Annotated in this window: 92 protein-coding genes and 1 pseudogene; 46 read left to right on the top strand and 47 right to left on the bottom strand. The window is 71.5% G+C overall.

Annotation, left to right across the window (positions count from 1 at the left end; genetic code table 11):
• Positions 1-48: 48 nt before the first annotated feature.
• The 4 genes from G569_RS0125930 to G569_RS0125915 form a co-directional block, all read right to left on the bottom strand.
• Positions 49-522, bottom strand: a complete 474-nt coding sequence (locus tag G569_RS0125930; protein ID WP_157592315.1) for a hypothetical protein — start codon at positions 520-522, stop codon at positions 49-51.
• A 1-nt stretch (position 523) separates the two neighbouring features.
• Complete coding sequence (locus G569_RS51615; RefSeq protein WP_053226994.1) at positions 524-2,467, bottom strand: hypothetical protein; 1,944 nt, start codon at positions 2,465-2,467, stop codon at positions 524-526.
• 105 nt (positions 2,468-2,572) lie between these two features.
• On the bottom strand, positions 2,573-3,061 hold the full coding sequence (locus G569_RS0125920; RefSeq protein WP_028065590.1) for an ATP-binding protein: 489 nt from the start codon (positions 3,059-3,061) through the stop codon (positions 2,573-2,575).
• Between the two features lie 67 nt (positions 3,062-3,128).
• Positions 3,129-3,503: an STAS domain-containing protein gene (locus tag G569_RS0125915; protein ID WP_064750451.1), complete on the bottom strand. Its 375-nt coding sequence runs from the start codon at positions 3,501-3,503 to the stop codon at positions 3,129-3,131.
• Between the two features lie 52 nt (positions 3,504-3,555).
• Between G569_RS0125915 and ligD (G569_RS0125910) the strand changes: the two genes are divergently transcribed.
• Entirely contained in the window at positions 3,556-4,986 is a 1,431-nt protein-coding gene (gene ligD, locus G569_RS0125910) for a non-homologous end-joining DNA ligase (protein WP_028065588.1), read from the top strand.
• Positions 4,987-5,024: 38 nt separating this feature from the next.
• Positions 5,025-5,858 carry a non-homologous end joining protein Ku gene (gene ku / locus G569_RS0125905; RefSeq protein ID WP_028065587.1) on the top strand — a complete coding sequence of 278 codons (834 nt, stop codon included), beginning with the start codon at positions 5,025-5,027 and terminating at the stop codon, positions 5,856-5,858.
• Here ku and G569_RS51610 read toward each other — a convergent pair.
• Positions 5,855-6,172 (bottom strand): STAS domain-containing protein, encoded by a 318-nt coding sequence (locus G569_RS51610; protein ID WP_037499114.1) that lies wholly within the window; start codon positions 6,170-6,172, stop codon positions 5,855-5,857. The two genes, ku and G569_RS51610, sit on opposite strands and share 4 nt — an antisense overlap.
• Before the next feature lie 43 nt (positions 6,173-6,215).
• Between G569_RS51610 and G569_RS51605 the strand changes: the two genes are divergently transcribed.
• Positions 6,216-7,262: a DNA topoisomerase IB gene (locus tag G569_RS51605; protein ID WP_053226991.1), complete on the top strand. Its 1,047-nt coding sequence runs from the start codon at positions 6,216-6,218 to the stop codon at positions 7,260-7,262.
• Between the two features lie 6 nt (positions 7,263-7,268).
• On the opposite strand, the gene G569_RS62990 is transcribed toward G569_RS51605, so the two are convergent.
• Genes G569_RS62990 through G569_RS64045 form a run of 4 tightly spaced genes read right to left on the bottom strand, consistent with a single transcriptional unit; the run spans position 7,269 to position 9,034 of the window.
• Complete coding sequence (locus G569_RS62990) at positions 7,269-7,439, bottom strand: hypothetical protein (protein WP_157592314.1); 171 nt, start codon at positions 7,437-7,439, stop codon at positions 7,269-7,271.
• Positions 7,436-8,233, bottom strand: coding sequence for a SigB/SigF/SigG family RNA polymerase sigma factor (locus tag G569_RS51600; protein WP_084285564.1), 798 nt, complete (start codon positions 8,231-8,233; stop codon positions 7,436-7,438). Before G569_RS51600 ends, G569_RS62990 begins: the two co-directional genes overlap by 4 nt.
• A gap of 31 nt (positions 8,234-8,264) precedes the next feature.
• Entirely contained in the window at positions 8,265-8,687 is a 423-nt protein-coding gene (locus tag G569_RS0125880; protein WP_028065586.1) for a Na-translocating system protein MpsC family protein, read from the bottom strand.
• 14 nt (positions 8,688-8,701) lie between these two features.
• Positions 8,702-9,034: an STAS domain-containing protein gene (locus G569_RS64045; protein WP_053226989.1), complete on the bottom strand. Its 333-nt coding sequence runs from the start codon at positions 9,032-9,034 to the stop codon at positions 8,702-8,704.
• Between the two features lie 158 nt (positions 9,035-9,192).
• Between G569_RS64045 and ligD (G569_RS0125870) the strand changes: the two genes are divergently transcribed.
• Together ligD (G569_RS0125870) and G569_RS51590 are read left to right on the top strand one after the other, a co-directional pair.
• On the top strand, positions 9,193-10,095 hold the full coding sequence (gene ligD / locus G569_RS0125870; protein ID WP_053226988.1) for a non-homologous end-joining DNA ligase: 903 nt from the start codon (positions 9,193-9,195) through the stop codon (positions 10,093-10,095).
• The gene (locus G569_RS51590; protein WP_084285562.1) at positions 10,095-11,438 is read left to right on the top strand and encodes an NAD(P)/FAD-dependent oxidoreductase; all 1,344 of its coding nucleotides are present in this window, start codon (positions 10,095-10,097) and stop codon (positions 11,436-11,438) included. Before ligD (G569_RS0125870) ends, G569_RS51590 begins: the two co-directional genes overlap by 1 nt.
• On the opposite strand, the gene G569_RS0125860 is transcribed toward G569_RS51590, so the two are convergent.
• Positions 11,380-11,841, bottom strand: a complete 462-nt coding sequence (locus tag G569_RS0125860; protein ID WP_028065584.1) for a winged helix-turn-helix transcriptional regulator — start codon at positions 11,839-11,841, stop codon at positions 11,380-11,382. The two genes, G569_RS51590 and G569_RS0125860, sit on opposite strands and share 59 nt — an antisense overlap.
• Before the next feature lie 49 nt (positions 11,842-11,890).
• Here G569_RS0125860 and G569_RS51585 point away from each other — a divergent pair, with 49 nt between their 5' ends.
• Positions 11,891-13,327, top strand: a complete 1,437-nt coding sequence (locus tag G569_RS51585; protein ID WP_053226986.1) for a DHA2 family efflux MFS transporter permease subunit — start codon at positions 11,891-11,893, stop codon at positions 13,325-13,327.
• A 91-nt stretch (positions 13,328-13,418) separates the two neighbouring features.
• On the opposite strand, the gene G569_RS0125845 is transcribed toward G569_RS51585, so the two are convergent.
• Positions 13,419-14,342, bottom strand: a complete 924-nt coding sequence (locus tag G569_RS0125845) for a helix-turn-helix transcriptional regulator (protein ID WP_028065583.1) — start codon at positions 14,340-14,342, stop codon at positions 13,419-13,421.
• A gap of 43 nt (positions 14,343-14,385) precedes the next feature.
• On the opposite strand from G569_RS0125845, the gene G569_RS51580 reads away from it, so the two are divergent.
• Together G569_RS51580 and G569_RS0125835 are read left to right on the top strand one after the other, a co-directional pair.
• A complete protein-coding gene (locus G569_RS51580; protein WP_053226985.1) occupies positions 14,386-14,790 on the top strand; it encodes a hypothetical protein in 405 nt (134 codons plus the stop codon).
• Positions 14,790-15,260, top strand: coding sequence for a hypothetical protein (locus tag G569_RS0125835; protein ID WP_028065582.1), 471 nt, complete (start codon positions 14,790-14,792; stop codon positions 15,258-15,260). The genes G569_RS51580 and G569_RS0125835 overlap by 1 nt, the downstream gene beginning before the upstream one ends.
• Positions 15,261-15,724: 464 nt before the next feature.
• Here the strand turns inward: G569_RS0125835 and G569_RS0125830 are convergent, their stop codons facing one another.
• From G569_RS0125830 to G569_RS51575, 4 genes are all read right to left on the bottom strand, one after another.
• Positions 15,725-17,563: a transketolase gene (locus G569_RS0125830; protein WP_028065581.1), complete on the bottom strand. Its 1,839-nt coding sequence runs from the start codon at positions 17,561-17,563 to the stop codon at positions 15,725-15,727.
• Positions 17,564-17,566: 3 nt separating this feature from the next.
• A complete protein-coding gene (gene tal, locus G569_RS0125825) occupies positions 17,567-18,664 on the bottom strand; it encodes a transaldolase (protein ID WP_028065580.1) in 1,098 nt (365 codons plus the stop codon).
• 488 nt (positions 18,665-19,152) lie between these two features.
• The gene (locus G569_RS0125820) at positions 19,153-20,046 is read right to left on the bottom strand and encodes a homogentisate phytyltransferase (protein ID WP_037499109.1); all 894 of its coding nucleotides are present in this window, start codon (positions 20,044-20,046) and stop codon (positions 19,153-19,155) included.
• Entirely contained in the window at positions 20,043-20,843 is an 801-nt protein-coding gene (locus G569_RS51575; RefSeq protein WP_053226984.1) for a methyltransferase domain-containing protein, read from the bottom strand. Before G569_RS51575 ends, G569_RS0125820 begins: the two co-directional genes overlap by 4 nt.
• Positions 20,844-20,863: 20 nt before the next feature.
• On the opposite strand from G569_RS51575, the gene G569_RS0125810 reads away from it, so the two are divergent.
• Both G569_RS0125810 and G569_RS51570 read left to right on the top strand, forming a co-directional pair.
• Positions 20,864-21,400, top strand: a complete 537-nt coding sequence (locus tag G569_RS0125810; protein WP_028065578.1) for a hypothetical protein — start codon at positions 20,864-20,866, stop codon at positions 21,398-21,400.
• 13 nt (positions 21,401-21,413) lie between these two features.
• Positions 21,414-23,723, top strand: a complete 2,310-nt coding sequence (locus G569_RS51570; protein WP_053226983.1) for a SpoIIE family protein phosphatase — start codon at positions 21,414-21,416, stop codon at positions 23,721-23,723.
• Here G569_RS51570 and G569_RS51565 read toward each other — a convergent pair.
• The 5 genes from G569_RS51565 to G569_RS0125780 all read right to left on the bottom strand — a co-directional run bounded on the left by G569_RS51565 (position 23,676) and on the right by G569_RS0125780 (position 30,311).
• A complete protein-coding gene (locus G569_RS51565) occupies positions 23,676-24,557 on the bottom strand; it encodes a hypothetical protein (RefSeq protein WP_053226982.1) in 882 nt (293 codons plus the stop codon). The two genes, G569_RS51570 and G569_RS51565, sit on opposite strands and share 48 nt — an antisense overlap.
• Entirely contained in the window at positions 24,514-25,767 is a 1,254-nt protein-coding gene (locus G569_RS0125795) for an amylo-alpha-1,6-glucosidase (protein WP_157592312.1), read from the bottom strand. The genes G569_RS51565 and G569_RS0125795 overlap by 44 nt, the downstream gene beginning before the upstream one ends.
• Positions 25,764-26,510: a DUF2334 domain-containing protein gene (locus G569_RS0125790; RefSeq protein WP_028065576.1), complete on the bottom strand. Its 747-nt coding sequence runs from the start codon at positions 26,508-26,510 to the stop codon at positions 25,764-25,766. The genes G569_RS0125795 and G569_RS0125790 overlap by 4 nt, the downstream gene beginning before the upstream one ends.
• A 292-nt stretch (positions 26,511-26,802) precedes the next feature.
• On the bottom strand, positions 26,803-28,062 hold the full coding sequence (locus tag G569_RS0125785; protein WP_028065575.1) for a glycosyltransferase: 1,260 nt from the start codon (positions 28,060-28,062) through the stop codon (positions 26,803-26,805).
• On the bottom strand, positions 28,059-30,311 hold the full coding sequence (locus G569_RS0125780; RefSeq protein WP_028065574.1) for a glycosyltransferase: 2,253 nt from the start codon (positions 30,309-30,311) through the stop codon (positions 28,059-28,061). Before G569_RS0125780 ends, G569_RS0125785 begins: the two co-directional genes overlap by 4 nt.
• Before the next feature lie 116 nt (positions 30,312-30,427).
• Here G569_RS0125780 and G569_RS0125775 point away from each other — a divergent pair, with 116 nt between their 5' ends.
• From G569_RS0125775 to G569_RS0125765, 3 genes are read left to right on the top strand one after another with little or no spacing between them, the layout of a single operon-like run.
• Positions 30,428-32,440 (top strand): glycoside hydrolase family 31 protein, encoded by a 2,013-nt coding sequence (locus G569_RS0125775; protein ID WP_028065573.1) that lies wholly within the window; start codon positions 30,428-30,430, stop codon positions 32,438-32,440.
• A 12-nt stretch (positions 32,441-32,452) separates the two neighbouring features.
• Positions 32,453-33,931, top strand: coding sequence for an Ig-like domain-containing protein (locus G569_RS0125770; protein ID WP_028065572.1), 1,479 nt, complete (start codon positions 32,453-32,455; stop codon positions 33,929-33,931).
• Positions 33,932-33,987: 56 nt separating this feature from the next.
• The gene (locus tag G569_RS0125765; RefSeq protein WP_028065571.1) at positions 33,988-34,767 is read left to right on the top strand and encodes a phosphodiester glycosidase family protein; all 780 of its coding nucleotides are present in this window, start codon (positions 33,988-33,990) and stop codon (positions 34,765-34,767) included.
• Positions 34,768-34,866: 99 nt separating this feature from the next.
• On the opposite strand, the gene G569_RS0125760 is transcribed toward G569_RS0125765, so the two are convergent.
• Entirely contained in the window at positions 34,867-35,574 is a 708-nt protein-coding gene (locus G569_RS0125760) for an SIMPL domain-containing protein (protein ID WP_028065570.1), read from the bottom strand.
• An 80-nt stretch (positions 35,575-35,654) separates the two neighbouring features.
• On the opposite strand from G569_RS0125760, the gene G569_RS0125755 reads away from it, so the two are divergent.
• Both G569_RS0125755 and G569_RS51560 read left to right on the top strand, forming a co-directional pair.
• Positions 35,655-36,335: a response regulator transcription factor gene (locus G569_RS0125755; protein WP_028065569.1), complete on the top strand. Its 681-nt coding sequence runs from the start codon at positions 35,655-35,657 to the stop codon at positions 36,333-36,335.
• Positions 36,336-36,339: 4 nt separating this feature from the next.
• The gene (locus tag G569_RS51560; RefSeq protein WP_064750450.1) at positions 36,340-37,800 is read left to right on the top strand and encodes a sensor histidine kinase; all 1,461 of its coding nucleotides are present in this window, start codon (positions 36,340-36,342) and stop codon (positions 37,798-37,800) included.
• Here G569_RS51560 and G569_RS65535 read toward each other — a convergent pair.
• A pseudogene (locus G569_RS65535) lies at positions 37,741-38,547 on the bottom strand (TAXI family TRAP transporter solute-binding subunit); the annotation flags it as partial. The gene G569_RS51560 and the pseudogene G569_RS65535 overlap by 60 nt on opposite strands.
• 129 nt (positions 38,548-38,676) lie before the next feature.
• Between G569_RS65535 and G569_RS51555 the strand changes: the two are divergent.
• Complete coding sequence (locus G569_RS51555) at positions 38,677-41,283, top strand: M14 family metallopeptidase (RefSeq protein ID WP_084285560.1); 2,607 nt, start codon at positions 38,677-38,679, stop codon at positions 41,281-41,283.
• Here the strand turns inward: G569_RS51555 and G569_RS51550 are convergent.
• On the bottom strand, positions 41,252-42,202 hold the full coding sequence (locus tag G569_RS51550; protein ID WP_053226980.1) for a cation diffusion facilitator family transporter: 951 nt from the start codon (positions 42,200-42,202) through the stop codon (positions 41,252-41,254). The two genes, G569_RS51555 and G569_RS51550, sit on opposite strands and share 32 nt — an antisense overlap.
• Positions 42,203-42,279: 77 nt before the next feature.
• Between G569_RS51550 and G569_RS58920 the strand changes: the two genes are divergently transcribed.
• The 6 genes from G569_RS58920 (at position 42,280) to G569_RS0125705 (ending at position 52,609) form a co-directional block, all read left to right on the top strand.
• On the top strand, positions 42,280-43,581 hold the full coding sequence (locus tag G569_RS58920) for a glycosyltransferase family 4 protein (protein ID WP_053226979.1): 1,302 nt from the start codon (positions 42,280-42,282) through the stop codon (positions 43,579-43,581).
• A gap of 125 nt (positions 43,582-43,706) precedes the next feature.
• Positions 43,707-48,257 (top strand): glutamate synthase large subunit, encoded by a 4,551-nt coding sequence (gene gltB, locus G569_RS51540; RefSeq protein ID WP_053226978.1) that lies wholly within the window; start codon positions 43,707-43,709, stop codon positions 48,255-48,257.
• Positions 48,257-49,753 (top strand): glutamate synthase subunit beta, encoded by a 1,497-nt coding sequence (locus G569_RS51535; protein WP_064750449.1) that lies wholly within the window; start codon positions 48,257-48,259, stop codon positions 49,751-49,753. The genes gltB and G569_RS51535 overlap by 1 nt, the downstream gene beginning before the upstream one ends.
• A 66-nt stretch (positions 49,754-49,819) precedes the next feature.
• Positions 49,820-51,421 (top strand): M28 family metallopeptidase, encoded by a 1,602-nt coding sequence (locus G569_RS51530; protein ID WP_053226977.1) that lies wholly within the window; start codon positions 49,820-49,822, stop codon positions 51,419-51,421.
• A 10-nt stretch (positions 51,422-51,431) separates the two neighbouring features.
• Positions 51,432-52,232, top strand: coding sequence for an SDR family NAD(P)-dependent oxidoreductase (locus G569_RS0125710; protein WP_028065567.1), 801 nt, complete (start codon positions 51,432-51,434; stop codon positions 52,230-52,232).
• Positions 52,229-52,609, top strand: a complete 381-nt coding sequence (locus G569_RS0125705; protein WP_028065566.1) for a DUF1810 domain-containing protein — start codon at positions 52,229-52,231, stop codon at positions 52,607-52,609. The genes G569_RS0125710 and G569_RS0125705 overlap by 4 nt, the downstream gene beginning before the upstream one ends.
• Here G569_RS0125705 and G569_RS0125700 read toward each other — a convergent pair.
• The gene (locus G569_RS0125700) at positions 52,580-53,722 is read right to left on the bottom strand and encodes a cysteine desulfurase-like protein (protein ID WP_028065565.1); all 1,143 of its coding nucleotides are present in this window, start codon (positions 53,720-53,722) and stop codon (positions 52,580-52,582) included. The genes G569_RS0125705 and G569_RS0125700 overlap by 30 nt on opposite strands.
• Positions 53,719-54,120, bottom strand: coding sequence for an NUDIX hydrolase (locus G569_RS0125695; protein WP_028065564.1), 402 nt, complete (start codon positions 54,118-54,120; stop codon positions 53,719-53,721). The genes G569_RS0125700 and G569_RS0125695 overlap by 4 nt, the downstream gene beginning before the upstream one ends.
• 40 nt (positions 54,121-54,160) lie before the next feature.
• Between G569_RS0125695 and G569_RS51525 the strand changes: the two genes are divergently transcribed.
• The 3 genes from G569_RS51525 to G569_RS0125680 are packed head-to-tail and all read left to right on the top strand — an operon-like array spanning position 54,161 to position 56,982.
• On the top strand, positions 54,161-55,462 hold the full coding sequence (locus tag G569_RS51525) for a flavin-containing monooxygenase (protein ID WP_245602556.1): 1,302 nt from the start codon (positions 54,161-54,163) through the stop codon (positions 55,460-55,462).
• Positions 55,459-55,995, top strand: coding sequence for a TetR/AcrR family transcriptional regulator (locus G569_RS51520; protein ID WP_053226975.1), 537 nt, complete (start codon positions 55,459-55,461; stop codon positions 55,993-55,995). Before G569_RS51525 ends, G569_RS51520 begins: the two co-directional genes overlap by 4 nt.
• A gap of 12 nt (positions 55,996-56,007) precedes the next feature.
• Positions 56,008-56,982, top strand: coding sequence for a hypothetical protein (locus G569_RS0125680; RefSeq protein ID WP_157592311.1), 975 nt, complete (start codon positions 56,008-56,010; stop codon positions 56,980-56,982).
• Here the strand turns inward: G569_RS0125680 and G569_RS0125675 are convergent.
• Complete coding sequence (locus G569_RS0125675) at positions 56,979-57,458, bottom strand: SRPBCC family protein (RefSeq protein ID WP_037499144.1); 480 nt, start codon at positions 57,456-57,458, stop codon at positions 56,979-56,981. The genes G569_RS0125680 and G569_RS0125675 overlap by 4 nt on opposite strands.
• A gap of 28 nt (positions 57,459-57,486) precedes the next feature.
• Here G569_RS0125675 and G569_RS0125670 point away from each other — a divergent pair, with 28 nt between their 5' ends.
• The 3 genes from G569_RS0125670 to G569_RS51510 are packed head-to-tail and all read left to right on the top strand — an operon-like array spanning position 57,487 to position 63,758.
• The gene (locus tag G569_RS0125670; RefSeq protein ID WP_028065561.1) at positions 57,487-58,074 is read left to right on the top strand and encodes a TetR family transcriptional regulator; all 588 of its coding nucleotides are present in this window, start codon (positions 57,487-57,489) and stop codon (positions 58,072-58,074) included.
• Positions 58,075-58,110: 36 nt separating this feature from the next.
• The gene (locus G569_RS51515) at positions 58,111-60,900 is read left to right on the top strand and encodes a M36 family metallopeptidase (RefSeq protein WP_053226974.1); all 2,790 of its coding nucleotides are present in this window, start codon (positions 58,111-58,113) and stop codon (positions 60,898-60,900) included.
• The gene (locus G569_RS51510) at positions 60,897-63,758 is read left to right on the top strand and encodes a M36 family metallopeptidase (RefSeq protein WP_053226973.1); all 2,862 of its coding nucleotides are present in this window, start codon (positions 60,897-60,899) and stop codon (positions 63,756-63,758) included. Before G569_RS51515 ends, G569_RS51510 begins: the two co-directional genes overlap by 4 nt.
• Positions 63,759-63,779: 21 nt before the next feature.
• On the opposite strand, the gene G569_RS0125655 is transcribed toward G569_RS51510, so the two are convergent.
• Positions 63,780-64,718 (bottom strand): hypothetical protein, encoded by a 939-nt coding sequence (locus G569_RS0125655; RefSeq protein WP_157592310.1) that lies wholly within the window; start codon positions 64,716-64,718, stop codon positions 63,780-63,782.
• Between the two features lie 46 nt (positions 64,719-64,764).
• Here G569_RS0125655 and G569_RS0125650 point away from each other — a divergent pair, with 46 nt between their 5' ends.
• Complete coding sequence (locus G569_RS0125650; RefSeq protein ID WP_028065559.1) at positions 64,765-65,220, top strand: hypothetical protein; 456 nt, start codon at positions 64,765-64,767, stop codon at positions 65,218-65,220.
• 39 nt (positions 65,221-65,259) lie between these two features.
• Here the strand turns inward: G569_RS0125650 and G569_RS0125645 are convergent, their stop codons facing one another.
• The 4 genes from G569_RS0125645 to G569_RS61470 all read right to left on the bottom strand — a co-directional run bounded on the left by G569_RS0125645 (position 65,260) and on the right by G569_RS61470 (position 67,602).
• On the bottom strand, positions 65,260-65,898 hold the full coding sequence (locus G569_RS0125645; protein WP_028065558.1) for an HAD family hydrolase: 639 nt from the start codon (positions 65,896-65,898) through the stop codon (positions 65,260-65,262).
• Positions 65,895-66,740, bottom strand: a complete 846-nt coding sequence (locus tag G569_RS0125640) for a DUF7064 domain-containing protein (protein ID WP_028065557.1) — start codon at positions 66,738-66,740, stop codon at positions 65,895-65,897. The genes G569_RS0125645 and G569_RS0125640 overlap by 4 nt, the downstream gene beginning before the upstream one ends.
• The gene (locus G569_RS51505) at positions 66,737-67,210 is read right to left on the bottom strand and encodes an FxsA family protein (protein ID WP_064750448.1); all 474 of its coding nucleotides are present in this window, start codon (positions 67,208-67,210) and stop codon (positions 66,737-66,739) included. Before G569_RS51505 ends, G569_RS0125640 begins: the two co-directional genes overlap by 4 nt.
• Before the next feature lie 89 nt (positions 67,211-67,299).
• Complete coding sequence (locus G569_RS61470) at positions 67,300-67,602, bottom strand: STAS domain-containing protein (protein ID WP_371683487.1); 303 nt, start codon at positions 67,600-67,602, stop codon at positions 67,300-67,302.
• A 99-nt stretch (positions 67,603-67,701) separates the two neighbouring features.
• Here G569_RS61470 and G569_RS0125625 point away from each other — a divergent pair, with 99 nt between their 5' ends.
• Positions 67,702-67,998, top strand: coding sequence for a metal-sulfur cluster assembly factor (locus tag G569_RS0125625; RefSeq protein ID WP_157592309.1), 297 nt, complete (start codon positions 67,702-67,704; stop codon positions 67,996-67,998).
• Positions 67,999-68,062: 64 nt separating this feature from the next.
• On the top strand, positions 68,063-69,283 hold the full coding sequence (locus G569_RS51500) for a nitric oxide synthase oxygenase (RefSeq protein ID WP_053226972.1): 1,221 nt from the start codon (positions 68,063-68,065) through the stop codon (positions 69,281-69,283).
• Here the strand turns inward: G569_RS51500 and G569_RS0125615 are convergent.
• From G569_RS0125615 to G569_RS0125605, 3 genes are read right to left on the bottom strand one after another with little or no spacing between them, the layout of a single operon-like run.
• A complete protein-coding gene (locus tag G569_RS0125615; RefSeq protein WP_028065555.1) occupies positions 69,280-70,731 on the bottom strand; it encodes a WS/DGAT/MGAT family O-acyltransferase in 1,452 nt (483 codons plus the stop codon). The genes G569_RS51500 and G569_RS0125615 overlap by 4 nt on opposite strands.
• Positions 70,732-70,752: 21 nt before the next feature.
• Positions 70,753-71,466 carry a TSUP family transporter gene (locus G569_RS0125610; protein ID WP_028065554.1) on the bottom strand — a complete coding sequence of 238 codons (714 nt, stop codon included), beginning with the start codon at positions 71,464-71,466 and terminating at the stop codon, positions 70,753-70,755.
• Positions 71,467-71,478: 12 nt separating this feature from the next.
• A complete protein-coding gene (locus G569_RS0125605) occupies positions 71,479-71,844 on the bottom strand; it encodes a hypothetical protein (protein WP_028065553.1) in 366 nt (121 codons plus the stop codon).
• 68 nt (positions 71,845-71,912) lie between these two features.
• On the opposite strand from G569_RS0125605, the gene G569_RS51495 reads away from it, so the two are divergent.
• From G569_RS51495 to G569_RS0125590, 3 genes are read left to right on the top strand one after another with little or no spacing between them, the layout of a single operon-like run.
• Positions 71,913-73,205 (top strand): APC family permease, encoded by a 1,293-nt coding sequence (locus G569_RS51495; protein WP_037499098.1) that lies wholly within the window; start codon positions 71,913-71,915, stop codon positions 73,203-73,205.
• Between the two features lie 7 nt (positions 73,206-73,212).
• On the top strand, positions 73,213-74,508 hold the full coding sequence (locus G569_RS0125595) for an acyl-CoA dehydrogenase family protein (RefSeq protein WP_028065552.1): 1,296 nt from the start codon (positions 73,213-73,215) through the stop codon (positions 74,506-74,508).
• Positions 74,509-74,512: 4 nt separating this feature from the next.
• Positions 74,513-75,430, top strand: a complete 918-nt coding sequence (locus G569_RS0125590) for a M28 family metallopeptidase (protein ID WP_028065551.1) — start codon at positions 74,513-74,515, stop codon at positions 75,428-75,430.
• On the opposite strand, the gene G569_RS0125585 is transcribed toward G569_RS0125590, so the two are convergent.
• Positions 75,417-76,733, bottom strand: a complete 1,317-nt coding sequence (locus G569_RS0125585) for a pyridoxal phosphate-dependent decarboxylase family protein (RefSeq protein WP_028065550.1) — start codon at positions 76,731-76,733, stop codon at positions 75,417-75,419. The two genes, G569_RS0125590 and G569_RS0125585, sit on opposite strands and share 14 nt — an antisense overlap.
• A 9-nt stretch (positions 76,734-76,742) precedes the next feature.
• Between G569_RS0125585 and G569_RS0125580 the strand changes: the two genes are divergently transcribed.
• Positions 76,743-77,705, top strand: a complete 963-nt coding sequence (locus G569_RS0125580) for a 4-hydroxy-3-methylbut-2-enyl diphosphate reductase (protein WP_037499126.1) — start codon at positions 76,743-76,745, stop codon at positions 77,703-77,705.
• On the opposite strand, the gene G569_RS0125575 is transcribed toward G569_RS0125580, so the two are convergent.
• Together G569_RS0125575 and G569_RS0125570 are read right to left on the bottom strand one after the other, a co-directional pair.
• Positions 77,653-78,375, bottom strand: coding sequence for a hypothetical protein (locus tag G569_RS0125575; RefSeq protein WP_028065548.1), 723 nt, complete (start codon positions 78,373-78,375; stop codon positions 77,653-77,655). The genes G569_RS0125580 and G569_RS0125575 overlap by 53 nt on opposite strands.
• Positions 78,372-79,055, bottom strand: coding sequence for a hypothetical protein (locus G569_RS0125570; RefSeq protein WP_028065547.1), 684 nt, complete (start codon positions 79,053-79,055; stop codon positions 78,372-78,374). The genes G569_RS0125575 and G569_RS0125570 overlap by 4 nt, the downstream gene beginning before the upstream one ends.
• Positions 79,056-79,166: 111 nt before the next feature.
• Between G569_RS0125570 and G569_RS51490 the strand changes: the two genes are divergently transcribed.
• Positions 79,167-79,835 carry a TVP38/TMEM64 family protein gene (locus tag G569_RS51490; protein ID WP_028065546.1) on the top strand — a complete coding sequence of 223 codons (669 nt, stop codon included), beginning with the start codon at positions 79,167-79,169 and terminating at the stop codon, positions 79,833-79,835.
• Here G569_RS51490 and G569_RS0125560 read toward each other — a convergent pair.
• Complete coding sequence (locus G569_RS0125560; RefSeq protein ID WP_053226970.1) at positions 79,816-80,271, bottom strand: Clp protease N-terminal domain-containing protein; 456 nt, start codon at positions 80,269-80,271, stop codon at positions 79,816-79,818. The genes G569_RS51490 and G569_RS0125560 overlap by 20 nt on opposite strands.
• Positions 80,271-80,495, bottom strand: a complete 225-nt coding sequence (locus G569_RS0125555; RefSeq protein WP_037499095.1) for a helix-turn-helix domain-containing protein — start codon at positions 80,493-80,495, stop codon at positions 80,271-80,273. The genes G569_RS0125560 and G569_RS0125555 overlap by 1 nt, the downstream gene beginning before the upstream one ends.
• A gap of 59 nt (positions 80,496-80,554) precedes the next feature.
• On the opposite strand from G569_RS0125555, the gene G569_RS51485 reads away from it, so the two are divergent.
• Positions 80,555-81,280 carry a metallophosphoesterase gene (locus G569_RS51485; RefSeq protein ID WP_053226969.1) on the top strand — a complete coding sequence of 242 codons (726 nt, stop codon included), beginning with the start codon at positions 80,555-80,557 and terminating at the stop codon, positions 81,278-81,280.
• A gap of 54 nt (positions 81,281-81,334) precedes the next feature.
• Here the strand turns inward: G569_RS51485 and G569_RS0125545 are convergent, their stop codons facing one another.
• Entirely contained in the window at positions 81,335-82,447 is a 1,113-nt protein-coding gene (locus G569_RS0125545) for a CaiB/BaiF CoA transferase family protein (RefSeq protein ID WP_037499092.1), read from the bottom strand.
• A 24-nt stretch (positions 82,448-82,471) separates the two neighbouring features.
• On the opposite strand from G569_RS0125545, the gene G569_RS0125540 reads away from it, so the two are divergent.
• A complete protein-coding gene (locus G569_RS0125540; RefSeq protein WP_028065542.1) occupies positions 82,472-83,584 on the top strand; it encodes a metallophosphoesterase in 1,113 nt (370 codons plus the stop codon).
• Here G569_RS0125540 and G569_RS51480 read toward each other — a convergent pair.
• The gene (locus tag G569_RS51480; RefSeq protein WP_037499089.1) at positions 83,565-84,305 is read right to left on the bottom strand and encodes a thioredoxin domain-containing protein; all 741 of its coding nucleotides are present in this window, start codon (positions 84,303-84,305) and stop codon (positions 83,565-83,567) included. The two genes, G569_RS0125540 and G569_RS51480, sit on opposite strands and share 20 nt — an antisense overlap.
• A 129-nt stretch (positions 84,306-84,434) precedes the next feature.
• Between G569_RS51480 and G569_RS0125530 the strand changes: the two genes are divergently transcribed.
• The 4 genes from G569_RS0125530 (at position 84,435) to G569_RS0125515 (ending at position 87,055) form a co-directional block, all read left to right on the top strand.
• Positions 84,435-85,136 carry a hypothetical protein gene (locus G569_RS0125530; protein WP_028065541.1) on the top strand — a complete coding sequence of 234 codons (702 nt, stop codon included), beginning with the start codon at positions 84,435-84,437 and terminating at the stop codon, positions 85,134-85,136.
• 78 nt (positions 85,137-85,214) lie between these two features.
• A complete protein-coding gene (locus tag G569_RS62980; RefSeq protein WP_028065540.1) occupies positions 85,215-86,570 on the top strand; it encodes a hypothetical protein in 1,356 nt (451 codons plus the stop codon).
• A 67-nt stretch (positions 86,571-86,637) separates the two neighbouring features.
• Positions 86,638-86,847: a hypothetical protein gene (locus tag G569_RS0125520; RefSeq protein WP_028065539.1), complete on the top strand. Its 210-nt coding sequence runs from the start codon at positions 86,638-86,640 to the stop codon at positions 86,845-86,847.
• Positions 86,822-87,055, top strand: coding sequence for a hypothetical protein (locus G569_RS0125515; protein ID WP_028065538.1), 234 nt, complete (start codon positions 86,822-86,824; stop codon positions 87,053-87,055). The genes G569_RS0125520 and G569_RS0125515 overlap by 26 nt, the downstream gene beginning before the upstream one ends.
• On the opposite strand, the gene G569_RS0125510 is transcribed toward G569_RS0125515, so the two are convergent.
• From G569_RS0125510 to G569_RS0125485, 6 genes are read right to left on the bottom strand one after another with little or no spacing between them, the layout of a single operon-like run.
• Complete coding sequence (locus tag G569_RS0125510) at positions 87,022-89,928, bottom strand: DEAD/DEAH box helicase family protein (protein ID WP_028065537.1); 2,907 nt, start codon at positions 89,926-89,928, stop codon at positions 87,022-87,024. The genes G569_RS0125515 and G569_RS0125510 overlap by 34 nt on opposite strands.
• Entirely contained in the window at positions 89,925-90,551 is a 627-nt protein-coding gene (locus tag G569_RS58915; protein ID WP_028065536.1) for an SCO family protein, read from the bottom strand. Before G569_RS58915 ends, G569_RS0125510 begins: the two co-directional genes overlap by 4 nt.
• A gap of 10 nt (positions 90,552-90,561) precedes the next feature.
• Positions 90,562-91,638 (bottom strand): hypothetical protein, encoded by a 1,077-nt coding sequence (locus G569_RS0125500; RefSeq protein WP_157592308.1) that lies wholly within the window; start codon positions 91,636-91,638, stop codon positions 90,562-90,564.
• 53 nt (positions 91,639-91,691) lie between these two features.
• Positions 91,692-93,581 (bottom strand): potassium transporter Kup, encoded by a 1,890-nt coding sequence (locus G569_RS0125495; protein WP_028065534.1) that lies wholly within the window; start codon positions 93,579-93,581, stop codon positions 91,692-91,694.
• A 12-nt stretch (positions 93,582-93,593) separates the two neighbouring features.
• Entirely contained in the window at positions 93,594-94,226 is a 633-nt protein-coding gene (locus G569_RS0125490) for a response regulator (protein ID WP_028065533.1), read from the bottom strand.
• Positions 94,223-95,149: a HAMP domain-containing sensor histidine kinase gene (locus tag G569_RS0125485; RefSeq protein WP_053226968.1), complete on the bottom strand. Its 927-nt coding sequence runs from the start codon at positions 95,147-95,149 to the stop codon at positions 94,223-94,225. The genes G569_RS0125490 and G569_RS0125485 overlap by 4 nt, the downstream gene beginning before the upstream one ends.
• Positions 95,150-95,298: 149 nt before the next feature.
• Between G569_RS0125485 and moeB the strand changes: the two genes are divergently transcribed.
• The 4 genes from moeB to G569_RS64725 all read left to right on the top strand — a co-directional run.
• Positions 95,299-96,489, top strand: a complete 1,191-nt coding sequence (gene moeB / locus G569_RS0125480; RefSeq protein ID WP_028065531.1) for a molybdopterin-synthase adenylyltransferase MoeB — start codon at positions 95,299-95,301, stop codon at positions 96,487-96,489.
• Between the two features lie 15 nt (positions 96,490-96,504).
• A complete protein-coding gene (locus G569_RS0125475) occupies positions 96,505-96,783 on the top strand; it encodes a MoaD/ThiS family protein (RefSeq protein WP_028065530.1) in 279 nt (92 codons plus the stop codon).
• A gap of 29 nt (positions 96,784-96,812) precedes the next feature.
• Positions 96,813-98,069, top strand: a complete 1,257-nt coding sequence (locus G569_RS64040) for a hypothetical protein (RefSeq protein ID WP_169542240.1) — start codon at positions 96,813-96,815, stop codon at positions 98,067-98,069.
• On the top strand, positions 98,066-98,491 hold a 426-nt coding region (locus G569_RS64725; RefSeq protein WP_211233074.1), incomplete at its 3' end, for a hypothetical protein. The genes G569_RS64040 and G569_RS64725, both read left to right, overlap by 4 nt.

Raw genomic sequence — 98,491 nt, 5'->3', positions numbered from 1 at the left:
CGGCCGTCTGCCGCCCGCGGCGGCGCGACGCGAGGGCGCACAGCGCCATCAGCAGCCCTTCTTGACGCTGATGACCGTGTTCAGCGGATGCTCGGAGTACGACGCGATCGTGGGGTCGCGGTGGGGCGGAAGCGCGGGGTCTGCGCCGGCGGCGAAGCACCGCGTCGGGAAGAGCCGCACGGCGTAGCGGGTCGTCCTCGCCCGCCCGGCGGCGGTCTGCCAGCGGACGGTGCAGCGCCAGGGCCACGGCTCGGCCTTCACCGGCTTGGCGCCCGCCTGCTCGCAGGTCACGCGGTCCAGCAGTCCGGTCGGCCGTTCCTGGCCGAGGTCGGAGGCGTCGTCGCGCGGCTGCTCCAGCACCGCCAGGCGGTCGAGGCCGGCGCGGAAGCCGTTGCCGAGGTCGCGCTGCAGCTCGGCGGCGCCGAGGTACCCGTGCGCGACCGGCCGCGGCGCGGCGACGCCGTGATGGGCGCCGCCGCAGCCGACGAGGATCAACGCGAGCGGGAGTAGGACTCGCCGCAACTCAGGGGTTCGTCGTGGCCAGCGTGAACGTCAGCGTCTTGGAGTAGCTGCCGGTGCGCAGGGCGTCACCGGCCCCGATGTGCTGCTTGAAGCCGATCGTCACGGCGTCGTTGGAGACGGGCGCGGTCCAGGTCGACTTCGAGAAGCTGACCTCCAGCGGCGACGGCAGCGCGAACGTCCCGTTCATCAGATGGCCGGGGTCCGACGAGCTCAGCGCCGCGTCGCCCGCGGTGCTGATCACGTTGGCGCTCGTGGACGCGGTGTAGTCCTTGTCCACGCCCGCGGTGAACGCGCCGAACGAGGCCGGAGCGCCGAGCGTCAGCGACAACGTCGCCGGCACCGTCCCGCCCACCGGCGCGTCGACGGCCACGTTGCCGTTCGAGCGACCAGGGGTGATCTCGTACGTCGTGTTGAGGCCGTGCTGCTGGGTCAGGAACATCCGCACGCCCTGCTGACGGCCCGGGTCGCCCGCGCCGAGCAGGCCGGCCTGGTCGGTGGCGCCGTCGGAGACGAAGATGCCGGTGGGCTCGTTGTTGCCCTTGACCTCGGCCTCCGGGTCGCGGCCGAGCGCGACCAGGCGCCGGCCGTCGCCGTTGATCGCGGTCACGGCCTTGGTGATGTCGAACGACCACACCGAGTCGAGCGTGTTGAGCTGCTGGTGCAGCGTGTCGCCGCGGTCCTCGGTCGTCAGGAACGTGCTCTTGTCGAGGAACGTGATGTTGTCGAACGAGTTGTGGGTCTTGTCGCCGACGAGGATCGCCTTGACGGTCGCGTCGTCGGAGCCCGCGCTGGGCATGTCGATGCGCAGGAACGCGCCCCAGGCGGCGCGCTCGGCCGCGCCGGGATAGTCCCCGCCGCGGACGTCGGTGTCGCCGGTCTCGGTGATCACGAACGACTTGAAGTCGGTCCCCGGCACGAACTTGCCGTTCTCCGGGCGCTTGAGCGGGGTCGCGCCCTTCGCCTTGGCGGCGGCGTTGGCGTCGAACGCGGCCGTTCCGTCGACGGCGGTGTCGTGGATCGTGACCCACTTGGCCGTCAGCGTCTCGCCGGAGTGCAGGCGGCGGATCGGCTCGCCCAGCGCGTCGTCGCGCGCGGCGGTCGGCGACTGCGAGGCCGGATGGAAGACGAACGGCGCGCCGTCGATCGACACCTGCAGCGCCTGCAGCTTGCCGGCCGCCAGGTCGGTCGGTGAGGTCGGCACGAAGCGGTAGATGAACGAGTTCGGCTGCTTGACGAACGTCTGCGTCCCGTTGTCGACGACGTTGGAGCCGCCCGTGTCCTCGACGAGGTAGACGTTGCCGAGCTTGTCGTTGTGGACGCCCTCGTAGCCGGCGCGGCCCATCGAGCCGTCGAGCTTGGTCAGGGCGGGGGTGCCGGTCGACGCCCACTTCAGCGGCGTGGAGACGACGCCGCCGCCGTTGCCGTTCTCCTGCGTGAACAGCAGTTGCCCGTTGAACGGGTCATACGTCGAGCCGTCGATCGTCGTGATCCCGGTCGTCGTGGCGTCGACCGGATCGTTGAGCAGCGTGATCCGGTGCGCCGGGTCGGTGACGTCGAGGTTGATCCGGGTCAGATAGGCCTTGTTGGAGCCGTTCTCGTGGCCCTGGATCAGGAAGTGGCGGCCGTAGTCGTAGCCCGCCGTCGGGCCGCCGGGGTTCTCGGCGGTGGCGAGGTACGTGTTCTGGTCGGGCTCGGTGCGCGTCCGCGAGAGCGCGTCGGCGTTGTCGTCCAGATAGCCGTAGGTCTTCCAGATGAACTTCGGGTTCTCGAGCGGGTTCGCACCGGCCGCGACCGGCGTCATCGAGTACCCGCCCGCCAGCACGTCGGCCGGATGCCCGCTCGCCGGCTGCGGTGTCGGGACCCCGCTCACGATCTGCCCCACGGCCACTCCACCCGCCGCCAGACCCGCGACGAGCGTCACACCGAGGGCGAAGCTGCGCTTCATTTTCAACCATCCTCCGTGACGCGACAAAGACGTCCGGAACCCTGACGGCTACCTCGCCGGGCTAGGTGATGGAGGTGTTACGGAACCGTGAGCGGCGGATGAGCCTCAGGCCGGCGCGTCGGCCTCTGGATCCCAGCGGCCGTCGGCGCCGACGTTCCCGGTGACCGGGTTCGCGCGGGCGGGATCTCCCGTGCGCGCGTAGGAGAAGGTCATCCGCACCTCGGTGCCCTGGCCGGCGGAGCCCTTGAGCTCGAACGCGTCCGAGAGCGCCGCGATCAGCGGCAGCCCGAGGCCCAGCGCGGGCGGCTCGGCGCGGGCGGGGCGCGGCTGGATGCCGGCGCCGTGGTCACGCACGACGATCGTCAGGCCCGTCTCGTCGGCGAGCATCTCGACCTCGAGCATGCCCGCGTCCTCGTCATAGGCGTGGACCACGACGTTCGTGCACGCCTCGGTGACGGCCATCTTCATGTCCGCCAGGACCGAGGCGTCGAAGTCCAGCGCGTCCGCCATCCCGGCGAGCGCCTGGCGCACCACGCCGACGCCCTCCGGCCGCGCCGGCATGGTCAGAAGGACCTCCGGCGCCGGGCCGCTCATCGGACGCCCTCCCCGAAATGGGACGCCTGAAACCCGCGGCCGAACCCGGGATGACCGCTGGCCAGGCTCATTCGACTGAGCCGTTGGTGGAGCGAGCGGCGGCGATGGCCTCCTCGCGACCCTGCAGCACCGGCAGGACGGGGACCAGGCCGGTGATGTCCAGGATGCGCTGAACGCCAGGCTCGACGGCGTCGCCCACGCACACCACGTAGCCCTGCCCGGCCTCGATCGCGCGTCGCCGCGCGTCCAGGAGCGCGCCGAGCACCGAGGAATCCACGAAGGTCGCGGCCGTCAGGTCGACGACGATGCCGCCCCCGCGGCCGAGGGCCTCCTCGAGCCGCTCGCGCAGGGTCGGCGCGGTGTAGATGTCGTGCTCTCCCTCTACGACGACGACGACGACGTCCTCGACGCTCTCGTCCAGCACGATTGGATTAGCGTCCATACGGGCGTGCACGATACCCACCTTCACCGTGAACTAACGTCAGTGGGCGGGTATGGGCGACGGTCTCGAGGCCTATAGAGCCAAACGCGACTTCGAGGGAACCCCGGAACCGGCGGGAGACGCCCCCGAGCGCGAGCCCGAAATGCGCTTCGTCGTGCAGGAGCACTCGGCGCGCGCGATGCACTGGGATCTGCGGCTCGAGCACGACGGCACGCTCGCGAGCTGGGCCGTCCCGAAGGGCATCCCGACCGACCCCAAGCGCAACAACCTCGCCGTCCGGACCGAGGACCACCCGCTCGAATACCTGGACTTCCATGGCGAGATCCCGGCCGGCCACTACGGCGCGGGCACGATGCGGATCTTCGACCGCGGCACGTTCGAGGTCCACAAATGGCGCGACGCCGAGGTGATGGTCACCTTCCACGGCGAGCGCGTGCGCGGCAAGTACGTCCTGTTCAAGACCGGCGGCAAGAACTGGATGATCCACCGGATGGACCCGCCGGAGGACCCGGATCGGGCGCCGCTGCCGGACAAGGTCCCGCCGATGTTGGCGCGCACGGGCAAGACGCTCCCGGTGGGGGACCAGTGGGCGTACGAGATCAAGTGGGACGGGGTGCGGGCGGTCGGCTACGCCGACGGCGGCCGGCTGCGCCTGGAGAGCCGCAACGGCAACAACATCACCCCCCGCTACCCGGAGCTGCGCGGGCTGGGCCGCGCGCTCGGCACCCACGAGGCGATCCTCGACGGCGAGGTCGTCGCGCTCGACGAGCATGGGCGGCCGAGCTTCCAGCGCCTGCAGCGTCGCATGCACTTGACGAGCGAGGGGATGGTCCGGCGGCTCTCGACCTCCGAACCCGTCGTGTACATGATCTTCGACCTGCTCTGGCTCGACGGCCACTCGCTGCTGGAGCTGACCTACGAGCAGCGCCGCTCCCTCCTGGCCAAGCTCGAGCTCGCGGGCCCCACCTGGCAGGTTCCCGCCTACCACACGGGCAATGGCCCCGGCCTGCTGGAAGCCACCAGGGCGCAGGGGCTCGAGGGCCTCGTCGCCAAGCGGCTGGACGGCACCTATCTCGCCGGCCGCCGCTCCCAGGGGTGGGTCAAGGTCAAGAACGTCCGCAACACCGACGTCGTCGTCGGCGGCTGGGTGGGCGGCGACGGCGGACGGCTCGGGAAGATCGGCGCGCTCGTGATCGGCTTCATGACCGACGACGGGGAGCTGCGGTACGCGGGCAAGGTGGGAACCGGCTTCAACGAGGCCGAGCTCAAGCGCCTGCAGGGCATCGTCGACCCGCTCGCGCGCGAGACCTCGCCGTTCACCGGCACCCAGCCCGAGAAGGCGACGCACTTCATCGAGCCGACCCTGGTGGCGAGCGTCGACTACGGGGACATCACCGACATCGGCACCTTGCGCCACCCGGTCTACAAGGGCCTGCGCGACGACCTCGACCCCGCGGACGCCGTCGCGCCGGAAGAACCGTAAATTGCGCCCTCGTCCTCCCCGTCCGTCAGAATGTGGGGATGGCGCGATCAATGTGGAGTGGAGCGATCTCGTTCGGGCTCGTCAACGTCCCCATCAAGCTCTACTCCGCGGTCTCCAAGAAAACAGTGCGGTTCCACCAGCTCAACGGCGAGACCGGGAGCCGGATCGCACAGAAGCGCGTGGACTCCGTGACCGGCGAAGAGGTTCCCTACGAGAACCTGGTCAAGGGCTACGAGCTGACCAAGGACTCCTACGTCCTGATCAACCCGGATGAGCTCGAGGCGCTGGAGCCGGAGAAGTCGCGCACGATCGACATCGAGGACTTCGTCGACCTCGCCGACATCGACCCCGTCTATTACGACCACCCGTACTACCTGGTCCCGGACAAGGGCGCCGCGAAGGCGTACGGGCTGCTGCTGAACGCGATGCAGGAGTCCGGCCGCGTCGCGATCGCGCGCGTGATCCTGCGCTCCAAGGAGCAACTGGTCGCGATCCGGCCGGCCCGCGACGGGTCGGTGCTGATGATGGAGACGATGATCTTCGCCGACGAGGTCGTCTCCACCGGAGACCTGGACGGCCTCCCCGACGCCGACGAGCTCAAGGTCTCCGACCGCGAGGTGGCGATGGCCCAGCAGCTGATCGACTCGCTGTCGGGTGCCTTCGAGCCCGAGCGCTACAAGGACGAGTACCGCGAGAAGGTGCTCGACCTGATCGAGCGCAAGGCGGCCGGCGAGGAGATCACCACCGTGCCCGAGGCGCCCGCGCCCGCGAAGGTGCCGGACCTGATGGCCGCGCTGGAGGCGAGCCTGGCCGCGGTGGACAAGCCGAAGCGCAAGAGCACCCCGGCCAAGGAAAAAGAGAAGGTCGGCTAGTCGATGAACTCGAGCCGCTCGGTAGTCCGGGTGAGCTCGAAGACGCGCTGAACGGGCGAGGGGCCGCGCAGGAGGATCAGGCGGCGGTCGTTCTCGCCCAGCAGCCGCGCGCCCTGCAGCACGGCGCGCAGTCCGCTGGAGTCCATGAAGTCCAGCTCGCGCAGGTCGAGCGCGACCTCGTCGAGCCCCGGTTCATCGGCGAGCCGGGCCAATTCGGGCTCGAACTCGGAGGTCGCGAGCAGGTCCAGCTCACCGCGCACAACGATGTTGGCGCGGGCGCCGTCGACCGTTGTATGGAATGAGAACCGCGTCACGCGCGGAAGCCTAAACCGCTGCGTCGGCGGGGAGTGTGACGTGATGACGAGGCTGCGTCGCGCCGACTGCTCCGGACCCGGGATCACACGCCGGCGCGCCGGCCGCGGGTTCGCGTACTACGAGGCGGGCGGCGAGCGGGTCACGGAGCCCGACGTGGTCGAGCGGATCCGCGCCCTCGGCATCCCGCCCGCCTGGAAGGACGTCTGGATCTGCACGGATCCCAACGGCCACCTGCAGGCGACCGGGATCGACGCCGCCGGGCGCAAGCAGTACCGCTACCACGACGCCTGGCGCGTCCGCCGCGATGCGGAGAAGTTCGAGGACATGACCCGCTTCGCGAAGGCGCTGCCGCGGCTGCGCGAGCAGGTCGAGGCCGACCTGGCGGGGACCGACGCGCTCACCCGCGAGCGTGTGCTGGCCTGCGCGGTGCGGCTGCTCGATCGCGGCTTCTTCCGGATCGGCACCGAGGCGTACACGGAGTCCTTCGGCCTGGCGACGATGCGCAAGCGCCACGTGCGCGTCGAGGACGGCCAGATGGTCTTCGACTTCCCGGCCAAGAGCGGCCAACGGCGCATCCAGGGCGTCGTCGACCCGATCGCCCAGGACGTCGTGTGCTCGCTCAAGCGGCGCCGCGGCGGCGGGCCCGAGCTGCTCGCCTACAAGGACGGGCGGGGCTGGGTCGACCTGCGTTCCGACGACATCAACGACTACCTGAAGGAGCGGACGGGCGGCGACTTCTCGGCCAAGGACTTCCGCACCTGGAGCGCCACCGTGATCGCCGCGCTGGCCGTCGCGGTCTCAGGCCCGGCGTTCGGCACCAAGACGTCACGCCAACGCGCGATCACCCGCGCGGTCAAGGAGACCGCCCACTACCTGGGGAACACGCCGGCGGTCTGCCGCGCGTCCTACATCGACCCACGCGTGTTCGACGCCTACCGCGGCGGTCTCGTCCTCGACCGCGAGCTGATCGAGGCCGCCGCCGAGCCCGGCTCGCTCCCCACCCAGCATCCGGCGATCGAGCGCGCGGTGCTGGACCTGATCGACGAGCGCGAGCACGCGCCCGGCGTGGCGAACCTGAACGGGGTCTGACCCTCTTCAGGTTTCGTCCGGCTTCGGCGGCGGTGGGTCGTCCGGCGGCGGGGTCTCGCGATCCGGCGTCGGATCGGCGGGGACGACCGGGTCGTCGGGGACGGCGGGCGTGGCCGGCTCCGGCGGCACGATCGGCGTCGCCGGCTCAGTGGGTTGCGGGACTTCAAGAACGGTCATGGTGCTCCCGATCCGTAGGCGTACAACTTCTCCAGCGAGGAACGGATGATCCGCGACACGTGCATCTGCGAGCAGCCGACTTGGTCGGCGATCTCGGACTGCAGCAGGTCCTCCGCGAAGCGCAGCCGCAGGATCTCGCGGGCGCGGTCGTCGAGGATGCCGGTCAGTCGCTCGAGCGTGACGCCCGCCTCGACGCGGGCGAACTCCTCGTCGTCGGAGCCGATCAGGTCGCCCGCCGAGGCCGAGTCGTTCTCCTCGTCGTGCACCGGCGCGTCGAGTGAGCGCACGGAGCGCCCCTCGGTCGCCTGCAGCGCCTCGACGATCTCCTCCGGCTGGCGTTCGAGCCGCGCGGCGAGGTCGGCGACGGTCGGCTGGCGGCCGAGCTCGGCCCACAGGGCCTCGCGCGCGTCCTCGAGTGCCAGGCAGAGCTCCTGCAGGTCGCGGGCGGGGCGCACGTCCCACGTCGAGTCGCGGAAGTACCGGCGCAGCTCGCCGAGGATCGTCGGCACCGCGTAGGACGAGAACGCGAGCCCGCGCTCGGGATCCCAGCGGTCGACGGCCTTGACCAGCCCGACCGACGCCACCTGGATGAGGTCGTCGAGTGGCTCGCTCGCCCGCCGGTAGCGCAGCGCAAGAGAACGCGCGAGCGGCATGTAGCGCTCGATCAGCTCCTCGCGGGCACGGTCGTCTCCGGTCTGGACCTTGCGCATCAGGCGCTGGTCCTCGCGCTGTCGGCGCGCGCGGTCGATCGGTGCCGCCGAGCGCGGCCGCTCGGCGCTTGCAAACTGAGCCATCAAACGGGTTCCGTACCCCGAGGCTCAGAAATCAGCCGTCGTCGGGGCGACCTCGTCCGTTCCCAGACAGGGCACCGGCCGGCTCCAGGACGAAGATCTCGAACGCCCGGAAGGGGTCGAACACGACCTGGCTGTGGTAGCCGATCACCCGGCGTCCGGTCAGCTCCTCGACGGCGCCGGTGGCCGTCGGGCCGACGACATCCTGGAACGTCAGCCGGTACTGGCGGACCAGATCCTCCTTGCCGGCGGCGAGCAGCGTCTCCTCGTTCCGGGTCATCCCGCCCTCGAGCACCACGAAGATGTAGTCGTCCTCGATGAACGCCTTGGCGGCCTCCGGACCGCGGCCGTAGTACCGCTTCTTGAGGCCGACCATCGCGTTGGCCAACGCGGCCCGGAGCGACCCGGGCGCCGTCAGGCCGGCGGCGTCGATCAGATCACGCGCATCGTCAGTCATACCTTCGGGTGGTCCTACCCCGAGACGAACTGGAAATGCGTGACGAGGCGTGTGAGCTCGAACAACCGCTGGATCCGCTCGTTGCCGGGCACCAGCGCGAGCGAGAAGCCGTCGCGCTCAGCGGCCAGCGACCAACGGGTCAGCAGCGTCAGCCCGGTCGAGTCCATGAACTCGAGCCCGCGCAGGTCGACGACCACGCGGCGCCCGGGCAGTGACGCGTCCTCGAGGGCCGCCTCGAGGTGCGCGCTGGTGCTCATGTCGAGCTCGCCGACCGGGCTCAGGCGGGCCTCATCGCCGTCATAGGCGACATCGACACGGAACGGGGGTGGTAGGAACTTGTCGGGCACGGGACTCCGGTAGATGGGATCACCGGAGCCTGCCACCGGCCCTGCCTGAGCAGAGCCGTTCGACCGTCCCCGTGGAGTTCCGCCCGCCCGCGGCTCCCAACCCGGAAGCGCGGACCTGCGAGCCGCGCACTCTATCCGACTGTAGGTAGGTTCATGGGGTGCCGCCCGCCAAGCGCCTGGAAGTCGCAATCGGCGACAGGACCCTGTCGCTCTCGAATCTGGAGAAGGTCCTTTACCCGCGCGCCGGGTTCACCAAGGGCCAGGTGATCGACTACTACACGCGGATCGCTCCGGTGCTGCTGGATCACCTGCTCGACCGGCCGCTGACGTTGAAGCGCTACCCCAACGGCGTCGAGGACAAGTTCTTCTATGAGAAGCGCTGCCCCTCGCACGCGCCCGCGTGGGTGCAGACCGCGTCGGTCTGGTCCGGCCGCAACGAGGGCAACATCGACTACTGCCTCTGCCAGGACCTCGCGACGCTGGTCTGGTTGGCCAATCTGGCGGACCTCGAGCTGCACACGCCGATGGCGCGGGCGCCGGAGATGGACCACCCGACGATGATCGCGTTCGACCTCGATCCCGGACCGCCCGCGACCGTGGTGGAGTGCGCACGCGTGGCCTTGGAGCTGCAACGGGCGTTCGCCTTCTGGGAGCTCGAGGCGTTCCCCAAGACCTCGGGGTCGAAGGGCATGCAGGTCTACTTGCCGCTGAACACGCTCGTGACCTACGCGGACACGCGCGAGTTCTCCAAGGGCCTCGCTCACCTGCTCGCGCGGCGCGACCCCGAGAATGTCCTCATCGACATGAACAAGACCAAGCGCGCCGGGAAGGTGTTCGTGGACTGGAGCCAGAACGACCGCCACAAGACGACGGTCAACGTCTACTCGCTGCGGGCGCTCGATCGGCCCACGGTCTCGACGCCGATCTCGTGGGACGAGGTGTCCGACATCGCAGACGGCGACGCGATGGCGTTTACTTCAGACCAGGTGCTTTCGCGCGTGGCCGAGATGGGCGATCTGTTCGCGCCCGTGCAGACGTTGGAGCAGGAGCTTCCGCGCTGATGCACCGGGTCGTGGTGGTGGGCGGCGGGTTCGCCGGGGTTCGCACCGTGCGCCGGCTGGCGGACGTGCCGGAGGTCGACATCACGCTGATCGACCGCACGAACCACTTCCTGTTCCAGCCGATGCTCTACCAGGTGGCGACAGGGGTGCTCTCGGGCGGGCAGATCTCGCCGGCGCTGCGCAGCATCTTCCGCCGCGATCCCAACGTGCGGGTGCTGCTGAGCGAGGTCGACGGGTTCGACCTCGAGAGGCGCGTGGTGCGCGCGTTCGGCGAGCACGAGTACGAGGTCCCCTACGACACGCTGGTCGTCGCCGCGGGCGCGACGCACTCCTACTTCGGGCGCGACGACTGGGCGGTCCTGGCGCCCGGCATGAAGACCGTCGACGACGCGCACCGGCTGCGGTCGATGATCCTCGGCGCGTTCGAGCTGGCCGAGGCCGCCGAGACCCCGGAGGAACGCGAGGCGTGGATGACGTTCGCGATCGTCGGTGCCGGGCCGACGGGCGTCGAGCTGGCGGGACAGGTCGCCGAGCTGGGGCAGCGGATCCTGGCCTCCGAGTACCGGTCGATCGACACCTCGCAGGCGCGGATCGTGCTGCTGGACTCCAACGCGCGGGTGTTGAAGACGTTCCCGGAGAAGCTCTCCGCGCGGGCACAGAAGGATCTCGAGTTCCTGGGGATCGACGTGCGGCTCGGCGTGCGGGCCGTGGGGATCGACCCCGAGGGGCTGGACGTCAAGATCGCGGGCGAGCCGGCGCGGATCACCGCCAAGACCGTGATCTGGGCGGCGGGCGTGAAGGCGTCCCCGCTGGGGGCGGCGCTCGGCGTCGAGACCGACCGGGCGGGGCGCGTGCTCGTCGAGCCCGACCTGACGGTGCCGGGGCATCCGGAGGTCTTCGCTCTGGGCGACATCGCCGCCGTGGACGGCGTGCCGGGCGTCGCGCAGGGGGCGATCCAGGGTGGCGAGCACGTGGCTCGCGTCATCGCCGCGCGGCTGAGCGGCTCGGCTTCGCCTGGGCCGTTCAAGTACAAGGACAAGGGCTCGATGGCGACGATCGGCCGCCGGCGGGCGGTCGTGGACATGGGGAGGCGCCAGCTCACCGGTCTCCCCGCGTACTTCGTCTGGGGCGTCATCCACCTCGCCTACCTGTCGCGCTGGGAGGACCGGATCGAGGCGATCTGGCGCTGGGCGTTCACGCTGATCGGCGGATCGCGGCGCGAGCGGCTGATCTCGATCGTCTCGCTGGTGCCGGAGACGACCGCGCGGTCGGTGATCCTCGAGCTCAGGCGGCGACGGGTCGAGCGCCTGGGCCAGGACCGCCCCTCACGTCCCGCGCCGTGAGGCGCCGGCCGCAGGTGTCGCAGATGCGGTGGGCGTCGACCTGGCCGCCGCAGTCCTTGTGGGTGAGGACCACGGGCGGACCGTCGGGCGCGTAGTACGCGTCGCCGAACTGCAGCAGGGCGACGACGACCGGCCACAGGTCGATGCCCTTCTCGGTCAGCCGGTACTCGAAGCGCTCCGGGCGCTCCTGGTAGCGGACCTTGGTCAGCACGCCCTCCTCGACGAGGCGGGTGAGGCGGGCGGTGAGGACGTTGCGGGCGATGTCCAGGCGGGCCGCGATCGTGTCGAAGCGACGGTTGCCGAGGAAGATCTCGCGCACGATCAGCATCGTCCAGCGCTCGCCGATCAGCTCCAGCGACTTGGCGATCGAGCAGTTCTGGCCGTCGTAGGTCCGTCCAAGCATGTGCAGTGGAGCGTAGCGTCATGAAACGCTGTCGTGTAGGGTGCGTTGCATGAAACAACTCGATCGGCGCTGGAAGGTGCTGCTCGTCACCGGGGTGTCCGTCTTCATGGCGTTCCTCGACGTGACGATCGTCAACGTCGCGTTCCCGTCGATCGAGCGCGCGTTTCCTTCTGCGTCGGTCGCGTCGCTGTCGTGGGTATTGAACGCCTACAACATCGTCTTCGCCGCGCTGCTGGTGCCGGCGGGGCGGTTGGCGGACCTCGTGGGGCGGCGGCGGATCTTCTTCGTCGGCATGGCGCTGTTCCTGGCGGCTTCGGCGCTGTGCGGGCTGGCGCCTTCGGTCGAGGTGCTGATCGGCGCGCGGGTGTTCCAAGCCGCGGGTGCGGCGCTGCTGGTGCCCACGTCGCTCGGGCTGCTGCTGCCCGAGTTCCCGCCTGAACGTCGCGCCACCGCCACCGCCCTCTGGGGAGCGGTCGGCGGTGTCGCGGCGGCCACGGGGCCGTCCTTGGGCGGGCTGTTGATCGAGTGGACGGACTGGCGGCTCGTGTTCTTCGTGAACCTGGTGCTGGGCGCTGTCGCGCTGGTGCCGGCGCGGCGGCTGCTGCGCGAGATCCGCGACCCGGATCGCGGGGCGGTGCCGGACGCGTTCGGGATCGTGTTGCTGGCGGGCGGCGTGGGCGCGGTCTCGCTGGGGATCGTCGAGGCGCCGGATTGGGGCTGGGGGAGCGCGCGCGTGGTCGGCGCGTTCGCGGCCGGTGCGCTGTTCTTGGCGTTGTTCGTGTGGCGGTCGGTCGTGCACCCGCATCCGGTGCTCGACCTCGCGCTGTTCCGCGTGCGCTCGTTCGCGACGGCGTGCGCGGGCGTGGGCGTGTTCGCGATGGGCTTCTACGCGGTGCTGCTGGCGAACATCCTGTTCCTGACGTCGGTGTGGGGCTACTCGACGTTGAAGGCGGGCTTCGCGGTGACGCCGGGGCCGTTGATGGCGGCGACGTCCAGCGCGTTGGCGGGGCGGATGATCGACCGCTACGGGTCGCGGGTGTCGGCGCTGCCGGGTGGGTTCGTGTTCGCGCTGGGCGCGTTGCTCTTCGCCGTGGGTCTGGATGCTTCGCCCGCCTATGTGACGCACTTCCTGCCGGCGACGTTGTTGACGGGCACCGGGGTGGGCCTGTCCTTCGCGGGGTGGAGTGCCGCGGCGGTCTCCGAGATGCCGCCGGCGCGCTTCGCGACGGGCTCGGCGATCTCCACCTGTTTCCGGCAATTGGGCGCCGTCCTGGGCATCTCGGTGCTGATCGCGCTGGTGGGTTCGACGCCCGGTCTGGACGAATTCCATCGCGCCTACTGGTTGATGGCGGTCACAGGTGCGACAGCGGGTCTGATCGGGCTGTCATTGCGGCGCGTTCGCGGTACCGTCCCGTCATGGACCTCGAAGAGCGCACCCTCGACGACACCATCGCCCGAACGTGCGCCGTCTGCGGCGCGAAGTTGACCAGCCAGGAGATCAAGGACGCGCGCGAGGAGGGCGGTCCCTTCCTCTGCACGGTGCACGCCATGGAAGAGGTGCCCGAGGAGGACGACGTCTAAGCGGCGTTGAGCCTGTGTGCCAGTCGCCTGACGCTGTGTCTGAGCTCGGGCGGGTGGCGGATCGTGAAGTCGCACCCGGCGCCGGCGAGCAGGCCGGCCGCCCAGTCGAGCGAGTCCGCGCGCATTCTGAGCACGGTGCCTTCGGGCGTGGGTTCAAGGTTGGCCAGCGTGGGCGGGAAGCGCTGGAGCGCACGCTCGTGGTCGGTGTGCAGCAGGACCTCGACGCCGTGCTGCCAGGGGACGCTCGCGAGTGACCGGCTGACGAAGTCGGTGGCGTCGAAGCCGGGGGGTGGGGGTGCGCCCTTGCCGGCCGGTTGCGGGTGTGTCGCCCGGTCCGCCCGGATCGTCCGCGGATCGTGCCGTGCGTGGTCGAACGCGGCGACGTACCAGCGGCCGTTGTGGGCGACGACGCCCCAGGGCGTGAGTTCGCGCTCGCTGGTCTCGCCCTGGGAGTCCGTGTAGCGGACGCGTACCTTGCGGGCGCTCCTGGCCGCGTCGGCGAGCGCCAGGAGCGTCTCGCCGTCGGGCGGCTCGGCGTCGATGCGGCCGGTGAATCCCAGGGTGCTCTCCAGCGACTCGACCGGCGCCTTGAGGCGGTCGGGGAGGACGCGGCGGACCTTCGTGAGCGCGCTGTCGGTCTCGATGCCGAGGCGCTTGGCCGCCATCAGGCCGAGCGTGACGGCGGCGGCCTCCTTGGGGGTGAACATCAGCGGCGGGACGCGGTAGCCGGGCTTGATGCGGTAGCTGCCGCCGCGGCCGCGCTCGCCCTCGACGGGGATGCCGAGGTCGCGGAGGGCGACGACATCCCGTCTCAGCGTCCGCGTGTCCACCTGCAACTCGTTGGCCAGCTCCGGCCCGGTGGCGGTGGGGCGGTCCTGCAGGAGTTCGAGGAGCCTCAGCACGCGATCGGTCTTCGCCATTTGAGGACAGAATATGCCCTGTTTTGGTCGTAGCGTGTCCGGCATGGCGTACTCCCCAAGACAGATCAGCTTCCTCGGGCGCTCCGATCAGACCAAGCACTACGCGATCGCCGCCGGCGGCCCGGTGGGCGACGTGTTGGTTGCCGCGTGCCGCGATCTGGCCGAGCCCGGCGTGCCCGGCTTCACGATCGCCCACGAGGGCAAGTCGGCGGCGATGGCCCTCGTCTACTGGTGGGCGGAGGAGAACGAGGTCCACCGCCGCGCCTACGCGGCCCCGCTCCCGTTGGCGTCCGCATCGGACCTGGTCGCGTTGACCGACACCGCCATGGCCTGCGTGTGGGAGCTCGAGGTGATCGACTTCGAGCGCCGCGCCTGGCTCTCCGACGTCCTCGTCGACGGCGACCTGGAGGGGTACCTGTCGCGTGCGCTCGAGCCGGTGGCGGTCTGATGAGCAGCGTCCACGACTTCGACTTCCTCCCCGGCCGCTGGGAGATCGCCAACCGCCGCCTCGTCGACATGCTCGACCCGGACTGTGCCGAGTGGGAGGAGTTCCCCTCCGTCTCCACCGCCTTCGCGATGCTCGACGGCTACGGCAACCACGACCACTTCGTGGGCGACGGCTACGAGGGCTTCTCGCTCCGGTTGTATTCGCCCGAGGAGGACCTCTGGCGCATCTGGTGGTCCTCCACTGCCCGCCCCGGCCGACTCGACCCACCGGTCGAAGGCCGCTTCTCGGACGACGGCTCCAACGCCCGCTTCGAAACTGACGACGTGCTGGACGGCGTCCCCCTGCGCATGCGCTTCGACTGGTCGGACATCACGCCCACCTCCGCCCGCTGGGACCAGTCCTTCTCGTTCGACGAAGGCGCCACGTGGAAACGCAACTGGACCATGCTCCTCACCCGCACCGCCCCCTGACCGCCCTGGGCCCCATGCGGCGCGCCCGTCCACGGGGCGCGGCGGCGCGGCTCGTGCCGGCCGCGCGGCTCGTCTCGCCCGGGCGGCTCGTCCCGGCCGCGCGGCTCGTCTCGCCCGGGCGGCTCGTGCCGGCCGCGCGGCTTGTCCCGGCCGCGCGGATCGTGCCGGCCGCCTGGCGCGTCCGGGCGGCGCGGCTTGTCCCGCCCGGGCGGCTCGTGCCCGCCGCGCGGCTCGTCCCGCCCGGGCGGCTCGTGCCCGCCGCGCGGCTCGTCCCGCCCGGGCGGCTCGTGCCCGCCGCGCGGCTTGTCCCGGCCGCACGGCTTGTCCCGGCCGCGCGGCTCGTCTCGCCCGGGCGGCTCGTGCCGGCCGCGCGGCTCGTCCCGGCCGGGCGGCGCGCCCGCCCGGGGGTGACCCTCGGGGGTTTCGTGTGGCGAAACCAGCGGGGGTCACCCTTCGCCGGGCGGTCAGGCCGGGGCGGCGACGAGCTTCGACGCGGCGTCGGCGATCGCGTCGGCGTCGATCTTTGCGCCGTGCAGGAGTTCCTCGGGGGTGCCGGAGCCCGGGATCTCGCGGACGGCCAGTTTGACGACGTGGGCGTGGGCGTCGCTGGTGGCGAGGGCGTCCAGCACGGCGTCGCCGAGGCCGCCCTCGGGGGCGTGGTCCTCGACGGTGACGATCGCGCCGCAGTCGCGGGCGGCCGCGGCGATGGTGTCGGCGTCGATCGGCTTGATCGAGTACGCGTCGACGACGCGGGCTCGGATGCCGTCGGCGGCGAGGCGCTCGGCGGCCTTGACGGCCTCGTCGAGGGTGATGCCGCAGGCGACGATCGCGACGTCGGTGCCGTCGTCGACGGCGATGCGCGAGCCGCCGATCCGGACGGCCTCGTCGCTCCCGGTGCGGACCGGGGTCTTGGCGCGCAGGGTGCGGATGAACGAGATGCCGTCGTGGTCGGCGACGGCGGCGACGAGCTGAGCGGTCTGCTGCGCGTCGCTGGGGTGCAGGACGACGGAGCCGTGGATCGCGCGCAGGGAGGCCATGTCCTCCAGCGCCATCTGCGACGGGCCGTCCTCGCCGATCGAGACGCCGGCGTGCGAGCCGCTCAGTACGAGCTTGGCGCGGGAGATCGCGGCCATGCGGACGAAGTCGTAGGCGCGCGAGAGGAAGGCCGCGAAGGTGGACACGAACGGCGTCCAGCCACGGACCTGCATGCCGACGGCGGCGGCGACGAGCTGCTGCTCGGCGATGAACATCTCGAAGTAGCGGTCCGGGTGGGCCTCGCGGAAGTCCTCGGAGTGGGTCGAGTTCGAGACCTCGCCGTCCAGAGCGACCACGTCGCCGCGCAGCGAGCCCAACGCGGCGATCGACTCGCCGTACGCCTTGCGGGTGGCGACCTCGTCGCCCAGCCCGTACGCCGGCAGCGAGCCGCCGCTCGTCGGGAACGTGTGCGCCGCGGCGGTCGACGGGCGGGCGACGTCCACGGACAACGACCGCTCGCCGCCGAGCTCCGCGATCGCTCCCTCGGGGTCGTCCAAAGGCTTGCCGTGCTTGCCGGGCTGGTCCTCGACCGCCGCGACGCCCTTGCCCTTCTTGGTCCGGGCGACGATCGCCACGGGCTGGCCGACGGTGTTCTCGGCCTCGGTGTAGGCGGCCTCGATCGCCTCGACGTCGTGGCCGTCGATCGCGATCGCCTTCCAGCCGAAGGACTCGATCCGGCGAACGTAGCCGTCGAGGTCCCAGCCGAGCATCGTCTCGCGCGTCTGGCCGAGCCGGTTGACGTCGATGATCGCGGTGATGTTGTCGAGCTTCTCCCAGCCGGCGTGCTGGAAGGCCTCCCACATCGAGCCCTCGGCCATCTCGGAGTCGCCGCACAGCACCCACACGCGGTAGGGCAGCTGGTCCAGCGAGCGGCCGGCCATGGCCACGCCGACCCCGATCGGCAGCCCCTGGCCGAGCGAGCCGGTGGCGACGTCGGTCGGCGGGATCCGCGGTGTCGGGTGACCCTCGAGCCGCGAGCCGAGCTTGCGGAACGTCAACAGCTCCGCGTCATCGATCGCGCCCACGGCCTTCAAAACGCTGTAGTACAGCGGCGACGCGTGGCCCTTGGAGAAGATCAGGTGGTCGTTCCCCGGATTGCCCGGATCGCTGTAGTCCAGCCGCAGGTGCCCGTCGAGCAGCACGGCCATCAGGTCGGCGGCGGACATCGAGGAGGTGGGGTGGCCCGAGCCGGCGGCGGCCGACGAGCGGACGGAGTCCACCCGCAGCTGCTGCCCGAGCTCGCGCCGGAAGTCGGCGTCGTGAGCCATGACCTACGCCGCCACGAGCTTGAGCTTGGACTCGAGCCCCTCGATCAGGTCGGCGAAGGACTTGGAGAACTTCTCCACCCCCTCGCGCTCGAGCGTCGCGACGACGTCGTCGTACTTGACGCCGGCGCTCTCGAACGCGTCGAGGATGCGGCTCGCCTCCTCAGGGTTCTCCAGCAGCGTGTCACCGCGGATGTCCCCGTGGTCGGCTACGGCCTCGACGAGGTCGCGCGGCATCGTGTTGACCGTGTCGGGGCCGACCAGTTCCTCGACGTACACGGTGTCCTTGTAGTCCGGGTTCTTGACGCCGGTGGACGCCCACAGGCAGCGCTGCTTGGACGCGCCCTTGGCCTCCAGCGCCTCCCACTCCGGCGTCATGAAGACCTCGCGGTAGGTCTGGTAGGCGAGCTTGGCGTTGGCGATCGCGAGCTTGCCGAGCAGCTCGTCGTGGCCGCCGATCGCCTTGAGGCGCTTGTCGGCCTCGGTGTCGACGCGCGAGACGAAGAACGAGGCGACGGAGGCGAGCCGGGACGGGTCGCCGCCGCCGTCGACGAAGCGCTGCACACCGCGGACGTAGGCCTCGGCGACCTTGCGGTGGCGCTCGAGCGAGAAGATCAGCGTGACGTTGACCGGGATGCCGGCGGCGATGGTGTCCTCGATCGCCTGCAGGCCCTCGACGGTCGCGGGGATCTTGATGAAGAGGTTCGGGCGGTCGACGAGCCCGTGCAGGCGGATCGCCTCGGACTTCGTCTTGTCGGTGTCGTGGGCGAGGTCCGGGTCGACCTCGAGCGAGACGTAGCCGTCCTTGCCCTCGCCCTCGTCGTAGACGGGGCGCAGGATGTCGCACGCGTCGCGGATGTCGTCCACGGCGAGCCGCCAGAAGATCTCCTTGGGATCGGAGAGCTCGGCGCTCAGCTCGCGGATCTGCTCGTCATAGGCGTCGCCCTCGGCGATCGCGCCCTGGAAGATGGTCGGGTTGGACGTCACACCCACGACGCCCTGGCCGACGAGACCCTTCAGGTCACCGTCCTTGACGAAGCGCCGCGACAGGAAGTCGATCCAGACGCTCTGGCCATGGTCGGCGAGCTGCTTCAGGGGAGTCATATAGGAGTCCTTTCGGGGGAGTACCTCACACGATGACACTCCCCCGGTGAGACCCCGGGCTAACAGGTGGTGAAGCCGCTCATGAGGACGCGCGGCGGGCGGGGCGAGACGCGGCGGCGCGGCGCGGCGACGCGCCGCCTGGGGTGGCGGGCGCGGGTGGGAAAGCGGGGACGTCGCGGCGCGGGCGACGTCCCGCTTGGCTAACGCGGTCTGGCGGAGATTTCCCGCAGCCAGGCGGCTACGGCTTGCTCGTCACGCCTCGCCTCCCGTCGCCGTGCGGCGCGCGCCTGGGAAGCGGTGATGGTGTTCGGCTCGGACGGCCGCGAGAAGCGCTTGGTGGGGGTCACCGGGGTCGCGGACGTGCGAGGTTGCTGATCCCTCGAAGAGGCAATCGACATTGCCGACAAACCTACCTCTCGCGTGCAAGGTTGTCCACGCCTCCGGGGCCAACCGTGAGGCTTTGTTTCCGACCTGACGTCCAACAACGCTCAGCCTGAAAGGCAGGCGATAGGGACGATGAGGTACTCCAGAAAAAAGAGCGCCCAGACGCGCATGTAGAAGCGCGTGAAGCCCTCGCGGTCGCGCGGATCCGCTGCCCGTGAGAAGTACCAGAGCAGCCCGGCGGCGGCAAGGTGGCCGACGACGAGAACCACGGGCTGTGCGTCATTCGCCAGCGCGAACGGGGCGACGAAGATCATCCCCGCGTAGGCGAGCGCGAGCGCCGCGAGCCCGATCTGGAAGACCCGCTGCCCGCCCAGTCGCACCGTGAAGGTGCGGATGCTGTACGCGCGGTCGCCCTCGATGTCGGGCACGTCCTTGAGCACCGCGATCGCGAAGCTGAACGGCAGCACGAACAGGCACAGCGCCCACACCGGCGCGTCGATCCGCCCCGCGAAGTGCCAATAGACCCCGAGATTGACGACGAGCGAGCGCACCCCCGTGATGCACAGCGACGCGGCGACCGGGAAGCGCTTCAACCGCAGCGGCGGCAGCGAGTAGACCGCCCCGACCGCGAGGCCCGTCGCGACCGCGGCCGTCTCCACCCACCCCTGCGTGAGCGCGAGCACGAGCGGCACGACCGTGCACACGAGCACGATCGTCCGCGCCGACCCCAGCGAGAGATCGCCGGCCGCGATCGGCAGGAACGGCTTGTTGATGCGATCGATCTCGACGTCGGTGATCTGGTTGACCCCGACGATCGCGATGTTGACCATCAACCCGACCAGCAGCGTGGCGGCGAGGTCGCCCACGCCGCGCGCGTTCTCGGAGATCGCCCACAGCCCGACGACCGAGAGCGTCGTGCCGATGATCGTGTGCGGCCGCGCGAACCGCCACAACACCCCGAAGGGGTTCGCGCGGGTGATTGCGGCCGCGATCGTCACGCGGCTCGCCTCGCCGCGACGCGATCGCGCAGCGTCAGCGCGACCGCGATCGGGATGAACAGGGCGCCCGCCAAGGATCCGGCGACGAAGCGGAGCGCGAACCGCACCCGCGACGGCGGCGGCTCGGCGGGCGCCGGGGGCGGCGCGGGTGATGGGCCCGGGCGGGGCTTGACGCCGCTGATCGCGAGCGCGTACGGCCCTCGGCGGTCGCGGTACCAGGACGGGGCGAGCTCGACGACGCGGATGTCCTCGAACCCGGCCGCCGCCATCCAGCCGCGGTACTCGTCCACCGACGGAAAGAGCATCCAGGTCTCCGCCAGCGCGCGGGCGACGCGGTTCGCCGGCCGCACCGGGCCGATCATGAGCGCGGTCGCGCCCACGCGCACCACGCGGTAGGCCTCGGCGATGCCGCGCTGCGGGTCCGGCCAGTACTCGATCGACCCGGCCGAGACGTAACGGTCGAACGTGTCGTCCGCGAACGGCAGGTTCTCCGCGTCCCCCAGGACCCGCGGGCAGTCCGCCAGCGCGGGCTTGGTGCGCGACCGGGCCAGCTGGTGCGGCGACTGGTCGAGCATCGTCACCGCCGAGGCCTCCACGCGCGCCACGATCCCCTCGGTCGTGAAGCCCGTCCCCGCGCCCGCGTCCAGGACGGTCTGGCCGCGGGACAACGAGCCGTGATCGAGCGCCAGCTCGCGCATCGCGGGCGTCCAGAACAGCGGGTTGACCCACCGGTCATAGCCGAGTGAGAGGAAGCGGTAGAACCAATACGCCTCGCGCTTGTGCTGGATCAGACGCATGGCTCGGGCACGATACGGGGGTGAGCGAGGCGCTGGACCACTGGCTGCCGGACTACAGCGTCCGGACCTATCACCGCCGTGAGGCGCAGGTCCCGCGCACCGCGCTGTGGGACGCCGCGACGACGATCCGCCTGGCCGACACGCGCCGCCTGGGCAAGCTCGTCAGCTGGCGCATTCCTGGCCTCCACGCTTCGCAGACCTACCACGAGATGTTCCGGGCCTACCCCTTCACCGTCCTCGAAGAGACAGAGGACACGCTCATCTCCGGACTGTGCGGGAAGATCTGGACGCCCGCCCGCGACTACCCGCGGCTCGAGGACGCCGACGCGTTCGCGCACTGGAGCGAGCCCGGGACGGTGCGGGTCGCCTTCGCCCACCACGCGGAGCCGACCGAGAACGGCGGGTCGCGGCTCGTCTCCGAAGCCCGGGTGGACCCTGTCGACGCCACCGCCCGCCTGCGCCTGAAGGCGATCTGGACGGTGCTCGGCCCGTTCGAGCGCCTGGTCGGAGCTGAACCGCTCGAGTTGGCGGTCCGGCGGGCGCGGACGGACCCTTAGAATCCCCCCCGGGATGGTGCGCGCGCGGCTGGACGACCCCCGGCGGATCGAGGCGGCGCGCCGCCTGCTCGCCCAGGCACGCAGGGAAACGCTGGAGCGCCTCGCCGCGCTCAGCGCGAGGCTCCTCAACGCCGCCCACGCGCAGATCGCCCTGGTCGCGGATGTGCCCGTGCTCGTCACACCGGGTTCGCCGGTCACCGACGCGCTGTTGCTGGAGGCGTTCGCCGAGCCTGTCGCACGGCCCACGTTCCTCTCCGCTCCGATCGACGTCGCCGGCGACCGCGTCGGCCTCCTCACCGTCCAGGCGGCGGAGCCGCGCGAGTGGACGCACCACGACACCGAGACGCTGCGCGAGCTCGCGGGAACCGTGGCGGCCGAGCTCGAGCGCGGCGCGCTCGCCGCCGAGCTCGAGTCGAGCATCGTCCGCCTCGACCTCGGCTTCGCCGCGGCGGGCGTCGGCAGCTTCGACTGGAACCTCGTCACCGACGCGCTGCACTGGGACGACCGGCTGATGGAGCTCTTCGGCTACGAGCCGGAGACCTACGTCCCGCACATCGACTCGTTCTCGGTGCGCCTGCACCCGGACGACCGGGCGAAGACCGAGGCGGCGATATCCCGCGCGGTCGAGTCGCGTGGCGACTACGAGGCCGACTACCGGGTCGTGCACCCCGACGGCACCGTCCGCTGGGTCGCCGCGCGTGGCCGCGTGCTGGCCGATCCCGACGGCCGCCCGGTGCGGATGCTCGGCGCGGCCTACGACATCACCGATGTCCGCAGCGGCGCCGAGCGCCTCGGCCGCGTGCTCGAGACGATGAGCACGGCGTTCTTCACGATCGACCGCGAGTGGCGCTTCACCTACGCCAACGCCGCCGCGGAGCGGATCCTCGGCCGCTCGGACCTCGTCGGCCAGGTCATCTGGGAGGTCTACGACGACCTCGACGGGACCGAGTCCGACGTCCACTTCCGCGGCGCGATGGCGACCGGAGAGCCGCGCAGCTTCGAGCAGTTCTACGCGCCGCTGGACACGCACTTCGACGTCCGGGTCACGCCCTCGGACGACGGCATCAGCGTCTACTTCCACGACATCACCTCGCGCGTTCGCGCCGAGCAGGAGCGCGAGGCGGCGCTCGAGCAGACCGGCGCGGCGACCGGGCGCCTGCAGATCCTCAGCGCCGCGGGCGCGAGGCTGGCGGGCTCGCTGGACGTCGACGAGCTGCTCGGGATCCTCGGCGACGTCGTCCTCAACGGGTTCGGCGAGGGGCTCGTCGTGGCGCTCGACGACAACGGCGCGTTCCGGATCGTGCAGGCCGTGCACCAGGACGACGAACACTCCAGGGGGCTCGCTGCGCTTGCCGGCGAGGAGCTGGTGGTCGACCGGTTCGGCACGCGGACCGGCGTCCTCGGGGAGCTCGTCGACGCTCCCGCCGGCCTCGAACAGGCGCCCGCGATGGCGCTGCCCTTGATCTCGCGCGGGCGCACGCTGGGGGCGGCGGTCGTGATCGGCGCCGCCGAGAGCGCGCTCGACCGGCGCGTGCTGGTCGAGCTCGCGGCCCGCGCCGGCGTGGCGCTGGACAACGCCGAGCTGTTCGGGTCCGAGCGCCGGCTCGCCCTCACCTTGCAGCGCTCGCTGCTGCCGACGGCGCTGCCGCAGCTGCCGGGGATCGAGCTCGCGGCGCGCTATCTGCCAGGCGTCGGCGGGCAGGACGTCGGCGGTGACTTCTACCTCGGTCACCCGCTCGACGACGGCCGCCTGCTGCTGATGATCGGCGACGTCATGGGCCACGGCCCGCAGGCCGCCGCCCGGATGGGGCAGCTGCGGGCGGTGCTGACCGCGTACGCCTACGACGGCGACCCGCCCGACCGTGTCCTGGCGCACATCTCCACCCGCGCGACGGCGCTGCTGGACCTGCCGCTGGCGACCGTGATGGTGGGGATCTACGACCCGATTCCGCGCCGGCTGACGTTCGCGCTCGCCGGGCATCTGCCGCCGCTGATCGCGCCGCTCGACGCCGCCCCCGTGTTCGTCGACGCCGCCCCCGGACCGCCGCTCGGCGCCGGCGTCACCGCCTACGAGCGCCACCTGTTCGACATCCCCCCGGGCGCGACCGTCGTCTTCTACACGGACGGGCTGATCGAGGACCGGACGCGCTCGATCGACGTCGGCCTCGAGCGGCTGCGCGACGCCCTGCGCGAAGTCAAGCTGCCGCCGGAGGCGGTGTGCGACCACGTGCTGCATGCGGTCGGTCGCGCCGAGGGTGGCGAGGACGACATCGCCCTACTGGTGATGAACCACCGCGCCGTCCTCGAGCCCGGCGAGGCCTGAGGTCCGCAGCCACAGGCGCCGCCCGCGCCACACGCGCGCCTCGACGTGGCCGGTGAGGTGGTGGTTGGAGCGCAGCTCGAGCCGCCGTTCGCGCGGGAGCGGGACGGGGAGGCGGTGTCCGCCGCCCGCCTCGCCGCGGATGTCGACGCGGTAGCGCGGCGAGGTCGCGCGGATGTGCCACTCGCCGCCGCCCGCGCGGGCGACGGTACGGGCGAACGGCGGCGCCAGCGCGATCGTCTCGCGGTCGGTCCAGGCGACGACCGCCGTGGGCGCGATGCCGTGGATGCGCCCGCCCGCGAACGCGATCCCGGGGCCCTGGCCCCACCACCAGTGGTCGGCGAACGCGGCGCCCCAGTTCTTCTCCGCGTAGACCTGCGTGCCGTCGAGCGGGCGATTGTCGTACGCGCCGGTGACGCGCGCGTCGAGCAGGTGCGGCGCCCAGTACTGGCCGAGCCACGGGACCACGTGGGCGATGCCGAGCGGGCCGAGCGGGCGCGGCCAGCCACGGCGGGCTTCGAAGCGGGCGTGGAGCGTTCGCCCGAGCTCGACCGTCAGGGCGCTCTCGTCGGCCTGGAGCGGACCGGCATCGACGCGCAGGCGGTCGAAGGAGACGCTCGCGCGCTCGACGATCCGCGTCTCCTCGAAGCCGTCCGGCTCGGAGGCGAGCGTGACCATCGCCCAGGTGCCGTGCTCGTCCCGGCACACGCCCGCGATCGCGCAGACGCTCCAGCCGGCGCCGGCGAAGCGCCAGTAGTAGCCCTCGAACGCGGTCCCGTGCGCGCGCCGCAGGTCAGCGAACGGGAGGTCGGCCCCGGTCCGGCGAAGCAGATGCACGCGGCCACGGTACGGAGAACCCCGCGGGGAGGTCGAGCAGGAGCGTCGACCAGCCGAAGCGCTGCTCGCCGTGGCCGGAGCCGGTGCGCGGGTGGTAGTACTCGCGCAAGCCCGATCGAGCGGCCGCGTCGGCGACGCCCTGGGCGAGGCGGTCGGCCTCGTCGTGCGCGCCCAGCGCGCGCAGGCCGCCGACCATGAACCAGGCCGTGTTCACCCACGCGGCGCCGCGCCACGTGCGGTAGGCGTTGAAGCCAGGGCGGAAGCTCGGCTCCTCCATGGAGACGCTGGGGACGCCGAAGCGCGCGAGGTAGCGGCGGGGGTTGAGGAGGTGCTCGTTCGCCAGCCGCTCGCGCACCTCGCGGGGGACGGCGTCGAGCGCGAGCGGTGCCAGGCTCGACCAGGTCGAGACCTCGACGCGATGCTCGTCGCGGCCGGCGAGGTCGAAGAACAGACCGCGCTCGGCATCCCAGCAGCGCTCCATCAACGCCTGCTCGGTGCGGGCGGCGTGCTCGGCCCACTCCGGCTCGCCGGACATGCGGTGCAGGGCTCTGAGCGAGAGCGCGTGGGCGACGTTGACCAGCACGTCCTCGACGTGCTCGTCGCTGGTGCGCGTGAGGGCGGCGGCGTTCCAGCGAGCGCGCCGGCAGCGCTGGACGAGCCGTGCGTACCCCGGCTTGTAGTGCGCCAGTGAGCCGTAGACGGCGTCGTACTTGGGGGAGTCGTCGAGGCCGGACTCGTCGGGCAGCAGGATCGTGATCAGCCCGTCGTCGTCGGGGTCGCGCTCCTCGATCAGCCAGCGGGCGTGGGCCTTCAGCGGCTCCAGGCCCTCTTGCCTGAACGCGTCGTCGCCGTGTGCGACCCGCTCCCACGCGACGGCCAGCAGCGGCGTCTGGATCGAGGCCGTGCCGGTGTCGCCGCGGAAGTTGAGGGTCGCGTAGAGCGGGGCGCGACGCCAGCGCGGCGAGGCCTGCCAGAACGCGGTGTGGGGGATGAAGCCGTCGGGGCGCCCGGCTCTGAGCAGCGTCCGCAGCTCCTCCTTGGCGCGGGCGCGGTCGATGTGCGTCCAGGCGATCGCGTGGAAGCAGCTGTCCCAGTACCACTGGTGCTTGTAGCGGCGCGGGGACGGGCAGGTGAACGCGAACGGGGTGCCGTCCCGGCGGGTGCCCTGGCGCCAGTTGGCGCGCAATACGGCCTCCGCCGGGCCGTTCAACACAAGTCGTCGTACGTGACGGCGACGCGCCCCCGCGCGCGCTGCAGCACCCGCTCCAGCGCGAGCACGTGGCGGGGGTGATCGAAGTCGGCCGGGTGCAGGTCCAACCGCAGCACCTTGCCCGACAGCGCCGCGCCGGCGCGCACGAACGCGGGCGAGGTCGCGCGCTTGAAGCTGCTGCTCGTGCCGAGGGTCAGCGCGGGCGCCCCGGCGCGGGCGTTCCCGCGCAGTGAGAGCAGCGTCGCCCACCAGTCGAAGCGCGTCGCCAGGTGCTCGCGCAGCGCGCTCGTGTAGGCGTAGCCGGGGGCGACGAACCCGCGCGGGTTCAGCCCGGCGCCGGTGAGGACGTTGTGGCCGGCGTCCACGGAAGCGATGGTCGCGTCGGCGTCCAGCCCGGGGTACTCGGCGGAGACGCCGCCCTGGAACTCCCGCAGCGGCCGCTGCAGGCGCGACGGCGGCCGCGTCCGCCGGTGCTGCAGCCCGTGCTGGGCGACGGCGTCCCCCGCGTCGACGCGGTCCAGCAGCCAGTTCGCGAGCTCCGGCGAGCGGGCGGGGAACGGGTGCAGCTGCGGCGCGGGGATCACCAGCAGCGTCACCCGCCCGACCCCGAGGTCGTCGAGCCAGTCGCGGATCAGCGCGCAGCGCGTGAACGTCGCGGGCTCGACGTCGTGGATCGCCACCGCCAGCACGCCGTTCTCGTGCCGGAGCGGCGGGGCGGGCGGCCGCGGCAACAGCGCGGTCATCGTTCCCGCTCCAACCGCCGCGCGGCGCGGACGACGGGCGCGAGCTCCGCTCCCCGCGGGGACGGGCCGGAGGGAAACGCGTCGCGGCGCGACACCGCCCCGGCGGGCGGGTCGCCGCGCCGCGCACGGGCGGCCGGCGGCGCCTCGCGGCCCCGCGGCGCCGGGCGGGCGCCAGGTGCAGGCGGCGCGGCGTCGCGCGTGGCCGGCGGCGCCGCTCGGCCGCGGGGCACGGGTGAGGTGGTGCGGGCGGGCCTGGGGCCGGACGTGCTCCAGGGCGGTTCGGGGGTGGGGGTCACACAGCTCTCCTCTGCGCGACGACATGTTCCAGGTCGGCGAGTTCGGCGGCGAAGGCTCGCTCCCAGCGGTTGGCGGCGGCGAAGCGCGCCGCGGTGAGGCGGTCGGGTTCGGCGGCTCGGGCGCGCTCGACCGCGTCGAGGAGCGCGCGCGGGTCGCCCGGATGGAACGTGTGGACGAGGTCTCCCAGCAGGCTGGCCGATGGTGCGTTCGAGCAGGCGACGGTCGCGGCGCCGGACGCGGCGGCCTCGAACGCGACGAGGCCGAACGTCTCCAGTTCGCCCGGCATCACCACGCAGCGCGCGCTGCGGTAGGCGGAGGCGAGGGCGTCGCGGTCGCGCTCGTACGGGACGAGGCGCACGCGGTCGCCGAGCCCGAGCCGGCGGATCTGCGCGTCGACGACCTTCGCGGCGCTGCCGGTGCCCATCAGCCACAGCGGCCACGGCTCGCGGCTCAGCGCGGCGGCCTCGAGGAGCTCGAAGACCCCCTTCTCACGCCCGATCCGTCCCGCGTAGAGCACGTGGTCGCCGCGCTGCTCGTCGCCCTCGGGGTAGAACGCGGTGTCGAGGCCGAAGCGCAGCGGCATCGTCGCGCCGCGACCGGTGTCGGGGTGCGGGTCGCAGGCCGACATGACGGCGTCGGCACCCGCGTACGCGCGCCGCAGCCAGCGTCCTAGCGCGGGCCGGTAGACGCGGGTGGGGCCGGGGATCGCGTTGGCGTCCAGGTCGAGCGACCCGTGGTGGACCATCACCACCGGCACGCCGATCGACTGCACCGCCCGCGGCGCCCAGAACGGGTCGTGCAGCAGCACGACGTCAGGGTCGAGCTCGCGCAGGAGGTCGACCAGGGGCCGCGTTCCGATCGGCCAGCGGTAGCCGTTGGAGTTCGCGACGCGGATCGACGGCAGCGAGCACGTGTGGTCGGTCACCTTGCGCACGATCCCGGGCACCACCAACCGGTGCTCGAAGGCGCCCGTGCGCTGGGCGAACGCGGTCTTGGCATCGAGGTACGTTCGGATGCCCCCGGACCGCTCGCCGTACCACATGGCCACATCCACGACGCGCAGGGGGCGCGCGGTGACGAGCCGCAGCGCGGGCCGGCGGGGCGCCCCGTCGCCGTCGCGGGCGGACGCGGCGTCCTCCACCATCAGGTCGTCGAGGATCGGCGCGGCGAGGCGTGGGGCCGTGCGGTCAAAACGCGCGCGCGGCCCGGCGGCGGTGGCGCCGCTCTCGCTGCGCTCACCGCCGATCAGGTTCATGCCGCGCGGACTCCTGCTGCCTCGCCCTCATGGGCGGCCATCGCGCGGCGCCAGCCGGCGCCCAGCGCAGCGAGCGAGGCTTCCCAGGTGCGGTCGCGGACCGCCGCGAGGCCTCCGGTGGCGAGGCGCTTGCGGGACGCCGTCTGGCCCGCCAGGCCGGCGACCGCGTCGGCCAGGGCGCTGGCGCGCGGGGGGCACAGGACGCCCGAGCGGCCGGTGGCGATCAGCTCGGTGGGGCCGCCGGCGTCGACGGCGACGACCGGCAGCCCCGACGCCTGTGCCTCCAGCACCACCTGGCCGAAGGTGTCGGTCTGAGAGCAGAAGAGGAAGAGGTCCGCGTCGGCGTAGGCGCGGGCGAGCGCGTCGCCCTCGAGCCAGCCGAGGAACGTCGCGGCCGAGCCCAGCCGTGCGCGCAGCGCGTCCTCCTCCGGCCCGCCGCCCGCCAGGACGAGCTCGAGGCGCGGGTCGCGCGCCCGCGCGGCCAGGAACGCGTCGGCGAGGAGGTCGACGCCCTTCTCCTTCGTGAGTCGGCCGGCGTACAGCACGCGAATGCGCCCGTCGGCCGCGCGGGTGCGCAGCGTGGGTGAGAACCGCCCGAGGTCGACGCCGCGGTCCCAGCGGCCGATCCGGCTCTCGTCGATGCCGAGCGCGCGCAGGCGCTCGTCGGACACGGCCGACGGCGACAAGACGGCGTCGCAGCCGCCGTAGAAGGCGCCGAGCGCGACCTCGACCCCCGCGGCGAGCCCCTCGTCACCGGACCGCAGCGCCGTGTAGGCGGCGAGCTCGGTGTGGTAGGAGCCCGCGATCGGCAGCTGCATGACGCGGCCGATCATCGCCGCGGCCACGCCGGCCGGCCCGGGGGAGCAGAGGTGCAGGACGCCGTAGCGGCCCTCGGCCAGCGCTTCGACGACGGCGGGCAACGACGGGACGCCGATCTTCAGCCCCGCGTAGAACGGGATCTCGACCTCGGCGACCGCGCTCAGGCGGCGGTCGACGTGCGGGTCGGTGCCGATGACCTCGACCTCGAAGCCGGGCACGCCGCGCTCGCGGATCTCGTCGAGCGTGTGCGTGACGCCGTGCATCGAGCCGATCCCGTCCGCCACCAGCGCCACGCGCACCGGCTCGTGGTCGCGGGTGGCGAGCTTGCTCTTCTCGCGCCCGAGGAACGCGGTGGCGGGGGCGTAGGGGATCGCGGCGAAGCAGGCGGTGAAGACCTCCTGCGCGGCGGCGGCGATCTGCGACGGGTCGGCGACCGCCGTCGCGACCGCGCGTTGCAGCCGGCGCTCGTGGTGACGCCGCGCGCGGCGCTCCAGGTCCGCGTGCGAGAAGCCGTCGGACTGCAGCAGCGCCAGCAGCTCCGCCTCGCTCATGTGCAGGTCGACCGCGTCCAGCCAGGCGCGCAGGAGCGCGCGGGCGTCCTCGGGGCCGAGGTCGCAGCCGATGGCGCCGGTGCGCGCGTCGCCTTCGAGCATCACGCGCTCGACCATCCGCAGGACCGCGGCGGGATCGGGCGCGTCGGTGGCCTCGCCGCGGCCGAGCGCGCGGATCGCCAGCGCCATCGCGGCGTGCGCCCACTTGGCGGCCGAGCCCTGCTCGCCGTGCGCGCTCACGCGGCCGGCACGGATGTGCGCGAGGAACTCGGTGGTCGTCGCGGCCTCAGGCGTCATCGACCAGGTGCGGCCGATGTCCACGCCCGCGTGGTCGTCGGACCCGCCGACGCCGGTCCCCCCGTGCGTCTCGACGTAGATCGCGGCCGGGTGGTTGAGCTCCCGCGCGCGGGAGCCGTTGCGGACCTCCCAGGTGTCGAAGAGCTGCGCGAGCCGGCGGCGGTGGCGCGGCAGCAGCGGCGCCTCGACCGCGTAGAAGGGATGCGCGAGCGCGCAGGTGATCTCGTTCTCGTGCAGGTAGTGCGCGACGACCTCGACGTCATGGCTGTGCGCCTGCAGCCAGTCGTGATCGTCCGGCGTGATCCCGAGGCAGAGGATGTGGACAGCCTGTGGCTCGCCGCGGAAGTGAGCAGTGAGCTCCTCTGACACGAAGACGTCGGGCCGGTCGGCGATCGTCATGACGCCATCGATCGTGTCGTGATCGGTGATCGTCACGAAGTCCATCCCCCGGCGCTTGGCGAGGGAATAGACCTCCTCCGGCGGCGTCGCGCACTCGGGCAGGCCGAGGGCGCGCTGGACGCCGAGCTTCGACTCCTCCGACGCCGTGGAGTGGCAGTGGAGGTCCGCGCGGCTTGTCTTCATGTCTCTGGAGAATCGGGCGCCGTTGCAGGGGGTTTGTGACCAAGCGGACAACACCTCGTGACGGTTGTGTGAACGGTCTGGGGGCGAACGCTTTCCGGTGGCGAAGGTGCAGCGTCATGAAGCTCGGCGTACGGACGTGGGCGGGTAGGGCCCACGACGAGTTCATCCAGCTGACCGAGGGCGTGATGGCCTCCGAGGAGCTCGACGACCCGGTCGACGGACTCGTGTCGCCGAGGCGCGAGACGGTCGGTCCTCACCACGAGGTCGTGACCGTGGAGGCGCCGGAGGGCGTGCACCGGATCGGGCTCGTCCTGCCCGGTCATCCGCAGCAGCAGTTCATCGGGCTGGGCGCCCGGCACGGGCTGCACGTCGACCAGTCCGGCCGCAGCCTGCAGCTCGGCGCCGACCGCGCGTACACCGGACCCGACTGCCCGCCGGACATGCTCGAGCTCGGCGGCATCCCCCAGGGCGACTACGCCCCCGTGCCGTGGCTGCTGGCCAGCCGCGGGTGGGCGGCGTGGATCGAGACGGACGGCCACGGGGCCCGCTTCGATCTCGGCGACGAGGTCGTGCTCTCCACCCGCCGCGACGCGGGCCCGCTGCGCGTGCACTTCTTCACCCACCCGACCCCGTTCGCGCGCCTGCGCGCGTTCCTGGAGCTGACCGGCTTCCCGCCGGTGCTGCCCGAGTGGGCGTACGGCCACTGGAAGAGCCGCGACGTCTACAACCACGAGACCGAGGCCGAGGACGACTTCCGGGGCTACCGCGAGCACGACCTCCCGCTCGACGCGATCGTCCTCGACTCCCCGTGGGCGACGCAATACAACACGTGGGAGTTCAACCCGCACCAGTTCCCCGACGCGGAGGGCATGATCGCCCGCTGGCGCGCGGACGGGGTGCGGACCGTGGTGTGGGTTGCGCCGTGGGTGAACCTCGACTCCGACGACGGCCAGTACCCGCCGGACGCAGAGTCCGAGCGGCTGCACCGCGCTCCCGCGCCCAACTACGAGCCCGAGATGTTCGTGCGAGACGGCGACGGCGAGCCGCTGGTGGCCAAGTGGTGGATGGGAACCGGCTCCCCGGTCGACTTCACTTCGCCGACGGCCGAGGCGTGGTGGCGCGAGCAGGCCAAGCGGGTGCTCGCGCTCGGCGTGCAGGGGATCAAGGCCGACGACGGCGAGGGCTGGTACATCCCGGACGACGCGCGCTTCGCGGACGGGACCACCGGGGCGGCCGCGGCGTGGGGCCACGGGCTGAAGTACCGCCGCTCGATGCAGCGCGCGCTGGACGAGGTCCACCCGGGCGAGGGCGTGCTCTTCGGGCGCCCCGGGTGGACCGGCCAGCAGGCCGTCGGCATCACCTGGGGCGGCGACCAGCCGTCGGACTTCTGGTCGCTGCGCACGCTCGTGGCGGCGACGCTCACCGCGGCCGCCTCCGGCTTCTCGAACTGGTCGCATGACATCGGCGGGTACCTGGGCGAGCAGTTGATGTCGCGGGCGCCGAAGGAGCTGCTGCTGCGGTGGGTGCAGTTCGGCTGCTTCACCCCCTTGATGCACGCCCACTCGCGTTTCGAGCAGGAGGCGTGGACCTACGACGAGGAGACGCTCGCGCTCTACCGCGCCTACATCCTCTTGCACGAGCGGCTCGTGCCGTACGTGCTGGCCGCGGCGGCGACCGCGGCGCGGTGCGGGCTGCCGATCATCCGCCCGGGAGCGCTGATCGGCCACGGCGACTGGGCGGTCGCGGACGCGTACGGGTACGGCCCGTCGCTGTGGGTGGCGCCGGTGCTGGAAAACGGCGCGCGGCAGGTCGAGGTCGACCTGCCCGCCGGCGATTGGATCGCGACCTGGGACGGCGCCGAGATCGCGGGCGGCGGCGTCGTGCGGGCGCCGGCGCCGCTGGGTCGCATCCCCGTGTGGGTGCGGCGCGGGGCGATCATCGCCACCTACCCGGAAGACGCGGTCGCACGTGGACTCGGCGACGATGTCAAGCCACTGGAGGCCACATTGTGGGGCGAACCGTCATGTGGACGTGCGGTTAGCCGTCTGGCCGACGGCACCGTGATCCGGTGGAATCGGGGCGAGTGGTCCGCAACGGCCGGGCGCGAGATCACGTTCCGATCGCGCTGAGAAAGGACCACATTGATCCGCATCGTCGTCGTGCTGGCGTGCCTGCTGGGTGCGCTGGCGACCCCCGCGCAGGCCTCCGAGTTGCGGGTGACCGTGCTCGTCCACGGGCCGGGGAAGATCAGCGGTGCGCTGTCCTGCGAGTCCACCGTCGGCACCGCGCAAACGAAGAACTGCGGCACGTACGACGTGGGCTACAAGGACGAGGCGTCCTCGTCCGCGGCGGCCTTCACCGCGATGGCCAACGCCGCCCAGCCGAACAAGTCGTCGCTCGTGTCCTGGAGCTGCACGACGGTCAGCGGCGCGAACTGCGGCGGCTGCGACCAGCCCAGCACGGGCTGTCAGATCTTCGGCGCGCTCTCCAAGGGCGTCAACGACGTGATCGCGGTCGCGACGTTCTCCGACACCACGGCGCCGACGATCTCCCTCGTCCTCCCGCAATACAGCCCCACACACGAGCGCAGCGTCTCGTTCGCGCTGGTCGCCAACGACACGGTCGGTTCGAGCACGTGCACGATCGACAACGTGGTCAGCGGGCCGTGCGACGGATCGTTCGGCCTCGCCGAGGGAACGCACACCGTCCGCGCCCGCGCCACCGACCCGTCGGGCAACCAGAGCGCGCAGACCTCGCCGCTCACCTTCCGGATCCTCGACACGGCGCTCACGGCCGGGCCCGCGGACGTCTCGGCCGATCGCTCGCCGACGTTCAAGTACGGCTCGGTCGCGGGTGTGGCGTTCCAGTGCTCGCTCGACGGCGCGTCGTTCGTGGCCTGCGGGAACAAGCCGGCGAGCGGCGACGTCGCGTTCCAGGTCGGCCCACTCGCCGACGGGCAGCACACGTTCTCGGTGCGCGCGATCGACGGCGTCTACGGCGATCACATCCCCGCCAAGCGCACGTGGACGGTCGACTCGACCCCGCCCGTCGCCTCGCTCGATCCCTTCTCCGGGCCGGGCCAGGGTTCTCTGCAGGCGGTCGACGCCGAGACGTTCGCGTTCTCGCTCAACGAGGCCGGGAGCACCGAGTGCAGCGTCGACGGCGGGCCGTTCTCGGCCTGCTCGAGTCCACTGACGCTGTCGGGCCTCACGCCCGGTCAGCACTCGTTCAGCGTCCGCGGGACCGACGGCGCCGGCAACCTCGGCGCGAGCGTGCTGCGCAGCTGGGTCACGTGGTTTCCGCCCACCGCTTTGCCGGGGCCCAGCGTCCCGGCCGCGCAGAAGCTCACCTTCGCGCTCAGCGCATCGGGCAAGGGCACGAAGCTCAAGTCGCTGCGCGCGACCGGCGTGCCCGCGGGCGCGACGGTCACCGTCGTCTGTTCCGGCAAGGGCTGCCCGAAGAAGCGCTACGTCAAGCGCGACGCGAAGGGCACGGTCGACCTGGCCGCGTTCCGCCGCCTGCCGACGACCGCGAAGCTCACGGTGACCGTCACGCTCGGGTCGGCGAAGGCGGTCCACGTCCTCAAGACGCGGAAGGCGTTGGCCCCGAAGATCAATTGAACTAGCCCAACGGGCTGTTCACATCCGGGCGCGCAGCGCGGACGATTCTGGACTTCATGGCGTTCGCCTCAGTCGAGCCACTCCGCCGGCCCTCGTCCGACCGCGTTCGCAGCGCCCGGATCGAGCTGGCCGACGGTGCTCACACGATGGTCCACGTCGCGCGCTACGACGCGGCGAGCACCGAGCTCCAGGTCGCCGTCCTGCGCGGGCAGGCGAAGCTCGAGGCGTGGTGTGGCGAGCACGGCGTCGACGACGCGCTCGTCGGCGGCTTCTTCACCCGCCCGCTCGGCCTGCCGCTGGGGGAGGTCCGCACGCGCGGCGTCGCCCGCCCGTTCGTGCCCTTCGACGCCCCGTGGGGCGGCATCCGCGCCTGCGTCCACGTCCGCGGCGGCGTCGCGTCGATCGCGCCGCGCTGCGAGCTCGACCCCGCCCCCGCGGGCGACCTGCTGCAGGCGGGGCCGCTGCTCGTCCGCGACGGCCGCGTCGCCTTCTCCCGCGCCGTCGACGCCGAGGGCTTCAGCGCGGGCGAGTCCCAGTTCGACTCCGACATCACCGCCGGCCGCCACCCGCGCGCCGCGCTCGGCCTCTCCGACGACCAGCTGTTCGCCGTCGCCTGCGACGGCCGCTCCCGCTTCGACGCGGGCCTGACGCTGGAGGAGCTGGCGGAGCTCCTCGTCGCGCTCGGCTGCACCTCGGGCATGAACCTCGACGGCGGCGGCTCCACCTCACTCGTCAGCGGCGGCCGCCTGCGCAACCACCCCCGCGCCACCTGGGAACGCCCCGAGGCGGGCGGCCGCCCGGTCTCGACCGCCCTCCTCTTCCTAAACCGCACCTAACGTGCCTGGCACCTTAGGTGGCCTTTAGGTTCGCACCGCGGCGCAGCGCCGATTGTGGACCTAAGGCCACGATAAAGGGTCAGGTAATTTAGGTGGGGTTTAGGTTGTGGGGGCCGCGGTGTAGACGACGCGGACGCGTTCGGTGAAGTCCTGGGTGCCGGGGAGGACCTGGGTCGACGGGCTCTTCTCCGCGCCTGCGCCGGTCGACGCGCCGGAGTCGCTGCAGCAGCCGCCGTCGGAGTCCGGGTCGAGGTTGACCGAGCGCACGCCGGTGATGCGCAGGCCGGCGACCGCGGCGGCGTCGTCGGCGCGGCGGCGGGCGTCGGCGAGGGCCGCGCGGGTGGCCAGGGTTCGGCCGTTGGACGGGTCGGCGAAGCCGAAGTCCGGGTCGGAGATCTGGTCGGCGCCGGCGTCGGCGACCGCGTCGATCAGCGAGGCCAGCGTCGAGACGGTGCGGACGTGGATGAGGATGGTCTGCTCGGCGCGGTAGCGGACGCGCTTGCGCTTGCCCACCCGCTGGCGCTGGATCGTCAGTCCGACGGTGCGGATGTCGGCCTCGGCCACACCGCCCGCCTTGACCGCCCTCAGCACGGCGGCCATCCGGCGGTTGGCCGCGTCGCGGGCGCCGCGGGAGGTCGGGGCGGCACGCGACACGCCCGCGGCGAAGTCGGCGACGTCCGGCGTCAGCGTCGCGCTGCCCACGCCGTCGGCGGTGATGGTGGGAGTGGTGTCGACCGGCTGCGTCTGGGCCGCGGCGGGCGCGGCGAGCAGGACGAAGGCGGCGAGACCGACCAGAAAGAGGCGCATGGTCGGCAAACCTAAAGGGGTCAGGCACCTTTATGTGGCAGCGGACCGGTCGGTCCGGGTCGGTGGTACGGTTCGTGACGGTGAGGGTGCTGGTCGTCGAAGACGACGACCGAGTGGCGGGGGCTCTGTGCGATCTGCTCGGTCGGCATGGATTCGCGATTGCGCGCGCGGCGGGCGTGACGCAGGCGCTGGCGCAGCTGGATGACGCTGTGGATCTCGTGCTGCTCGACCTGATGCTGCCCGACGGCGACGGGTTCGACCTGTGCGCTCGCATCCGGGCCAACCGCGACGTGCCGATCGTGATGACGACCGCCCGCTCGGAGCTGCGCTGGCGCGTCCACGGCCTGCACCTCGGCGCCGACGACTACCTCGTCAAGCCCTACGACGCGCGCGAGCTGATCGCGCGGATGCTGGCGGTGCACCGGCGGGTGGCGACGGCGCAGCCACCGCCGCCCAAGGCCGACGAGGATCGCGTGGTCGTCGTCGGCGGCGTGCGCATCGATCTCGGCCGCCGCGAGGTGACCGTCGCCGGCCGCCCGGTCGCGCTCACCCGCAAGGAGCTCGCGTTGCTCGAGGTCCTCGCCGAGCACCCCGGCCTGGTGGTGAGAAGAGAACGGCTGCTCAGCCGCATCTGGCGCTCCGCCCACGAGTTCGACGCCCACACGCTCGACGTGCACGTCGCCGCCGTGCGCTCCAAGACCGGCGTCAAGAGCCTGATCGAGACCGTCCGCGGCGTCGGGTACCGGCTCGGCACGGAGTGAGAGGATGCGCACCCGCCTGCTCGGACTCGTCGGCGGCCTGCTGGCGGTCGTGCTGCTCGCGCTCGGCGTCCCGCTCGGCATGGACCTCGCCTCCGTCCGCACGCAGCGCGTCTTCCTCGACCGGCTCAACGACGCCAACCGCTTCGTCCAGGTCGCCCAGCAGCAGGGCGACCGCCAGGTCCTGTCCGAGCGCCTCGCCCGCTACGACGAGGTCTACGGCATCGCGGTCGCCGTCCTCGATCACAACGGCCGCATCCGCGCGGCGTCACGGCCGGGGCTGACGACGAGAACCGCCACCGCGCCCGTCAGGAGGCTCGCCGGCATCGCGCTGACCGGCCACCACGGCGAGCCGCCACGCGCGGTCTGGCCGTGGAGCGGCGCGCCGCTCGTCGTCGCCCAGCCGGTGATCACCGGCGGCGACGTCACCGGCGCCGTCGTCACACTCTCACCCACCCAGCGGCTCAGACGCAACGTCGCCCGCGACTGGCTGATCGTCGTGGGAGGCGAGTTGATCGCGCTGATCGGCTGCGCCCTGCTCGCCTCCCGCCTGACCCGCTGGATCCTGCGCCCCGTCCACGACCTCGACCACACCGCGCACGCGATCGCCACGGGCCGGATGGCGGCGCGCGCGCTCGACGGCTCAGGCCCGCCCGAGTTGCGCCACCTCACCGGCTCCTTCAACGCGATGGCCGCGAACGTCGAGAAGATCGTCCAGCGCCAACGCAACTTCCTCGCCGACGCCTCGCATCAGCTCCGCAACCCGCTCAGCGCGCTGCTGCTGCGCCTCGACACGCTGGCGATCGGCGCGCCCGAGGATCCCGTCGTGGACGCGGCGGCGAAGGAGGGACGCCACCTCGCCGGCATCCTCGAACGGCTGCTCGAGCTCGCCAACGCCGACGAGACCCATGCCCGCCCCGAGCCCGTCGACCTGACCGCCCTCGCCGACGAACGCATCGACGCCTGGACCACCGCGGCCGAGGCCAAACACATGACGCTCCAGCGCACCGGCGAAACGACCGCGGCGATCCTCGCCGATCCCGTCGCGGTCGCCAGCGCGCTCGACGTCGTGCTCGACAACGCGATCAAGTTCGCCCCGCGCGACTCGGTCGTCGCCATCCACGTCGCCGACGGCGCGCTCACCGTCCGCGACGAAGGACCCGGCATGCGCGCCGACGAGCTGCGCCGCGCCGGCGATCGCTTCTGGCGCGCCCGCCGGCATCAGAACGTCGACGGCTCGGGCCTCGGCCTGGCGATCGCCCGCGCGCTGCTCGAGCAGGGCGGCGGCAGCCTCGAGCTGCGAGCCCGGCGCCCGCGGGGCCTCGAGGCGCACCTACGGTTTGGTGGCGCGAAACCAGTCGAGCGCGGCCGCGTGCAGCGGCACGGGGGCGGTCTCGATCGCGGCGCGGCGGTCGAGGGCGGCGGCGGCGAGGACGGCGCGGGCGATCGCCGTGCGGCGCTCGAATAGCGTCGCCGTGACGAGCCGCACCAGCGCCGGGTCGGCGTCGCGGCGGGCGACCAGCAGGTTCGGCACCGCGAGCGTCGACACCTGGCGACCCAGCCCGTAGGTCCCACTCGGGATCGCCGCCGCCCGGTAGTCCGGGTCCGCGGGCGCGGGGAGGTCGAGCAGCCGCAGCGGCATCTGCCGCGCGAGCTCGTCGACGCCCGGCGTCGGCAGCCCGCCCGACCAGAAGAACGCGTCGATCCGGCCCGCCCGCAGCGCCGCCGCGGACTCGTCCAACCCCAGCCCGACCGCGTGCAGCCGCGGCAGCCGCAACCGCGAGGCGATCAACCGCGTCCCTGAGCCCGGCGGCCCGATCGACACCCGCTTCCCCGCGAGCTGCGACAGCCGCCGCACGCCCGCCGCCGGCGCGACCAGGTGCAGGTAGTCGTCGTACAGCCGCGCGAGCGCGGCGATCGGCACCCTGCGCCCGAACGGCGGCCCGCCGGAGACCGCCTCCGCGGCGGCGTCGGCCGCGGTGAACGCGAACGTGGCGTCGCCGTCGCCGAGCCGCTGCAGGTTCTCCATCGACCCGCTGGTCGCGACCACGTCGACACGCAGGTCCGGGTCCCGGCGCTGCAGCTGCGAAGCCAGCGCGTGGGCGTACGCGTAGTAGACGCCCTGGGTCCCGCCGGCCGCGATCACCACGTGGCCGCGAGGCGCCCCCGCGCCCTCACCCACACACCCGCCCAGGACGAGCACCACGACCGCCATCAGCACGACCCGCATCGCGCGCCCCATCTAACCGGACCGCAACGTCAAATCTTCCTCAAATCGGCTCGGCCGCGCCAAACCCCGGGCGTAATGTCGCCGCCGGTTCTTCCAACGACCTGAGGTGGGGCAATGAGGTCAAGGTTCAGAGCGGCGCTGGCCGCTCCGGTGGTCGCTGCCGCGGCCGCCGCGGTCGCCGTGTCGCTGCAGGCGGACACGACGGTGGCGAGCAACGCGGCGCCCAGGATCCCGACGCCGGAGTCGGCGTTCGGGTTCACCCCGTGCCAGGACTACAAGCTGGCCAACTACACGCAGATCAGCAACTACTTCCATCAGCTCGACAACGCGAGCGACCGGATGCAGGTGGTGAGCCTCGGGCAGACGTCCGAAGGCCGCGACCAGGTGATGGGGATCATCTCCGCGCCGGAGAACCTGGCACCGGGCAACCTCGCGAAGTACCAGGACATCGCGCAGCGGCTCGCGCACGCCCGCGACCTCACGGACGACCAGGCGCACGACCTCGCCAAGCAGGGCAAGGCGATCGCGTGGGTGGACTTCGGCATCCACTCGACCGAGGTCGGCCCGCCGCAGACAGCGCCGCAGTTCGCCTACGACCTGCTGACGTCCAACACGCCCGAGACGAAGTCGATCCTCAAGAACGTCATCACGCTGTTCATCCCGAACATCAACCCGGACGGCGGCGAGCACATCCCGGACTGGTACATGCAGAACGTCGGGACGCAGTTCCAGGACTCGACCTATCCCGAGCTCTACCAGAAGTACTCCGGGCACGACGACAACCGCGACTGGTTCATGTTCAACCTGCCCGAGACGCGCAACCTCGGCAACGTGCTGTGGCACAGCTGGTATCCGCAACTGGTCTACAACACGCACCAGACCGCGGCGTACCCGGCGCGCATCTTCCTGCCGCCCTTCAAGGACCCGATGAACCCGAACATCCCGCCTGAGGTCACGCGCGGGATCAACTTCCTCGGCGACGCGATGACCCAGCGCCTGGACCGCGAGGGCAAGGTCGGCGCCGTGTCTCGCCAGCAGTACGACCAGTGGTGGAACGGCGGCCTGCGCTCCGCGCCCGCGTTCCACAACCAGATCGGCATCCTCTCGGAGACCTCGCACGCCTCGGCGACGCCGGTCTACGAGGACCCGACGAAGTTCCCGAAGACCTTCCCGTACCAGGAGGTCTCGACGTCGGAGCCGTCCGCGTTCTACCCGAGCCCGTACAAGGGCGGCATGTGGCACCTGTCCGACAGCTGCTCGTACATCGAGTCGACCGGCTGGGAGCTCCTGCACACGGCCGACGTCGGCCGCGAGAACTGGCTCTACGGGCAGTACCGGATGGGCAAGCAGGCGATCGACGCCGGCGGCGACACCGCGTACGTGATCCCGTCCGACCAGCCGGACTTCCAGACCGCGACCAAGATGGTCAACGTCCTGCGCCAGGCCGACCTCGAGGTCGAGCAGGCCCAGTCGGCGTTCAAGGTGGGCGACAAGACCTACCCCGCGAACAGCTTCATCGTCCGCGAGGCGCAGCCGTTCCGCGCCGACGTCGTCGACCTGATGAACCCGCAGACCTACCCGGACCGGCGCAACCCGGACGGCACGCCCGAGCGCCCGTACGACATGGCGGGCTGGACGCTGCCGTTCCAGATGGGCGTCAAGGTCGACAAGGTCACGCAGTCGTTCATCGCCAACACCAAGCCGGTCGACAGCGCGCCGGTCCCGGCGTTCACCGTGCCCGCGACGGCACCCGCCGCGGCGTACGCGCTCGACGCCCGCGTCAACGACAGCTACACCGCCGTGCTCGCGCTGCTGAAGGCGGGGGAGACGGTGACCCGCACGACGGCGCCCGTCACGACCGACAAGGGCTCCTGGCCGGCCGGCACGTTCCTCGTCACGCCGCGGGCCGGCGCCGACACCCGCATCAAGGCGCAGGCCAAGCAGCTCGGCCTGACCGTGGCCACGGTGGCGGCCATGCCGTCCGGCACGGTCGCGGTCGCCAACCCGCGGGTCGGCCTCTACCACGGCTACCCGGGCAACTCCGACGAGGGCTGGACCCGCTACGTGTTCGACACCTTCAAGGTCCCGTACAAGCAGCTCAAGGACGCCGAGGTGCGCGCCGGCAACCTCAAGGACAGCTACGACACGATCATCCTCCCGGACGCGTCGTACAGCAGCATGCTCAACGGCGTGCGGGCGGGCTCGCTCCCCGCGAAGTACACGGGCGGCATGACCCAGGCGGGCGTCGACAACCTGAAGGCGTTCGTCCAGGCCGGCGGCACGCTCGTGGCGATCAACGACGCCACGCAGCTGCCGATCCGCGCGTTCTCCGGCTTCCCGCTCACCGACGTGACGAGCGGGGTCCCGAGCACGAACTACTACTCGCCGGGCTCGATCCTCGCGGGTCTGGTCGACAACAAGAACCCGTTGACCTGGGGCATGGGGGACACCGCCGACCTGTACTCCGACGGCAGCCCCGCGTTCTCGGTCAACGCGGGCGCGACCGGCGTCGACACCCCGGTCACCTATCCGACGTCGAACGTCCTGCGCAGCGGCTGGCTGCTGGGTGAGAACGTCATCGCGGGCAAGACCGCGGTCGCCAACGTCTCCTACGGCAACGGGCACGTGGCGATGGTCGGCATCAGCGTGCAGCACCGCGCCGAGTCGCACGGCACCTACAAGCTGCTGTTCAACTCACTGCTGGAGGGGGCCGAAAAGTAGGGAGCTCGATCTCCAGGAGATCGCCTCCCTCGTGATCGACCTGGAGCGTCGTGTGCTCGATCCCGAAACGATCGTGCAGCACGGCCTCCAGGTCCTTCCGCGCCCGGTGGCAGTCGTCCTCGGTACCGACCAGCACGTGGGCGGACAGCGCCGGGAAGCCCGACGTCACCTCCCAGACATGCAGGTCGTGGACCTCGTGGACCCCATGCACCCGCGTCATCGCGTCACCCACGGCGCCGACGTCGATGTTCTTCGGCGCGGCCTCGAGGAAGATCCGGCCGGAGTCGCGCAGCAGCGACCAGGCCGCGCGCAGCATCACCGCCGCCACGAACAGCGACGCGATGCCGTCGGCGCGGTCGAAGCCCGTGACCAGCACCACGAAGCCCGCGATCGCGGTGGCGATGAACGCCACGAGGTCGGTCAGCACGTGCTGGAAGGCGCCCTCGACGTTCAGTGACGTGCGGTCGGCGCCGTGCAGGACGACGGTCGCGACGATGTTGACCACGACGCCGACCAGCGCGACCACCAGCACGATCGCGCCTTCGACCTCGGGCGGATGGACCAGGCGCCGGACGCCCTCGACGACGATCAGCAGCCCGAGCACGAGCAGCGTCGCGCCGTTGAACTGGGCGGAGAGGATCTCGGTGCGCTTGAGGCCGTAGGTCAGCGCGCCCTTCGCCGGCCGGGCGGACAGCCGGATCGCGACCAGCGCCAGCGCCAGCGCGCCCGCGTCGGTGAGCATGTGCGCCGCGTCGCTGAGCAGCGCCAGCGACGACGCCACGATGCCGAAGACGACCTCGACCGCCATCAGGCCGAGCAGCAGGCCCAGCGCGATCCTCAGCCGGGTCGCGGACGCGTCCGCCGGCGCGTGCGAGTGGCCGTGCGAATGCCCGTGGCCGTGGTCGTGATCGTGACTCACGAAAGGAATGATGAGACACAGGCCTCGGGTAAGGTCACAGCCTGGCCACATCTCGTTCACACCCTCGCCAGGTCCTCATGGGCCTGCAGTTCTTCCCACGCGGCGGTTCGGCGCAGGTCGCGCGCAACCTCGCCCACTCGCTTCCGGGCACCGGGTGGGAGACGACGATCCTCAGCGGCTCGATCACCCACGACGACACGTTCGGCGACGCGGCGCACTTCTACCGCGGCCTCGACGTCCGTCCCGTCGACATGACCCGCGCCCTGCACGCGCGCGACCCGATGGCCGCCGACCCGCCGCTGCATCCCTCCTACGAGGATCGGCTCGACGCCCCGGATCGCTGCTTCGCCATGCTCGACGACGATGAGACCGAGCACCAGGTCGTCGCCTGGGCCAAGGCGCTGCAGTCGGCCGGTGCCGCGCACGCCGACGTCCTGCACCTGCATCACCTGACGCCGCTCTACGAGGCCGCCCGGCGGGTCGCGCCGGACGTCCCGGTCGTCGGCCACCTGCACGGCACCGAGCTGCTGATGCTCGAGGCGATCGACCACGACCCGTACCGCTGGGCGCACGGCGAGGCCTGGGCGGAGCGGATGCGGGGCTGGGCCGAGCAGGCGCACCGGCTGATCGTCCTCACCGAGACCGCCTGCGACCGCGCGGCCACCGTCCTCGGTATCGATCCGCGCCGCTGCGCGACGGTCCCCAACGGCTTCGACCCTGAGCGCTTCGGCCCGCGGGCGGTCGACCGCGTCGCGGTCCACCGGAAGCTGGGCGTCGAGATCGAAGACGACACGCCGGTCCTGCTCTACGTCGGCCGCTTCACCGAGGTCAAGCGCATCCCGCTGCTGATCGAGGCCTACGAGCGCGCCCGCCCGGGCTTCAGCCGGCGCGCGCCGCTGGTGATCGTCGGCGGCTTCCCGAACGAGTTCGAAGGCGAACACCCGGACGACGCGATCGCGCGCACGGGCGCGCGTGATGTCCACCTCACCGGGTGGCACGACCACAGCGAGCTGCCCGACATCCTCAACGCTTCGGACGCGCTCGTCCTGTCCTCGGTGCGCGAGCAGTTCGGGCAGGTGATCGTGGAGGCGATGGCCTGCGGGCTTCCCGCCATCGCGGTCGACGCGTACGGCCCGGCGGAGATTGTCGACCACGGCGAAACCGGCTGGCTGGTCGAGCCCGACGACATCTCATCGCTCGCCAACGCGCTCGTCGAGGCCGTGAACCGTCCGGGCGAGCGCCGCCGGAGGGGCGCGAACGCCGCCCGCAGAGCGCATGATCACTACGCCTGGCCTTCGCTCGCGCGGCGGGTCGCCGAGATCTACGACGACGCCGTTGACGCAACATCGTTGCGCGAAAATGCCGCTTTGAGCGGCTGATCGCTGCGTTCGACGCATGACACAGCGGCTCGGGCGTTTGGCGCAGGCCGACCCCACTGCTACCGTTTTCGCTCCCTTCCGAGCCCTCGGATGGGGCTTCGCGTCCCCCCACCCGTCGCCCGCTTATGCCTCAGCGTCCCAGTGGCCCCGTCGGCCTCTACGATCCGTCCTACGAGCACGACGCCTGTGGCGTCGCGATGGTTGCCAAGCTCGATGGCAAGCCGTCGCACGAGACCGTAGAGCGAGCCATCGTCGCGCTCGAGAACCTCGAACACCGAGGTGCCGCGGGCGCGGATCCCAATACCGGAGACGGCGCTGGAATCCTTCTCCAGCTGCCTGACGAGTTCTTCCGCGGCGAGATCACGGAGGACCTGCCGCCGCCCGGCGCCTACGGCGTCTGCGTGTGCTTCCTCCCAGTCGACGAGGCCAGGCGGGCGCAGCTCGAGCAGCTGCTCGAGGACACCGTGCGCGCCGAGGGCCAGCGGGTCGTCGCCTGGCGCGACGTCCCGGTCGACAAGGACTACGTCGGCATCACGGCCAACCTCTACGCGCCGTACATCAAGCAGCTGGTCGTGGCCGCGTCCGACGAGCTCGCGACCGACCAGGACGCGTTCGAGCGCAAGCTCTACGTGATCCGCCGCGTGGCCGAGATCGCCGCCGGCCCGGAGCTCGTGATCCCGAGCTTCTCCAGCCGGACCATCGTCTACAAGGGCATGCTCACGAGCCCGCAGGTGATGGGGTACTTCCCGGACCTCGCGGACCCGCGCACGAAGTCCGCGCTGGCGCTCGTGCACTCGCGCTTCTCGACGAACACGTTCCCGTCGTGGGAGCTCGCGCACCCGTACCGGATGATCGCCCACAACGGCGAGATCAACACGCTGCGCGGGAACGTCAACTGGATGCGCGCCCGCGAGTCCCAGCTCGCGTCCGAGCTGTTCGGCGACGACCTGCAGAAGGTCCTCCCGATCGTGCGCCCGGGCGGCAGCGACTCCGCGACGTTCGACAACGTCCTCGAGCTGCTCGTGCTGGCCGGCCGCAGCCTGCCGCACGCGGTGATGATGATGATCCCGGAGGCCTACCAGAACCGGGACGACATCCCCGAGGACCTGAAGGGCTTCTACGCGTTCCACTCCTGCCTGATGGAGCCGTGGGACGGCCCGGCCGCGGTCGCGTTCACCGACGGCCGCGTGATCGGCGCGACCCTGGACCGCAATGGCCTGCGCCCCGGCCGCTGGCTGGAGACCGAGGACGGCTGGGTCGTGCTCGGCTCGGAGACCGGCGTGATGGACGAGCCGGCCGCCAACGTCAAGCGCAAGGGCCGCCTGCAGCCCGGCAAGCTGTTCCTCGTCGACCTCGAGCGCGGCGTGATCGTCGACGACTCCGACGTCAAGCGCGAGGTCACCGGCAAAGCGCCGTACACGCAGTGGTTCCAGGAGGGCATCGTCCACCTCGCGGACCTCCCGCCCGCCCCGGAGCTGCCCACGCCCGCCGAGCCCCTGCACGAACGCCAGCGCGCGTTCGGGTTCACGCAGGAGGACCTGCGGGTCCTGCTCGCGCCGACCGCGGCGAAGGCGGAGGAGCCGATCGGCTCGATGGGCAACGACGCCGCGCTCGCCGTGCTGTCGGACCGCGAGCCCCCGCTGTTCAGCTACTTCAAGCAGCTCTTCGCCCAGGTCACCAACCCGCCGATCGACCCGATCCGCGAGGCGATCGTGATGAGCGTGGGGAGCGGGGTCGGCTCCGAGCACAACCTGCTCACCGAGGGGCCGGAGCACGCCCACCAGCTGTCGATGCAGACGCCGATCCTGTTCGACCGCGAGCTCCAGCAGCTGCGCCACGTCGACAGCTCGGTGTTCAAGGCGCACACGGTCGACATCACGTGGCCGATCGCCGAGGGCCCGGACGGGATGGTCAAGGCGCTCGAGCGCGCCTGCGCGGAGGCCGACGCGGCGCTCGCCGACGGCACCAACATCCTCATCCTCTCCGACCGCGCGGTCAGCCCCGAGCGGGCGCCGATCCCGGCGCTGCTGGCGGTCGCGGGCGTGCATCACCACCTGGTGCGCGAGGGCACGCGCCTGCAGACCGGCCTCGTGCTCGAGTCCGGCGAGCCGCGCGAGGTCCACCACTTCGCGACGCTGATCGGCTACGGCGCATCGGCGATCAACCCGTACCTGATGTTCGAGTCGCTCCAGACGCTGGTCGACGAGGGCCGCGTCCCGGGTGTGACCGACTTCGAGACCGCGCAGTGGAACGTCGTCAAGGGCATCGCCAAGGGGCTGCTCAAGACGATCTCCAAGATGGGCATCTCGACGATCCAGTCCTACAACGGGGCGCAGATCTTCGAGGCCGTCGGCCTGGCGCCGTCGCTGATCGAGCGCTACTTCGTGGGCACCGCCTCGCGGATCGGCGGCATCGACGCGGACATCCTCGCCCGCGAGACGCTGGACCGGCACGCGCGCGGCTTCGGGCTGCACTCGAGCGACGACCTGCTGCCCGTGGGCGGCGTCTACGCGTGGCGCCGCGAGGGCGAGCACCACATGTGGAACCCGGAGACGATCGCGCTCCTGCAGCACTCCGTCCGCCACGGCGGGCAGCCGACCTACGACGAGTACTCCAAGCTCGTCAACGAGGACGCCGCGCGCCGCGCGACCCTGCGCGGGCTGCTGAAGTTCAAGGAGCTGCCCGAGGAGGAGTGGCTGTCGCTGGACGAGGTCGAGTCGGCGGCGGAGATCGTCAAGCGGTTCGTGACCGGCGCGATGTCGCTCGGCTCGATCAGCCGCGAGACGCACGAGACGCTCGCGATCGCCATGAACCGGCTCGGCGGCAAGTCGAACACCGGCGAGGGCGGCGAGGACCCGGTGCGCTTCAAGCCGGACCCGAACGGCGACCAGCGCCGCTCGGCGATCAAGCAGGTCGCCTCCGGCCGCTTCGGGGTCAACATCAACTACCTCGTCAACGCCGACGAGCTGCAGATCAAGATGGCCCAGGGCGCCAAGCCCGGCGAGGGCGGCCAGCTGCCCGGCCACAAGGTCGACCGCTACATCGGCTCGATCCGCTTCACCACGCCCGGCGTGGGCCTGATCTCGCCGCCGCCGCACCACGACATCTACTCGATCGAGGACCTCAAGCAGCTGATCTACGACCTGCGCTGCGCCAACCCGGGCGCGCGGGTGTCGGTCAAGCTCGTGTCCGAGGTCGGCGTGGGCACGGTCGCCGCGGGTGTGGCCAAGGCCAACGCGGACCACGTGCTGATCGCCGGCCATGACGGCGGCACCGGCGCGTCGCCTTTGAGCTCGATCCAGGCGGCCGGCGTGCCGTGGGAGATCGGCCTGGCCGAGACCCAGCAGACGCTCGTCCTGAACGACCTGCGGTCGCGCATCTGGGTGCAGACGGACGGCCAGCTCAAGACCGGCCGCGACGTCGTCGTCGCCGCGCTGCTGGGCGCCGACGAGTGCGGCTTCTCGACCGCGCCGCTGATCGCGACGGGCTGCATCATGATGCGCGCCTGCCACCTGAACACGTGTCCGGTGGGCATCGCGACGCAGGACCCGGAGCTGCGCAAGCGCTTCAAGGGCCAGCCGGAGCACGTCGTGAACTTCTTCTTCTTCGTGGCCGAGGAGGCGCGCCAGATCATGCGCCGGCTCGGGATCGCGAAGTACGAGGACCTGGTCGGGCGCGTCGATCTGCTGGCGGCGGACGACGCGATCGAGCACTGGAAGGGCCGTGGCGTCGACCTGACCCACGTCCTGGCGGCGCCGCCCGTGACCGACGACGCCCCGCGCCGGCGTGTGCGCCCGCAGGACTCGCCGCTCCCGGGCGCGCTGGACTGGACGCTGATCGAGGCGGCCAAGGACGCGATCGACCATCGGATGCGGATCACCGGGACCTTCGACGTGCGCAACGTCAACCGGACCGTCGGCGGCTTGCTGTCGAGCGCGGTGACCAAGGTGCACGGCGCCACCGGTCTGCCGCCCGGGACGATCAAGTTCACGCTCAACGGCTCCGCGGGGCAGTCGTTCGGCGCCTGGCTCGCGCCCGGTGTCGAGCTGTCGCTGCTCGGCGACGCCAACGACTACACGGGCAAGGGCCTGTCCGGCGGCGTGCTGTCGGTCCGCCCGCCCGAGGGCACGACCTTCAAGGCCGAGGAGAACGTCGTCATCGGCAACACCGTGCTCTACGGGGCGACGAGCGGCCGCGCGTTCTTCCGCGGCCTCGCGGGCGAGCGCTTCGCCGTGCGCAACAGCGGTGCGAGCGCCGTCGTCGAAGGCGTGGGCGACCATGGCTGCGAGTACATGACCGGCGGACGCGCGGTCGTCCTCGGCCGCACGGGCCGCAACTTCGCGGCGGGCATGAGCGGCGGCGTCGCCTACGTGCTCGACAGCGACGGCACGTTCGAGTCGCGCTGCAACATGGGTCTGGTCGGCTTCGACGAGATCTCCGAGGCCGACGCGATCGAGCTGCACGGCCTGATCGAGGAGCACGCCGAGCGGACCGGTTCGCCCGTCGCGGCGGGCATCCTGGCGGACTGGACGACGTTCCTGCCGCAGTTCAAGAAGGTCATGCCGCACGACTACAAGCGTGCGCTGCTCGAGCTCGAGGCCGAGCACGAGCACGAGATCGAGCCGGCGGAGTCGACCGGCGGCGAAGGGTTCGTCACGACGGAGCGGAGCGCCTGATGGGCAAGGTCGGAGGCTTTCTCGAGATCTCGCGTGTCGAGTCTCCCGAGCGCGATCCGAAGGCGCGGGTCTCGGACTTCGAGGAGTTCGTCGAGACGCTCCCGGTCGACGGGCTGCGCGAGCAGGGCGCCCGCTGCATGGAGTGCGGGGTGCCGTTCTGCCACAACGGCTGCCCGCTGGGCAACCTGATCCCGGACTGGAACGACCTCGTCTACCGCGACCGCTGGCGCGAGGCGATCGTCCAGCTGCACGCCACGAACAACTTCCCGGAGTTCACGGGCCGGCTCTGCCCGGCGCCGTGCGAGGCGGCGTGCGTGCTGGAGATCCGAGAGGGCGACGCGGTCTCGATCAAGCAGATCGAGGTCTCGATCGTCAACCGCGCGTGGGACGAGGGCTGGATCGTGCCGCAGCCGCCGCGGGTCGAGACCGGTCGCACGGTCGCGGTCATCGGCGCCGGCCCGGCGGGCCTGGCGGCGGCGCAGCAGCTGCGCCGGGCGGGGCACACGGTCACGGTCTACGAGCGCGACGAGTCCGGCGGCGGGCTGGTCCGCTTCGGCGTCCCGCACTTCAAGATCGAGAAGTGGGTGATCGAGCGCCGGCTCGAGCAGCTGCGCGCGGAAGGCGTCGAGTTCCGCTACGGCGTCGACGTCGGGGTCGACATCTCCGCCCACGCGTTGCGTGCCGCGCACGACGCGGTGGTCATCGCCACCGGCTCGCGCGTCCCGCGCGACCTGCCCGTCCCCGGCCGCGAGCTGGACGGCGTGCACTACGCGATGGAGTACCTCTACGACCGCGCGCGCGTGCTCGAGGGCAACCCGCCCGAGAACCCGATCACGGCCGCGGGCAAGCACGTCCTGGTCGTGGGCGGCGGCGACACCGGTGCGGACTGCGTCGGCCACTCGCACCGCGAGGGAGCGGCGTCGGTCACGCAGATCGAGCTGCTCGGCGAGCCGCCCGAGCGGCGCCCGGACGACCTGACCCCGTGGCCGCGCTGGCCCGTGAAGCTGCGCACCTCCTACGCGTTGAAGGAAGGCGGCGAGCGCGACTTCGCGATCTCCACGACGCAGCTGACCGGCAACGGTCGCGTGGAGGAGGTCCACTGGGTGCAGAACAGCGGCAAGCCGCCGTTCGAGGCGATCGCCGGCACCGAGGAGACCCGTCCCGCGCAGCTCGTGCTGCTGGCGATGGGCTTCCTGCACCCGGAGCAGCCGCTGCTGGAGGCGTTGGGCGTCGAGACCGACGCGCGCGGCAACGCGCGCGCCGGCGCGTACGCCACGTCGGCCGAGGGCGTCTTCGCCGCCGGCGACGCCCGCCGCGGCCAGTCGCTGATCGTGTGGGCGATCAACGAGGGCCGCCAGGCCGCCCGGGTGGCCGATCGCTACCTGCGCAACCTCCCGGAGCGCGACCCGCGCGACGAAGAGTCCGCGGGGACGTCCGAGCGCTTCGGCTCGGCCGATCTCGGCGCCGATCCGCCGAACGAAGCCAGCAACACCTAGCCAACCTAAAGGGGCCTGACCCCTTTAGGTTGACATGAGCACTGCATGAGCGGGAGGCTCCCGCTCATGCAGATGCGTTCACTCGGCGCGGCCGTACTCGCGGCCGGCGCACTCCTGGGTGGTGCCGGGCCCGCGCTCGCCACCGGCGGTGGTGGCAACGACACCTCGGCGAGGCTGCGCAAGGCGGTGACCGTGGAGGGCATCAAGCTCCACGAGGCGGCGTTCAACCTGGCGGCGATCGCGACCGGCGGCAATCGGCTGGCCGGAACGCGCGGACACGAGTTGTCGGCCGACTACGTCGCTCTGCAGGCGCGGCTCGCCGGCCTGTCCGTCTCGCGCCAGGACTTCGAGTACGACCTCTTCGCGCTCGGCGACTGGAAGCCGCCGGTGCTCGACATCAAGCGCGGCAAACACTACGTCCCGGGCATCGCGGGGTCGATCCCGGGCGGCGACTTCGGCTCGATGGTCAACTCGCCCTCGGCGGACGTCACGGCGCCGGTGTGGGCGGCCGACCTGAAGCTCCCCTCGCCGGCGGCGAACACGTCGACCTCGGGCTGCGAGGACGCGGACTTCGCCGGCATGCCGAAGGGTGCGATCGTCCTGCTCCAGCGCGGCACCTGCGCGTTCCTGGACAAGTGGCTGCGGGCGCAGGCGCAGGGCGCCGGAGCGATCGTCCTGATCAACGAGGGCGACTCGCCCGCCCGCACCGACCCGCTGTGGTTCGACCTCGACGGCGCGGGGATCACGGTGCCGATGCTCGCCTCGCAGATCGCGACCGTCCAGGAGATCGCCGGTGGCGTCTCCCAGGGGCTCGTCGGCAAGACCGCGCGGGTGCGTGTCGAGTACCGCGTCGGCATGACGCCGACCGAGAACGTGATCGCCGAGACGCGCGGCGGCGACCCGAACAAGGTCGTCGTGGTCGGCGCGCACCTCGACAGCGTCGGCCCCGGCCCGGGCATCAACGACAACGGCTCCGGCTCGGCCGCGCTGGTCGAGTTCGCCCGGGGCCTGCAGGGCGCGAAGCTCAAGAACAAGGTCCGCTTCATCTGGTTCAGCGCGGAGGAGTCCGGGCTGCTCGGCTCGGAGGCCTACGTGGCGTCGCTGCCGGAGGCCGAGCGGGCCAAGATCGCGGCGATGCTCAACTTCGACATGATCGGCTCGCCCAACTTCGTCAACTTCATCTACGACGGCGACCTCTCGGACTCGCCGCCGATCGACGACGCGACGTTCGCGCCGGCCGCGCGGCCGTTCTCGGCGACGATCGAGAAGATCTTCCTCGACTACTTCAAGGCGCAGCGGCTCCCGAACGAGCCGACGGCGTTCGACGGGCGCTCCGACTACGGCCCGTTCATCGCCGCGGGCATCCCGGCGGGCGGCCTGTTCACCGGCGCCGAAGGGCTCAAGACGCCCGAGCAGGCGGCGATCTTCGGCGGCGTGGCCGGCGAGCAGTACGACGGGTGCTACCACCTCGGCTGCGACGACTTCTTCAACCTGTCCAACAAGGCGTTGGACGTCAACTCGGACGCGGCCGCGCACGCGCTGATCACGCTCGCGCAGGGCGCGATCCCCAGTCGCCCGGCGCTCACGCCGTCGGTGCAGCGGCGCGCGGGCGGCACGCGTCACTCGCACATCCCGGACCCGACGCCGCTGGAGGCGACGACCACGTAGGCTCCGGCCTATGCGCAATGTCCTGATCACGGGGTGCTCGACCGGGATCGGGCGCGCGACGGCCCTGCGGCTGGCCCGCGGTGAGTGGACGGTGTTCGCCACCGCGCGCCAGCCGGCGACGCTCGACGAGCTCGAGGCGGCCGGCTGCCGGACGCTCGCGCTCGACGTCACCAGCGAGGACTCGATGCAAGCCGCGCTGGCGCAGGTCGACGGGGGCGTCGACGTGCTCGTCAACAACGCCGGCTACTCGCAGTCGGGGGCGCTCGAGACGCTCTCGATGGACTCCGTGCGCCGCCAGTTCGAGACCAACGTGTTCGGGCTGCTGCGACTCACCCAGCTCGTCCTTCCGGGGATGCGCGCGAAGGGGGAGGGGACGATCGTCAACGTCTCCTCGATGGGCGGCAGGCTGACGTTCCCGGGCGGCGGCGCCTACCACGCGACCAAGTACGCGGTCGAGGCGCTGAGCGACGCGCTGCGGATGGAGGTCAAGCGCTTCGGCATCGACGTCGTCTGCGTCGAGCCGGGGCTGATCCGCACCGAGTTCGGCGCGACGGCCGCGGGCGGGGTGGAGGAGTCCGGGCCGTACGCCGACTTCAACGCCTCGGTCGCGAAGTCGACCCGCGACGTCTACACCGGCCCGCTCTCGCGCTTGGGCGGCGATGCGGACAGCGTCGCGGAAGCGATCGAGAAGGCGCTCGCCAAGCCGCGCCCGCGGGTCCCGGTCACCGCCTCCGCCCGCTTCTTCATGGGCCTGCACGCCGTCCTCCCGGACCGCGTCTGGGACAAGGTCGTGGGCGCGTCGTTCAAGTGAACGCCGAGGACTTCGTCGCCGCCCAGGACCGCGTCTGGCCGGCGGTGCTGGACGAGCTGCGGGCGGGGCGCAAGACCTCGCACTGGATGTGGTTCGTGTTCCCGCAGCTCGCCGGCCTCGGGCACAGCCCGATGTCCAAGCGGTACGCGCTGGCCGACGCCGGCGAGGCGCGCGAGTTCTACGCCCACCCCGTCCTCGGCCCACGCCTGCGCGAGTGCTGCGAGCTCCTGCTCACCCACACCGGCCTCTCCGCGTTCGACATCTTCGGCGGCATCGACGCGATGAAACTCCGCTCCTCGATGACCCTCTTCTCCGAAGCGACGGGGGACCCGCTCTTCGAGCGGGTCCTAAGCGAGTTCGGCGACGGCGGCCAGTAGCCGCTCGGCGTCGGACGCGTCGTTGTAGTGCAGGAAGCCGGCGCGGATGCCGCCGTGCGGGGCGAGGCCGAGGACCCGCTCGAGCTCCCACGCGTAGTAGTTGCCGTCCCAGACCGCGATCTCGCGCTCGTTGAGGTGCTTGGCGACCTCGGTCGGGTGGTGGCCGGCGACGGTGAACATCAGCGTCGGCGCGCGGTCGGCGGCGTTGCCGTAGAGCGTGACGTGGTCCATCGCGCCCAGGCCGTCGAGGGCGGACTTCAGGAGCGCCTGCTCGTGCGCGTGGACGGCGTCGAAGTCCAGCTCGAGCATGTACTCGGCGGCGGCGCGCACGCCCGCGAGCGACTCGAACGGCAGCGTCCCGAGCTCCCACCGGTCCGGTGACTCCTCCGGCGACGGGTTGAGCTTGTCGGGGCGGTAGGCCGACATGACCTCGGGCTTGCCGCAGAGCATCGCGACGTGCGGGCCGAACCACTTGTACGCGCTGCAGCCGATCACGTCGGCGTCCAGCGCGGTCAGGTCGTTGCGACGGTGCGGGGTCGCGTGGACGGCGTCGATGTAGACACGCGCGCCGACCGCGTGGGCGGCGGCGACGATCCCCTCCAGGTCCGGGACGGAGCCGATGGCGTTGGACGCCGCGGTCACGGCCACCCACTTGGTGCGCTCGGACAGCACCGCCTGGACCGCCGAGGCGGGCAGCTCGAGGGTTCCCTCCAGCGGCTCGGCGAAGCGCACGACCGCACCCGCCCGCTCCGCCGCGATCACCCACGGGCGAACGTTGGAGTCGTGATCCAGCCGCGTGCACACGATCTCGTCGCCCGGCGAGAGCGAGCGCACGACCGTCGCCGCGAAACGCATCGTCAGCGCGGTGAACGACGGGCCGAACACGACGCCCGACGCCTCGCCCCCGAGCAGCGTCGCGCACGCGACGCGCGTCGACTCGACCAGCTCGTCGGTCTCATGCGCCTGCTTGAACACGCCGCCGTGGTTGGCCTGCGAGCCCGAGCGCATCCAGTCGGCCATCGCTTCGATCACGGGATCGGCGATCTGCGAGCCGGCGGGCCCGTCCAGGCGCGCCCACCCGTCGCGCAGCGCGGTGAAGCGATCGCGGTTCATAGATCGGAGACCTCCTGGGCCAGGTCGATGTCGTGTTCGTAGGTCAAGAGCTCGGTGGCCTCGGAGGCCGGCAGCCAGCGCAGCTCGTCGACCTCTTCGTTGGGTTCGAAGGCATCGCCGTCCTCGACCGGCGTCATCAGCCAGTAGCGGACCGCCTTCGGACGCCCCTTGCGGTCGTCGTAGAACGTGGGCGAGAGCTCCTCGCCGAGCTCGCAGCGCAGCCCGGTCTCCTCCCAGACCTCGCGCAGCGCGCAGTCCTCCCAGGACTCGCCGGGATCGAGCTTGCCCTTCGGCAGCGACCAGTCGTCGTAGCGGGGGCGATGCACGATCGCGATGCTGCCGTCGTCGCGGCGGATGACGCCGCCCGCGGCCTTGACCTCTGCGTCCTCGGGGTTCATACAGCGCCGCACCATAACGCCGCGTGCAAAAATGACGCCTGTGTCACTTTCAGTGTGCGTGATCGGCGCCGGGTCATCCGGGATCGCGGCCGTCAAAGCCCTGAGTCAGCGCGGGATCGCGTTCGACTGCTTCGAGAAGTCCGACCGCGTGGGCGGGAACTGGGTCTTCCGCAACACCAACGGGATGTCGAGCGCCTACTGGTCGCTGCACATCAACACCTCGCGCGACCGGATGGCCTACTCGGATTTCCCGATGCCGGCCGACTATCCGGACTTCCCGCACCACACGCAGGTCGCCGCGTACTTCGACGCGTACGTCGACCACTTCGGGCTGCGCGAGAAGATCACGTTCGAGACCGGGGTGGAGCGCGCGGAGCCGCACGAGGGCGGCTGGCGGGTGACGCTCGACACAGGGGAGACGCGTGACTACCGCGCGCTGCTGGTCGCCAACGGCCACCACTGGGACCCGCAGTGGCCGGAGCCCGCGTTCCCCGGGTCGGACGAGTTCGCCGGGGTCCAGCTGCACTCGCACCACTACACGGGCGACGATCCGGAGCTGTTCGCGGACAAGCGGGTCGTCGTGCTCGGCATGGGCAACTCGGCGATGGACATCGCGGTCGAGGCGACGCAGACCGCGGAGAAGGTGTTCCTCAGCGCGCGCCGCGGCGCGTGGATCGTCCCCAAGTACGTCTTCGGGCGTCCGCTCGATCAATACGTAACTGCGCCACGAATCCCCCTGCGGATCCGTCAACGGTTCATGCAGACCACGCTGCGCGCCGCGATCGGCGACATGCAGCGGTACGGGCTGCCGAAACCCGACCACCGCCCGCTCGAGGCCCATCCGACGATCTCGGACACGATCCTCACGCGGCTCACCCACGGGGACATCACATGCAAACCGAACATCGCGCGGCTGACCACGGACAGCGTGGTCTTCGCGGACGGAACCGAAGAGCGCGCGGACGTCGTGATCTACGGCACCGGCTACAAGGTCAGCTTCCCGTTCTTCGACCCGGCGCTCGTGTCGGCGCCCGGCAACGAGCTGCCGCTCTACAAGCGCGTGTTCCATCCGCAGCTGCCCGGCCTGTACTTCATCGCGCTGCTGCAGCCGCTGGGCGCGACGATGCCGCTGGCCGAGGCGCAGTCGGAGTGGATCTGCGATCACCTGACCGGGCGCTACACGCTTCCGCCGCGGGCGGAGCTGCTCGCGGACACGACGCGCGAACGAGCAGCGATGCGCCGCCGCTACGTCGCCTCCAAGCGCCACACGATGCAGGTCGACTACGACGACTACCTGTTCGAGCTCAAGCGCGAGCGCAAGCGGGGGGCGGCGCGGCCATGAGCCGCCGCGAGGCCACCAAGGAGGCCAACCGCGCGGCGCTGCTCGCCGCCGCCCGCGACGCCTTCGCCGAGTACGGCTACTCCGCGACCGGGGTCCGTGACGTGGTGCGCCGCACCGACCTCGCCTCCGGCACCTTCTACAACTACTTCGAGAGCAAGGAAGCGATCTTCGCGGCCGTGCTGGAGGAGGTGGGCGGGCAGGCCCGCGCGCGTGTCCGCGACGCCCGCCTGGCGGCGTCGCCGAGCGATTTCCTCGAGGCCGGCTTCCGCGCGTTCTTCGCCTTCATCGCCGCCGAGCCCGACACGTTCGCGTTCCTGGACCGCAACGCCGACGTCGTCCTGCCCGCGGCGCTCGACGAGCTCCGCGAGGACCTCGACGGCCGGCTCCGCGACGGCGTCGACGTCGACTACACGGCGCACGCGATGGTCGCCGTGGGGCTGCAGACCGGGCGCGTGATGCTGACCCGGGCTCCTGTCAACGTTGACGGAGCAACCGCCTTTGCAGCCGGTTTGTTCCGCGAGATCCTCCGCTAGCCTGGCCTGGCGATGCGTTCCCGTTTCACACTTCTCGCTGCCTGCGTACTCGCGCTGGCGGTGCCGTCCACCGCCTCGGCCGCCTTCACGGTCGGGATCTCCGAGAACCAGCCGGCGATGTTCGGCGACCCGCTGTTCCAGGGGGTGGGCTTCAAGCAGGCCCGGGTGATCGTCGGCTACGACGTCGCGCTCGACCCCAACGGCGCTGAAGCCGTCCGCCTGACGCAGTACCTCGCGTCGGCGCAGGCCCAGGGCATCGAGGTCCTCGTCTCGCTGCAGCACTCGCGCGGCGACACGTCCAAGTGCGACCAGAAGAAGAACATCGGCAAGGGCATCTGCAAGCTGCCGAGCCAGAAGCAGTACGAGACTGCGATCAAGGCGTTCTTCAAGCTGTTCCCCACGGTCAAGGTCATCTCGCCGTGGAACGAGGCCAACCACTTCACGCAGCCCACGTCGCGCAGCCCCGCGTCGGCGGCCAAGTTCACCAACTACGTCGCGTCGCAGTGCAAGGACTGCAAGATCGTCGTGGCCGACATCCTCGACCAGGCGGACGATCCCAAGGCCAAGAACCCCAAGTTCACGAAGACGGCCAAGTACATCAAGGACTTCCGCAAGGCCCTGAAGGTCCCGCGCACGATCTGCGGCATCCACAACTACTCCGACGTCAACCGCTTCCGGTCGACCGGCACCAAGGCGCTGATGAGCGCGCTCGGCTGCAAGGAGTACTGGCTGACCGAGACCGGCGGCCTGTATGACTTCGGGTCGTTCTGGTCGAAGTCGACCTACCACGGCTGCTCGAAGGCCTCGTCCTGCCAGTTGAAGGCGACGAAGTACATGTTCACGCAGGCCAAGGCCAACAAGAAGATCAAGCGCCTCTACGTCTACACGTGGTTCGGTGCGGTCACGCCCCGGTTCGACGCCGGGCTGGTCGCCGGTGGGGTCGCCCGCCCGGCGCTCGCCGAGATCAAGAAGTACGTGAAGCCCTAAGCAGCTTTCGACTGCTGCGTCTGGCCGTCCGCGAGCACGGCGGCCAGGCGCTCCAGCGCACGCTCGTTGCCCTTGCGCACCATCTTGCGCATGAGGGGGACGAGCGGCCGCTCCATCGCGGGCACCTTCTGCAGCGCGAACTCGAACTCGATGTGGGTGCCGCCGTTCGGGAGATCTGACAGCGTGTAGGTGCCGTGGGCGATCCGCTTGCCCTTGGCGCCGACCGAGCGCTCCCGGATCATCCGCCCGGGGTCGATCTCGAAGACCTCGATCTCCGCTTCGTCCGAGATCGCGCCCATCTTGGTGGTCACGTTGGCCTTGGAGCCGATGCCCGTGGCCGGCCCGGACACGCGCCAGTTGGTGAGCATGTGATCGGTGAAGGCCTCGTGGTTGGCCATCACGTCGAGGTGGTCGTACACGGCGCTGCGCGGCTGCGGGACGTCGATGGAGACGGTGACTGGCTGGGGAGGAGTCATGATGTACCACACGGTACACTTTTGATCGATGGCTGGCAAGGACCCCAGGGGGCGCCTCCTCGACGCCGCGATCGCGCACATCGCGTCGCGCGGCGTCAGCGACCTCAGCCTGCGTGAGCTCGCGGCGGCGATCGGCACCAGCCACCGGATGCTGATCCACCACTTCGGCGGCCGCGAAGGACTGTGGGTCGAGGTCATCCGCACGGTCGAGGAGCGCCAGCGGGCCGCGTTCGCCGCGGTCGTGCCCGACCCGGACGCGACCGCGGCCGACGTGCAGCGCCTGTGGTGGCGCCACATCTCCGACCCGTCCCTGTGGCCCAACGAGCGGCTGTTCTTCGAGCTCTACGGCCAGGCGCTGCAGGGGCGCCCGGGCACCGAGGAGCTGCTGGACGGGATCGTCGACGCGTGGCTGCCGTTCGCGACGGTCGCCCTGGAGGCGCTCGGGATGGCGCACGAGGAAGCGCTGGCCCATGCCCGGCTCGGCGTCGCCGTCACGCGCGGGCTGCTGCTCGACCTCCTCGCCACCTCCAACCGCGAGGCGGTCGACGCCGCGATGGAGGCCTACATCGACCTCATGGAACGAAAGATGGGGTCGGTTCTTACGAATCCCGACTAGATTCGGCGGATCGCAAGGACCCGGGTCATCCTGGCGGTGGTCGCCGCCGCAGCGCTCGCGCTGCCCGCCTCGGCGCGCGCGGACGCGCACGCCGTCGCGCTCGACTACGTGCGCGCGGAGCTGCCGCACGTGGATTTCGACACGCTCGCCCCGCCGGAGACGACGACGTCCGGCGGCGTGACCACCGTGACGTGGCGCCCGGAGGTCGACGGCATCCCGGCCGGCGATCACGAGCTGCGGGTCAACGTGTCGGGCGAGAAGGTGCTCAACGTCGCCGACGAGCCGCAGGACGTCTCGGCCGTGGACACGACGCCGGCGCTGACCTCGGGCGAGGCCGTGCGCGCGGCGCAGGACGCCGTCGGCGTCTATCGCTCGCTGCCGCGCACCAAGGGCCCGGCGGGGGCGACGCGCGCGACGGCGTATGGCGACGACGCGCAGTCGGCGCTCACGCTGTGGGGCGAGCGGCTCGCGTGGCGGGTGACGTACCGCGCGGCCTCGGACGCCGTCTGGGACGTGGTCGTCGACGCCGACACCGGCGACGTGCTCCACCGCGTGAACATGGTCAAGTCGGCGAAGGTGTGGGAGAACCACCCGGGCGCTGTCCCCGGCGGTACGGCGAACACCGTCGACCTCTCGCCGTGGCTGAGCCGCAACGACCAGCTGTTCGGGCCCAACGTGCACGCCTACGCGGACCTCAACGACGTCGGCAGCGGCACGGAGGTCGTGCCGGGCGACTACGACTTCGTCCCCGCGGGCAGTTGCGGCGCGGCGACGCCCTGCTCGTGGACGCCACCCGGCAACTACACGACCAACGTCAATCAGAGCTCGGTCCAGGCGTTCTACTTCGCCAACCGCTTCCACGACCACCTGGCGGCCCCGCCGATCAACTTCACCGACCGGCCGTTCGAGAACGGTGACCGGCTGCGGCTGGAGACGTTCGACGGCGCGGCCACAGGACCGGACTTCAATCACCGCAACAACGCGAACATGTACACGCCGCCGGACGGGACGTCGCCGATCATGCAGATGTACCTGTGGGGCGTGTCGAGCAGCTACCGCGCGGTCAACGGCGGCGATGACGCGTCGATCCTCTACCACGAGTACACCCACGGGCTCTCGAACCGGCTGATCCGCGACGCGGGCGGCGCGGGCGCGCTCAACACCGCCCAGGCGGGCGCGATGGGCGAGGGCTGGAGCGACTGGTACGCGAAGGACTTCCTCGTCGACCAGTTCCCGACGCTGGACAACACCGCCGTCAACGGCGACGTCCACATGGGCGCCTACACCGACGCGACCGCGAACTCGATCCGCAGCCAGGGCCTCGACTGCCCGGTGGGCGCGACCGCACCCGCTTGCCCGGGCAAGGGCACGGCGGGCGCCGGCGGCTACACCTACGGCGACTTCGGGAAGATCATCGGCGGGCCGGAGGTCCACTACGACGGCGAGATCTGGGCCGAGACGCTGTGGGACCTGCGCACGGCGCTCGGCACCACCGAGGCGGAGCGGGTGATCACGCAGGGGATGCGGCTCTCGCCGCCGGAGCCGACGTTCCTCGACGAGCGCGACGCGATCCTCGCCGCGGCCTCCGACGACACGGAGCGCGGCACGATCTGGACCGTCTTCGCCGCGCGCGGGATGGGCTACTACGCCTCCACCACAGGGTCCGACGACGTCGAGCCGGTCGAGGACTTCTCGCCGCCGCCGGCAGGCGGCCCGACCGGCACGATCGCGGGCCGGATCACGAACCTCGCGGGCGCGCCGCTGGCGGACGCCGAGGTCAAGCTCGGCCCGGTCGTGGCGGACGCGGACGGCGATGGCCGGTACTCCTTCGACGTCCCGCCGCGGACGTACGCGAACCTGATCGTCACCGCTCCGGGGTACGACCGCGTGCTGACGCCGGCGACGGTCACCGGCGGGCAGACGACGACGATCGACAAGGCGCTGCGCCGCGACTGGGCCGCGCAGACGGGCGGTGCGACGGTGAGCGGCGGCGACGACCTCGCGCCGCAGGGCTGCGGGGCGCTGGCGACGCTCGACCAGAACGCCGGGACGGCCTGGTCGGCGCCGAGGACCGGATCGCGGACGATGACGATCACGCTGCCGGCGGCGATCGACGTCGACCACTTCGAGGTCGACCCGGCCGAGGGATGCTTCGACTCCGAGGACGCGTCGGCTCGCGGCGTGACGATCGAGACCTCGCCGAACAACGCGACGTGGACGACCGCGGCGACGCCGTCGTTCGTCTTCGGCGACCGGCACCGGATGAACGTGGTCACGCCGACCGCGGGCAAGAGCGGCGTCCGCTACGTGCGGGTCACGATCAACAGCACGCTGACGGCGGGCTGGGACTACATGGACATGACCGCGTTCTCGGTCTACGCCGACGGGGCGGTCGTGACGCCGACGCCCACGCCGACCCCCACGCCCACCGCGACGGAGACCGCCACCCCGACGGCCACACCCATCGTCACCGCCACCCCCACCGCCACGCCCGTCGCGACCCCGGTGGTGACGCCGGCGCCGACGCCCGTGGCCAAGCCCTCCTTCAAGGCCGAGGCGTCCGGGAAGCGGTCCATCCGCGTGATCGCCCGCTGCCCGGTCGCGTGTCCCGTCACCGCCACGCTGACCGTCGACGCCGCGACCGCGCGGAAACTGCGCACGAAGAAGACGATCGCGACGTTCAAGGGGACGCTCAAGGGCAACCGGGTCTTCACGGTGAAGGTCCCGTCGAAGGCTCGCTGGTCGAAGGTCACGAGAATCGTCGCCACGTTGACGGTCCGTTCCGGTAGCGTCGTCGAACGCCGCCGCGTGACCATCAGACGTTGACCTCCCGCCACGCCTTCGCCGCCGTCGCGCTCGCGACCCTCGCCTTCCCGGCCGCCGCTCTCGCGGCCCCGGACGACGTCGCCATGCGCTACGTGCGCGAGCACCGGGCGGACCTCGGGCTCGACCTCGGCGACATCGCCGCGCTCGAGCCCCCCACCGTCACGACCGGTGGCAACGTCACCTCGGTCCGCTACCGGCAGGCCGTCGACGGGATCCCGACGGCCGACAGCGAGGTCCGGGTCGACCTCGCGCCCGACGGAAGCGTCCTCGACGTCGGCGGCGACCCGGTGCCCGACCTCGCCGCGAACACGACCCCACTGGTCACCGCGGGCGAGGCCGTGCGCGCGGTCCAGGCCGCCACCGGCAGCTTCCACGCCACGCCGATCGACAAGGTCGCCAAGGGCGCGACGCGCGCGACGACCTACGGCGACGGCTCTGAGGCCGAGCTCGCGCTCGACGACCGCCGCCTTGTCTGGAGGGTGACCTACCGCGAGTCCTCGACCGCGGTCTGGGACGCGTTCGTGGACGCCCGCACCGGCAACGTCCGCCGGCGGGTGAACATGGTCAAGTCCGCCACCAACGCCAAGGTCTGGGAGAACCATCCGGGCAACGGGATCGGCGGCACGGCGAACACCGTCGACCTCGAGACCAACGGCTGGCTGACGCCGGGCTCGACGCGGCTCTCCGGGCAGTTCGCCCGCACGTTCTCGGACCTCGACGACAGCGACACCGTGGGTCCCGGCGAGGAGGTCATCCCGGGGCAGTACACGCTCCAGACCAAGGGCGGCGCGAGCTGCACGGCCGCCAACCCGTGCTCGTGGAGCGGGGCCGGGACGAACTGGACCGACAACCGCGAGCAGAACGCGGTGCAGGCCTTCTACTTCGCCAACCGCTTCCACGACTGGCTCGCGGGCGGGGGGATCGGGTTCGACGGCTTCAAGGGCGTCGACCCGGTGATCGTGCAGACCGACGACGGCGCGGCGACCCTGCCCAACGCCGGCCACATCAACAACGCCAACATGCTGACGCTGCCCGACGGGCGCTCGCCGACGATGCAGATGTACCTGTTCGCCGGGTCGGGCTTCCGGGCGATGAACGGCGGCGACGACGGGTCGGTGCTCTACCACGAGTACACGCACGGCCTCTCGAACCGGCTCATCACCGACGCGGCCGGGCGCGGCGCGCTGAACTCGCCGCAGGCGGGCGCGATGGGTGAGGGCTGGAGCGACTGGTACGCCAAGGACTTCCTCGTCTCCCAGTTCCCCGCCCTGAACACCGCGGCCCAGAACGAGGTCGACATGGGCAGCTACACCGACGCGACGCCGCACACGCTGCGCACGCAAGGGCTCGACTGCCCGGTGGCGGCGACGATCGCATGCCCGGGGGCGGGGAGCGCCGGAGCGGGTGGCTACACGTACGGCGACTTCGGGCGCATCGACAGCGGGCCCGAGGTCCACGCCGACGGCGAGATCTGGGCGGAGACGCTGTGGGATCTGCGCGACGCGGTCGGGGCGGTCGCGGCGCGGCGGCTGATCACGGACGGCATGCGGCTGACCCCGCCCGAGCCGTCGTTCCTGGACGCGCGCAACGGGATCCTGCTCGCCGACCAGGCCGCCGGCGGCACCCAGCGCGCCACCATCTGGGGCGTCTTCCGCACCCGCGGGATGGGCTACTACGCGACCGCCGACCCGGCCACGGGCGCGCCGGCGCAGGACTTCTCGGCGCCGCCGGCCGCCGGCGACCCGCGCGGGACGATCACCGGCTCGATCACCGATGCCGTGACCGGCGCGCGCATCGGTGGCGCGAAGGTCGCGATCAACGGGCTCGCAGCCGGTCCGGACAGGCTGGCGACGACGACCGACGGCTCCGGCAACTACGCCATCACCGGCGTCCCCGCACGTATATTCCCGAGCCTCGTGATCAGTGCTCCCGGCTATGACCCCGTCTCCGTGCCGGTCACCGTGCCCGCGAGCGCGGCGGCCATCGTGAACCGGCCGCTCACCCGCAACTGGGCCGCGCTCCCCGGCGGCGCCATCGTCACCCCCGGCGCCGGCAGCGCCGACTACGCCGACCAGGGCTGCGGTCCCGACGCGGCGCTCGACCAGTCCCAGGGCAGCGGCTGGTCCACCGACGCCTCGGGCCTCGGCAAGTCGATCGTGGTCACGTTGCCGGGCCCCGTCGACGTCAGCGGCTTCGAGGCCGATCCGGCGGAGGCGTGCGGCGACGACGCGTCCTCGGCGACCGGGGCCTTCACGATCGAGACGTCGCAGTCGTCGCCGGCCGGCCCGTGGGCGATCGCCGCGGCGGGCACGTTCGGCTTCTCCGACCGCCACCGGCTCAACCAGATCCCAGCCTCGGCGGCGGGCGTGCGGCACGTGCGGCTGACGCTGCTCAGCGCGCAGGGCGGCGGCGGCTTCTTCGACATGACCGAGTTCGGCGTGCACGGCGCCCCGGCGGCCGCGGTCCAGGCGGTCCAGACGCCGGTCCCGACCCCCGTCCCGACGCCGACGCCGACCGGGCCTGAGCCGCCCGGCTTCATCTTCCCCCAGCGCGGCAAGACGACCGTCAAGTTCAAGGTCGTGTGCGCGCAGGTGTGCGACGTCAACGCGCAGCTGACCGTCGACCGGCCGACGGCGAAGAAGCTCGGGCTGGGCAAGAAGCTCGTCGCGGGCACGCTGACCCAGAAGGGCGTCAAGGCGGGCCGCACCGAGCTCACGCTGCGCCTGAACAAGAAGGCCAAGAAGGCGCTCCAGAAGGGCCCGAAGTCCCGCACCTACCGCGCCCGCATCAAGGCCACCGCGAACTACGCGGGCACCGCCCCGGTCTCCCGCTCCGCCCAGGTCACGCTGAAAAGGTAAAGGGGTCAGGCCCCTTTAGGTTCAGGGGTCGGGGTAGGGCTGGAGGGGGACGCCGTGGGTGAACTCGCGGCCGCCGAGCTCGTAGGCGCCGCCGCACTTGGTGAACAGCTCGGCGGAGCTGCGGCTCGGGCGGCGGATGCCGAGGCGGACCTCGGCGAGGCCGGCGTGCAGGACCTCGCGCTCGCCGCCCACGGGGTCGCCGGTCACGCCCGCGTACTTGAAGCCGACGGTCTGGTCGAGGTCGGCGTGGACGGCGACGCGGATCGTGACGCGCTGGCCGGGGACCATCGCCTCGAGGCGGCCGGGGCCGGCGACCACGCGCACGCCGGAGACGTGGCCGAGCCCGCCGAGCCGGAAGCGGCGGCCGGCGAACGCGACGGCGCCGTTGGCGATCCAGGGCGTGAGGGCGCCGCCGACGCGTACGCGGGCGATCGCGAGCTCCAGCCACGCATCCGGCTCGTCCTCGAAGCCCGCGGCGTGCAGCCACACCCACCGCTCGGCGTGCTCGGCGCCCCAGTTGTGGCCGACGGTCGCGCGCCAGCCGACGACGTCGAGCTCGGCGCCGTCGAAGACGAGGCGCCCGGACGCGATCCCGTCCGGCACGGGGGCTTCGAGCTTCGTGCGGGGGAACGGAAGCCGGTACAGGGCGCCGGGCCGCAGGTGCCGCAGCGGGGCGCCCGCGCCCGAGAGGGCGAGGCTCCATTCCGCCATCCGGCCGCGCGCCCGGGCCTCGCCGCGGAAGCCGCTCGGATCCGCGCCGTCCGGCGGTCCCGGCGATGACTGCTTGACGGCCGACGGAGCACCCGCGCCAGGGTCGAAGACCGTGCACCACAGAGCGCTCGATGACGCCGTCTCACCCGCGGCGCGATGCGTGGTGTGGCGAATCCAGAGCGCTCGGGGCGGTCGCCCGGGCTCGACGTCGCGCGCGCTGAGAAACCAGGACTCGTAGCGGCCGGCCACCAAGGACATTGTGCCGTCCGACGCACCCCGTACCGTGAGCTTCGTCATGCCACTGTGCTTCATTGAGCCGCAGGACGCCATCCGCGTGATCGCGGAATCGGTCGGCCGCGAGGCCCGCCGGCAGTTGCTCGGCGAGCTCGTGCGCGCCTGGGTCGACGAGATCCCGGAGTCCGAGCTGGCGTCCCATTACGCCAAAGCGGTGGCGGACCTCGACGAACACGACCTCTCGATGCTCGCTGCGTGGCATGCCTCGATGGAGGTCGGCACCCCGCTCGCCAACAAGGACTTCCTCGTCGGTGCGTTCAAGTCGCTCGGCGAGAACCGGCGCGAGGCGCTGAAGATCGCCGCCGGCCTGCGCGGCGAGGACGCGTTCAACGCGGGCGTCGCCGAGGAGCAGGCGCTGGAGAGCGTCCTGCCGTGGCTGTCGCGCGAGCGCGCGACCGAGCTCCTGGCCGAGTGCCTCGAGCTCTACGTCTGGGACCGCCTCGGCTCGGAAAATTAAGGCGGGGCAGCCCCTCCGCCCCACCCCGATCATCCGACCTCAAGGCGCGGCACCGTCGAGCGCGGCGTCGAGTTCGGCGAGCACCTGGTCGGTGTCGCGGAAGTGGATGCCGTGGAGACCCAGTTCGTTCGCTGCCGTCACGTTGACCTCGACGTCGTCGATGAAGACGCAATCCGGCGGGGCCAGGCCGAGGCGACTCAGCGTCAGCTCGTAGATCCGCGGCTCGGGCTTACGGGTGCCCTCGAAGGCGGAGTCCACGACGAGCTCGAAGAGCGCGTCGATGTCGAACGCCGTGCGCCAGATGTCGTGCCACTCGCGGACGTTGTTGGTCAGGATCGCCAGCCGGACGCCTGCTTCGCGTAGCTCGCGATAGCGAGCCAGAAGGGGTTCGTTGGGCTCGAGCTTGCCCATCAGCAGCGCGCCGTAGCCGTCCAGCGTGACGGCGGTGCCGGTCACCTCGGTGAGCGCGGCTTCGAGGCCGGCGAGGAAGTCGGCTTCGGTCATCTGGCCGCGCTCGAGCGTCCACAGCGGCGGCTCGGGGTTGCGGGCGGCGGTCAGCTTCATCGCCACGCCGAGCGCCTCGATCGGCACGCCGAGCTCCTCGTGCGCGCGCTTGAACCCCTCGAACAGCGGCAGCGTGACGACGCCGCCGAAATCTGAGATGACGGCCTTGATCACGCGCGGCGGATGATGTCGTAGCGGCCGATCGCGACGCGGCCCTCGACGTGCCAGCCGAAGAACGCGACGTCCAGGCGCAGCGCGCCGAGCTCCAGGGTCGAGCCGGTGATGACCTCGCCGAGGCCGCGCGTCGGGTAGTCGTCGTCCTTGTCCATCCACAGCTCGAGCCCGGCGCGGACCTGGCGGCCGGCGCCGTCGGTGGTCGTCGAGAGCCGCGGCTCGTCCACCGCGAGGAAGCGCGAGCCGTCGAAGGCGGCGGCCCAGATCGCCTCGTCGGCGTGATTGTCGGTCTTGATCGAGCGCACCGTCGAGAGCACGCAGCCGGTCCCGTCGTCGAACCACGCGCTGACCGAGCGCGTCAGCGCGATCTTGTCCCAGTCCGGATTGCCCCACGAGTGCCCGCGCTGGCCGAGGCCGTCGATCTCGCGGCCCGCCATCGTCCCGCGCACGCGGCAGAGCTGCTCGTAGCCCTCCATCCCGCCGGTCTTGACGAGGGCCATGCGCCCGCCGTACTCGGCCGGCGGTGTCAGCGCCTCGAAGGTCAGCGAGAACTCGATCTCACCGGCCCCCGAGACCGTCCAGCGCTCGAGCGGCTCCTCGATCGCGGTCGTCAGCTCGGCGGGCGGCGTCGCGCCCGCCTCGGCGATCGCGCCCAGGGTCTCACGGCCCGCGAAGCCGACCGCCAGCACGCTGTGCGACGTGGTGCCGTCGGCGAGCAACCCGGAGGCGACCCGCGCGAGCCCGTAGACGCCCGCGCGACCGTCCGCCCACGAGAAGGTGACGGCGTCCGTGTCCCCCGGTTTGCGCAGGGAACGCGGCGCCTCGGGACCGAGGGCGCTCACCGCGGCGGGTCCAGGCGGTCAGGGTCGATGTCCACGGCGGTGCTCTCCACGTCGTCGGGAGAGCGGAAGCGGCCGTTGGGCGGCGTGGCGGTCATCGGCATCGAGCCCATCAGCTTCAGCGCGCCGCGACGTACCAACAGGCCCCGCAGCAGCACGCGCGTGGGCGGGAAGAGGAACAGCACGCCGAAGATGTCCGTGATGAACCCGGGCGTGAGCAGCAGGACGCCGCCGAAGATCACGAGCACGCCGTCGACCACCTCACGGTGCGGGACGCGCCCGCCGGCCAGGGCCTCGTTGAAGCGCCGCCACGCGGCGCGGCTCTGCGTGCGCAGCAGCCACGAGCCGAGGATCGCGTCGGCGACCAGGAGCAGGATCGTCCACCAGACGCCGATCGCTTGACCGACCTGGATGAGCACCGCCAACTCGGCGATGGGGACGACGATGAAGAGGATGACGAGGAGCAGCGGCATGGAGTCCGCCGAGCGTAGAGCGCTCGGGTGTCCGACGCCTTAAGGTCGGATGATCGGGGTGGGGCGGAGGGGCTGCATCGCCTGTACGTCTAGGTGAAGGCGGGCTTTGCGGCGGCGGGGCCGCCGCCGATGCGCACGGCCGGAAGCCGGTGCAGGCCTACGGTCTCGATCAGCGTGCGGATGTTCGGCTGCGGGTGCGCCAGCCACAGCGTCACGCCACGCGCGCGCAGGCGCTGCGCGAGACACGCCAGGTCGATCATCAGCGACGGGTCCGCGAACGTCAGCCCGGACAGGTCGACGATGACGTCACGCGTCGCGTTGAGGGCGGCCGAGAAGGGCCGACGGCGGCGACCGCTCGTCGTCCGGTCCTCGTCCCCCTCGATGCGGAGGATGGCGAGCTGTGCATCGAAGCTGACGATGGGTGCACGCTACAACGAACCGAGGGGTTCGTACAGGTCACAACCGCTGACTTTCCTACACTCGGTTCCACGATGATCGATCAAGACGACGTCCTAGAGGCGCTCTCCAACGTCATCGACCCCGAGCTGGGCCTGGATTTCGTGGAGCTCGGCCTGGTCTACGGGGTCGAGATCGACGGCGGCACCGTGTCGGTGACATTCACCCTCACGACCCCCGCCTGTCCGATCGGCCCGCAGGTCTCCGAACAGATGCAGGAGTTCATCGGCGAGCTCCCGGGCGTCGAGCAGGTGATCCCGAACATGGTCTTCACGCCGCCCTGGACCCCGGACAAGATGTCCGAGGACGCCAAGTTCGCGCTCGGCTATTGAGGCGCCCCTCTCCGATCGTCCAGTCAGGCTAAAGGTGGCCTGAAGCGGTCCGAATACCCGGGGCGTGACCCCGAACCTCGCGCCCACTGTCGAGACCGAGACGACGCCCGCGGTCACCGGTTGCCCGGTGCACTGGGTCGCCGATCTCGCATCGTCCGCCACAGAGACCGCCGCACCCGCGTTCGCCGACCTCGAGGGCGGCCCGAACCCGAAGGAAGTGCGCGAGTTCTTCGAGCTCTACAAGGAGCACGGGACGCTCACGGACGCCGAATGGCGGCTGCGGGTGCAGGACGTCATCAAGGAGATCGCCGAGACCGGCACGTACGTGCACACGGCCGAAGAGCTGACGGTCGGGGCGCGGCTCGCGTGGCGCAACAACACGCGGTGCATCGGCAAGCTCTACTGGCGCGGGCTGACGGTGCGCGATCTGCGCGACGTGACGGACGCCGAGGGCATCGCCAAGGGCTGCCTCGACCACGGCGAGTTCGTCTTCAACAAGGGCCGCATCAAGCCGACGATCACGATCTTCGCGCCGCTCAAGCCGGGCGAGTCGGCGGCGCAGGTGTGGAACAGCCAGCTGATCTCCTACGCCGGGCATCGGCAGGCGGACGGCACGGTCGTCGGCGACCCGAACACGATCCACATCACCGACCTCGCCAAGGCGCACGGCTGGAAGCCGGCCAAGGAGGGGATGTTCGACATCCTCCCGCTGATCGTCCAGACCGCGGACGGCAAGGTCAGCCTTCATGAGGTTCCGTCCGAGCTCGCGCACGAGGTCGAGATCGAGCATCCGGCGATCGAGGGCCTGGCCGAGCTCGGCCTGCGCTGGTGGGGCTTTCCGTCGATCTCGGACAACGCGCTGTCGATCGGCGGCATCACCTACCCGCTGGCGCCGTTCACGGGCTGGTACATCGCGCCGGAGATCTCGGCGCGCGACTTCACCGACGAGTACCGCTACAACCTCCTGCCGGAGATCGCCGAGGCGCTGGGGATCGACACGTCCGACGCGCGCTCGCTGTGGAAGGACCGCGCCGTGATCGAGCTCACGACCGCGGTGCTGCACTCCTACGACAAGGCCGGCATCCGGATGGACGACCACCACACGGCCGCCCAGAAGTTCCACAAGTGGACGGTCTCGGAGGAGAAGAAGGGCTGCCCGGTCAACGCGGAGTGGGCGTGGATGGTGCCGCCGATCTCCGCCTCTCTGTCCCCGAACTTCCACCGCGAGTTCGAGGACGTCTTCCAGCTGCCGGCGCTGATCCGCCGGCCGGCACTCGGCTCCTAAGCGGGCTCGAGCTTGCGCGGCGTCGCGGCACGCTTGCGGCGCTTCGGCTTGCGCCCGCCCGCGGCTTCGACGAGCTCCTCGAGCGATTCCTTCAACGCGTCACCGAGCTCCTCGAGGTCGGGCATCGCGTCGTAGTCGCCGAGCAGGCCGAAGTCCATCTTGCCGTTGTAGGACATGATCGCGACGGCCAGCGACTGGTTCTCGGGCAGGAACGCGACCGGGAACAGGTCCTCGAGCTCGCGGCCGAGCACGTACAGGGGGAACTGCGGGCCGGGCACGTTGGTGACGAGCAGGTTGAAGAGCCGCGTCGAGAACTGCAGGCGCGAGGCCTGCGCGAGGATCGTCGGCGGCGCCAGCGCCTCCAGGCCGGTGATCACCTCGGCGCCGACGGCCTGCTTGGAGTCCTTGAGCCCGTCCATCGCCTGGCGCACGACCCGCAACCGCGCGACCGGGTCCTCGACGTAGACCGGCAGCGGCCCGCGCATCACCACGATCCGGTTGCCGAGCTCGTGGTGCTGGTCCTTGGAGCGCACCGACACCGGCACGAGCGCGCGCAGCTCGAGCCCTTCCGTACGCACGCCGCGCGAACGCAGCCAGCAGCGCAACCCGCCCGCGACGACCGTGAGCACGACGTCGTTGACGGTGCCGCCGAGCGTGTTCTTGACGAGCTTGAGGTCGCTGAGGTCGTTGCGCACGAACGACAACCGCCGGTGCGGCCCGATCGGCACGTTCAACGGCGTCTCGGGCGCCGGGTTCAGCCCCGCCCAGGCGACCTCGCCGATCCCTTCGAGCGCCTCCTTGACCACATCCAGCGAGGTCGCCGGATGGGTGGCGGCGGTCAGGGCGCCGCCGGCCAGCTCGAACGGCAGCCGGGCGAGGCCCTTCACGCCGCGCGCGGCGAGCTGCAGCGGCCCGGGCTCGCTCTCGGCCATCCACGGCTCGCCCTCATGCGGGGCGACCTGCGGGATCGGCGTCGCGTCGAAGAGCACGGTCATCAGGTCGACGCCGGAGATCCCGTCGACCAACGCGTGGTGCGACTTGGAGATCAGCGCGAAGCGACCGCGCTCCAACCCCTGGACGAGCCACGTCTCCCACAAGGGCTTGGCGCGATCCAGCCGCTGCGAGTGGATGCGCGCGGCGAGCGCCCGCAGCTGCTCCTCCGAGCCCGGCTGCGGCAGCGCCGTGTGGCGGACGTGGTACTCGAGGTTGAAGTTGCGATCGTCGACCCAGATCGGGCGACCGGTCTCGAGCGGGGGGAACGCGAGCTTGTGCCGGTAGCGCGGTACGAGGTGCAGGCGCGACCGGATGTGGTTCAGGAAATCGTCATACGCCGGTGCCGGGCCCTCGAAGATCAGCACGGCTCCGACGTGCATGTGGCTGTTCGCCCGCTCCTGCGCGAGGAACGAGGCGTCGACGGCTGAAAGCCGGTCCCCGTGAGACTGCGCCATTCGTTCGCAAGCGTAACGGGTTCAGAGGAGTGCACCGATGAGGCCAACTACGACGGCCGCGAGCAATACGACCGTGAGGACAAGCTCATAGCGGCCGCCTTCTGCTAGGCGCGCGAAACCGCGCCGTCCGACGAGGTGGCCGGCGAGCACGCCGGGCAGCAGGCCGACCAGGAGGCGACCGTCCGGAAGCTCCGGATCGCCGGTGGCGAAGAGGGCGATCGCGCCGATCCCCGCGAGCCCGATGAAGCACGTCGTGAGCGTGTCGCGGACCTGCTCCGGGGTGGCGCCGCGGCCGAGCAGGTGCAGCAGCATCGGCGGCCCGTTGGTCGAGGTCGAGGTCGTCAGCGCCCCCGCCGTCGCGCCCGCCACCCAGGCGGGGACGTGCGCCTCGCGGACCCGCCGCGCCGCGAGCGTCGCCACGACGCCGAGCGTCACCGCCACCTGCAGCGCGGCGCCCGGGAGCGAGCGCAGCACGGCGACCCCGGCGAGTGCGCCCGGCAGCGACCAGGCGAGCATCGTGACCGTCGCTTCCCGCAACGGTCGCGGGCGCCGGCGTTCGGTCCCCAACGTCAGGACATTGACCTCGAGGCCGAGGACGAGCAGCAGGATCACCGCCGGCTCCGGCCCGATCGCGGCGAACAGCAGCGGCGCGGCGAGCAGCGAGAAGCCGAACCCGGTCGCGGCCTGCAGCATCGCGCCGGCCACGACCCCCAGACATGCGGCGGCGACGAGCACCGCCGGGGCAGGCTAGCCGCGTGCGTGCTGGTTGGCGCGGCGAGCGCGCTCGCGCTGGGTGATCGCTTCGTTGGGCGTGTCGCGCCAGTTGGCGAAGCGGCGCGCCGCCTCGGCCTTCGCGGTGAGCTTGATCGGCTCAGGAGCGGGTTGGATGACGAGCGTCGGCATCGCCTGCTCCTCCTCGATCTCCACGTCGTCGTCGCGGCCCGCGGTCGCCACGTGGAGGATGCCGAGGATCGGCCCGCCGGTGACGAGCACCGCCGAGACGCCGAGCGTCAAGGGCGTGGCCGGCCAGACCTCGAACAGCCACCCGGCGATCGCCGCACAGAGGAAGACGGGGCTCGCGAACGCGGCGAGCAGCGAGAGCGTGCGGGGCATGGTGATTGTCCATATCGGCACGACCCGGCGGCGGCTTGACATGAGAGTTCCGTGGGTACGTCGACCGCATGCGCGAGAGCCAGCTCACCCCAACGCTGACCCGCAGGATGCTGCTGCTGTTCATCGTCGGAGACATCCTCGGCGGCGGCATCTACGCCCGGACCGGCGAGGTCGCCGGCGAGATCGGCGGCGCGATCTGGACGGGGTTCGCGCTCGCCGCGGTCATCGCCGCGTTCACCGCGGCGTCCTACGCCGAGCTCGTCGCGAAGTTCCCGCAGGCCGCGGGCGCGGCGCTCTATGTCCACAAGGCCTTCAAGGCGCCGTTGCTCACGTTCGTCGTCGCGTTCGCGGTGATGTGCTCGGGCGTCAGCTCGGCCGCGGCGCTGGCGACGGCGTTCGGCGGCGACTACCTGAGCGAGTTCGTCGAGCTGCCCACGGTGCTGGTCGCGCTCGCGGTGATCGCTGTCGTGAGCGCCATCAACTTCCGCGGGATCAAGGAGTCGGCGAACTTCAATCTCGGCTGCACGCTGATCGAGCTCGGCGGCCTGTTCCTGGTCGTGCTGATCGGCGCCGCGTTCCTGTTCGACGGCGGCGGCGACCCGTCCCGCGCCGTCGAGTTCAAGGAGGACACGACGCCCGCGCTGCTGATCATCGCGGGCGCCTCGATCGCGTTCTACGCGCTGATCGGCTTCGAGGACGCGGTCAACGTCGCGGAGGAGACCAAGGACGCGACGCACGCCTTCCCGCGCACCCTGTTCATGGGTCTGGGCCTCGCGGGCGCCGTGTACCTGCTCGTCACCGTGATCGCCGGGATGGCCGTGCCGGCCGACACGCTCGCGAAGTCCGACGGCCCGCTGCTGGAGGTCGTCACGCAGGGCCCGCTGAGCGTCAACTCGCAGGTGTTCTCCGCGATCGCGTTGTTCGCGATCGTCAACGGCTGCCTCCTGAACCTCGTGATGGCGTCGCGGCTGATGTACGGCATGGCCAACGAGAAGGTCGTCCCCGCGATCCTCGGCAAGGTCCATCCGGGCCGCCGGACCCCGTGGGTGGCGATCGTCTTCACCGCCTCGATCGCCGCCGTCCTGGCGATCCTCGGCGACCTGAGCACGCTCGCGGACACGACGGTGCTGCTGTTGCTGCTGGTCTTCGTGGGCGTCCACGTCGCGCTGCTGGCGCTGCGGCGCACGCCCGTCGACCACGACCATTTCAAGGCGCCGACGGTGCTCCCGTGGCTCGGCGCCGCCACGTGCGCGGGGCTCGCGATCCAACAGGTGGCCGACGACCCGAAGCTCGCGCTGTGGGCCGGCGGCCTGTTGGCGTTCGGGTTGCTGCTGTGGGTGATCGAGCGGGCCGTGCGATGATCGACGCATGGCATGGGACTTCTCCACCGACCCTGAGTTCCAAGAGCAGCTGGACTGGATGCGCGAGCTCGTCCGGACCGAGGTCTGGCCGATCGAGACGGTGTTCGACGAGCTGGGGGAAGACGGCTTCCGGCAGGCGATCAAGCCGCTCCAGGAGCGGGTGAAGGAGCGCGGGCTGTGGGCCGCGCACCTGCCGCCTGAGCTCGGTGGGCAGGGGTTCGGCCAGGTCAAGCTCGGGCTCATGCACGAGATCCTCGGCACGTCGCCGTACGCACCGGCGGTGTTCGGCAACGCCGCGCCGGACAGCGGCAACAGCGAGATCCTCGCGCTCGCGGGGTCGGCGGACCAGAAGGAGCGCTACCTGCACCCGTTGCTCGCGGGCGACCTCAAGAGCGCGTTCTCGATGACCGAGCCCGAGACCGCTGGCTCCGATCCGACGCTCCTGCAGACGCGCGCGGTGCGCGACGGCGACGACTGGGTCATCAACGGCCACAAGTGGTTCTCGACCAACGCCAGCGTCGCGGACTTCCTGATCGTGATGGCGGTGACCGACCCGGACGCGCGCCCGCACCAGCGCGCCTCGATGTTCATCGTCGACGTCGACACGCCCGGCGTGAACCTCATCCGCGACGTGGCGACGATGGAGCACCCGGCCGAGCACTTCGGCCGCTACGGCGGGCACGCCGAGATCCTCTACGAGAACGTGCGGGTTCCCGCCGACGCGCTGCTCGGCGGCGAGGGCGAGGGGTTCCTGATCGCCCAGCACCGGCTCGGCCCGGGGCGCATCCACCACTGCATGCGCTGGCTCGGCGTCTCCCAGCGTGCATTCGACATGCTCTGCGAACGCGCGCTCAGCCGCTACGCGTTCGGCTCGCCGCTCTCCGACAAGCAGACGATCCAGAACTGGATCGCGGACTCCGCGGCGCAGATGCAGGCCGCGCGGCTGATGACCCTGCACGCGGCCTGGCGGATGGACAACGAGGGTGCCGCGGCCGCCCGCACGGACATCTCCTTGATCAAGTTCTTCGGTGCGAATGTTTTGTTCGAGGTGGTCGATCGCGCGTTGCAGATCCATGGCGCGCTCGGCTACTCCACCGATCTCCCCTTGGAAGCCATGTACCGCTATGCCCGCGCAGCGCGCCTCTATGACGGCGCCGACGAGGTCCACCGCCAGTCCGTCGCCCGCCAGATCCTGCGCGGCTACGAGCCGCACGAGGTGCCGTCCGAGCACGTCCCGACCCGCCGCGAGGCCGCTCGCGAGCGCTTCGCCGAGTTGCTCACCGCCGTCAGCGCGAATGACTAGCCGGATGCTCGCCGCGCTCGCCTGCACCTTCCTGCTCGCCGCGTGCGGAGGCGGGAACGATCCCAAGCCGGGGGCGCAGACACCGGCGCCGACGGCCGAGGAGACCGCCACACCGGCGGCGACCGTCGCCGCCGCGCCGAAGAAGGTCGACCGCTTCAACGAGGACAAGGCCTGGGCGGCACTCGAGTACCAGGTCAACCTCGGCCCGAGGCCCGCCGGCAGCGCGAAGTCCAAGCAGCTCGCGGCGTACATCAAGCAGCGGCTCCCCAACTCGCACTACGAGCCCGTGGCCGGCGGTCTGCAGAACGTCGTCGGCAAGTTGCCGGGCAAGGGCAAGGCGATCGTCCTCGCCGCCCACTACGACACCAAGGACATCCCGGACTTCGTCGGCGCCAACGACGGCGCGGGCGGCACGGCGCAGATGCTGGAGATCGCCCGCGTGATGAGCAAGATGAAGCGCCCGAAGAACGCCTCGCCGGTCTGGTTCGTCGCCTTCGACGGCGAAGAGGCCACCGACGACTCGGACTTCCTCGGCACCGGCGTGCGCGGCTCGAAGGCCTTCGCCAAGAAGTACTCCGAGAAGATCAAGGAGCTCACGCTGCTCGACTTCGTCGCCAACAAGGACCTGGCGATCCCCTACGAGCAGAGCAGCAACGCCGAGATGTGGGCGGACCTGCGCGAGGCGGCCGAGCGCGTCGGCTCGGACTCCGCGTTCCCGGACACCCAACAGGGCGTCGTCGAGGACGACCACACCCCGTTCCTCCAGCGCGGCGTCCCGGCGATCGACCTGATCGACTTCAACTTCCCCTGCTGGCACAAGCCCTGCGACGACCTCACCGCCGTGTCCAAGGCGAGCCTGGACAAGAGCGGCGAGGCCGTCCTGGAGTTCCTGCGTTCGAGGTGGGCGCCTACAGGGCGCTGAGGATCGCCGCCGCGGAGCGTTCCACGTCGGCGTCGGTCGTGGACCAGTTGGAGACGCTGATGCGGATCGCTTCGCGGCCGCGCCAGACCGTCCCGCCCACCCAGCAGGTGCCGTCGGCCTGGATGCGCGCGATCGCGCTCGGCGGGGCGGCGACCAGCACCTGGTTGAGCACGACGTCGTTGAGGATCTCGGCGCCGCCCTCCTCGAGGATCCGCGCGAATCGGCGAGCCTGCGCGCAGTGGCGGTCGATCAGGTCGGCCAGGCCTTTGCGTCCGAGCGAGCGCAGCGCGGCGTAGACGGTGAAACCGCGGGCACGGCGGGAAGCCTCGGGCGTGTAGTCGTAGTTGTCGCGCTGCTCGCCCGCGACGAGGTAGGCGGCGCTGACGCTCATCGCCGCGCGGTGGGCGGCGCGGTCGCGCACGATCGCCAGGCCGCCGTCGTACGGGACGTTCAGCCACTTGTGCGCGTCGGTGGCCCAGCTGTCGGCGCGCTCGAGACCGCGCGTCAGGTGGCTCAAACTCGGCGAGGCCGCCGCCCACAGGCCGAACGCGCCGTCGACGTGCAGCCACGCGCCGCTCTGCTCGCACAGGTACTCGATCGGCTCGAGCGGGTCGAACGCGCCGCTGTTCACGTTGCCGGCCTGCGCGCACACGATCGTGGGGCCGTGGTCGAGCGCCTGGGCCAGCGCGTCGGGGTCCATCCGGCCCTGGTCGTCGGCGGCGACGAGGGTCGCGCTGTCGCGGCCGAGGCCGATCATCCGCAACGCGCTGAAGATCGTCGCGTGCGCCTCCTCGCCCGCGATGACGGCGATCGGCGGCGCGCCGATCAGCCCCTGGCTCGCGGCGTCCCAGCCCGCGCGCTTGAGCACCGTGTCGCGCGCGACCGCCAGGCAGGTCACGTTGGCCATCTGGGCGCCGGTGACGAGGCCGACGCTCGCGTCGCGGGGGAGACCCAGCAGGTCGAGCACCCAGTCCTCCACGACCTCCTCGACCACGGACGCGGCGGGTGAGCCGACCCACATGTGCGCGTTCTGGTCCCAGACGGACGCCAGCCAGTCCGCGGCCAGCGCGGCGGGGAGGGCGCCGCCGGTGACGAAGCCGAAGTACCGCGGCCCCGCGCTCGCGACGATCCCGGGGTCGGCGGCCGCGACGAGCTCGTCGATGACGGTTTCAGGCGCCACGCCCTCGTCGGTCAGCTCGTGGCCGAGCGCGGCACGCAACGCGTCGGGGTCCACCGGAGGGCCGACGGGGCGGTCCGGCAACGAAGCCAGGAAGGCCTCGGCGTGGCGGAGGGCGTCTACCATCGGAGGCTGATGCACGCGCCCGAGAAACTACTGCTCGCCGCTCCGCGCGGCTACTGCGCGGGCGTCGACCGCGCCGTCCAGACCGTCGAGCGCGCGCTCGAGCTGCACGGCGCGCCGGTCTACGTGCGCAAGGAGATCGTGCACAACAAGCACGTCGTCGCCACCCTGCGCGACCGCGGCGCGATCTTCGTCGACGAGCTCGACGACACGATCCCCGAGGGCGCGATCACCGTCTTCTCCGCCCACGGCGTGTCACCAGCGGTTCACGCGGACGCCGAACGGCGGCAGCTGCAGACGATCGACGCGACCTGCCCGCTCGTGACCAAGGTCCACCGCGAGGCGATCAAGTTCGCCGCCGAGGGCTACACGATCGTCCTGATCGGCCACGCCGGCCACGAGGAGGTCGAGGGCACGATGGGCGAGGCGCCCGACCACATCGTGCTGGTCGAGACCGAGGCCGACGTCGACACCCTCGAGGTCGAGGACGAGCACAAGCTCGCCTACATCTCCCAGACGACGCTCTCGGTCGACGAGACGCGGACGATCATCGCCCGCCTGCGCGAGCGCTTCCCGCACATCACCGGGCCGCGCACCGACGACATCTGTTACGCGACCACCAACCGCCAGGCCGCCGTACGCCAGATGGCCGAGCATTGCGACCTCGTGCTGGTGATCGGCTCCAAGAACTCCTCGAACTCCAACCGGCTGGTCGACGTCGCCCGCGACCACGGCGCCGCGTCGTACCTCATCGACGGCGCCGATCAGGTCCAGGAGGAGTGGCTCGAGGGCGCCCGCGTCGTGGGGATCTCCTCCGGCGCCTCCGCGCCCGAGGAGCTCGTCGAGAGCCTCGTCAACTTCTTCCGCGACCGCGGCACCACCGAGGTCGAGGAGTTCGAAGTCCTCCGCGAGGACGTCCGGTTCATGCTCCCCAAGCAGATCCGGCAGGCGATGACGGCTGCGGCCGACGCCTGACCCCCAGCACGATCATCAGCACGCCGACCGCGAGCACGACCACCGCGACGACGGTGAAGACCCACGCGAGGGTCCCGATCAGCGGGATCTGCGCGCCCGCGTCCACCTGAGCGTCGACGCCGGTCGAGCCGTCCGCGTTCATCAGCACAAGCGTCGAGCTGCCCGGCGCGACCTTCCAGTCGAGCGTGAGCGACCCGCTTCCCTGCGCCTTGGCCGTCCAGATGTCCTGGTCACCCGGCGGGTCCGGCGCGGTGTCGAGCCCCGTGCGGTCGCCGAGCGTCGCGGCGTAGTAGGGCCGGAACGGCGCGAGGTCGAAGTCGGTCAGGCGCGTGTACGTCGTGTCGCGCAGGTAGTTGTTCACGTCCTCGGTGCGCGCCACGCCGACGAACATGTCGCGCGGCGCGTCGACGTGGAGCCGGACCATCCTGAATCCGTCCTTGCCGATCACCGAGACCAAGCCTCGGTGAACGTCGAGGTCGCTCGTCAGCGCGTGGTTGAGGGCTCCGACCCGGACGGCGCCGGTCGTGAAATACCCGTCGTCTCGCTTGGAGTTGACCCAGTGCAGGAAGCCGGCGAAGCCGAAGATCGCGAGCGAGGCGGTGGCGACCAGCGCGCCGATGATGATCAGCGCGAGGCGGCCACCGCTGGGTGTCGATCTGGGGCCGCTCACGCACCGCCCATGGTGCCACGGCGCAGGCCGCCGGCGACGAGCGCGCCGCCGAGCGCGAGGAACAGCGCCGCCGCGATCCAGGCCGCGAGCTCGAGCTCGTCGAGCCACGGGAGGCTCGCGCCGGCGCTGACGCGGGTGTCGACGCCCGCGGAGCCGTCGGCGTTCATGACGACGACCGACCACGTGCCGTCCTTGACCTTCCAGTCCAGCGGCTTGCTGCCGTCGCTGGTGGCGACCCAGAAGCGCTGGGAGGCGGGCGGCGCGGGCGTGCCGGTGCCGAACGAGTCCTCGTAGGTCGGCTCGAACGGGTCGACGTCGACGTCGGTCAGCGTCGTGTGGGCGCTGTTGAGCAGGTACGTGTCGACGTCGCGTGTGCGGGCGATGCCGGCGAACACCGGCTTGCCGTTGGCCGACTTGACGTTGACGCGGATCTTGCCGAGCGCGCCCGGGACGCCGTCGACGTCCATGTCGTCGGTGGCGATCGCGCTCGTGGCGGTGGCGATCCGCTCGGTGGAGGTCGTGTAGTAGCCGGCGTCGTCCTGCTTGGACGAGGCCCAGGTCAGCCCGCCGGCCCCGAGGGCGGCGGTGGCGGAGAGCAGGAGGGCGAGGCCGCCGGCGATGACCGCTGCGAGGCGGCCGCCGGCGAGCGGGGTTCGGGTGGCGGTGGCGGTGGCGGTCATGCCAGCCAAGGTCGCGTCGCCGCGCCCCGCCCACGCTGGAGGCAACTTGTGTCCATTTCGGGGGTTCGCCCCCCGTTCACATTCGCTTTTCGGAATACCGTGCAGTGGGTGATGCGCCGCCGACTGCTCTACACGGTCCTCGCGTTGGTGGCGGCCGGGCTCGTGATCTGGCTCGTCGAGCCGCTGCACACCGCGCTGGGCCACGTGCTGCACGGCGACGTCGACGCGCTGCAGGCGCAGCTGCAGTCGCTCGGCGTGTGGGGCGCCTTCGTCGTGGTCGCGCTGATCCTGGCCCACGCCGTGATCTTCTTCCCGGCCGAGATCGTCAACGCGACCGCCGGCCTCGCGTTCGGCTTCTGGGTCGCGTTCCCGATCGTGCTCGTCTCGTGGGTCGCCTCCGGCCTGCTCGCCTACTGGCTCGGCCGGATCGCCGGCCGCCCGCTGGCCGTGCGGCTGGCGGGGGAGAAGCGCGTGGCGAGCGCCGAGTCGCTGATCGACCGCTCAGGCGCGCCCGCGCTGCTGCTCTCGCGGCTCGTCCCGTTCGTCCCGTTCAGCCTCGTCGGCTACCTCGCCGGCGCGGCGCGCGTGCCGATCTGGCGCTACACGTGGACCACGGCGGTCGGCGTCATGCCGATCACCGCCGCCGCGACCTACCTCGGCCACGCGCTCGACAACCTCAGCGCGTCGGACCCGCTGCTGTGGGTGGCGGTCGGCGTGATCGTCATCCTCGCGCTGCTGACGGTCCACTCGGCGCGCAGGCTCAAGCGCTCAACGCGCTGATCAGCGCGGCGCGGTCCACCCCCGCGCCGTCGAGCGCCCGGGGCACCGTCCCGCGGGCCGGCATCAGCGCCGCCATCGTGAGGTGCTCGGAGCCGATGTGCTTGTCGCCGCGCCCCACCGCCATGCGCATCGATTGCTCGAGCACGGTCTTCGCCGACGTGCCGAGCTTCGGCGACTGAACGAACGGGCTGAAGTGCAGCGCGTCGACCGTCACGCCCACGGCCGCCAGGCTGCGGGTGGTCTCGGCCGCGAGCGCCTCGCGCAGAGCGTCCTCGTCGAGCCCGGCGTCGGCCAGCAGGCGTCCCGCAGGGGAATCGCTCCGCGCGACCGCGAGCAACAGGTGCTCGGCCTCGACGCTCATCGCGCCCATCTCGCGGGCGATCGCCATCGCCTCGGTCACCCGCTCCCGGGCATCGCCGGTGAATCGTTGGAACATCAGCGCCTCCGGAGCTCGACGCCCGCGGCGATCAGCCGCTTGACGTGCTTCTTGTGAACGGCCTGGCGGGTGACCCCGAGCGCCTCGGCGACCTCGGGCCAGCTCCAGCCGGCGCGCATCGCGCGTTCGACCTCGGCGGCCTCCAGCTGCTCGGCCAGCCGCCGCAGCGCGACCACCGCGGCCAGGCCGTCCGCGGGGTCCTCGGGGGAGGTCAGGTCGATCATGCAAGCAACCGTAGTTGACAAATCGCAGTTAGTCAACCCAAGTTGCTAGGGTCGCGGTCGTGACTCCGACCCTGATCGCGCAGCTCTCAGACCCGCACATCCGCCTCGACGACCCGGTCACCCAGGATGCGTTCGCCGCGGGCGTCGCCGGCGTCCTGAAGCTCAACCCGCTCCCGGCCGCGGTGCTGGTGACGGGGGACATCGCCAACTCGGGCGACCCCGCCGAGCACGAGCGGGCGCTCGAGCTGCTCGCGCCGCTGCCGATGCCCGTCCACCGGCTGGCCGGCAACCACGACCTGTTCGGCGAGCGGACCCGCTACGCGGCCGACGCGCGCGGCGTGCGCATCATCGCCTGCGACACATCGATCCCCGGCCGCGACGACGGCACCTTGGAGGTCGAGTGGCTGGCCGAGCGCCTCGCGGAGGACCGTGAGTCGCCGACGATCGTCGCCATGCACCACCCGCCGCTCACCACCGGCCTCGCCTGGCTGGACGAGATCGGCCACACGCCCGAACACACGGCGGCGCTGGCCGAGCTGCTCCGCGAGGCCCCGAACGTCAAGCGCGTCGTCGCCGGCCACGTCCACCGCGTCATCCACGACACGCTCGGCGGCGTCGGCGTCATCACCTGCGCGTCGACCAACATCCAGTCCGGCCTGGACTTCCTCGCCCCCGACATGGTCCTCACCACCGAGCCGCCGTCGTTCCTCGTCCACGCCTGTCTGGAGTCCGGTGAATTGGTCACGCACGTCCAGCCCATCTCGCCAGGGGTCAGGCCCCTTTAGGTCCAGGCCGGACGGGCACTCGCAACCGCGTGAACCTAAAGGGGCCTGACCCCTTTAGGTTGTGAGCCACGCGCGGAGGTCGTCGCCGTGCTCGTCGAGGCGGGGCGGGCGGTGGCGGATCGGCGGCCGTGAGCCGTCGATCCGCAGGGGCGGAGTGATCAGTCCGTCCTGCGAGGGCTCCATCCCGAGCTCGGAGGCGAGCGCGAAGGCCTCGTCGATGCCGTTGATCGGCCCGGCGGGGACCTTCGCGGCGCGCAGCGCGGCGAGCCAGTGCTCCGCGGGGTGCGCGCGCAAGAGCGCCTCCAAGGCCTCGGCGAGCTCGTCCGCGTGCGCGACCCGCGACTCGTTGGAGGCGAAGCGCTCGTCCGGCGGGAGCCCGACGACCTCACAGAGCCGCGCGAACATGCGGTCGTTGCCGACGGCGACGGCGATCTGGCGGTCGGCGGTCTCGTAGGTCTCGTAGGGGACGATGCTCGGGTGGCGGTTGCCGCGCCGGCGCCCGCGCACGCCCGCCGCGACCCACGCCGAGCCCTGGTTGAGCAGGCACGTCAGCGCCGAGTCCATCAGCGAGACCTCGACGTGGCGGCCGACGCCCGTGCCCGAGCGCTCGACCAGCGCGGCCTGGATGCCGTTGGCCGCGAGCAGGCCGCAGACGAGGTCGACCACGGCGGTGCCGGCCTTCAGCGGGCGCCCGTCCGGCTCGCCGGTGACCGACATCAGCCCGCCCATCGCCTGCAGCAGGAAGTCGTAGCCCGGCAACGCCTTCGCCTCGTCCGAGGTCGTGCCGAACGCGGTGACCGAGCACGAGACCAGGCCCGGGTTCCCGGCCGCGCGCAACGCGTCGCCGTCGAGCCCCCACGAGCCGATCAGGCCGGGCCGGAACGACTCGATCAGCACGTCGGCGCGCGCGCCCAGCTCCCGCGCCAGCGCCCGGTCGTCCTCGGAAGCGAGGTCGAGCGCGATCGACCGCTTGTTGCGGTTCAGCCCGAGGTAGTACGTGCTCTCGCCCTCGTGCCAGGGTGGGCCCCAGGCGCGGGTGTCGTCCCCGCCGTCGGGGCGCTCGACCTTGATCACGTCGGCGCCGAGGTCGCCGAGCAGCATCGCCGCGAGCGGCCCGGCCAGCACGCGCGAGAAGTCCGCGACGAGAATCCCTTCCAGCGGTCCCATGGCGGGGCACACTAGTGCGCGGACATGCGGACCCTCGTCGTCTCAGATCTCCACCTCGGCCGGACCGAGCACACCGACCTGTTGCGCCGCGCGGATCTGCGCGAGCCGCTGCTCGAGGCGATCGCCGACGCCGACCGGTTCGTGATCCTCGGCGACGGCCTCGAGCTGCGCGAGGCCGCGCACCGCGACGCGATGGACGTCGCGGCGCCGTTCTTCGCCGCGGTCGGCGAGGCGCTCGGCCCCGACAAGGAGCTGATCATGCTCGCGGGCAACCACGACCACGGGATCGCGGCGGGCTACATCGACGCGCGCCTGCAGACCGAGCCGGCGGGGTTCCTCGGCCTGGAGGAGCGCTTCGCGCCGGAGGATGCCGGGCCGCTCGCCCGCCGCCTGGCGGAGACCGCGAGACCGGCGCGGCTGCGGTTCGCCTACCCGGGCATCTGGCTGCGCGACGACGTCTACGCGATCCACGGCCACTACGCCGACGTGCACGCCACGGTGCCGACGTTCGAGCGCCTGGCGGCGGGGACGATGGCGCGCTACGTCGCCAAGCTGCCCGCCCACGGCGCGACCGCCGACGACTACGAGGCGGTCCTGAGCCCGCTCTACGCCTGGCTGCACGCGCTCACGCAGCGCGCGGACCACACGGTGGTCTCGATCGGCGGCTCAGCCTCCGCGAGCACGTACGAGAAGCTCACGGCCTCCGACCGCCACAAGCACCCGCGCACGCTCGCGCTCGGCGCCGGCTACCGCGCGGCGGTCTTCGCCCTCAACCGCGCGGGGCTCGGCCCGCTCGAAGCCGGCCTCTCCCCGTCGGCGCTGCGCCGCGGCTACCTGAGCGGGATCCGCGCGGTGATCGAGCGCCTCGACATCCGCGCCCGCCACGTCATCTGGGGTCACTCGCACCGCTCCGGCCCGTGGCCGGGGGACGACCTCGGCGAGTGGACGGCGGCCACCGGCGCGCGGATCGTCAACACCGGCTCGTGGACCTACCAGCGCCACTTCCTCAGCCCGGAGCCGAACGGCTCGCCGTACTGGCCGGGCACTGCTGTCGTCGTCGACGACGACGGCCCACCGCGCCTCGTCCGCCTGCTCGGCGAACGCGGCCACGAGGTCCTCAGACCACGCCGGGGGTGAAGCAGGTGGCGTGGACGACGACGCCCTCGTCCACCGAGAGCTCCAGCGTGCCCGCCGTGTGGCGCTCATGCTCGATCAAGGAAAACGCCCCGGGCTCGGTGACGACCAGCTCCCGCCCGCCCGCCCGCACGACGCCCGAGCCCTCGACGACCACCCACACGCCGCCCGCCTCGTACGGACCCGAGTAGGCGCCCGGCTGATCCTCCGTGGGCACGGCGATCAGCGCGTCCTCGGCGTCCTCGGGCCGCACCGGCGCGACCGGCTCGCCCGAGACGTCCAGCAGCTCCTGGATCTCGCGCTCGGTCTCCACATAGGCGCCTTCGCCGTAGTGCATCGAGTACAGGTTGTGCTCGGTGTCCCAGAGGTAGCGCGCAGGCCAGCCCTGGTTGCCGTAGATGTCCCAGATCTCGAGCTGGGAGTCGATCACGACCGGCCACGGGATCTCGAGCCGCTCGACGGCCCGGCGGACGTTGTCCTCGTCGCGCGCCGCAAGGTACCCGCCGGTGTGCACCTGGATGATCCGCAGGCCCGCGTCGGCGTAGCGCTCGTGCCAGGCCTTCAGGTACGGCAGCGTGCGCAGCGAGTTGACGCGGCAGAAGTCCCAGAACTCGATCAGGACGGGCTTTTCGCGCTGCTGGTCCATGCGCAGCATCGCCACGTTGACCCACGGCAGGTTGCGAGGAAACGGCGGAGCGGAGATGCTGGGGGTATCGGCACGCATCGTCCCGCGACGCTAGCAGCGCAACTGGCGCAACCTTTTCGCGTTTCGTGTGTTGTTAAGGGTCTGCGGCGCAGCGCCCCTCCGCCTGCGCCTGAACGTCCAGATCATTCATCTCTGAGGAGTCCCCTCTTGCGTAAGTCCTTCCTCGTCGCCGGTACGGCGGCGCTCGCCCTCGGTGTGTCCGGTATCGCCTATGCCCAGGCTGAGCCCTCGATCACGGCGACGGCGAGTGTTTCGCCGACCAAGTCCGGCACCAAGTCCAAGCCGAAGCCGGTGTCGCTCAAGCTCTCCGTGACCAACAGCCCCGAGAGCAAGACGACCGCCAAGCAGATCCAGATCAAGCTGCCGAGCACGCTGAAGGTCTCGACCAAGGGTCTCCCGCAGTGCACGGCGTCCGACGACGCGCTCACCCAGAACCCGTCCGTCTGCTCGTCCTCGAAGGCGGGCAAGGGCTCGGCGAAGGCGCTGCTGAACCCGTTCGCGACGTCGCCGGCGCCGCTGACGTTCGTCGTGACGCCCTATGTCGGCAAGAACGAGATCCTGTTCCTCCTCTCGGGTGCCGCCGACGCCGTCCTGCACGGCAAGGTCTCCGGCAGCAAGATCACGATCGCGATCACGCCGGAGCTGCAGCAGCCGGCGCCGGGCGTCTACTCCGCGCTGAACGGCCTCGAGACGACGATCTCCAAGAAGAAGGGCAAGAACTCCCTGATCTCGTCGGTCGGCTGCAAGTCCAAGAAGCACACGATCGGCGTCACCGTCGGGTACGCGAACAACCCGAACCCGCCGGCCAAGCCCTCGGCGTCGACCAACGTCGACGCGAAGTGCTCGTAGTCGCTTAGCGACACACACCTGCGTTTCATGCGAACGGCCTCGCGTCAGCGGGGCCGTTCGTCTTCCTAGACTCGCCCCGTGCTCCTCTTCGCCCACGGCATCGTCGGCCGGGCCGACCTCCCGATTCCGGAGACCCTGTTCGGCGCCGCCGCGGCGGCCGTGCTGGTCGTCTCGTTCGTCGCGCTCGCCCTGGGCTGGTCCAAGCCGCGTCTGATGACGCTCCCGCAACGCGACCTGTTCGTGTTCCCGCGGGCGCTCGAGGTGCTGCTGGGCGCGCTCGCGATCGCGGTCTTCTTCATCACCGCCTACGCGGGGCTGTTCGGCACGGACGGGCAGAGCGAGAACCTCGCGCCGACGGTGGTCTACGTCGCCTTCTGGGTCGGCATCCCGTTCGCGTCGCTGCTGTTCGGCAACGTCTTCTCGGTGATCAGCCCGTGGGCGGCGCTCGGCCGCGCGAGCGGGTGGATCGCCGCCCGCTTCGGCGAGACGCCCGAGCCGCTGGAGTACCCGGAGCGTCTCGGCCGCATCCCCGCCGCGGCGGGCATCTTCGGCTTCGCGATCTGCGAGCTGTGCTGGGCGAAGGCGACCGAACCCGGCCCACTGGCGATCCTGATGCTCCTCTACTTCGTCGCGATGCTGATCGGGATGAGCCTCTACGGCGTCGAGGCCTGGACGCGCAACGCGGACGCGTTCGGCGTGCTCTTCGGCCTGATCGGTTCGCTCGCCCCGCTCGGGCGCCGCGCCGACACCCGCCGTCTCTTCCTGCGCGTGCCGTTCTCCGGCGCCGCCTGGCTGACCCCGGTCACCGGCACGATCGCGCTGCTGGTGATCTCGGTCGGCAGCACCGCGTTCGACGGCGCGAAGGAAGGCGCGCTGTTCAACAACCTCGCCCAGGATCTCCAGAGCTTCTTCCACGGCCTCGGGCTGTCGCTCGGCCTCGCGCTCGAGCTCGGCTTCGTCGTCGGCCTCGCCGGCGCGGTCGCGATCGTCGCGCTCATCTGGACGCTCGGCATGCTCGGGATGAAGCCGCCGCCGGACATGCCGTCGCGGCGCGACCTGGCGCGCGCGTTCGGTCACACGCTGATCCCGATCGCCGCCGGCTACATGGTCGCCCACTACTTCTCGCTGCTGGCCTACAACGGCCAGGACCTCTGGCGGCTGGCCAACGACCCGCTCGGCGACGGCTCGAACCTCTTCGGCGGGGCGGACGCGACGATCGACTACGGCGTCGTCTCGGCCACCGGCATCTGGTACGTCCAGGTCTTCGCGCTCGTGGTCGGCCACGTCGCCGCGCTCGTGCTCGCGCACGACCGCGCGCTCGAGCTCTACGGCTCGGCGAAGCAGGCGACGCGCTCGCAAGTTGTCATGCTGATCCTCATGGTGGCGTTCACCTGCCTCGGCCTCTGGCTCCTCTCGGCGGCGCTGCACGCATGATCGACCCCTCCAACCGGCGGCGAGGCCCCGGCCTTTCGATTTCGGGGATTCCGGGTGTGGCTGCCTGATGCTGGCGCACGCGGGTCATTGGGCCGGTCAGCTGCTCTATCTCGCGCCCGTCGCGGCGATGGTCGGCGCGATCCTGTGGGCGAAGATCAAGGGCACCGGCGTCGACGAGGATGACAACGGTCCGGATGAGAACCAGGACCAGGTGTCAAGCGCGCGCGATCGGGAAACCCATCGCGCAGACGATGGACCTGAAGTCGCTCCTGGATGACGTGCCCGACACGTTCGAGATCGTGCTCCGCCGCCATGGCGAGTCCGTGCTCGACGCCTGGCGCGACGCGGCCGACGACGCCGCGGCGGCGCTGGCGGATTGGCGCTCAGGCGCGACGACCTACACCGTGTACCGGGCCGCGCAGGACCGCGAGGACGCCGCCCAGGACGCCCTCTATACCCACACGTCGCGGACGAGGGTCTCGTAGCCGCCATCGGATGACGCGGCCTCGGCGCGCGCCTCGCGGCCTTCCTCGCTGCGCTGCGTGAAGACGAGCCGGCCCGGCCCGACGTGGCGGCCCCAGGCGCGCGCGAAGGCCTCGGCGCGCTCCTTGTTGCGGGCCAGGTCCTTCGGCACCGGGTGCAGGCGCTCGTCGAACGGCGGCTGCCGCGTCAGCACCCGCCCGAGCAGGCCGATCGCGCCGCGGCTCGGGTCGGCCATGGGCCGCGAGACCAGGTAGCGCGGGGCGTCCGAGACGCTCATCAGCTCATCCAGCGCGGCCGCGAAGCGCTTGCCCTCGGCGGACGTGGCCTTGGTCAGCTCGACGCGCAGGTAGCCGGCGGCGCGCGGCTCGATCGTCAGCGACCCGGCCGCCTCCGCGCTGAGCTCACCGAGCTCGCGGTACGCCTCGGCGACGGCGCGCGCGGCCGCGTCGAGCGGCAGGATCAGCGGCAGCCGCTTCTTGACGCGGCCCAGCCGGACGGCGGCGACGCCGAGCCCGATCGGCGCGAGCACGAGCCCCGCCAGGTCGACCGGCGCTCCGAGCACGCCGAGCACGCCGAACACCGCGGCACCGCCGAGGCCACCGGCGATCGGCACCTTCTGCGACAACTGGATCGATCGTGCTGAGCCGTTGAGGACCGGCGCCGGCACGTCGGGCCGTGAGGGGCGCACCAGCAGCGAGGGCAGCTCGACGCCACGGTACGGCGTCCCGACCAGCCAGCGCTCGCGGGCGGTGGCGCGGTCGGCCGCACGCTCGAGCTGGACGGCGTTGAGGGCCTTGAAGCGCTCGACCGGCGGCGGCGCGAACGGCCCCAGCTCCGCGTGCACGTGCGACGGGCCGGCCTCGATCTCGCCGTCCTCGGCGGGCGCGAACAGGTGCAGGTGCTTGCGGGCGAAGCGCTCGTAGTCGGCCGTCCCCCGAACGAGGTCGGGCGCGACGCAGACGACGTCCCAGTTGGAGGCGACCTTCTCCGGGTCGGCCGGGTCCAGCCGCAGCGTGCGCCCGCGCATCTGCTGCACGCTGACACCGGTGGTCGCGACCGTCATGTCGATCAGGACGTTCAGCGGCCGGCAGTTCCAGCCCTCGCCGAGCAGCGCGCGGGTGCCGACCAGGACGCCCGTCGTGCCCTCGACGAGCAGCGTCGTCGCGAGCTCCACCCAGGCGCGCGGCATCCACTCGGCGCCGGAGGAGCGCAGCGTGACGAGCAGCCCGTCGACCTCCGCCTCCCACTCGGGCAGGGTGAAGCGGTCGACCGCGGCCTCCTTGAGCGCCTCGAGCAGCACGTCGGCGTCCTGCGGCGCGCAGCGCAGGCCGCGCCCGGAGACGAGCAGCGGGCGCAGCGGCGCGGTGCGCGAATCGGCCGCGATCGCCAACAGCGCATGGCGGGCGGTGCCCGCGGCGGGGTCGAGCACGCCGGTCAGCGCGTCGTCCGGGCGCTGGCTTGCGAGCTCGGCGTCACAGAGCACCAGAGCGCGGAGCGTGTCGCCGCGCGTGTCCTGCTCGGCGGAGAGCACCTCGACCAGGCCCAGTGCCTTCGCCTGCGAGCCGGTCAGCAGCCGGTCGACCTCCGAGGTCCCGCGGCGGATCCCTTGGCGCGTGAGCTGGAACCCGAGCTCGCGCAGCGCGGCGGAGATCGCGTCGTAGCGATCGCCGGCGGCGCGCGACTGGTCGGACGCCAGGCAGCGCAACGCGTAGTCCTCCAGCAGCGCCAGCCAGTCCTCGAGGTCCGGCGGCTGCCGGTAGGCCTCGCCCCGGGGCGCGCCCGGCGGAGTGCTCAGGCCGGCGGAGAGGAGGAAGCGGATGCCGGCGCGGGCGAGCTTGGGCGAGCGCTTCTGGAACGCCTCCCACGGGACCTCGGCCTCATCGTCCGCGGAACGCTTGCGCTCGCGCATCCGCTGGCCGACCCAGCGCGGGAAGGAGATGTCGGACTCGGCGTCGTCATGCAGCGCCGTGATCAGCTCGCGGAAGCGGGTGTCGTGCTCGGCCAGCCAGTCGCGCTCGCTCGACAACGGCTCGGTCAGCCACGCCAGCTCCTGGTAGGGCGCGAGATGGCCGTCGCGCACGACGGCGGGGGTGGGGACGGTGAAGTCGACCGGTCCGAGCAGCGCCTCGTAGAGCTCCGCCTCGGCCTCGGGCAGGCCGATCGGGGGCGTCGCCGTGAGCCCGATCACGTGCACGTGGTCGCCGAGCTCGCCGAGCACCGCGCGCACGACGTAGCCCCACAGGGACGCGAGGTGGTGGCACTCGTCGAGCAGCACCACGCCGACCTGCATCTTCGCCAGCTGCTGCACCCGCCGGCGCGCGGTCTCGGAAAGCAGGTCGCGCAGCTCGACGCCCGCGTGCTCGCCGCGCGCCACCTCGCGCTTCAAAGCGGCGCTGATCCGGCTCAGCTCACGCGCACGACGGTCGGCGGCGGCGCCCTCGAACGCCTCGCCCTCGCGCATCGCCTCCTCCGCCGTCGTGCCGGTCGCGGCCGCGCGCTCGTCCGCCCAGCGCGACTGCGCGAGCCGCCCGAGCACGATCTCCGGGTCCTCGAGCTGGCACAGCGCCTGGTAGGACAGGCAGGCGATCGGCTTCAGCGGGTCGGCGCCGGCGATCATCGCCGGGTTCGGGGTGAACTCCCCGACCGCGCGCGGCCACTGCTGCTGGATGCCCTGGTTGGGGGCGAGCACCAGCGCGCGCTTGCCCACCCGCCGGATCAGCTCGACGCCGAGCAGCGTCTTGCCCGAGCCGGGCGGGGCGACGATGTGCGTGGAGAGGTTGCCCGCCGCGCGGTCCTTCTCGAAGGCCGCCAACGCGGCGCGTTGATACGGGCGCCACTGCCCGAAGAACTTCAGCTCGTCGAAGCGCCCGCTCAACTGGACAGACGCGCGAGGTCGTGCTCGAGCGCCTCCCCGGTGAGGTGGTCGTACGGGAAGCCGACGCGCTGGAAGCCCTTCGCGTCGGCCAGCACGGTGTGGGCGGAGTGCTCGAGCTTGTCGCTCTGCGGCTGGATGCCGAACGCCTGCCAGACGGGAGCGAGCTGCTCGCGGGTGCCGAGCAGGAACCGCATCCGGCCCGTCATCTGCTGCTTGAGCAGGAACGACTGCGCGCGCTTGTCGGTGTCGTTGGCGGGGTCGACCGAGATCCCGACGACCTGCACGCGGTTGCGCTCGGCCGCCGGCAGCTCGTCGAGCGCGTTGCGGATCGTCTGGACCTGCGCCGGGCACGTGTCGCGGCAGGTCGAGTAGATGAACGCGAACACCACCGGCTCGCCGCGCAGCGACGCCGCCGTGACGGTCTTTGAGTTCTGATCGCGCAGCGTGAAGTCCGGGACCGGCTGGTCGTGCGGGCGCTGGGCGCCCGCCCACCCGTCGGTCAGCTCCAGCGGGCTCGTGCCTCCGACGCGATCGCGCGGCGCCAGCAGCACGCCCGCGACCGCCGCCAGCGCGCAGAGCGTCAGGGCGATCAGGGCGAGCTTGAGCCGGGGCGCGACGACCACGGCGTGAAGGCTAGGACAGTGTTCGTATCAACGTCAGCCCGCGGTACGGGATGTCGCCCGCGAAGAAGCCTGAGATCGACACCGTGACCCGCAGCGGGCGCCCCTTGGAGTCGAACCGGCGCCCCGACCGCGTCAGCCTGAACGTCTTCTTCGTCGGCCGGCAGCGGCAGTCCGTGCGCTGCAGCGTGACCCGCGCGGTGCGGCCGACGGCGTTGCCCTGCGCGGAGATCGTCGCCCGCGCGCCCCCGCCCAGCGCGCGCAGCGTCAGCGTCACCCGCGGCGTGCGCCCGCCGGGAAGCGGCGACGCGGTGGCGCTTGAGTCGTCCGTCTCGGCCTCCCCGAGGGCCTCGTCGGTGGGCGCGCCCAGGGTGCCCGTGCCGAACGACCAGCGCCGCGTCACCTGGACGCCCTCGTCGGACGTGAACGTGACCTGCGCCGTGTAGTTGGTGTCGTCCGCGAGCGGCTCGGCGGGGGAGAGGATGCCGCCCGGCGGGAGGTAGCCCTCGGCGCCCGGCGTGTGGTTGTCGATCACGTTCAGCGCGATCGGCCCGTCGGGCCCGGTCAGCGTCGCGCTCGAGAGCGTGCCCTCGGCGACGCCGCCGCCGAACCCGAATGCGTACAGGTATGGGCTCGTCGCGCCGCTCACCCCGTCACCGGGATACGTGTAGAGCGTCAGCGCCGCGGGCTCCGGCCGCTTGTAGCCCGGCCAGGTGTAGATGCAGCCGGGCGCCGCGCCGGACACGGAGAGCTTCGGCGCGAGCAGCTGCGCCATGTGGAACGGGGACGACTCCCACTCGGGGTCGAGCCCGAGCGACGGGGCGTTGGAGAGCACCGAGCTGCCGGCGGCCTGCTTGCCGGCGTCGGAGTAGCCGGGTTTGCCCGGCACTTCGGTGTGCCAGTCCCCCGCGTAATCGTTCAGTTCCAGGTATTTCATGTGTGCCGCGCATCCGGCCGACCAGCCGGGGTTCTCGCCGATGCCGGCGGGGATGCCGTTCGCGGCACGTAGGGAATTGAGCTCGGTCAGGGGATCCACATTGGCCAGGACGGCAGCCGCGCCGAGTGCATTGAGAAGGAGTCCGATCCGCACGAGTTCGCATCCTGACAACCCGCGTTGGCGTCGCGCGGAAGATCCATTTCAGATCAAAGTTCGATATGAGAGCCCATCACGACGGTGCGCTCGTCGGGCAGGTGGAAGACCTCCACCGGATTTGCGGCATTGCGGGAGATCGCGAGGAACAGCTTCTTGCGCCACTTCGCCATCCCCGGCCGATCCGTCGCGATGATCTGGATCTTGGAGACGAAGTAGCTCGGGTTCTCCAGCTGTGGATTTCCCTCCACGCCCCGCTCGGCAGCCTGGCGCATCAGCGCTGGCACGTCGAGCGGATCCTGGAAGCCGTAACGGCCGGTGATGTGGGTGATGCCGTCGTCGGAGTAGCCGAGGTCGTCGATCGCCAGCCGCTCCTCGACCGGCACGTACGGCACGCGCTCGGTGGTCAGCGAGACGATCAGCACGCAGTCGTGCAGGACGTGGTTGTGCTCGACGTTGGCGCGCAGCGCAAGCGGCGTCGTCTCCGGGTTGGCGTTGAGGAAGACCGCCGTGCCCGGCACGCGCGCGACCGGCGGCTCGTACTCGCGCACCTCGTCCACGAACGCGCGCAGCGGTCCCTCCTCGTCGACCCGCCGCTTGGTGACGATCTCGCGGCCCTTCTGCCAGGTCGTCAGCACGCTGAACACGACGAGCGCGATCGCCAGCGGGAACCACCCGCCGTGGAAGACCTTGGTCAGGTTCGCGGCGAAGAACGTCAGGTCGACGGTCAGGAACGCGATCGCGCCGCCGATCACCATCCACATCGGCTTGCCCCACATCGCGCGGACGACGAAGAAGAACAGCAGCGTGTCGATCGCCAGCGTGCCGGTGACGGCGATCCCGTAGGCGCTCGCGAGCTTCTCGGAGGACCCGAAGCCGACGACCAGCGCGACGACCGCGGCGAAGATGATCCAGTTCGTCGCCGGGACGTAGACCTGGCCGACCTCCTCCTGCGAGGTGTGGCGGATCCGCAGCCGCGGGAGGAACCCGAGCCGCACCGCCTGGCGGGTGACGCTGAAGGCGCCGGAGATCACGGCCTGCGAGGCGATGATCGCCGCGACGGTCGAGAGGATCACGACCGGGATCCGCAGCGACTCCGGGAAGAGCAGGAAGAACGGGCTCGACGACGTGCTCGGGTCGTCCAGGACCAGGGCGCCCTGACCGAGGTAGTTGAGGATCAGCGCGGGGAAGACGAGGGCGAACCAGGCCTTGCGGATCGAGTGCGCTCCGAAGTGGCCCATGTCCGCATACAGCGCCTCCGCGCCGGTGACCGCGAGCACGACGCCGCCGAGCGCCACGAACGCCTCGTGGCCGTGGTTGAACAGGAACTCGGCGCCGTGGTGGGGCGAGAGCGCGCCGAAGATCTCCGGGTTCCCGACCGCGCGCGCGAGGCCTGAGACGGCCAGCACGCCGAACCACACGCACATGATCGGCCCGAACGCCCGGCCCACGTGGCCGGTGCCGAACCGCTGAACGAGGAACAGCCCGCTCAACACGATCAGCGTGATCGGGACGACGAGCTCCTTGAGGGAGTCGTTGACCACCTCGAGGCCCTCGACTGCGCTGAGCACGCTGATCGCCGGCGTGATCATCCCGTCGCCGTAGAACAGCGAAGCGCCGAACACCCCCAGCAGCACGAGCGCGATGTGCGCGCCGCGGCTGCGCAGGTTCGCCCGCTGGATCAGCGCGATCAGCGCCATGATCCCGCCCTCGCCGTCGTTGTCGGCGCGCATGATGAACGTGACGTACTTCACGCTCACGATCAGCGTGATCGCCCAGAAGATCAGCGAGACGACGCCGAAGACGGCCTCGCGGCTGGGGTCGAGGCCGTGCTCCGGCGCGAAGACCGTGCGCAGCGTGTAGAGCGGGCTCGTCCCGATGTCGCCGAAGACGACACCGATCGCGCCCAGGATGACTGCTGTCTGTTTTCCGCCGCGGCTCATCGCGGCGGCAGACTACGCCTCCGTCAGGCCTCTGCGGATCGCGTAGCGCACGAGCTCCACGCGGTCTCTCATCCCGAGCTTGCGCAGCAGGTTCGCCCGGTGCGACTCGACGGTCTTTTCGGCGAGGTGCAGCGTCTCGGCGATCTGCTTGTTGGTGAACGCCTCGGCGATCAGCTTCAGGACCTCCTGCTCGCGCGGCGAGAGCGGCTCTTCCGGGCCGCTGCTGGAGTCGTTCATCCACTCGCGGACGATCGTGCGCTCGACGGCGTTGGTCAGGAAGGCGTCGCCGCGGTTGACGGCGCGGATCGCGTTCAGCAGCGCCTGGTCGACCTCGCGCTTGAGCACGTAGCCGCTCGCGCCGGCCTTCAGCGCGTCGAACACGTAGCGCTCGTCGTCGTGCATCGAGAGCGCGAGCACCTGCGTCTCCGGCAGGTGGGCGCGGATCTGCCGCGCCGCCTGCAGGCCGGTCATGCGCGGCATGGAGACGTCCATCACGCACAGGTCGGGCTTGGTGGCCAGCGCCTTCTCGAAGGCTTCGACGCCATCGCCGGCCTCGGCGACGACCTCCATATCGGGTTGCCGCTCGATCAGCAGCTTCATGCCGCCACGGACGATCCCGTGGTCGTCGGCGATCAGGATCCTCATGACGCTCCCATGGTGAGTTCGATGGTCGTGCCCTCGCCGGGCGCGGAGAAGACGTTCAGGCGACCGCCGACGAGCAGCGCGCGCTCACGCATGCCGGAGACGCCGAGGCGGCCGGTGCGGCCGCCGGGCTTGAAGCCGCAGCCGTCGTCGCGCACGCGCAGGACGGTCCGGCCGATGGAGGAGAGCTCGACGCGGACGGCGCTCGCGCCCGAGTGCTGGACCACGTTGGAGAGGCTCTCCTGGGTGACGCGATAGAGCACGAGCTGCTCCTCGTCGCTCAAGGTGGGGGCATCGCCGTGGCGATGGAAGGTCGACCGGATACCGGTGCGCTCGCCGAAGTCGGCGACCTGGCTCGCGAGTGCGGGGACGAGGCCGTGGTCGTCGAGCGCGGTCGGGCGCAGCGTGCGGGCGAGGGTCAACAGCTCCTCCATGGCTTGGGTGGCGAGCGTCTGGATCTCCTTGAGCTCCGAACGCAGTCCGGGGGGCACGTCGTGGCCCGCCGCCTGCAGGCGAAGCAGGATCGCGGTCAGGGCCTGGTTGACCTCGTCGTGGAGGTCCTGGGCGATGCGCTGGCGCTCGTCCTCCTGCGCCCGGATGACGGCGCGGCCGCCCTCCACGCGCTCCTCCTCGAGGCGGGTGAGCATGCGGTTGAAGTCCGCCGTCAGCCGTTGGATCTCGCGCGGCGCCGTGTGATGGGTCTTGGCCCGCTGGCCGGGGGACGCGAGGTCCACGCGCTCCATCGTCTGGATCAGGCGGTCGAGCGGCGCCAGGCGGCGCTTGAGCAGGATCGTGTTGAGCAGCACGGCGCTGACCACGGCGAGCGCGATCAGCATCAGCCGCTGGATCGCCGCGATGTCGCCCGCCTTCTCAGGTGCCAGGATCGCGGCGACGATCGCCGTCGCCGCGACGAGGCCGGTGTTCACCGCCAGAACTTGAGACAGGAGGCTGCGCGTACGCATCTGTCCGACGTGTATCGGCAGATGGAGGTCGGGTGAATACCCCATCCGTTTCGCCGCTACACTTCGTGAAGTATTGAATCCCGATCCGTTTTGCTACGAAGGACGCTGAACTGATGAGTCCGTCAGGTGCGGAGGTCATCCGCCAGATCCGCAGCTCGGTCGAAGAGGTCGACCCCTCCGAGGTCCACAAGATCGTCAATAACGGCAACGAGGCCGTGATCCTCGACGTGCGTGAGACGGACGAGTGGGACGCCGGCCACATCCCGGGCGCGAAGCACATCCCGCGCGGCTATCTCGAGTCGCGGGTCGAGGGGGTCGTGGGCAACGACCGCTCGCAGCGGGTGATCATCTACTGCGCCTCCGGGCAGCGGTCCGCGCTGGCGGCGAACACGCTCAAGCAGCTGCTCGGTTACGAGGACGTCGCGTCCATGAACGGCGGGATCACGCTGTGGAAGGACCGCGGGTACGAGGTCGAGAAGCCCGTCGTGCTCACGCGCGAGCAGCGCGACCGCTACTCGCGCCATCTGCTCGTGCCGGAGATCGGCCTGGAGGGGCAGACCAAGCTCCTGAACGCCAAGGTGCTGCTGCTCGGCGCCGGCGGCCTCGGCTCGCCGACCGCGCTCTACCTGGCCGCGGCCGGCGTCGGCACGCTCGGCGTGGTCGACGACGACGAGGTCGACCTCTCCAACCTGCAGCGCCAGGTCATTCACACGACCGACCGGATCGGTACGCCCAAGGTCGACTCCGCGGAGATCGCGATCAACGGGATCAACCCGGACGTGAACGTCGTCAAGTACAAGACGCGCCTCGACGCCTCCAACATCATGGAGATCATCGAGGGCTACGACGTGATCGTCGACGGCGTCGACAACTTCCCGACGCGGTACCTGCTCAACGACGCGACGGTGCGTCTCGGGATCCCCGTGGTCAGCGCCTCCATCCTCGGCTTCGACGGCCAGCTCTCGGTGTTCAAGCCGCACGACGGGCCCTGCTACCGCTGCCTGTACCCGGTGCCGCCGCCCGCCGAGCTGGCGCCCTCCTGCGGCGCCAACGGCGTCCTAGGCGTCCTGCCGGGCACGATGGGCCTGCTGCAGGCGACCGAGGTCGTCAAGCTCGTCGTCGGCGCGGGCGAGCCGCTGGTCGGGCGCCTGCTGCTCTACGAAGCGCTGGGCGCGACGTTCACCGAGCTCAAGGTCCGCCGCGACCCGGAGTGCCCGATCTGCTCGATCGATCCGTCGGAGATCCGCGACGAGGAGATGGGCGTGTTCCCCGACTACGAGGCGTTCTGCGCCGCCGCGGGCTAGGGTGGCCCGCTGACTATGGCCAAGATCAAGATTCCACCGGTTCTTCGTCCCTCCGTGGGCGGCGAGAAGGAGGTCGTCGCCGGCGGTGACGACGTCGGCGCCGTCCTGCGCGCGCTCGCCTCCGAGCATCCCGCCACGCAGCAGCAGCTGTTCGGCGCCGATGGTTCCCTGAACCGCTACGTGAACGTGTATTTGAACGACGAGGACGTCCGCGTGCTGAACGGGCTCGACACCTCCGTGGGCGAGTCCGACACGCTCGTGATCCTGTCGGCGATGGCCGGCGGCTGCGTCTAAAGAACTCTCACACTGCTACCTTCGCGGCCGTGGCGACTTCGTTGCGGCCGCTCAGCGTGGGGGAGATCCTCGACGCCGGCATCAAGGTGTTCACGCGGCATTGGAAGCCGTTGGCGGGGATGGTGGCGGTCCTCACCGGGCCGGTCTACATCGTCTACGTCCTCCTGATCGCGTCGATCGACGACGAGCTGCTCGACATCAACACGACGTTCTCGACGTCGTCGAGCACGACCACGACGGACACCGACGCGACCGTGCTGGTCGGCTTCGGCCTGTCGTACGTGCTGCTCTTCATCACGTTCCTGGTCGCGTTCGTGGCGTGCTTCAAAGCGGTCAGCGACGCGTGGCTGGGGTCGACGCCGTCGGTCGGGCGGTCGCTGCGCTTCGCGCTGCGCAATTCCCTGAAGGCCGGCGTGTGCGGCATCGTCGCCGGGATCGTCGTGTGCGCCGGGGCGATCCTGTGCCTCGTGCCGGGCATCTGGATCGGCGTCGCCTGGTGCCTGTGCTTCCCCGCGCTGCTGTTCGAGCGGACCGGCCCGATCCGCGCGCTCGGGCGGTCCTACTCGCTGACCAAGCAGCGCTGGTGGGGGTCGTTCCTGGTCTGGATCGTCGGCTACCTGCTGGTGTCGATCGTCGGCGCGATCGTCCAGCTCGGCCTGCTCGGCATCGCCGACGCGATCGCCACGGACAACACCATCGTCGCCGCGATCGCCACCGTGATCGGCTCGACCGCCAGCGCCGCCGTCTCGTACCCCTTCCTCGCGGCCGTCCTGACGATCCTGTACTTCGACCAGCGGGTGCGCAAGGAAGGCTTCGACCTGCAACTGCAGGCCGAGGGCTTCGGCCTCAGGCGCGACCCGGACGCCCCGCTGCCCGCACCGCTGATCGGCGACGAGGTGTACACGCCCGAGCAGCGCGCCGCCGCGCCCTACTGGCCGCCGCCCCCGGGCTGGACGCCGCCGCCGGCCGAGCCCGCCCCGCAGCAGTGGGCGTCCTCGAGCGGGTGGTCGGCGCCGTCGCACGACGATCACGAGGCCGCCGAGCCGCCGCTCTGGGGCCAGGGCGAGCGTCCGCAGAGCTACCCCACGCGCTCGTCGGGTGACCCGCTGCGCCAGGACCCGCCGCCCACCGACCCGTTGCCGCCGCGCGACGAGGACGATCCGCCGCCGTCGTACCCCTCGTGGTCGGCCAAACCGCCGCCGAAGAAGGACGACGACGACGAGGGTCCGAACGACCGCGCGAGCTGGCTCCCACCCGAAGCCCCACGCGGCCCAGGAGGCCTGTGACCCGCGCCCGCGTCGCGGGCGCCGCACTGCACCCCGCCGCGGCACCCCCGCCGGCCGCTGCCCCGCGCCGCGCGGCCGCACCGCCCGCGGGGCCTCGCGCGGCGGCCACGCCCGCGCGGCTTCGCGCGGCACCCCCGCCGGCCGCTGCCCCGCGCCGCGCGGCCGCCCCGCCCGCGCGGCTTCGCGCGGCGGCCACGCCCGCGCGGCTTCGCGCGGCGGCCACGCCCGCGCGGCTTCGCGCGGCACCCCCGCCGGCCGCTGCCCCGCGCCGCGCGGCCGCCCCGCCCGCGCGGCCTCGCGCGGCGGCCACGCCCGCCCGGCTTCGCGCGGCCCTCGCCCTCGTCGCCGCCCTCTTCGCGCTGCTCTTGGCGGCCGGCCCCGCGTGGGCGTCGGAGGTCTCGGCCGCCGAGCTCCGCTCGCTC

It is taken from the genome of Solirubrobacter soli DSM 22325 (assembly GCF_000423665.1).
In the GTDB taxonomy this organism is placed as follows: Bacteria; Actinomycetota; Thermoleophilia; order Solirubrobacterales; family Solirubrobacteraceae; genus Solirubrobacter; species Solirubrobacter soli.
The sequence above is the reverse complement of the archived record's forward strand: the minus strand, read 5'-3'. Positions and strand labels throughout refer to the sequence as shown.

Excerpts from the sequence above, each read along its gene's own strand:
- G569_RS51615 (WP_053226994.1), bottom strand. The coding sequence starts at position 2,467 with ATGAAGCGCAGCTTCGCCCTCGGTGTGACGCTCGTCGCGGGTCTGGCG.
- G569_RS0125920 (WP_028065590.1), bottom strand. The coding sequence starts at position 3,061 with ATGAGCGGCCCGGCGCCGGAGGTCCTTCTGACCATGCCGGCGCGGCCG.
- G569_RS0125915 (WP_064750451.1), bottom strand. The coding sequence starts at position 3,503 with ATGGACGCTAATCCAATCGTGCTGGACGAGAGCGTCGAGGACGTCGTC.
- ligD (WP_028065588.1), top strand. The coding sequence starts at position 3,556 with ATGGGCGACGGTCTCGAGGCCTATAGAGCCAAACGCGACTTCGAGGGA.
- ku (WP_028065587.1), top strand. The coding sequence starts at position 5,025 with ATGGCGCGATCAATGTGGAGTGGAGCGATCTCGTTCGGGCTCGTCAAC.
- G569_RS51605 (WP_053226991.1), top strand. The coding sequence starts at position 6,216 with ATGACGAGGCTGCGTCGCGCCGACTGCTCCGGACCCGGGATCACACGC.
- G569_RS62990 (WP_157592314.1), bottom strand. The coding sequence starts at position 7,439 with ATGACCGTTCTTGAAGTCCCGCAACCCACTGAGCCGGCGACGCCGATC.
- G569_RS51600 (WP_084285564.1), bottom strand. The coding sequence starts at position 8,233 with ATGGCTCAGTTTGCAAGCGCCGAGCGGCCGCGCTCGGCGGCACCGATC.
- G569_RS0125880 (WP_028065586.1), bottom strand. The coding sequence starts at position 8,687 with ATGACTGACGATGCGCGTGATCTGATCGACGCCGCCGGCCTGACGGCG.
- G569_RS51590 (WP_084285562.1), top strand. The coding sequence starts at position 10,095 with ATGCACCGGGTCGTGGTGGTGGGCGGCGGGTTCGCCGGGGTTCGCACC.
- G569_RS0125860 (WP_028065584.1), bottom strand. The coding sequence starts at position 11,841 with ATGCTTGGACGGACCTACGACGGCCAGAACTGCTCGATCGCCAAGTCG.
- G569_RS51585 (WP_053226986.1), top strand. The coding sequence starts at position 11,891 with ATGAAACAACTCGATCGGCGCTGGAAGGTGCTGCTCGTCACCGGGGTG.
- G569_RS0125845 (WP_028065583.1), bottom strand. The coding sequence starts at position 14,342 with ATGGCGAAGACCGATCGCGTGCTGAGGCTCCTCGAACTCCTGCAGGAC.
- G569_RS51580 (WP_053226985.1), top strand. The coding sequence starts at position 14,386 with ATGGCGTACTCCCCAAGACAGATCAGCTTCCTCGGGCGCTCCGATCAG.
- G569_RS0125835 (WP_028065582.1), top strand. The coding sequence starts at position 14,790 with ATGAGCAGCGTCCACGACTTCGACTTCCTCCCCGGCCGCTGGGAGATC.
- G569_RS0125830 (WP_028065581.1), bottom strand. The coding sequence starts at position 17,563 with ATGGCTCACGACGCCGACTTCCGGCGCGAGCTCGGGCAGCAGCTGCGG.
- tal (WP_028065580.1), bottom strand. The coding sequence starts at position 18,664 with ATGACTCCCCTGAAGCAGCTCGCCGACCATGGCCAGAGCGTCTGGATC.
- G569_RS51575 (WP_053226984.1), bottom strand. The coding sequence starts at position 20,843 with ATGCGTCTGATCCAGCACAAGCGCGAGGCGTATTGGTTCTACCGCTTC.
- G569_RS51570 (WP_053226983.1), top strand. The coding sequence starts at position 21,414 with ATGGTGCGCGCGCGGCTGGACGACCCCCGGCGGATCGAGGCGGCGCGC.
- G569_RS0125790 (WP_028065576.1), bottom strand. The coding sequence starts at position 26,510 with ATGACCGCGCTGTTGCCGCGGCCGCCCGCCCCGCCGCTCCGGCACGAG.
- G569_RS0125785 (WP_028065575.1), bottom strand. The coding sequence starts at position 28,062 with ATGAACCTGATCGGCGGTGAGCGCAGCGAGAGCGGCGCCACCGCCGCC.
- G569_RS0125780 (WP_028065574.1), bottom strand. The coding sequence starts at position 30,311 with ATGAAGACAAGCCGCGCGGACCTCCACTGCCACTCCACGGCGTCGGAG.
- G569_RS0125775 (WP_028065573.1), top strand. The coding sequence starts at position 30,428 with ATGAAGCTCGGCGTACGGACGTGGGCGGGTAGGGCCCACGACGAGTTC.
- G569_RS0125765 (WP_028065571.1), top strand. The coding sequence starts at position 33,988 with ATGGCGTTCGCCTCAGTCGAGCCACTCCGCCGGCCCTCGTCCGACCGC.
- G569_RS0125760 (WP_028065570.1), bottom strand. The coding sequence starts at position 35,574 with ATGCGCCTCTTTCTGGTCGGTCTCGCCGCCTTCGTCCTGCTCGCCGCG.
- G569_RS51560 (WP_064750450.1), top strand. The coding sequence starts at position 36,340 with ATGCGCACCCGCCTGCTCGGACTCGTCGGCGGCCTGCTGGCGGTCGTG.
- G569_RS51555 (WP_084285560.1), top strand. The coding sequence starts at position 38,677 with ATGAGGTCAAGGTTCAGAGCGGCGCTGGCCGCTCCGGTGGTCGCTGCC.
- G569_RS58920 (WP_053226979.1), top strand. The coding sequence starts at position 42,280 with ATGGGCCTGCAGTTCTTCCCACGCGGCGGTTCGGCGCAGGTCGCGCGC.
- gltB (WP_053226978.1), top strand. The coding sequence starts at position 43,707 with ATGCCTCAGCGTCCCAGTGGCCCCGTCGGCCTCTACGATCCGTCCTAC.
- G569_RS51535 (WP_064750449.1), top strand. The coding sequence starts at position 48,257 with ATGGGCAAGGTCGGAGGCTTTCTCGAGATCTCGCGTGTCGAGTCTCCC.
- G569_RS51530 (WP_053226977.1), top strand. The coding sequence starts at position 49,820 with ATGCAGATGCGTTCACTCGGCGCGGCCGTACTCGCGGCCGGCGCACTC.
- G569_RS0125710 (WP_028065567.1), top strand. The coding sequence starts at position 51,432 with ATGCGCAATGTCCTGATCACGGGGTGCTCGACCGGGATCGGGCGCGCG.
- G569_RS0125700 (WP_028065565.1), bottom strand. The coding sequence starts at position 53,722 with ATGAACCGCGATCGCTTCACCGCGCTGCGCGACGGGTGGGCGCGCCTG.
- G569_RS0125695 (WP_028065564.1), bottom strand. The coding sequence starts at position 54,120 with ATGAACCCCGAGGACGCAGAGGTCAAGGCCGCGGGCGGCGTCATCCGC.
- G569_RS51520 (WP_053226975.1), top strand. The coding sequence starts at position 55,459 with ATGAGCCGCCGCGAGGCCACCAAGGAGGCCAACCGCGCGGCGCTGCTC.
- G569_RS0125680 (WP_157592311.1), top strand. The coding sequence starts at position 56,008 with ATGCGTTCCCGTTTCACACTTCTCGCTGCCTGCGTACTCGCGCTGGCG.
- G569_RS0125675 (WP_037499144.1), bottom strand. The coding sequence starts at position 57,458 with ATGACTCCTCCCCAGCCAGTCACCGTCTCCATCGACGTCCCGCAGCCG.
- G569_RS0125670 (WP_028065561.1), top strand. The coding sequence starts at position 57,487 with ATGGCTGGCAAGGACCCCAGGGGGCGCCTCCTCGACGCCGCGATCGCG.
- G569_RS0125650 (WP_028065559.1), top strand. The coding sequence starts at position 64,765 with ATGCCACTGTGCTTCATTGAGCCGCAGGACGCCATCCGCGTGATCGCG.
- G569_RS51505 (WP_064750448.1), bottom strand. The coding sequence starts at position 67,210 with ATGCCGCTGCTCCTCGTCATCCTCTTCATCGTCGTCCCCATCGCCGAG.
- G569_RS0125625 (WP_157592309.1), top strand. The coding sequence starts at position 67,702 with ATGATCGATCAAGACGACGTCCTAGAGGCGCTCTCCAACGTCATCGAC.
- G569_RS0125615 (WP_028065555.1), bottom strand. The coding sequence starts at position 70,731 with ATGGCGCAGTCTCACGGGGACCGGCTTTCAGCCGTCGACGCCTCGTTC.
- G569_RS0125605 (WP_028065553.1), bottom strand. The coding sequence starts at position 71,844 with ATGCCCCGCACGCTCTCGCTGCTCGCCGCGTTCGCGAGCCCCGTCTTC.
- G569_RS51495 (WP_037499098.1), top strand. The coding sequence starts at position 71,913 with ATGCGCGAGAGCCAGCTCACCCCAACGCTGACCCGCAGGATGCTGCTG.
- G569_RS0125595 (WP_028065552.1), top strand. The coding sequence starts at position 73,213 with ATGGCATGGGACTTCTCCACCGACCCTGAGTTCCAAGAGCAGCTGGAC.
- G569_RS0125590 (WP_028065551.1), top strand. The coding sequence starts at position 74,513 with ATGCTCGCCGCGCTCGCCTGCACCTTCCTGCTCGCCGCGTGCGGAGGC.
- G569_RS0125585 (WP_028065550.1), bottom strand. The coding sequence starts at position 76,733 with ATGGTAGACGCCCTCCGCCACGCCGAGGCCTTCCTGGCTTCGTTGCCG.
- G569_RS0125580 (WP_037499126.1), top strand. The coding sequence starts at position 76,743 with ATGCACGCGCCCGAGAAACTACTGCTCGCCGCTCCGCGCGGCTACTGC.
- G569_RS0125570 (WP_028065547.1), bottom strand. The coding sequence starts at position 79,055 with ATGACCGCCACCGCCACCGCCACCCGAACCCCGCTCGCCGGCGGCCGC.
- G569_RS51490 (WP_028065546.1), top strand. The coding sequence starts at position 79,167 with ATGCGCCGCCGACTGCTCTACACGGTCCTCGCGTTGGTGGCGGCCGGG.
- G569_RS0125560 (WP_053226970.1), bottom strand. The coding sequence starts at position 80,271 with ATGTTCCAACGATTCACCGGCGATGCCCGGGAGCGGGTGACCGAGGCG.
- G569_RS0125555 (WP_037499095.1), bottom strand. The coding sequence starts at position 80,495 with ATGATCGACCTGACCTCCCCCGAGGACCCCGCGGACGGCCTGGCCGCG.
- G569_RS0125545 (WP_037499092.1), bottom strand. The coding sequence starts at position 82,447 with ATGGGACCGCTGGAAGGGATTCTCGTCGCGGACTTCTCGCGCGTGCTG.
- G569_RS0125540 (WP_028065542.1), top strand. The coding sequence starts at position 82,472 with ATGCGGACCCTCGTCGTCTCAGATCTCCACCTCGGCCGGACCGAGCAC.
- G569_RS51480 (WP_037499089.1), bottom strand. The coding sequence starts at position 84,305 with ATGCGTGCCGATACCCCCAGCATCTCCGCTCCGCCGTTTCCTCGCAAC.
- G569_RS0125520 (WP_028065539.1), top strand. The coding sequence starts at position 86,638 with ATGCTGGCGCACGCGGGTCATTGGGCCGGTCAGCTGCTCTATCTCGCG.
- G569_RS0125515 (WP_028065538.1), top strand. The coding sequence starts at position 86,822 with ATGGACCTGAAGTCGCTCCTGGATGACGTGCCCGACACGTTCGAGATC.
- G569_RS0125495 (WP_028065534.1), bottom strand. The coding sequence starts at position 93,581 with ATGAGCCGCGGCGGAAAACAGACAGCAGTCATCCTGGGCGCGATCGGT.
- G569_RS0125490 (WP_028065533.1), bottom strand. The coding sequence starts at position 94,226 with ATGAGGATCCTGATCGCCGACGACCACGGGATCGTCCGTGGCGGCATG.
- moeB (WP_028065531.1), top strand. The coding sequence starts at position 95,299 with ATGAGTCCGTCAGGTGCGGAGGTCATCCGCCAGATCCGCAGCTCGGTC.
- G569_RS0125475 (WP_028065530.1), top strand. The coding sequence starts at position 96,505 with ATGGCCAAGATCAAGATTCCACCGGTTCTTCGTCCCTCCGTGGGCGGC.